The organism is Kribbella sp. NBC_01505 (genome assembly GCF_045040285.1).
GTDB lineage: Bacteria > Actinomycetota > Actinomycetes > Propionibacteriales > Kribbellaceae > Kribbella.
In genome coordinates this window covers 2,329,886-2,441,036 of sequence record NZ_CP109425.1, presented here as the reverse complement: position 1 = coordinate 2,441,036, position 111,151 = coordinate 2,329,886, and the positions used below count along the sequence as shown (strand labels likewise).

General features: G+C 67.0%; 119 protein-coding genes and 3 tRNA genes (1 of these 122 only partly in view). 95 read left to right on the top strand and 27 right to left on the bottom strand.

Going from position 1 to position 111,151, the window contains the following annotated elements; translation table 11 throughout:
• From OG474_RS11410 to OG474_RS11385, 6 genes are all read right to left on the bottom strand, one after another.
• Window positions 1-74: the 5' portion of a hypothetical protein gene (locus tag OG474_RS11410; RefSeq protein ID WP_405062217.1), read on the bottom strand. 307 nt of this gene lie to the left of the window's left edge; only the first 74 of its 381 coding nucleotides appear in the window; its start codon is at window positions 72-74; its stop codon lies off the left edge, out of view.
• 57 nt (window positions 75-131) lie between these two features.
• Window positions 132-650, bottom strand: coding sequence for a hypothetical protein (locus OG474_RS11405; protein WP_405062216.1), 519 nt, complete (start codon window positions 648-650; stop codon window positions 132-134).
• A 42-nt stretch (window positions 651-692) separates the two neighbouring features.
• Complete coding sequence (locus OG474_RS11400; RefSeq protein ID WP_405062215.1) at window positions 693-1,040, bottom strand: hypothetical protein; 348 nt, start codon at window positions 1,038-1,040, stop codon at window positions 693-695.
• A 32-nt stretch (window positions 1,041-1,072) separates the two neighbouring features.
• Window positions 1,073-1,531: a hypothetical protein gene (locus OG474_RS11395; RefSeq protein ID WP_405062214.1), complete on the bottom strand. Its 459-nt coding sequence runs from the start codon at window positions 1,529-1,531 to the stop codon at window positions 1,073-1,075.
• Between the two features lie 8 nt (window positions 1,532-1,539).
• Complete coding sequence (locus OG474_RS11390) at window positions 1,540-1,776, bottom strand: hypothetical protein (RefSeq protein WP_405062213.1); 237 nt, start codon at window positions 1,774-1,776, stop codon at window positions 1,540-1,542.
• 362 nt (window positions 1,777-2,138) lie between these two features.
• Window positions 2,139-2,966, bottom strand: a complete 828-nt coding sequence (locus OG474_RS11385; RefSeq protein ID WP_405062212.1) for a M23 family metallopeptidase — start codon at window positions 2,964-2,966, stop codon at window positions 2,139-2,141.
• 376 nt (window positions 2,967-3,342) lie between these two features.
• On the opposite strand from OG474_RS11385, the gene OG474_RS11380 reads away from it, so the two are divergent.
• The 12 genes from OG474_RS11380 to OG474_RS11325 all read left to right on the top strand — a co-directional run bounded on the left by OG474_RS11380 (window position 3,343) and on the right by OG474_RS11325 (window position 15,528).
• Window positions 3,343-3,423 carry a putative leader peptide gene (locus tag OG474_RS11380; RefSeq protein ID WP_405064565.1) on the top strand — a complete coding sequence of 27 codons (81 nt, stop codon included), beginning with the start codon at window positions 3,343-3,345 and terminating at the stop codon, window positions 3,421-3,423.
• A 123-nt stretch (window positions 3,424-3,546) separates the two neighbouring features.
• Window positions 3,547-4,509, top strand: coding sequence for an amino acid ABC transporter permease (locus tag OG474_RS11375; RefSeq protein ID WP_405062211.1), 963 nt, complete (start codon window positions 3,547-3,549; stop codon window positions 4,507-4,509).
• Window positions 4,506-5,297, top strand: coding sequence for an amino acid ABC transporter ATP-binding protein (locus OG474_RS11370; RefSeq protein WP_405062210.1), 792 nt, complete (start codon window positions 4,506-4,508; stop codon window positions 5,295-5,297). The genes OG474_RS11375 and OG474_RS11370 overlap by 4 nt, the downstream gene beginning before the upstream one ends.
• A gap of 6 nt (window positions 5,298-5,303) precedes the next feature.
• Window positions 5,304-6,257 carry an ABC transporter substrate-binding protein gene (locus OG474_RS11365; protein WP_405062209.1) on the top strand — a complete coding sequence of 318 codons (954 nt, stop codon included), beginning with the start codon at window positions 5,304-5,306 and terminating at the stop codon, window positions 6,255-6,257.
• Window positions 6,258-6,268: 11 nt separating this feature from the next.
• On the top strand, window positions 6,269-7,222 hold the full coding sequence (locus tag OG474_RS11360; protein WP_405062208.1) for an ABC transporter substrate-binding protein: 954 nt from the start codon (window positions 6,269-6,271) through the stop codon (window positions 7,220-7,222).
• Between the two features lie 18 nt (window positions 7,223-7,240).
• Entirely contained in the window at window positions 7,241-8,296 is a 1,056-nt protein-coding gene (ssuE, locus tag OG474_RS11355; protein WP_405062207.1) for an NADPH-dependent FMN reductase, read from the top strand.
• Window positions 8,293-9,423, top strand: coding sequence for an LLM class flavin-dependent oxidoreductase (locus tag OG474_RS11350; protein ID WP_405062206.1), 1,131 nt, complete (start codon window positions 8,293-8,295; stop codon window positions 9,421-9,423). The genes ssuE and OG474_RS11350 overlap by 4 nt, the downstream gene beginning before the upstream one ends.
• Window positions 9,420-10,736 carry an NtaA/DmoA family FMN-dependent monooxygenase gene (locus OG474_RS11345; RefSeq protein WP_405062205.1) on the top strand — a complete coding sequence of 439 codons (1,317 nt, stop codon included), beginning with the start codon at window positions 9,420-9,422 and terminating at the stop codon, window positions 10,734-10,736. Before OG474_RS11350 ends, OG474_RS11345 begins: the two co-directional genes overlap by 4 nt.
• Window positions 10,733-12,619 carry an FAD/NAD(P)-binding protein gene (locus OG474_RS11340; RefSeq protein WP_405062204.1) on the top strand — a complete coding sequence of 629 codons (1,887 nt, stop codon included), beginning with the start codon at window positions 10,733-10,735 and terminating at the stop codon, window positions 12,617-12,619. Before OG474_RS11345 ends, OG474_RS11340 begins: the two co-directional genes overlap by 4 nt.
• Window positions 12,609-13,715 (top strand): LLM class flavin-dependent oxidoreductase, encoded by a 1,107-nt coding sequence (locus tag OG474_RS11335; RefSeq protein ID WP_405062203.1) that lies wholly within the window; start codon window positions 12,609-12,611, stop codon window positions 13,713-13,715. The genes OG474_RS11340 and OG474_RS11335 overlap by 11 nt, the downstream gene beginning before the upstream one ends.
• On the top strand, window positions 13,712-14,488 hold the full coding sequence (locus OG474_RS11330) for a DUF1684 domain-containing protein (RefSeq protein ID WP_405062202.1): 777 nt from the start codon (window positions 13,712-13,714) through the stop codon (window positions 14,486-14,488). Before OG474_RS11335 ends, OG474_RS11330 begins: the two co-directional genes overlap by 4 nt.
• Window positions 14,485-15,528 carry an LLM class flavin-dependent oxidoreductase gene (locus OG474_RS11325; protein ID WP_405062201.1) on the top strand — a complete coding sequence of 348 codons (1,044 nt, stop codon included), beginning with the start codon at window positions 14,485-14,487 and terminating at the stop codon, window positions 15,526-15,528. Before OG474_RS11330 ends, OG474_RS11325 begins: the two co-directional genes overlap by 4 nt.
• Before the next feature lie 13 nt (window positions 15,529-15,541).
• Here the strand turns inward: OG474_RS11325 and OG474_RS11320 are convergent, their stop codons facing one another.
• Window positions 15,542-16,165, bottom strand: a complete 624-nt coding sequence (locus OG474_RS11320) for a DUF899 family protein (protein WP_405062200.1) — start codon at window positions 16,163-16,165, stop codon at window positions 15,542-15,544.
• A gap of 193 nt (window positions 16,166-16,358) precedes the next feature.
• Between OG474_RS11320 and OG474_RS11315 the strand changes: the two genes are divergently transcribed.
• The 3 genes from OG474_RS11315 to rpmG all read left to right on the top strand — a co-directional run bounded on the left by OG474_RS11315 (window position 16,359) and on the right by rpmG (window position 16,789).
• Window positions 16,359-16,431, top strand: a tRNA-Thr gene (locus tag OG474_RS11315).
• A 50-nt stretch (window positions 16,432-16,481) separates the two neighbouring features.
• A tRNA-Met gene (locus tag OG474_RS11310) sits at window positions 16,482-16,555 on the top strand.
• 66 nt (window positions 16,556-16,621) lie between these two features.
• Window positions 16,622-16,789 carry a 50S ribosomal protein L33 gene (rpmG, locus tag OG474_RS11305; RefSeq protein WP_012923742.1) on the top strand — a complete coding sequence of 56 codons (168 nt, stop codon included), beginning with the start codon at window positions 16,622-16,624 and terminating at the stop codon, window positions 16,787-16,789.
• Between the two features lie 112 nt (window positions 16,790-16,901).
• Here rpmG and OG474_RS11300 read toward each other — a convergent pair whose 3' ends face one another.
• Entirely contained in the window at window positions 16,902-17,648 is a 747-nt protein-coding gene (locus OG474_RS11300) for a hypothetical protein (protein WP_405062199.1), read from the bottom strand.
• 80 nt (window positions 17,649-17,728) lie between these two features.
• On the opposite strand from OG474_RS11300, the gene OG474_RS11295 reads away from it, so the two are divergent.
• Genes OG474_RS11295 through OG474_RS11285 form a run of 3 tightly spaced genes read left to right on the top strand, consistent with a single transcriptional unit; the run spans window position 17,729 to window position 19,577 of the window.
• Window positions 17,729-18,151 (top strand): MaoC family dehydratase N-terminal domain-containing protein, encoded by a 423-nt coding sequence (locus OG474_RS11295; protein WP_405062198.1) that lies wholly within the window; start codon window positions 17,729-17,731, stop codon window positions 18,149-18,151.
• Entirely contained in the window at window positions 18,148-18,555 is a 408-nt protein-coding gene (locus OG474_RS11290; RefSeq protein WP_405062197.1) for a MaoC/PaaZ C-terminal domain-containing protein, read from the top strand. Before OG474_RS11295 ends, OG474_RS11290 begins: the two co-directional genes overlap by 4 nt.
• Window positions 18,552-19,577, top strand: coding sequence for a UDP-N-acetylmuramate dehydrogenase (locus OG474_RS11285; RefSeq protein ID WP_405062196.1), 1,026 nt, complete (start codon window positions 18,552-18,554; stop codon window positions 19,575-19,577). Before OG474_RS11290 ends, OG474_RS11285 begins: the two co-directional genes overlap by 4 nt.
• 157 nt (window positions 19,578-19,734) lie before the next feature.
• Here the strand turns inward: OG474_RS11285 and OG474_RS11280 are convergent, their stop codons facing one another.
• Genes OG474_RS11280 through OG474_RS11270 form a run of 3 tightly spaced genes read right to left on the bottom strand, consistent with a single transcriptional unit; the run spans window position 19,735 to window position 22,313 of the window.
• Window positions 19,735-20,343 carry a hypothetical protein gene (locus OG474_RS11280; RefSeq protein ID WP_405062195.1) on the bottom strand — a complete coding sequence of 203 codons (609 nt, stop codon included), beginning with the start codon at window positions 20,341-20,343 and terminating at the stop codon, window positions 19,735-19,737.
• Window positions 20,336-20,965, bottom strand: coding sequence for a 2'-5' RNA ligase family protein (locus OG474_RS11275; RefSeq protein WP_405062194.1), 630 nt, complete (start codon window positions 20,963-20,965; stop codon window positions 20,336-20,338). The genes OG474_RS11280 and OG474_RS11275 overlap by 8 nt, the downstream gene beginning before the upstream one ends.
• Before the next feature lie 4 nt (window positions 20,966-20,969).
• On the bottom strand, window positions 20,970-22,313 hold the full coding sequence (locus tag OG474_RS11270; protein WP_405062193.1) for a hypothetical protein: 1,344 nt from the start codon (window positions 22,311-22,313) through the stop codon (window positions 20,970-20,972).
• A 252-nt stretch (window positions 22,314-22,565) separates the two neighbouring features.
• Between OG474_RS11270 and OG474_RS11265 the strand changes: the two genes are divergently transcribed.
• On the top strand, window positions 22,566-23,066 hold the full coding sequence (locus tag OG474_RS11265) for a hypothetical protein (RefSeq protein WP_405062192.1): 501 nt from the start codon (window positions 22,566-22,568) through the stop codon (window positions 23,064-23,066).
• Here OG474_RS11265 and OG474_RS11260 read toward each other — a convergent pair.
• The 3 genes from OG474_RS11260 to OG474_RS11250 form a co-directional block, all read right to left on the bottom strand.
• The gene (locus tag OG474_RS11260; RefSeq protein WP_405062191.1) at window positions 23,063-23,629 is read right to left on the bottom strand and encodes a histidine phosphatase family protein; all 567 of its coding nucleotides are present in this window, start codon (window positions 23,627-23,629) and stop codon (window positions 23,063-23,065) included. The genes OG474_RS11265 and OG474_RS11260 overlap by 4 nt on opposite strands.
• Window positions 23,630-24,667, bottom strand: a complete 1,038-nt coding sequence (locus OG474_RS11255; RefSeq protein WP_405062190.1) for an adenosine deaminase — start codon at window positions 24,665-24,667, stop codon at window positions 23,630-23,632.
• A gap of 64 nt (window positions 24,668-24,731) precedes the next feature.
• Window positions 24,732-25,925 carry a pyridoxal phosphate-dependent aminotransferase gene (locus OG474_RS11250; RefSeq protein WP_405062189.1) on the bottom strand — a complete coding sequence of 398 codons (1,194 nt, stop codon included), beginning with the start codon at window positions 25,923-25,925 and terminating at the stop codon, window positions 24,732-24,734.
• Window positions 25,926-26,227: 302 nt separating this feature from the next.
• Here OG474_RS11250 and OG474_RS11245 point away from each other — a divergent pair.
• The 5 genes from OG474_RS11245 to rplA all read left to right on the top strand — a co-directional run bounded on the left by OG474_RS11245 (window position 26,228) and on the right by rplA (window position 29,065).
• Window positions 26,228-26,300: transfer RNA gene (locus OG474_RS11245), tRNA-Trp, on the top strand.
• Between the two features lie 55 nt (window positions 26,301-26,355).
• Window positions 26,356-26,598: a preprotein translocase subunit SecE gene (gene secE / locus OG474_RS11240; RefSeq protein WP_132175403.1), complete on the top strand. Its 243-nt coding sequence runs from the start codon at window positions 26,356-26,358 to the stop codon at window positions 26,596-26,598.
• 206 nt (window positions 26,599-26,804) lie between these two features.
• Entirely contained in the window at window positions 26,805-27,815 is a 1,011-nt protein-coding gene (gene nusG, locus OG474_RS11235; protein WP_405064564.1) for a transcription termination/antitermination protein NusG, read from the top strand.
• 12 nt (window positions 27,816-27,827) lie between these two features.
• Window positions 27,828-28,259 carry a 50S ribosomal protein L11 gene (rplK, locus tag OG474_RS11230; protein ID WP_380154144.1) on the top strand — a complete coding sequence of 144 codons (432 nt, stop codon included), beginning with the start codon at window positions 27,828-27,830 and terminating at the stop codon, window positions 28,257-28,259.
• 83 nt (window positions 28,260-28,342) lie between these two features.
• Window positions 28,343-29,065, top strand: a complete 723-nt coding sequence (gene rplA, locus OG474_RS11225) for a 50S ribosomal protein L1 (protein WP_405062188.1) — start codon at window positions 28,343-28,345, stop codon at window positions 29,063-29,065.
• A 76-nt stretch (window positions 29,066-29,141) separates the two neighbouring features.
• Here rplA and OG474_RS11220 read toward each other — a convergent pair whose 3' ends face one another.
• The 5 genes from OG474_RS11220 to OG474_RS11200 all read right to left on the bottom strand — a co-directional run bounded on the left by OG474_RS11220 (window position 29,142) and on the right by OG474_RS11200 (window position 33,014).
• Window positions 29,142-29,540 carry a hypothetical protein gene (locus OG474_RS11220; RefSeq protein ID WP_405062187.1) on the bottom strand — a complete coding sequence of 133 codons (399 nt, stop codon included), beginning with the start codon at window positions 29,538-29,540 and terminating at the stop codon, window positions 29,142-29,144.
• 101 nt (window positions 29,541-29,641) lie between these two features.
• On the bottom strand, window positions 29,642-30,676 hold the full coding sequence (locus OG474_RS11215; RefSeq protein ID WP_405062186.1) for an alpha-hydroxy acid oxidase: 1,035 nt from the start codon (window positions 30,674-30,676) through the stop codon (window positions 29,642-29,644).
• A gap of 795 nt (window positions 30,677-31,471) precedes the next feature.
• Window positions 31,472-31,780, bottom strand: coding sequence for an AzlD domain-containing protein (locus tag OG474_RS11210; RefSeq protein WP_405062185.1), 309 nt, complete (start codon window positions 31,778-31,780; stop codon window positions 31,472-31,474).
• Window positions 31,777-32,484 (bottom strand): AzlC family ABC transporter permease, encoded by a 708-nt coding sequence (locus OG474_RS11205; protein WP_405062184.1) that lies wholly within the window; start codon window positions 32,482-32,484, stop codon window positions 31,777-31,779. The genes OG474_RS11210 and OG474_RS11205 overlap by 4 nt, the downstream gene beginning before the upstream one ends.
• A complete protein-coding gene (locus OG474_RS11200) occupies window positions 32,481-33,014 on the bottom strand; it encodes a CGNR zinc finger domain-containing protein (RefSeq protein ID WP_405062183.1) in 534 nt (177 codons plus the stop codon). The genes OG474_RS11205 and OG474_RS11200 overlap by 4 nt, the downstream gene beginning before the upstream one ends.
• A gap of 237 nt (window positions 33,015-33,251) precedes the next feature.
• On the opposite strand from OG474_RS11200, the gene OG474_RS11195 reads away from it, so the two are divergent.
• Complete coding sequence (locus tag OG474_RS11195; protein ID WP_405062182.1) at window positions 33,252-34,373, top strand: hypothetical protein; 1,122 nt, start codon at window positions 33,252-33,254, stop codon at window positions 34,371-34,373.
• Between the two features lie 4 nt (window positions 34,374-34,377).
• On the opposite strand, the gene OG474_RS11190 is transcribed toward OG474_RS11195, so the two are convergent.
• Entirely contained in the window at window positions 34,378-34,899 is a 522-nt protein-coding gene (locus OG474_RS11190; RefSeq protein WP_405062181.1) for a hypothetical protein, read from the bottom strand.
• Between the two features lie 166 nt (window positions 34,900-35,065).
• Between OG474_RS11190 and OG474_RS11185 the strand changes: the two genes are divergently transcribed.
• The 3 genes from OG474_RS11185 (at window position 35,066) to OG474_RS11175 (ending at window position 37,795) form a co-directional block, all read left to right on the top strand.
• Complete coding sequence (locus tag OG474_RS11185) at window positions 35,066-36,343, top strand: sensor histidine kinase (protein WP_405062180.1); 1,278 nt, start codon at window positions 35,066-35,068, stop codon at window positions 36,341-36,343.
• A 109-nt stretch (window positions 36,344-36,452) separates the two neighbouring features.
• On the top strand, window positions 36,453-37,097 hold the full coding sequence (locus tag OG474_RS11180; protein WP_405064563.1) for a response regulator: 645 nt from the start codon (window positions 36,453-36,455) through the stop codon (window positions 37,095-37,097).
• Window positions 37,097-37,795: a hypothetical protein gene (locus tag OG474_RS11175; RefSeq protein WP_405062179.1), complete on the top strand. Its 699-nt coding sequence runs from the start codon at window positions 37,097-37,099 to the stop codon at window positions 37,793-37,795. The genes OG474_RS11180 and OG474_RS11175 overlap by 1 nt, the downstream gene beginning before the upstream one ends.
• Here OG474_RS11175 and OG474_RS11170 read toward each other — a convergent pair.
• From OG474_RS11170 to OG474_RS11160, 3 genes are read right to left on the bottom strand one after another with little or no spacing between them, the layout of a single operon-like run.
• Window positions 37,788-38,423: a bifunctional 4-hydroxy-2-oxoglutarate aldolase/2-dehydro-3-deoxy-phosphogluconate aldolase gene (locus OG474_RS11170; protein ID WP_405062178.1), complete on the bottom strand. Its 636-nt coding sequence runs from the start codon at window positions 38,421-38,423 to the stop codon at window positions 37,788-37,790. The genes OG474_RS11175 and OG474_RS11170 overlap by 8 nt on opposite strands.
• Window positions 38,424-38,435: 12 nt before the next feature.
• Window positions 38,436-40,025, bottom strand: coding sequence for an amidohydrolase family protein (locus OG474_RS11165; RefSeq protein ID WP_405062177.1), 1,590 nt, complete (start codon window positions 40,023-40,025; stop codon window positions 38,436-38,438).
• 1 nt (window position 40,026) lies between these two features.
• On the bottom strand, window positions 40,027-41,328 hold the full coding sequence (locus OG474_RS11160) for an alanine racemase (RefSeq protein ID WP_405062176.1): 1,302 nt from the start codon (window positions 41,326-41,328) through the stop codon (window positions 40,027-40,029).
• Window positions 41,329-41,466: 138 nt separating this feature from the next.
• On the opposite strand from OG474_RS11160, the gene OG474_RS11155 reads away from it, so the two are divergent.
• The 7 genes from OG474_RS11155 to OG474_RS11125 all read left to right on the top strand — a co-directional run bounded on the left by OG474_RS11155 (window position 41,467) and on the right by OG474_RS11125 (window position 48,042).
• Window positions 41,467-42,438, top strand: coding sequence for a sugar kinase (locus OG474_RS11155; protein ID WP_405062175.1), 972 nt, complete (start codon window positions 41,467-41,469; stop codon window positions 42,436-42,438).
• Window positions 42,435-43,169: an IclR family transcriptional regulator gene (locus tag OG474_RS11150; protein WP_405062174.1), complete on the top strand. Its 735-nt coding sequence runs from the start codon at window positions 42,435-42,437 to the stop codon at window positions 43,167-43,169. The genes OG474_RS11155 and OG474_RS11150 overlap by 4 nt, the downstream gene beginning before the upstream one ends.
• A gap of 15 nt (window positions 43,170-43,184) precedes the next feature.
• The gene (locus OG474_RS11145; RefSeq protein ID WP_405062173.1) at window positions 43,185-43,589 is read left to right on the top strand and encodes a RidA family protein; all 405 of its coding nucleotides are present in this window, start codon (window positions 43,185-43,187) and stop codon (window positions 43,587-43,589) included.
• 92 nt (window positions 43,590-43,681) lie between these two features.
• Window positions 43,682-44,497 (top strand): IclR family transcriptional regulator, encoded by an 816-nt coding sequence (locus OG474_RS11140; protein WP_405062172.1) that lies wholly within the window; start codon window positions 43,682-43,684, stop codon window positions 44,495-44,497.
• Entirely contained in the window at window positions 44,497-45,684 is a 1,188-nt protein-coding gene (locus OG474_RS11135; RefSeq protein ID WP_405062171.1) for an MFS transporter, read from the top strand. The genes OG474_RS11140 and OG474_RS11135 overlap by 1 nt, the downstream gene beginning before the upstream one ends.
• Window positions 45,685-45,696: 12 nt before the next feature.
• Window positions 45,697-46,575, top strand: coding sequence for a formylglycine-generating enzyme family protein (locus tag OG474_RS11130; RefSeq protein WP_405062170.1), 879 nt, complete (start codon window positions 45,697-45,699; stop codon window positions 46,573-46,575).
• 21 nt (window positions 46,576-46,596) lie between these two features.
• On the top strand, window positions 46,597-48,042 hold the full coding sequence (locus OG474_RS11125; RefSeq protein ID WP_405062169.1) for an arylsulfatase: 1,446 nt from the start codon (window positions 46,597-46,599) through the stop codon (window positions 48,040-48,042).
• 68 nt (window positions 48,043-48,110) lie between these two features.
• Here the strand turns inward: OG474_RS11125 and OG474_RS11120 are convergent, their stop codons facing one another.
• Complete coding sequence (locus tag OG474_RS11120) at window positions 48,111-52,184, bottom strand: RICIN domain-containing protein (RefSeq protein WP_405062168.1); 4,074 nt, start codon at window positions 52,182-52,184, stop codon at window positions 48,111-48,113.
• Window positions 52,185-52,365: 181 nt separating this feature from the next.
• On the opposite strand from OG474_RS11120, the gene OG474_RS11115 reads away from it, so the two are divergent.
• From OG474_RS11115 to OG474_RS10880, 48 genes are all read left to right on the top strand, one after another.
• Window positions 52,366-58,665, top strand: coding sequence for an RHS repeat domain-containing protein (locus OG474_RS11115; RefSeq protein WP_405062167.1), 6,300 nt, complete (start codon window positions 52,366-52,368; stop codon window positions 58,663-58,665).
• A gap of 4 nt (window positions 58,666-58,669) precedes the next feature.
• Window positions 58,670-58,972 (top strand): hypothetical protein, encoded by a 303-nt coding sequence (locus OG474_RS11110; RefSeq protein ID WP_405062166.1) that lies wholly within the window; start codon window positions 58,670-58,672, stop codon window positions 58,970-58,972.
• Window positions 58,973-59,211: 239 nt separating this feature from the next.
• A complete protein-coding gene (rplJ, locus tag OG474_RS11105; RefSeq protein WP_405062165.1) occupies window positions 59,212-59,829 on the top strand; it encodes a 50S ribosomal protein L10 in 618 nt (205 codons plus the stop codon).
• Between the two features lie 61 nt (window positions 59,830-59,890).
• Entirely contained in the window at window positions 59,891-60,274 is a 384-nt protein-coding gene (gene rplL / locus OG474_RS11100) for a 50S ribosomal protein L7/L12 (RefSeq protein WP_405062164.1), read from the top strand.
• A 387-nt stretch (window positions 60,275-60,661) separates the two neighbouring features.
• Complete coding sequence (locus OG474_RS11095; RefSeq protein ID WP_391541374.1) at window positions 60,662-61,609, top strand: ABC transporter ATP-binding protein; 948 nt, start codon at window positions 60,662-60,664, stop codon at window positions 61,607-61,609.
• 62 nt (window positions 61,610-61,671) lie between these two features.
• Complete coding sequence (locus OG474_RS11090; protein ID WP_238161201.1) at window positions 61,672-62,379, top strand: ABC transporter permease; 708 nt, start codon at window positions 61,672-61,674, stop codon at window positions 62,377-62,379.
• Between the two features lies 1 nt (window position 62,380).
• Window positions 62,381-63,211 carry an MlaE family ABC transporter permease gene (locus OG474_RS11085; RefSeq protein ID WP_405062163.1) on the top strand — a complete coding sequence of 277 codons (831 nt, stop codon included), beginning with the start codon at window positions 62,381-62,383 and terminating at the stop codon, window positions 63,209-63,211.
• A 4-nt stretch (window positions 63,212-63,215) separates the two neighbouring features.
• Entirely contained in the window at window positions 63,216-64,544 is a 1,329-nt protein-coding gene (locus tag OG474_RS11080) for an MCE family protein (RefSeq protein WP_405062162.1), read from the top strand.
• Window positions 64,541-65,578 (top strand): MCE family protein, encoded by a 1,038-nt coding sequence (locus OG474_RS11075; RefSeq protein WP_405062161.1) that lies wholly within the window; start codon window positions 64,541-64,543, stop codon window positions 65,576-65,578. The genes OG474_RS11080 and OG474_RS11075 overlap by 4 nt, the downstream gene beginning before the upstream one ends.
• On the top strand, window positions 65,575-66,585 hold the full coding sequence (locus OG474_RS11070; protein ID WP_405062160.1) for an MCE family protein: 1,011 nt from the start codon (window positions 65,575-65,577) through the stop codon (window positions 66,583-66,585). The genes OG474_RS11075 and OG474_RS11070 overlap by 4 nt, the downstream gene beginning before the upstream one ends.
• Complete coding sequence (locus tag OG474_RS11065; RefSeq protein ID WP_405062159.1) at window positions 66,582-67,781, top strand: MCE family protein; 1,200 nt, start codon at window positions 66,582-66,584, stop codon at window positions 67,779-67,781. Before OG474_RS11070 ends, OG474_RS11065 begins: the two co-directional genes overlap by 4 nt.
• On the top strand, window positions 67,778-68,998 hold the full coding sequence (locus tag OG474_RS11060) for an MCE family protein (protein WP_405062158.1): 1,221 nt from the start codon (window positions 67,778-67,780) through the stop codon (window positions 68,996-68,998). Before OG474_RS11065 ends, OG474_RS11060 begins: the two co-directional genes overlap by 4 nt.
• Window positions 68,995-70,284 carry an MCE family protein gene (locus OG474_RS11055; protein WP_405062157.1) on the top strand — a complete coding sequence of 430 codons (1,290 nt, stop codon included), beginning with the start codon at window positions 68,995-68,997 and terminating at the stop codon, window positions 70,282-70,284. Before OG474_RS11060 ends, OG474_RS11055 begins: the two co-directional genes overlap by 4 nt.
• Window positions 70,281-70,781, top strand: coding sequence for a hypothetical protein (locus OG474_RS11050; protein ID WP_405062156.1), 501 nt, complete (start codon window positions 70,281-70,283; stop codon window positions 70,779-70,781). The genes OG474_RS11055 and OG474_RS11050 overlap by 4 nt, the downstream gene beginning before the upstream one ends.
• On the top strand, window positions 70,781-71,470 hold the full coding sequence (locus OG474_RS11045) for a hypothetical protein (protein WP_405062155.1): 690 nt from the start codon (window positions 70,781-70,783) through the stop codon (window positions 71,468-71,470). The genes OG474_RS11050 and OG474_RS11045 overlap by 1 nt, the downstream gene beginning before the upstream one ends.
• A 303-nt stretch (window positions 71,471-71,773) precedes the next feature.
• Window positions 71,774-75,259 carry a DNA-directed RNA polymerase subunit beta gene (rpoB, locus tag OG474_RS11040; protein ID WP_405062154.1) on the top strand — a complete coding sequence of 1,162 codons (3,486 nt, stop codon included), beginning with the start codon at window positions 71,774-71,776 and terminating at the stop codon, window positions 75,257-75,259.
• A gap of 68 nt (window positions 75,260-75,327) precedes the next feature.
• Window positions 75,328-79,188 carry a DNA-directed RNA polymerase subunit beta' gene (locus OG474_RS11035; protein ID WP_405062153.1) on the top strand — a complete coding sequence of 1,287 codons (3,861 nt, stop codon included), beginning with the start codon at window positions 75,328-75,330 and terminating at the stop codon, window positions 79,186-79,188.
• A 354-nt stretch (window positions 79,189-79,542) separates the two neighbouring features.
• Window positions 79,543-80,886, top strand: coding sequence for a nuclear transport factor 2 family protein (locus OG474_RS11030; protein ID WP_405062152.1), 1,344 nt, complete (start codon window positions 79,543-79,545; stop codon window positions 80,884-80,886).
• A gap of 404 nt (window positions 80,887-81,290) precedes the next feature.
• A complete protein-coding gene (gene rpsL, locus OG474_RS11025) occupies window positions 81,291-81,665 on the top strand; it encodes a 30S ribosomal protein S12 (RefSeq protein WP_012923692.1) in 375 nt (124 codons plus the stop codon).
• The gene (rpsG, locus tag OG474_RS11020; protein ID WP_132402672.1) at window positions 81,665-82,135 is read left to right on the top strand and encodes a 30S ribosomal protein S7; all 471 of its coding nucleotides are present in this window, start codon (window positions 81,665-81,667) and stop codon (window positions 82,133-82,135) included. Before rpsL ends, rpsG begins: the two co-directional genes overlap by 1 nt.
• 122 nt (window positions 82,136-82,257) lie before the next feature.
• On the top strand, window positions 82,258-84,318 hold the full coding sequence (fusA, locus tag OG474_RS11015; protein ID WP_405064562.1) for an elongation factor G: 2,061 nt from the start codon (window positions 82,258-82,260) through the stop codon (window positions 84,316-84,318).
• Window positions 84,319-84,390: 72 nt separating this feature from the next.
• Complete coding sequence (gene tuf, locus OG474_RS11010; RefSeq protein ID WP_405062151.1) at window positions 84,391-85,584, top strand: elongation factor Tu; 1,194 nt, start codon at window positions 84,391-84,393, stop codon at window positions 85,582-85,584.
• 371 nt (window positions 85,585-85,955) lie between these two features.
• A complete protein-coding gene (gene rpsJ / locus OG474_RS11005) occupies window positions 85,956-86,264 on the top strand; it encodes a 30S ribosomal protein S10 (RefSeq protein WP_012923688.1) in 309 nt (102 codons plus the stop codon).
• Between the two features lie 16 nt (window positions 86,265-86,280).
• A complete protein-coding gene (rplC, locus tag OG474_RS11000) occupies window positions 86,281-86,937 on the top strand; it encodes a 50S ribosomal protein L3 (RefSeq protein WP_405062150.1) in 657 nt (218 codons plus the stop codon).
• Window positions 86,934-87,629 (top strand): 50S ribosomal protein L4, encoded by a 696-nt coding sequence (rplD, locus tag OG474_RS10995; RefSeq protein ID WP_405062149.1) that lies wholly within the window; start codon window positions 86,934-86,936, stop codon window positions 87,627-87,629. Before rplC ends, rplD begins: the two co-directional genes overlap by 4 nt.
• A complete protein-coding gene (gene rplW, locus OG474_RS10990) occupies window positions 87,626-87,931 on the top strand; it encodes a 50S ribosomal protein L23 (protein WP_132402657.1) in 306 nt (101 codons plus the stop codon). Before rplD ends, rplW begins: the two co-directional genes overlap by 4 nt.
• Window positions 87,931-88,764: a 50S ribosomal protein L2 gene (rplB, locus tag OG474_RS10985; RefSeq protein WP_132167354.1), complete on the top strand. Its 834-nt coding sequence runs from the start codon at window positions 87,931-87,933 to the stop codon at window positions 88,762-88,764. The genes rplW and rplB overlap by 1 nt, the downstream gene beginning before the upstream one ends.
• Window positions 88,765-88,779: 15 nt before the next feature.
• On the top strand, window positions 88,780-89,061 hold the full coding sequence (rpsS, locus tag OG474_RS10980) for a 30S ribosomal protein S19 (RefSeq protein WP_130441496.1): 282 nt from the start codon (window positions 88,780-88,782) through the stop codon (window positions 89,059-89,061).
• A gap of 51 nt (window positions 89,062-89,112) precedes the next feature.
• Complete coding sequence (gene rplV, locus OG474_RS10975) at window positions 89,113-89,712, top strand: 50S ribosomal protein L22 (RefSeq protein WP_405062148.1); 600 nt, start codon at window positions 89,113-89,115, stop codon at window positions 89,710-89,712.
• A gap of 1 nt (window position 89,713) precedes the next feature.
• Window positions 89,714-90,565, top strand: a complete 852-nt coding sequence (gene rpsC, locus OG474_RS10970; protein WP_405062147.1) for a 30S ribosomal protein S3 — start codon at window positions 89,714-89,716, stop codon at window positions 90,563-90,565.
• A gap of 3 nt (window positions 90,566-90,568) precedes the next feature.
• Window positions 90,569-90,988, top strand: a complete 420-nt coding sequence (rplP, locus tag OG474_RS10965) for a 50S ribosomal protein L16 (RefSeq protein ID WP_405062146.1) — start codon at window positions 90,569-90,571, stop codon at window positions 90,986-90,988.
• On the top strand, window positions 90,988-91,278 hold the full coding sequence (gene rpmC, locus OG474_RS10960) for a 50S ribosomal protein L29 (RefSeq protein ID WP_405062145.1): 291 nt from the start codon (window positions 90,988-90,990) through the stop codon (window positions 91,276-91,278). Before rplP ends, rpmC begins: the two co-directional genes overlap by 1 nt.
• Window positions 91,275-91,571, top strand: a complete 297-nt coding sequence (gene rpsQ / locus OG474_RS10955) for a 30S ribosomal protein S17 (protein ID WP_405062144.1) — start codon at window positions 91,275-91,277, stop codon at window positions 91,569-91,571. Before rpmC ends, rpsQ begins: the two co-directional genes overlap by 4 nt.
• Window positions 91,572-91,692: 121 nt before the next feature.
• Complete coding sequence (gene rplN, locus OG474_RS10950; RefSeq protein ID WP_020388099.1) at window positions 91,693-92,061, top strand: 50S ribosomal protein L14; 369 nt, start codon at window positions 91,693-91,695, stop codon at window positions 92,059-92,061.
• A gap of 1 nt (window position 92,062) precedes the next feature.
• Entirely contained in the window at window positions 92,063-92,452 is a 390-nt protein-coding gene (rplX, locus tag OG474_RS10945; protein ID WP_132167348.1) for a 50S ribosomal protein L24, read from the top strand.
• Window positions 92,452-93,021 (top strand): 50S ribosomal protein L5, encoded by a 570-nt coding sequence (rplE, locus tag OG474_RS10940; protein ID WP_405062143.1) that lies wholly within the window; start codon window positions 92,452-92,454, stop codon window positions 93,019-93,021. The genes rplX and rplE overlap by 1 nt, the downstream gene beginning before the upstream one ends.
• A 1-nt stretch (window position 93,022) precedes the next feature.
• Window positions 93,023-93,208, top strand: a complete 186-nt coding sequence (locus OG474_RS10935; protein WP_132167346.1) for a type Z 30S ribosomal protein S14 — start codon at window positions 93,023-93,025, stop codon at window positions 93,206-93,208.
• Between the two features lie 91 nt (window positions 93,209-93,299).
• Window positions 93,300-93,707: a 30S ribosomal protein S8 gene (gene rpsH / locus OG474_RS10930; protein ID WP_405062142.1), complete on the top strand. Its 408-nt coding sequence runs from the start codon at window positions 93,300-93,302 to the stop codon at window positions 93,705-93,707.
• Between the two features lie 27 nt (window positions 93,708-93,734).
• Window positions 93,735-94,277, top strand: a complete 543-nt coding sequence (gene rplF / locus OG474_RS10925) for a 50S ribosomal protein L6 (RefSeq protein ID WP_405062141.1) — start codon at window positions 93,735-93,737, stop codon at window positions 94,275-94,277.
• Window positions 94,278-94,279: 2 nt separating this feature from the next.
• A complete protein-coding gene (rplR, locus tag OG474_RS10920; protein ID WP_405062140.1) occupies window positions 94,280-94,663 on the top strand; it encodes a 50S ribosomal protein L18 in 384 nt (127 codons plus the stop codon).
• 31 nt (window positions 94,664-94,694) lie between these two features.
• Window positions 94,695-95,294 (top strand): 30S ribosomal protein S5, encoded by a 600-nt coding sequence (gene rpsE / locus OG474_RS10915; protein WP_405062139.1) that lies wholly within the window; start codon window positions 94,695-94,697, stop codon window positions 95,292-95,294.
• Window positions 95,294-95,476: a 50S ribosomal protein L30 gene (gene rpmD, locus OG474_RS10910; RefSeq protein WP_132167341.1), complete on the top strand. Its 183-nt coding sequence runs from the start codon at window positions 95,294-95,296 to the stop codon at window positions 95,474-95,476. The genes rpsE and rpmD overlap by 1 nt, the downstream gene beginning before the upstream one ends.
• A gap of 1 nt (window position 95,477) precedes the next feature.
• Entirely contained in the window at window positions 95,478-95,918 is a 441-nt protein-coding gene (gene rplO, locus OG474_RS10905; RefSeq protein ID WP_405062138.1) for a 50S ribosomal protein L15, read from the top strand.
• A 135-nt stretch (window positions 95,919-96,053) separates the two neighbouring features.
• Window positions 96,054-97,355: a preprotein translocase subunit SecY gene (secY, locus tag OG474_RS10900; RefSeq protein ID WP_405064561.1), complete on the top strand. Its 1,302-nt coding sequence runs from the start codon at window positions 96,054-96,056 to the stop codon at window positions 97,353-97,355.
• Entirely contained in the window at window positions 97,355-97,927 is a 573-nt protein-coding gene (locus OG474_RS10895; RefSeq protein ID WP_405062137.1) for an adenylate kinase, read from the top strand. Before secY ends, OG474_RS10895 begins: the two co-directional genes overlap by 1 nt.
• A 16-nt stretch (window positions 97,928-97,943) precedes the next feature.
• Window positions 97,944-98,768 (top strand): type I methionyl aminopeptidase, encoded by an 825-nt coding sequence (gene map / locus OG474_RS10890; RefSeq protein ID WP_405062136.1) that lies wholly within the window; start codon window positions 97,944-97,946, stop codon window positions 98,766-98,768.
• Between the two features lie 59 nt (window positions 98,769-98,827).
• A complete protein-coding gene (locus tag OG474_RS10885; RefSeq protein ID WP_405062135.1) occupies window positions 98,828-99,277 on the top strand; it encodes a DUF1707 domain-containing protein in 450 nt (149 codons plus the stop codon).
• Window positions 99,274-100,056: a hypothetical protein gene (locus OG474_RS10880; RefSeq protein ID WP_405062134.1), complete on the top strand. Its 783-nt coding sequence runs from the start codon at window positions 99,274-99,276 to the stop codon at window positions 100,054-100,056. The genes OG474_RS10885 and OG474_RS10880 overlap by 4 nt, the downstream gene beginning before the upstream one ends.
• On the opposite strand, the gene OG474_RS10875 is transcribed toward OG474_RS10880, so the two are convergent.
• Window positions 100,040-100,885 (bottom strand): NAD(P)-dependent oxidoreductase, encoded by an 846-nt coding sequence (locus OG474_RS10875; protein WP_405062133.1) that lies wholly within the window; start codon window positions 100,883-100,885, stop codon window positions 100,040-100,042. The two genes, OG474_RS10880 and OG474_RS10875, sit on opposite strands and share 17 nt — an antisense overlap.
• Before the next feature lie 178 nt (window positions 100,886-101,063).
• Here OG474_RS10875 and infA point away from each other — a divergent pair, with 178 nt between their 5' ends.
• From infA to OG474_RS10815, 12 genes are all read left to right on the top strand, one after another.
• A complete protein-coding gene (infA, locus tag OG474_RS10870; RefSeq protein ID WP_012923661.1) occupies window positions 101,064-101,285 on the top strand; it encodes a translation initiation factor IF-1 in 222 nt (73 codons plus the stop codon).
• Between the two features lie 35 nt (window positions 101,286-101,320).
• Window positions 101,321-101,434, top strand: coding sequence for a 50S ribosomal protein L36 (gene rpmJ / locus OG474_RS10865; protein WP_008361054.1), 114 nt, complete (start codon window positions 101,321-101,323; stop codon window positions 101,432-101,434).
• Window positions 101,435-101,621: 187 nt separating this feature from the next.
• Window positions 101,622-101,993 (top strand): 30S ribosomal protein S13, encoded by a 372-nt coding sequence (gene rpsM / locus OG474_RS10860; RefSeq protein WP_132402604.1) that lies wholly within the window; start codon window positions 101,622-101,624, stop codon window positions 101,991-101,993.
• A gap of 38 nt (window positions 101,994-102,031) precedes the next feature.
• A complete protein-coding gene (gene rpsK, locus OG474_RS10855) occupies window positions 102,032-102,439 on the top strand; it encodes a 30S ribosomal protein S11 (RefSeq protein WP_012923659.1) in 408 nt (135 codons plus the stop codon).
• Window positions 102,440-102,464: 25 nt separating this feature from the next.
• Window positions 102,465-103,073 carry a 30S ribosomal protein S4 gene (rpsD, locus tag OG474_RS10850; protein ID WP_405062132.1) on the top strand — a complete coding sequence of 203 codons (609 nt, stop codon included), beginning with the start codon at window positions 102,465-102,467 and terminating at the stop codon, window positions 103,071-103,073.
• Between the two features lie 102 nt (window positions 103,074-103,175).
• Window positions 103,176-104,201 carry a DNA-directed RNA polymerase subunit alpha gene (locus tag OG474_RS10845; protein WP_355458750.1) on the top strand — a complete coding sequence of 342 codons (1,026 nt, stop codon included), beginning with the start codon at window positions 103,176-103,178 and terminating at the stop codon, window positions 104,199-104,201.
• A 48-nt stretch (window positions 104,202-104,249) separates the two neighbouring features.
• Window positions 104,250-104,924, top strand: coding sequence for a 50S ribosomal protein L17 (gene rplQ, locus OG474_RS10840; RefSeq protein ID WP_405062131.1), 675 nt, complete (start codon window positions 104,250-104,252; stop codon window positions 104,922-104,924).
• Window positions 104,925-104,990: 66 nt separating this feature from the next.
• On the top strand, window positions 104,991-105,794 hold the full coding sequence (gene truA / locus OG474_RS10835) for a tRNA pseudouridine(38-40) synthase TruA (protein WP_405062130.1): 804 nt from the start codon (window positions 104,991-104,993) through the stop codon (window positions 105,792-105,794).
• 166 nt (window positions 105,795-105,960) lie between these two features.
• A complete protein-coding gene (locus tag OG474_RS10830; RefSeq protein WP_405062129.1) occupies window positions 105,961-106,572 on the top strand; it encodes a class I SAM-dependent methyltransferase in 612 nt (203 codons plus the stop codon).
• Between the two features lie 4 nt (window positions 106,573-106,576).
• Window positions 106,577-107,110, top strand: a complete 534-nt coding sequence (locus OG474_RS10825; RefSeq protein ID WP_405062128.1) for a SigE family RNA polymerase sigma factor — start codon at window positions 106,577-106,579, stop codon at window positions 107,108-107,110.
• Entirely contained in the window at window positions 107,103-107,876 is a 774-nt protein-coding gene (locus tag OG474_RS10820) for a hypothetical protein (protein WP_405062127.1), read from the top strand. Before OG474_RS10825 ends, OG474_RS10820 begins: the two co-directional genes overlap by 8 nt.
• A gap of 48 nt (window positions 107,877-107,924) precedes the next feature.
• Complete coding sequence (locus tag OG474_RS10815; protein WP_405062126.1) at window positions 107,925-109,607, top strand: ABC-F family ATP-binding cassette domain-containing protein; 1,683 nt, start codon at window positions 107,925-107,927, stop codon at window positions 109,605-109,607.
• Here OG474_RS10815 and OG474_RS10810 read toward each other — a convergent pair.
• Both OG474_RS10810 and OG474_RS10805 read right to left on the bottom strand, forming a co-directional pair.
• On the bottom strand, window positions 109,604-110,587 hold the full coding sequence (locus OG474_RS10810; RefSeq protein ID WP_405062125.1) for a hypothetical protein: 984 nt from the start codon (window positions 110,585-110,587) through the stop codon (window positions 109,604-109,606). The two genes, OG474_RS10815 and OG474_RS10810, sit on opposite strands and share 4 nt — an antisense overlap.
• A complete protein-coding gene (locus tag OG474_RS10805; protein ID WP_405062124.1) occupies window positions 110,584-111,132 on the bottom strand; it encodes a TetR/AcrR family transcriptional regulator in 549 nt (182 codons plus the stop codon). The genes OG474_RS10810 and OG474_RS10805 overlap by 4 nt, the downstream gene beginning before the upstream one ends.
• Window positions 111,133-111,151: the final 19 nt, after the last annotated feature.

The window sequence follows — 111,151 nt, the reverse complement described above, 5'->3', positions numbered from 1 at the left end:
GACGACGCAGCCAGTCGGCTCAGACTCTCGGTCAGTTGGGCTAGCGAGGCTGCAGAGTTCTGCTCGTCGATCATTGGACTTGGTCCTCCAGGGCTCCCAGTATGCGCATCGTGCGCTGCGGTCGCGCCTGGTTATTCGGAGGGCTCGAGACCTGCTGGTTCGACCTCGACGTTGACGAGGTTTGCTTGGGACAACGCGGCTGTGGCAGTGGGGGACAGCAGGATGGTTGACTCGTTGGCGGGGACGAACAGGTCCGATCCATCAAGAGTTCCTGGGTTCAGGTACCGACCGATCCCTGGGGTGAGGATCGGGCCGCAACGGCCGGTGACTTGCAGCATCGAAACCGGGGGCACGGATGGGTTGCCGTTGACGGTCACCCGTACGGCGGACCAGCCGGCGAGCTGTTCCGATCGAAGAACGTCCAGGAATCGGTCGGTGACCAGGTAGACCTCGGCCCAGAGCGTGCCGAAGATATCGGCTAAGCGCCCGCGGGGAGGCGCGTCGGCGACCAGGTCCGGCATGGAGCTGATCTCGTCGGCCAACGCCGCGCGCCCGCCGTACCGATCGATGCCCAGCAGATCCAGCCTCATGAAGGAATAGTCGAGAAGATCCAGCCTCGACAGATCTCCGACACTAGGCAACGTCGTCATGCATCCTCCCCATCGCTTTGACAGCCGGTGAACTCCGCGCGATCAGCCTTGCAGGAAGACGTCGGTCACCGTAACCCGCTCGGCGACGCTCACGACGAGCTGACCGCGGAAGCCATCCATCCCTGACCAGATCCAGAACTCGACCCGGCCACGCTCCTCGCGGACGGAGACCTTCGTCGCCAGTTCCCGGTCAAGTCTCCAACGTTCGACCCCGTCTTCGACCCACCGAACGTGAACCGAGGCGGCGATCTCGTCCCAGATGACTGTCACCACGGCGCCGTCGTTGGCCCAGGCGGTGACAGAGACGACGCCGGGCTCGTCGGTAGTCGTCACCTCAACGGACAAACCGTCCAGGTCTACAAGCCGAGGAACCTTGAACAATGCGCCCATTGCAACCTCACCCTAATGCCGTAGCGATGTCGCTATGGCACGATCTGGCTTCTGCAGCTTTCGACTCGTGCGGCCCACTCGATGCTCCGTCGGTACTTGTCGTCGAAGGCTGTGGAGACGCCTGTTCGGTCGGCGACTGCGTAAATTGTGGGAGCGATATCCCGTATCAACAGAGCGTCGAAATCGAAAGATCCTTCGAATCCGAACCAGGCAACTCGGGCGCCGGCGGTGATCGACCCCTGCAGCCAAAGTTGAACTATGGCGTCGAGGTCGTCGGGCACACTCTCGTACCTCAAGTCGTGTTCGTATACCTCAAGGATCCCTAAGTCTCGATCTGGATCTTCCATCCAGTAGCTCGAAACCTCGGTCGGCCTACTGCCCTCCGTGATCACCGGTGGCCGGCTTACTGCATCGGGTAGGCCGAGCGCGAAGAGGGACAGGAGGACGTATGTACCTGGCCATGACACACCATCGATGAATCGGCTACTCATCAGATCCCTCACCCTGCCATGAATCCGTCTCTGTAGAGGCGATGGCGACGGCCCTCGTCCTCCAGGACGTTCTTCAGGAACAGGCCGAAATCCCAGTGTTCGGGTTCGGCGAACGGGGTGGGGTCGTCCTCAGGGTCGAGACCCTCGATGAAGGCGTTGGTGTACTCGACCCTCGAGACCAGGCCACCGCTGTCATGGAGGCTGAGGCGGGAGCGGGTGCCTTGCCTCTCCCAGTGGACTCGCACTTGGGCAGGGTCAAACCGCCGGACCTGTTGATCGACGCGTAGCCACAGGGAATCTTCAGATCGATAGAGAACAGCCAGAGCTCCATCGAGTCGCGCGAAGTGCCCGGATGGGAGGTCGTCAATCTTTCGCGACTGGGCCTCGGAGCGGCTGAGTACCGTCAGCTGTCCCAACTCCGGCTCATAGTGGCCGATGTCTGCGAACCGGTCATGAGACGCAACAAAGATTAGGATCCCGAGTCCTTTCCTCCAGGCGTGAAGCTCCGACCATCCTGTGCGTCACCTGTGAGTGGCGTCAAGGATGGGCCGGGCATGCAAGAAGGCGCCGCGCATTTAGCGCGACGCCTTCGGGGGGACCTCTGGGGTTATGGGGTTACGCCGTGCTGGCGGAGCCAGGGGTCGGGGTTTACGGGGGTGTTGCCGTCGGGGAGGACTTCGAAGTGGACGTGGGCGCCGGTGGTGTTGCCGGTGAGGCCGATGGCGCCTACTTGGGTGCCGGCGGTGACGTTGTCGCCTACGGCTACGTCGAACTCGGCCATGTGGCTGTAGGAGGTGACGGTGCCGTCGGCGTGGCGGACCTTTACCTGGCGGCCGTAGGCGCCTTCGAAGTCGGCTTGGATGACCTCGCCGGCCATGACCGAGCGGACGGGGGTTCCGTAGGCCGCGGCGAAGTCGAGGCCGGTGTGGTTGTGGGCCCAGCGGCCGCCGGCCTGGTTGAAGCGGGCGGTCAGGTGGTAGCCGGTGGTCGGGAGGACGACCTTCGGGGCGGCGGCCTTTGCCTTGGCGAGGGCGGTGGCTTTGGCGATGGCGGCTGCCTTTGCGGCGGCGTCGGCCTTGGCCTTCGCGGCGACGATGCGGGCGGACTTCGCCTTGGCGGCTGACAGGGCCAGTGCGCCACGTGCTCGCATGGTGCCTCTGGCCGCGCGCTCCTGGTACGCCCTGGCGTCGGCGAGCGAGAGGTCGATACGGGTGGCGTCCCGGGAGCCGAGGTCACGACGCTCGACGCGGGCCGCGGTGAGAGCGTCGGCCTGTGAGGGGCTCAGTCCGGTGCTCGCGGTGGAAGCCTCGCCGACGGAGGCGGTGAGACCGATGGTGCCCGCGGTCGCTGCGAGGGCGGCGGTGAGGCCGACCAGCTGCGTCCGGCGGTTGGTACTTCGTTGCTTGTTGCGTGCCTTGGACCGGTGTCTGGCCACAGGGTGAGAGGACACGATGGCCTTCCATAGCGATTGAGAGCTGTCAGGTGGGGGTAGCCACCGGGCGGATCCTCGGCAGCTCATCGACCATAACGACCAGATCACGGTCGCCTCAAACGCGGATTGCAACCGGATCACGGAATTCGGTCACGCTGAGCGACTGCCGTCCTCCGCCTCGTACCCGCTCAGGCGTGGGCGGGGCGGATTGAAACGGCGAGTACCGCGTGACCGGGATCACCCGGAAAGTGGCGCGGAACGGCCCTCCGGACCCGTTATAGAGCGTCCATATATTGAGAGGTTTGTCGACCAACTTACTGATCTTTCAAGTTCGACCCATACTGGTTGAGACCGCAGATATCAGTGGCAAAAGGAGGCGATGGGCATGACGCGCGCACTGCCGTACTACCGCCTCCACATCGACCTGCTGCGGGTCTCCAGCGCCCTCTGTCGGCGCTGACAGCACTTCCGCCTGTCCTCTGAGCACCGCCACGACGCCCAACGACGGACGTCGGCGCCGCTGCGCTCAATTCCTTCCCCGCCCCGATCCCCGCGTAAGCCTGCCCACCGCCAGGGAGAACCCGTGTCGACCACCTCGCTCACGTCCGATCAGGACACCGCCGATCCGCCACCGTCCGCCGTACTGGCTGATGCCGATCTGCCGGTCATCGCCCGCCGTCACCCCTGGCGTTGGGTCGGTGTCGCGGCTGTCCTGGTGCTGCTCGCGATGTTCGTGCACGGGCTCGCGACCAACCCTGGCTGGGATTGGCCCACGTTCTTCCAGTTCTTCACCACCCGGACGATCTTCTCCGCGCTCTGGGTGACGATCCAGCTGACGGTGTACGGCACCGTGCTCGGCTTCGCGCTCGGAGCCGTGGTGGCGACGATGCGCCTGTCCAGCAGTCCGTTTCTGCAGGTCGTTGCCTGGGGCTACATCTGGGCGTTCCGCTCGATCCCGCTGATCGTCCAGCTGCTGTTCTGGTTCAACATCGCTTACCTGTATCAGGAACTGAGCCTGGGCATCCCGTTCGGGCCGGAGTTCGTGCACTTCAGTACGAACAACCTGTTCGGCCCGCTGGGTGCCGCCGTACTGGGGCTGGCCTTGCATCAGGCCGCGTACGCCGCGGAGATCATTCGCGGCGGGATCATCTCGGTCGACGCCGGCCAGGTGGAGGCCGCTGCCGCACTGGGGATTCCGAAGCTGCGGCAGTTCTTCCGGATCGTGCTGCCGCAGGCGATGCGGTCGATCCTGCCGAACGGCGCGAACGAGGTGATCAGCCTGTTCAAGGGAACGTCGATCGTCTCGGTAATGGCGATTCCCGAACTCTTCTACCAGGTGCAGGTCATCTACGGCCGCAACAGTCGTGTCGTCCCACTGTTGATGGTGGCAACAGTTTGGTACATCGTCCTGACCACGCTGCTGTCGATCGCCCAGTTCTACGTCGAGCGGCACTTCGCCCGCGGCGCGGCCCGATCGTTGCCGCCGACACCTATCCAGCGGGTACGGCGTTCCTGGGGCGATCTGAAGGCGAGGGCGGCGCGATGAGCGAGCGCAGCGAGGTCATCCAAAAGCACAGCGCGATGGTGGATATCAAGGGCGTGCACAAGAGCTTCGGGGAGCTCGAGGTCCTGAAGGGGGTCGACCTCGAGGTCCGGGCCGGGACCGTCACGGTCATCCTGGGACCGTCCGGTTCGGGGAAGTCCACGCTGCTGCGGTCGATCAACCATCTGGAGAAGGTCGATCGCGGGCTGATCCGGATCGACGGTCAGCTGATGGGCTACAAGCGGCGCGGCGACAAGCTGTACGAACTGCGTGAGCGGGAGATCCTGCATCAGCGTTCGCAGGTCGGCTTCGTGTTCCAGAACTTCAACCTGTTCGGGCATCTGACCGCGTTGCAGAACGTCGTCGAGGCGCCGGTCGCCGCGCAACGCCGCAAGCGCAGCGAGGTCGAGCCGTTCGCCCGGGAGCTGCTCGAGCGGGTCGGCGTCGGCGACAAGGCCGACGTGTACCCGCGCCAGCTGTCCGGTGGTCAGCAGCAGCGGGTCGCGATTGCCCGCGCGCTCGCCCTCAAGCCGAAGGTCCTGCTGTTCGACGAGCCGACCAGCGCGCTGGACCCGGAGCTGGTCGGTGAGGTCCTCGACGTGATCAAGGAGCTCGCCCGCGACGGTTCCACGATGGTTGTCGTCACCCACGAGATCGGTTTCGCGCGGGAGATCGCCGACACGGTGGTCTTCATCGACGGCGGCGTGATCGTCGAGTCCGGCCCGCCGCACCAGGTGCTCGACAACCCAGTCCATGAGCGCACCCGCGCCTTCATCTCCAAAGTCCTCTGAGGAACCATGAGAACCCGTTTGTACGCCGCTCTTGCCGCCACCGGACTGTTGCTGGCAGCAACCGCCTGCACCGCCGACCCGACCACCAACGTCTCGGCCGAGACCGGCGGGGTGAACACGTCGGCCGACCAGAAGCGGGTCGAGGTCAAGAAGAACGAGGCGGCGGCCGCGCTGTTGCCGGCCAAGGTCCGGGAGCGCGGCACGCTGATCGTGGGGAGCGGGCAAGGCAGTGGCAGTGTGCCGCTCGGCTTCTACGCCGACGACAACAAGACACCGATCGGCCTCGAGATCGACATCGCCTACCTGCTCGCCGGCGAGCTCGGGCTGACGCCGCAGATCGAGGTGACGAGCTGGGAGAACCTGTTCGTCGGCCTGGACTCGGCGAAGTACGACGTCGGCCTCACCAACATCACGGTCACCGAGAAGCGCAAGCAGAAGTACGACTTCGCGACGTACCGCAAGGACGACATCGCGTTCGAGGCGAAGAAGGGTGGGACCTGGAAGGTCACCGGCGGCAAGGACATCGCCGGGAAGACGATCGCGGTCGGGTCCGGGACGAACCAGGAGAAGATCCTGGTCGACTGGAACGAGCAGAACATCAAGGCTGGATTGCCGGCGGCAACGATCAAGTACTTCCAGAAGAACACCGACACCTACCTCGCGCTGAGCTCGGGACGGATCGACGGCTACTTCGGACCGAACCCGTCGATCGCCTACCACATCAAGACCGGTGGGGACACGGAGTCGATCGGCAAGTTCTCCGGGGCGGGGCCGACGTTGCAGGGCCTGATCGCGGCGACCACGAAGAAGGACAGCGGTCTCGTCAAGGCCTACCAGGCCGCGCTGAACGCAGCCATCGCCGACGGCAGCTACGCCAAGGTCCTCGAGCGCTGGAACGTCGCGAGCGAAGCCGTCGAGAAGTCGGAGATCAATCCGCCCGGCCTCCCGATCACGGACTGAGGACTCCAATCATGCTGAAGAAGATCCTGGTCGGCGTCGCGCTGCTGTCCCTGGCCGCGTGCGCCGACCCGAAGACGGAAGCGCCGACGACCGACGCCTCCGTGGTGTCCTTCGACACCTCGGCCAACCAGACTCACATCACCTCGACGAAGGTCGATGCGATCGCGGCCGAGCTGCCTGAGGCAGTGCGGGCCGGAGGCAAGCTTGTGGTGGGCAACGGAAGTGCGGGCGGTGGGCAACCACCGCTCGGGTTCACCGCTGACGACAACAAGACACCGATCGGTGTCGAGATCGACATCGCCCATCTCGTCGCGAGCGTGCTCGGACTACAGGCCGACGTACAGACGACCAGCTGGGAGAACCTCTTCCTCGGGCTGGACTCCGGGAAGTACCAGGTGGGCGTCTCGAACATCGGCGTCTCCGAGGTGCGCAAGGAGAAGTACGACTTCGCGACGTACCGGCTCGGTCTGCACGCCTTCGAGGCCAGGACCGGTTCCGGTCTGAAGATCGCCGGACCGGCGGACATCTCCGGGAAGAAGGTCGCGGTCAGCTCGGGAACGCTGCAGGAGGCGATTCTCCTGGAGTGGAACAAGCAGAACGCCGCCGCGGGGCGTGCGCCGGGCGATCTCAAGTACTACCAGCAGTCCGCTGACACCTTCCTGGCGCTGCAGTCCGGCCGGATCGACCTCTACCTGGGGCCGAACCCGAACGCGACCTATCACGTCGCCACGCAGCACAAGACCGAGATCGTCGGCACGGTGTCGTCCGGCTACCCGATCCAGGGCCTGGTCGGGGTGACCACCAAGAAGGACAACGGTCTCGCGAAGCCACTGGCCGACGCGCTGAACGCGGCGATCGCCGACGGCAGCTACGCGAAGGTGCTGGCCAAGTGGGGCCTCAGCGACGAGGCCGTCCCGAAGTCGTTGGTCAACCCTCCCGGCCTTCCCAAGCCCCCAGCCAAGTAGTGCACGAGTAGGAGAAACATGGCGACCATCGCAACGATCTCCAGCAGCCCGTCGGTGCCGTCCCGGACCGACGCCGTCCTCGAATACGTCACCAAGCGTCTGATCAGTCACGGGCACGAGGTCACCCCCATCGTGCTCCGCGACCTGCCGGCCGCGCCGTTGCTGCACGGCGACGCCGACGATCCCGGCATCGCGGCCGCGATCAAGACCCTGGAGTCGGCCGACGCCGTCGTCGTCACGACTCCGGTGTACAAGGCGGCGTACGCCGGTCTGCTGAAGGTCTTCCTGGACCTGCTGCCGCAGTACGCGCTCAAGGGCAAGACAGTGTTGCCGTTGGCAACGGGTGGGACGCCGGCGCATGTGCTGGTGATCGACTACGCGCTGCGGCCCGTGCTCTCGAGCCTCGGGCCGAGCGCGATCACTCAGGGTTGGTTCGTGCTGTCGTCGCACATCAACCTGTACGACGGGGGCGGCGTACTGCTCGATCAGGTCGCGTCGGTGCCGCTCTACCAGGTGACTGAAGCGTTCCTGGCTGCGGTCGAAGGCAGTGAGGCGGTCGACAGCCCGCCGGTGCAGGCTGCGGCGATCGAGGTGCTGCGGGCTCGGCCCGAGGACCCTGAGGCGGCGCCGCTGCTCGCGGATCTCGTCGTCGAATACAGCACTCGCTACGGCCGGACCAACGAGAACACGCAGCTCACCGAGGTCCCGCCGACCGACTTCCACGCCGACAGCGGGGGAGCGTTCGTCCTTCTCCGGTACGACGGGCAGACGGTGGCTGGTGGAGCGATCCGCCGGTACGACGATCAGACGGCTGAGGTGAAACGGATGTGGACCTCGCACCTGCATCGGCGGCAGGGGCTCGGTCGCCGAGTACTCGCGGAGTTGGAGCAGGCGGCGGTCGATCTCGGCTACCGCAAGCTCTACCTCACCACGGGTCCCCGCCAGCCGGAGGCCGCGGCGCTCTACCGGTCCGTCGGCTTCGAACCGCAGTTCGACGTCGACGCCGATCCGGAGTCGATCGGCCCGCTGCCGTTCACGAAGAACCTCACACTCGCTCTGAAGGTGGCCTCATGACTGTGCACATTGGCACGCTCCGCGCGGTGGGTCGACTGATCACCGCTGTTGAGATCGATGGTGCGGGTGGACATCCGGGGGCGTGGCGCGGGCCGGAGGTTGATCCGGGGGCGATCCTGACGGGGTCGTTGGCGTTGCGCGCGGTTCAGCGTGCGGAGGCGGCGGGGGTCGACATCGCAACCTTCGTGGACACGTTGGAGGCGCCGTCGGATGCGGCCGGTGCTGTGAGCGTGCGGCTGGATGCGCTGGGGTTGGCGGCTCGGATCGCGCCGGCTACCTCGCGGATCGGGCTGCTGCCGACGATCACGGTCACCCATACCGAACCGTTCCACGTGCAGGCCTCGGTCGCGACGCTCGATTACGTCTCCGCCGGACGCGGCGGTTGGGTCGCCGACGTGTCGACGTCCGCCGAGGCCGCGGTGGTGATCGGTCGCCGTGAACCGGCTCCGGCCGCAGACCTCTGGCGCGAAGCCCGGTACGTCGTCGACGTCAGCCGCCGGCTGTGGGATTCCTGGGACGACGACGCGATCATCCGCGACGCCCCCACTGGTCGCTTCGTCGACCGTGACCGCCTCCACTACGTCGACTACGAAAGCCCCACCTTCACCATCAAAGGCCCGTCGATCGTCCCGAGACCCCCACAAGGCCACCCGATCACCGCCGTCCGGGTGAACACGCCAGAGGCGCTCGAGTCGGCGGCAGATGCCGAGCTCGTGCTCCTGCCCGGTGCCGAGAACCTCGCAGAGCGTGTAGCGGCGATCCGAAGCCTTGGGGCGAGCCGCTCCAATGGGGCGGAGCCGGCGGCGGGGAGCGGGGGACCTCGGGTGCTGGTTTCGGTCGGCGTACTGCTTGATGAGGATTTGGCTGCTGCGGAGCGGCGGGCTGTGGGTGGGGCGTTCGACTACGTGGGTGGGGTTGAAGGGCTGGCGAGCCTGGTTCGGGAGTGGCAGGCGGCTGGGGTGGACGGGGTGCACTTCAGGCCCGCTTCGCTGGAGCTCGACGTCCCGGTGATTGCTGATCGGCTGCTGCCGTTGATCCAGACGGCGGCGGATCGTCCTGGAACGACGTTACGTAACAGGCTTGGGCTGACGCGGCCGGCCAATCGGTACGCGGAGGGTGTGCGATGACTAAGCAGCTCCACCTGGCGGCGCACTTCCCGGGGGTGAACAACACCACCGTCTGGGCCGACCCGGAGTCCGGTTCGCAGATCGACTTCGCGTCGTTCAAGCACCTTGCGGCGACGGCTGAGCGCGGGACGTTCGACTTCTTCTTCCTGGCCGAGGGACTGCGGCTGCGTGAGGTCAAGGGTCAGATCCACGACCTCGACGTCGTCGGCCGCCCCGAGTCGCTGACTGTGCTGAGCGCGCTGGCCGCCGTCACCACGCACCTCGGGCTCGCCGCGACCGTCAACTCGACGTTCAACGAGCCGTACGAACTGGCGAAGCGGATCGCCACTCTGGACCACCTTTCGGGCGGTCGCGCCGCGTGGAACGTCGTCACCTCCTGGGACGCGTTCACAGGTGAGAACTTCCGCCGCGGTGGCTACCTGGACAAGGCCGACCGCTACATCCGCGCGCAGGAATCCCTTCGGATCGTCCGGAAGCTGTGGGACGCCTGGACCGACGAGGACCTGGTGCTGGATCAGGAGGCGGGCGTCTTTGCCCGTGAAGGCACTGGGGCCTTCGCGGACGACGGCGCGCACTTCACCATCCAGGGCCGGTTCGGCTTGCCCCCGTCTCCGCAGGGGCGGCCGGTCGTGATCCAGGCCGGCGACAGCGACCAGGGTCGCGACTTCGCGGCCTCGGGAGCGGATGTGATCTTCAGCCGGCACGGTTCGTTCGCGGCCGGGCAGACCTTCTACAAGGACGTGAAGGACCGCCTGGCCAAGCACGGCCGCACCGAAGAATCGCTGAAGATCATGCCCGCGGTGACGGTCGTCGTCGCCGACACGGATGCCGACGCGGTTGAGAAAGCCCGCCACATCCGTGAACAGCAGGTTTCCGGGCCGACCGCGATCGTCCTGGCGGAACTCATCTGGGGACGCGACCTCTCCTCGTACGACCCGGACGGTCCGCTCCCGAAGGAAGATCCGGTGATCGGCTCGAACGTCACCCAAGGCCGGACCGGCTTCAACGACCCGGCATCGATCGTCAAGGAATGGCGTGAGGCGGCGGAGGCCAACAACTGGTCACTGCGGCAGACGGTGATCAACCAGCAGAACCGCCAGACCTTCATCGGCTCCCCGGAGACCGTCGCCGATGATATGAATCACCACGTCCAGGAGAACGCCGCCGACGGCTTCGTCCTGGTCCCGCACCTGACGCCCGGCGGCCTCGACGACTTCGTCGACCGGGTCGTCCCGCTGCTCCGCGAACGAGGTGTCTTCCGCTCCGAATACACCGGTACGACGCTCCGCGGCCACCTCGGGCTCGACCGATGAGTCAGGTCAGCACGATCCATCGCCGGCCGACTGTGGTGTTCGTCGGCGGTGGCCCACGAACGGTCGGCCTGCTCGAGCGGTTCGCGGCCAACGCGAGTGAGCTGCTCGGCGACGGGCCGGTCGAGATTCATGTCGTGGATCCGTTCCCCGCGGGTGGCGGTCGGATCTGGCGACGTGAACAGTCCCGGCTGCTCTGGATGAACTCGATGACCTCGGACGTCACGATCTTCACCGACGAATCGGTCGAGTGCGAAGGCCCGATCCGCCCGGGTCCGGACCTCGCCACCTGGGTGGCCGGTGCAGGCGCGACCATCCTGGAACGAGCCGGCATTCAGCAGCCCGGGCCGATGGACTTCCCGCCACGACTGGTCCAGGCGGAGTACCTGTCCTGGGTCTGGGACCGGGTCGTCCGTGACCTCCCGGCCACGGTGACCACGCATCTCGAGCGCGCGGTCGAGCTGACCCCGGACCGGCGCGTGGTCCTCGCCTCGGGCACGGAAATTCAAGCGGACCTCGTCGTACTGGCGCTCGGCTACCTCGATCGGTTGCCGACGGCATCGGAGACCGCGTGGGCCGCGCAGGCCGAGGCTGCTGGTCTCACCTACATCCCACCCGGCTACACCGCCGACGTCGATCTGGGCGACCTGCAACCAGGTGAGCGCGTGATCGTCCGCGGCTTCGGCCAGGCCTTCATCGACCTGATGGTCCTGCTCACCGAGGCCCGCGGCGGCTGGTACGACGAACGTGACGGGCTCCTCACCTACCACCCGTCCGGCGCCGAGCCGATCCTGTACGTCGGCTCGCGGCGCGGCGTTCCGTACCACGCGAAACTGGGTTACACCGTGGCCGGCGCCAGGCCGGTGCCGACCCGCTACCTGACCAAGGCCGCGCTCGATGCGTTGGGCGATGGTGTGCTCGACTTCGACAGTCAGCTGCAACCACTGATCGACAAGGAACTGGCCTTCGCGCATTACCAGCAGCTGTTCACCGCGCACCCCGAACGGACCCGCTGGGAGTGGACGCTCTTCCGCGATGTCCTCGACCGGTCGTTGCCCGACGCACCGGAATTCGTGGCCGCGGTGGCGACCGCCGTACCGGATCCGCAGGATCGATTCGTCCGGTCGGCGGTGGATCGGCCGCTGCATGGACGGTTCTTCGAGGATTGGTACACGTTCGAGCAGTTCCTGACCGAGCTGATCGAGAACGACCTGCTCCGGCGGGCGAGCCCGGAGCACTCGGCCGATCTGGCGGTTTTCAACGCGCTGCTGAGCATCTACAGCGTGCTGTCGGTCGCGATCACCGAAGGCAGGCTGTCCGATGAGGACCGGGTTCGGCGGGTCGAGACCGAGTGGCACGGGTTCTTCTCGTTCGTCGCCAGCGGACCGCCGCCGCGCCGGCTCGAGGAGCTGCTCGCTCTGCACCGGGCCGGGATCGTCCGGTTCGCCGGGCCCGACCTGGAAGTTGCCATCGACAACGATCGGTTCGTCGCGCGGTCCCCGGCAGTGGCCGGTGCGATCCAGGCCCGCGCTTTCGTCGAGGCCCGGTTGCCGCGGCCCGACGTACTGGCTGCGACGGATCCCTTGCTGCGTGGCCTGTTGGACGACGGGACGCTCGCGGCCGACGAGTTGTTCGCGGCCGACGGGACGAGTCTCGGTGGCGGTCTGCTCAAGGCCGACGGGCAGTGCCGCGCGATCCGTGCCGACGGGTCTGTGCATCCCGGACTGTTCCTGCTCGGCCCGTCGGTCTCGGGCTCGGCCGGGTCGTCCGGCTTCTCACGTCCGCACTTCAACGGTCCCGGCTTCCGGCAGAACGACGCCGTCGCCCGGAATCTGCTCACTTCGCTAGCACCCGCCGTACGGAAGGAAGAACGCCATGCCAGTTGAGTTCCTGGGCATCGCCGGGACCAACCCGGCCAGTGAGGTCGAGCCGCGCACCGGTGGTGCCCTCGATCTGGAGTACACCGCCAAGCTGGCCCGCGCGCACGAGGACAACGGGTGGGACCGGATCCTGTTCGCGTACCACTCCGGGTCGCCCGATCCGGCCCAGGTCGCGGCGTACGTCGCGGGGCGGACCGAGCGGATCAACCTGGTGGTCGCGCATCGGCCGAACGTCGCCTACCCGACACTGACCGCCAAGACCTTCGCAACGCTTGATCACATCAGCGGCGGGCGGTTCGAGGTGCATGTCATCACCGGCGGGTCGACCGCGGACCAGGCAGCCGAGGGCGACTTCCTGAGCAAGGACGACCGGTACGGACGGACGCAGGAGTTCATCCAGATCCTCAAGCAGGCCTGGACTTCGGACGAGCGGTTCGACTTCAACGGGAAGCACTACCAGTTCGAGCAGTTCGTCGCGGACATCAAGCCGCTGCAGCAGCCCCGGCCGCGGATCTCCTTCGGTGGCTCGTCGGCCGCCGCGTACGCGGTCGGTGCGGCCGAGGCGGATATCTTCGCGCTCTGGGGTGAGCCGCTGGCCGGGACGCGCGAACAGCTGGCCACGATCGACGCCGAGGCGGCACGCGCCGGGCGTGCGGACCGGCCGACGATCCAGATCGCCTTCCGGCCGATCATCGCCCCGACCGAGGAGCTGGCCTGGGAGAAGGCCGAGCGGATCCTGGGCCGGATCAAGGACGTCCAGGCCGGTACGCCGTCGCCGCGAGAGCGTCTGCGCTCCAAGACACCGGAGAACGCTGGTTCGCAACGCCTGTTGAAGGCTGTGGCGGAAGGAGACCGGCACGACCGGGCGCTATGGACCGGACCGACCGGGCTGACCGGCGGCGGTGGCAACTCGACCGCACTGGTCGGAACACCGGACACGATCGCCGCTGCGCTGCTGGACTACTACGACCTGGGCATCCGCATCTTCTCCGCGCGTGGCTATGACATCTACGACGACGCGGTGGATTTCGGCCGGTACGTCATCCCGCTGGTCCGCTCCGAAATCGCCCACCGTGAATCCCGGAAGGACCTGGCCTCATGACTGTCGTCTCGGATCTGGAGCAGGACTGGCACACGTGGCATGCGGCGCGTGAGCAGGACCTGAACACGGACTACGGCTGGTTGTCGATCGTCGGGTTCGACTGGCTCGCCTCGGAGCCTCGTGCGCTGGACGGTCTGCCCGGAGAGTGGTGGGTGGCCGATGGGCGAGCGCATGTGACCTCGGACGGCTCGTTGACGTTGAACGGTTCGCCGGTACACGCCACCTCGGCGACGGTCGCTGAGGCTGGTTCGCTCAGCTGGCTGCTGTTCGGCAACCGCTTGGTCGAGCTGGTGCTGCGGGGCGGCCGGTACGCCGTCCGTCAGCGGGATCCGGGCGCTGCGACTCGACAGGGGTTCACCGGCGTACCCTCGTACCCGCTGAATCCGGAGTGGGCGGTGCGGGGCTGGTTCACGCCGTACGGCGCTCCGGAGCGGGTGGAGGTGGCCACTGCGCGCGATGACCTGCGTCAGCACGTCAGTGCGGTCGGTACGGTCCACCTCGCGCTGGGCGACTCGGCGTACGAGCTAGTGGCGACGGCTGTGTCGGACGGACGGCTCGCACTGTCGTTCCATGACGCGACCAACGGCTCAGAGACCGCGCCTTGGCGCAGTGTGACCACAGGGGTGCTGGAGCGCGACGGGTCGGTGCTGATCGACTTCAACCGGGCGATCAACCTGCCGTTCGCCTTCACTGCCTACGGAACCTGCCCTGCGCCGGTGACCGGCAACCGGCTCGGACTACCGGTGACGGCCGGCGAGAAGAAGCTCCGGTGAAGTTCTGTACGTACACGCTGATCGACAACTCGCCGGACCCGATCAGTGGTGAGCAGCTGACGACGCACGATCGCTTTCAGCATGTGGTCCGGCAGGCGCAGTGGGCCGAGGAGCTGGGCTTCGACGGGTACGGCGTGGGCGAGCGGCACGCGCAGCGGTTCATCTCGTCGTCGCCGCCGGTGGTGCTGGCCTACTTGGCCGCAGTGACGTCGCGGATCCGGTTGCTGACCACAGTGACTGTGCTGTCGCTGCTGGACCCGGTGCGGGTGGCGGAGGACTACGCGACGCTGGATCAGCTGTCCGGTGGCCGCCTGGACATCATCATCGGGAAGGGCAACGACCCGGAGCAGAACGCGTTGTTCGGGTATGACCTGGACGGGCAGTGGGACCGGAACCGGGAGAAGTACGAGCTGCTGCGCCGGTTGCTGCGCGAGACCGGAGTGAGCTGGTCTGGGCAGTACCGGCCGGAGCTGGTCGACGCGACCACGCAACCGCGGCCGTTCCGACCCGATGGGATCCCGCTCTGGCACGGGTCTGCCTCGTCCGAGGAGTCCACCGAGCTGGCGGCGCGCTTCGGCGACCCGCTGTTCTCCGCGAATGGCTTCCACCCGCTGGCGAAGTACGCCGGGCTGATCCGGCACTACCGCGAGCGCTGGGAGGCGTACGGCCGCGATCCGGCCGATGCGGTGGTCGGAGCGGGGTTCAACGGGCTCTACGTCCGCAAGAGTTCACAGGACGCGCTGGACGGTTACCGGCCGATCTTCGACGCGTTCATGGACTCACCTGGTGCGCGGCACAACCAGCTCCCGTTCAAGACGCTGGAGGACTTCCTCGAGCAGGGGTCTGTGCTAGTGGGGTCGCCGGAGCAGGTGATCGACAAGTTCGGCCGCTACCAAGAGGCGTTCGGGCATGAGCTGTCCGGCGTCTCACTGGAGGTGCCGGGTCTCCCCGAGGCCGAGAACCGCGCCTCGGTGGAGACCTTCGTCACAGACGTCATGCCGGTACTGCGTTCGTCGTACCCCTCGCGGGTGTGGAACTAGACGCCTGCACTTTTCAGCCGTACGTCGGGTGCTGTGGCCAGCCGGCAGGGGAGTCTTCCCACTCCTCCTGCCGGCCGTACGGCGCGAGGTCGAGAATGTTGTTCTCGAACAGCACCCGGTCCACACCGCGTGAGCCGGTGGAGTACGTCCGGTAGACGGTGTCGCCGTCGCGGAGGAACAGGCTGAGCAGGAAGCCGCCGCCGGCGCCACAGTCGGCGGAGAACGTCGTACCGGCCGACGAGGCATGCGGGACGGTCCAGCCCATCTGCTCCCAGTAGCCCGTCATCTGGGCCAGGGGCATGTCCGAGACGGTGGCCCAGGCCACGCCCCGGCGGGCCAGCCCGGTCAGGTCAGGCACGTTCCTGGTGAAGCCCGTGCAGCCAGGACAGAAGTGCTCCGGGCCGGCGTCCATGAACTGGTAGAGCGCCAACTGCTGCTGGTCGCCGAACAGCTCCAGCAGCGTGACGGGGCCGGTCGCCGACTCGAAGGTGTAGTCGTCGAACCGGACCATCGGCAGTCGCCGTCGCTGGGCTGCCAGCTGGTCCTGGACGCGCGTCGCCGCCTTCTCTGCGGCCAGTAGTTCGGCCCGGGCCTTCTCCCACTCTTCGGCCGGGACCACTGTCGGTAGCGCGGTCATCTGATCGTCCTCTCCTCGGTCGGTGTTCTCTCTTGTACGACGAAGCAGGGTCGCCGATCTCGACATCGGGGGTTGGTCAAAAGCACTACCCGGGACCCGGTATGATTTCTGAGTCGGACAGAGGGGGGCACACAGTGCGCCCGGCTCGATTTCACATCGAGGCGGCAGACCGTGTAATCTCTCTCCTCGGCCCGCCCCTTTAGCTCAGTCGGCAGAGCGTCTCCATGGTAAGGAGAAGGTCTACGGTTCGATTCCGTAAAGGGGCTCGAAGATCGACAACTCATCCGGTTCTCCGGATGAGTTGACGAACTCACCCGGCGGGGTAGCTCAGGTGGTTAGAGCACACGGCTCATAATCGTGGTGTCGCGGGTTCGACTCCCGCCCCCGCTACCCACCAACGCAGTACCTGAGAGTGCGATCACCCAAGTTGCGCACTCCTGATCAGAAGAGGCAGTAGTGGCTAAGTCAACCGACATCCGCCCGAAGATCACGCTGGCGTGCACGGTCTGCAAGGAGCGCAACTACATCACCAAGAAGAACCGGCGTAACGACCCGGATCGTCTGGAGATGAAGAAGTACTGCGCGCGTTGCAACGACCACACGGACCACCGTGAGACCCGCTGACCTCAGCAGTCTTTCGCGAAGGCCGCTCCGGGAAACCGGGGCGGCCTTCGCTTTGTCTTCAGCACTGCGTTGTCCTGGCTGGACCGAGATCCTAGTTAGACCGAGATCTAAGCTAGACCGAGATGATGGGCCGGCCCGCTTCGTACGCCGCCAGTCGCTCGTCGCGCGGGGTCAGGCAGCACGAGCCGCAGAGCGCGCCGTCGCCGACCTCGCTCGTGTAGTAGAGACAGCAGGTCTTCCGCAGGTAGACCAGCTTCCCGCCGGCCGGCTCCACGTCGCCCAGCTTGTCGAGCCCGCCCGGCGCCTTCGCCACGAAGGTCTGCCAGCGCTCCAGCAGGAACGCCGGGTCGATCGTCTCCTCTTCCCGAGTCGCCGCGCAGAACGCCATGGCACAGCCGGCCGCTACTCCGCCGTGCACCTGGCGCAATCCGGCTCTGGTCCGGCGATGCAGTTCGTCCGACAGCGGAAGCAGGTGCTGCCGGAGCACGACGTCGTACAGGGTCTCCAGACCGCCCGGAAGGTAGTCGGCGGAGCGGATGGCGACTGCGGCCAGGCCATGGCCGTCGTGTGGTCTTACCCACACGTTCTGCGGCCGGACGTCGAGCACGTGGCCCTCAAGGGCCCAGAGGAGCAGTGCTGCCGCCGGTGCGCGCCCTGCGTAGAAGGACATCAGGCTCAGCGCGTTGGCGTGCTCCGAGACGTGTCCGCTCGCGTCATGGTCGCGTTTGAGCAGCTCTGTGAGCTCCGGACCGTCCTGCTCCAGGATCCTGTCCACCCGCAGCCACTCCGGGCCGCTCGGCGTACCGATCTCCAGCTTGTACCGAGGCGCGTACCTGGCCAGCGCCGCTACTGCCGTCACGTTCAACCTTCCCCAGTCGGGTCGCACGGTTCCCGGGTGGCGGCTCCGGGTGTCTTAGTCTGCCAGTAGGCTCTGGACCCATGACGATCGACGCCACGATGGTCGGCCGGAGCTACGCGGCCGCCGAGAGCTACCAGGTCGGCCGGGAGAAGATCCGGGAGTTCGCCGCCGCGATCGGCGACGACAACCCGGCGTACACCGGTGACGACGCGGTGGCACCGCCGACGTTCGCGTTCATGCTCGGCAGCCGCGCGCTGGACCAGCTGCTGAACGACGAGGAGCTCGGGCTGCGGCTCGACCGGATCGTGCACGGCGCGCAGAAGTTCAGCTACACCCGCCCGATCAAGGCCGGTGACGAGATCGCCGCGACCGCGACCATCACCACCGTCCGCAAGGCCGGTGACGTCGAGGTGATCATGTACGAGACCGCCCTGACCACGGTCGACGGTGAGCCGATCGCCACCTCGACCTCCACGATCTCGCACAACCGGGCGGACTCATGAAGGCTATCTCCGCGGGTGACGTCCTCCCCTCGCTGACCGTGACGTTCCGGCGCGAGGACCTGGTCCGGTACGCCGGTGCCAGCGGCGACTTCAACTCGATCCACTGGAGCGACCGGATGGCGGCGGCCCTCGGCCTGCCCGGCGTGATCGCGCACGGCATGCTGACGATGGCCTCCGCGGCCCGCGTGGTCACCGACTGGCTCGACGACCCGGCCGACCTGGTCGAGTACGGCGTCCGGTTCACCAAGCCGGTCGTCGTACCGGATGACGCCGACGGCGCCGAGGTGACGTTCTCGGCCAAGGCCGACAAGGTTGCCGACGGGCTCGCCGAGTTCGACATCACCGCCGTCTTCGGCGGCGAGAAAGTGCTCGGCCGGTCGCGGGCGGTCGTGCGCGTCTCGTGAGAACCCAGGCGCCGCTGGCCGATTTCACCACCCTGCGGATCGGTGGACCGGCCGACAAGCTCGTCGAGGTGACCACCGAGGACGAGCTGATCAGCGCCGTCCGCGGCGCCGACGCGGCCGGGGAGCCCGTGCTGCTGCTCTCCGGCGGTAGCAACGTGGTGATCGGCGACGACGGTTTCCGTGGCACGGTGATCAAGATCGCGACCTTGGGGATCAAGGTCGACGCCGACGCGTGCTCCGGCGCGATGGTGCACATCCAGGCCGGTGAGGACTGGGACGCCGTCGTCCAGCGCGCGATCGCCGAGGAGTGGAGCGGCCTCGAGTCGATGTCCGGTATCCCCGGTCTGGCCGGTTCGACGCCCGTTCAGAACGTCGGCGCCTACGGTCACGAGGTCGCCGAGACGATCGCCTCGGTCCGCGTCTGGGACCGGTCCGAATCCCGGATCCGGACGATCTTCGCGGCCGACTGCGGCTTCGCCTACCGTTCCTCGATGTTCAAGTCCGAGCCGGAGCGCTTCGTCGTACTGGAAGTCGCCTTCCAGCTGAAGCTCGGCAACCTCTCCGCCCCGATCGGGTACGCCGAACTGGCCCGTGTCCTCGACGTCGAGCCCGACTCACGAGCCCCGATGAGCGAGGTCCGCGAAGCCGTCCTCGCCCTGCGCCGCAGCAAAGGCATGGTCCTCGACGCGGGCGACCACGACACCTGGAGCGCCGGCTCCTTCTTCACCAACCCGCTCCTCGACACCACCGCCGAGGTCCCGGCCGGCGCCCCCCAATGGCCGCAACCCGACGGCCGCGTCAAAACCAGCGCCGCCTGGCTGATCGAGCACGCCGGCATCCCCAAGGGCTTCACCCTCGGCGCCGCCGCCGTCTCCTCCAAACACACCCTCGCCCTCACCAACCGAGGCACCGCCACCGCCAAAGACATCCTCTCCCTGGCCACCCACGTCCGCTCCCAGGTCCACCAGGCCTTCAACATCACCCTGGTCAACGAACCAGTCCTGGTGAACTGCACCCTCTGAATGACACAGCCCCGGCCAGCAGTCGCGGCCGGGGCTGGTACTTGTAGGCTGGGCGCAGCAAAGACTTAGGTTTCTGGCCCTCGGGTCAGTGAGCCAGGTTGGCCCTCGGTGTAGCTACGACAGCCGGGGGTTTGCTGTTTTCTGGCGGGGGTTGGGGCTAGTAGCGCCATTCGAAGAGGTGGTTGTGCATCCAGTTGGCGAGGGCTTGGGTGGTGGGGGTTGGGGTTCCGTTGGATTCGCTGAGGAGGTCGGCCAGGACTTGGGCGGGGGCGGCCAGGCGTAGGCCGGTGGGGGTGCTTCGGCGGCGGAGGTAGACGGCGTCGGTCGGGGGTTCGACCAGGACGACGTTGCCGGTGGGGGCCGGGGTGAGGTGCCAGGCGGTGGCGGCGGCTTCGTGGTCTGGCGTGTAGACGACGGCTGGGGCGGTGGTTGGGGTTGCGGTCCAGAATGCGGCCGCGTGGGTGCCGGTGACGGCGTACCTGATGGGGCTTGTAGCCAGCTGAGCGAACAGGTCGGTGCCTTTCCAGCGGGAGGAGCGGCCGGCTGTCGGGGTGGCGGCCCAGTGGGTGAGGAGGAGGAACCAGTCCGGTACGGCGATGATGCCGCCGCGACCGCGTTCGACCAGGGATCGTGTTCGCAGTTCGTCGATGATTCGACGGACGTCGGCGGCTGGAGCCTGGCTCAGCTCGACCAGGTCGTGGGTGGTCCAGATGGAGCGGTAGTCCAGGAGCGCGCGAGTCACGCGGGCCGAGCTGTCGTCAGTCATGGGCCGGCCGGCCGAGGGTGAGCGTGACGTACGGCGTCCACTGGTAGCAGAGCTGGTCGCGGTTCAGGTCGATCAGGCTGACCTCGTTGAGGTAGAGCTGGGTGGAGTGCTCCCCGAACTCCGCGATCCGCTTCCGGAGCGGTTCGGCCGGCGCTGCCTGGTTCCAGTAGCCCAGTGAGATGTGTGGGTCGAGGTCAGGGAACTCGGGGAGCGAGTCCTCGCCCCAGACTTCGAGGATCGCCTCGCGAAGGACCAGGCGGAGCCGACGGAGGTCGTCGGCCGGCCGGACCGGTAGGCGCAGGCTCTCGAGGCCGGCTGTCGCCGGTCCGACGGTCACGTTGAACGGGACCACCGACTCGAGGCGGCGGCGAGTGGCGGCGACGATCGGCTCGAGCTCTTGCGGGCTGAGCTTGTCGGCGAAACCGACACCCTGCAGCGTCAGGTGCAGCCACTGGCGGGGGACGGGGGTGAGCTCCGGCATCGAGGACAGCAGCGGGTCGTAGCTGCCGCGCAGTGCCGCGAGCGCTGCGGCGTACTGGAAGGTGATGTGCCAGGTGTAGAACGAGCGACCCTGCCGCCAGCCCGGACGCCAGTACCAGTGATCGCGGACGTCGTCGAACATGCGGCTAGGACTCCTTCGTCACAAGGGGTGGAGGGGTGTACGTCATGCGCCGGCCCGGAAGGTCGGGGCGATAGATGAAATCCCGGAGGCGCTCGCGGAGTTGTCGCGCTCTCGCCACCCGGTCGTACGGCGCGGTCATGGCGGCGACCTCGCCCATCCGGTGGATCAACGGCCGGACGCGATACTCCAGGGCCGTGTCGAAGATCGGCTCGAGAGCGATGATGGCGCCGTCGAGCTCTCCGAGCGTCAGATGCGCCTTGACCTGCTGGAGCCTGATCATGCGTTCGGAGCCTGCGTTGCGGACGGCGTGCGGTCTCGCTTCGAAGCGGGCCACCGAGCGGTCGGCGTGAACGAGTGCTTCGCGCGCATCCCCCAGAGCCAGTTGGGCGTTGGCCCAGAAGCCTTCCGCGCGTTCCGGCGTACAGAGCAGTGGTCCGCCGAGCTCGGACACCGACGGCCTGTCCGGAACCTCCTGCGCGGCGGCCAGCGCTGCACGTGCCTCACTGATCCGGCCGGATCGGGCGAGGTCGACCGCGAGCGCGCTGGACAGGAAGAGGCGAGATGATCCCGCGGCGTAGCGCAGGCCGTCCTGGGCGTGGTCGGCGGCCCGGACGAACTCGTCCTGCCAGAACGCAGCGGTGTGCTGGGTCGCGCGGATCCAGCCGCGGAGCTCGTTGTGGTCCGCCGCCTCGGCGCACGCCCAGGCTGTCCTGGCGTGGCTCTCAGCTACTTCTGGGCGGCCGAGATCGACGGACATCCAGGCCAGCAGGGTGATGGCCCAGCCCGCTGCCGCGTACAGGTCGCGGGACTGTCGCGGCGACTGCCGTCCGGCCAGGAGGACGAAGGCCCGGTCGCGGACCGCCCGGCTGCGTTCGAACAAGGGCTTGGTGGGGACGTGGAGGTAGAGCTGGGCGATTCGCTCGATGTCCGCGTGCAGTTGCTCGACTGTGAGCTCGCCGACGTTCGACTCCTCGGCGAAGGTCAGGAGCGCGATGGACTCGTCGCCGGCATACCCGACCTCTTCGTCGAGGCCGAGGGTGGACGGCGGCTCCAGCTCCCGCTCGTTCGCGGGGGTGCCGGGTGGTGGGAGGAAGCCGAGCTCGTTGTCAGTGGCAACGTTCAGGATGGAGCGCAGGCCGGATCGGTAGGCGGCGCCGGGCCAGCGGACCGCGCCGCGCTCGAGCTTCGCGATGTAGTGGCCGTCGAGCTCGTAGCGGACCTCGGTCGTGTCCCAGAGCCACGCACAGACAGCCTCCGCGAGCTCGACGCGGGACATCCGTTCACCGGGTGCGCGCCGAGAGGGAGTGCGCTCTCGTGCGCTGCGCAACAGGTCATTGGCGGCTTGCATGGCGGTAACTGTAGGTGCGCGAACACCCTCTGCGACCACGGAAAGCGCTGCTGTGGATGATCTGCCCCGAGATGCCCCGGAATGCCCCACGATGCCCCGATCTGCATCGATGGAAATACGGTCGTGGCCGGAAAAGGGACGTTTTGTCGAGCCGGCCCGGCAGATCCGGGCCACCCAGCCGGCTGCTGAGCCTGAACACGCGGGGCATCCCGGGGCAGATAGGGGCTTCCCTGGGTGAAATAGGGTCTGAGGGTGGCCGAGGAAGCTGTGACGACGTTGCGGGCTGGGTTGGGGCGATTCGAGCGGGGCGAGGAGGGGCTCGCCTTGCTGGAGGTGTTCTTGGAGGTGGCTGGGCCTTGGCTGGGGCCGGTGGTGCTGGATCCTTCGGGGTTGCTGTTGCCGGACGAGATGACGGACGACCGGGCGCTGGTGCAGGGGCTGATCGGGGAGATCGATCGGGAGCCGGTCAAGAAGTGGAAGGGCGCCGAGCGGGCGTACGACATGGCGGATCCGCAGGCACGTTGGGACTACGTGCGGCTGGCGCACTGCTCGCGGCTGGCGACGGTGTGGAGCGAGGGGCGGCGTACGACGTATTTCGAGGCGGCTGATCACGCCCGGGCGACCTATTGGCTGCCGGAGAGCGTGAAGGTGGCGTTCTTCGATGCGATCCAGGCCAAGGGGTGGGCGGTGCCGTCAGACTGGCTGACGGCGGTCGGCAAGCAGCCCAAGCCCTGGTGGAAGCGCGGCAGCTAGGGCTCCAGCCGATCGATCCGGCCGTCGTCAGCCACCCGGAACACCACGTCCGACGGATGATCGCGCCGCATCGCCTCGTCCACGGTGAGCCCGGCCAAACGCCGTACCAGCAAGCGACCGACCATCTCGTGCGAGACGATCAGAGCGGCTCGTACGTCGAGCTCTGCCAGCACCTGCTCGATCCGTACGTCGGCATCCGCATAGCTCTCGCCGCCCGGGAACTGGAACGTGTACTTCGCCGCTGACCGCGCGACGCGTTGCCCCGGCCAGCCCGCATCGATCTCTGCCGACGTCAGCCCGGACCACTCACCATGGTCGAGCTCAGCAAGTCCCTCGACCACCTGAACCGGCAGGCCGACCACCTCGGCGATCAGCTCAGCGGTCCGGAGGGCACGTCCTAGCGGACTGCAGAAGATCGCGGCGATATCGGCAGAACGCAGCAGTGCGGCGTTCTGACGCGCCTGCTGCTCGCCGAGTGCGGTCAGTGGTGAGTCCAGCCGACCCTGGCGGCGGCCGGCGCGGTTCCACTCGGTCTGGCCGTGGCGGGCCAGGTAGGCGCTCATTTAGTACGACGGGACTGTGGCGGGGGTCTTGAGCCAGTTGTCGATGTCGGCGAGCAGGGACTTCTGCACGTCCGGCGGAGCGGTGGCGGCGAGGATGGAGGACCGGGCCAGGTCGGCCAGCTCCTCATCGGTGAAGTCATGCACGCTGCGAGCCGTCTCGTACTGCTCAGCCAGCCGCGAGCCGAACAGCAACGGGTCGTCAGCGCCCAGTGCGATCCGGGCGCCGGACTCGTACAGGTGGCGAAGCGGGACGTCCTCGGGGTGCCGGTAGACGCCCAGGGAGACGTTGGAAGCGGGGCAGACCTCTAGAGCGACCTGTGCGTCCACTACGCGCTTCAGCAGCTCAGGGTCTTCTACGGACCGCACACCATGGCCGATGCGGCCGGCCCCCAGCTCGTCGAGGCAGGTGCGGACGGTGGCAGGCCCGCAGAGCTCACCGCCGTGCGGGGCTGCGAGCAGGCCGGCGTTGCGGGCGATCCGGAAGGCAGGCGCGAACTCCGACGTCGTACCGCGGCGTTCGTCGTTCGACAGGCCGAATCCGACCACGCCCCGGCCCACGTACTGCGCCGCGAGGCGGGCGAGGATGCGGGCGTCGAGCGGATGCCGGGTGCGGTTGGCGGCGATGATCACCTGGACCGCGATCCCGGTGGAGGCCGCCGCGTCGCGGGCCGCGTCCAGCACCAGGTCGGTGAACTCGGTGATGCCGTGGAAACGGCCGGCATACCCGGACGGGTCGACCTGGATCTCCAGCCAGCGGGAGCCGTCGGCGCGGTCGTCCTCGGCCGCTTCACGGACCAGACGCCGTACGTCGTCCTCCGTGCGCAGCACCGACCGCGCGATGTCGTAGAGCCGCTGGAACCGGAACCAGCCCCGCTCGTCGGCCGCGGACAGGTCCGGCGGCCATTCGGTACGCAGCGCGTCGGGCAGCCGGACGCCGTGTTTGTCTGCCAGCTCGACCAGCGTCAGATGCCGCATCGAGCCGGAGAAGTGGAGATGCAGATGCGCCTTCGGCAGCACCCGCAGGTCACGCTGCGTCATTACCGAAGGTTACAGAGTCCCTACCCGACCGGTGAAATCCGGGCGGGCAGGGACCCCGGACGAATCAGCTCAGCAGCTTGGCGATCCGGCCGAGACCTTCGGCCAGGTCCTCGTCGCCGAGCGCGTACGACAGCCGCAGATATCCCGGCGCCCCGAAAGCCTCACCCGGCACGACGGCCACCTCCGCCTCGTCCAGGATGATCTCGGCGAGCTCGGCGGAGGTGGTCGCCGTACGGCCGTGAATCTCCTTGCCGAGCAGGCCCTTCACCGACGGGTAGGCGTAGAACGCGCCGGTCGGGGTCGGGCACTCGACACCGGGGATCTCGTTCAGCAGCCGCACCATGGTCCTGCGACGACGGTCGAAGGCGACCTTCATCTCCTCGACCGCGCTCAGATCGTTGGTCAGCGCAGCGATAGCGGCCCGCTGAGCGACGTTGCCGACATTCGACGTCTGGTGGGACTGGAGGTTGGTGGCGGCCTTGATGACGTCCTTCGGGCCGATCATCCAGCCGACCCGCCAACCGGTCATCGCGTAGGTCTTGGCCACGCCGTTCAGCACGACGGTCCGGTCCGCCAGCTCGGGGACGACGACCGGGATCGACGTCGACTGCACGCCGTCGTACGTGAGGTGCTCGTAGATCTCGTCGGTGACCACCCAGATGTCGTGCTCGTGCGCCCAGCGGCCAATCGCCTCGACCGACTCCCGGCTGTCGACCGCACCGGTCGGGTTGGACGGTGAGCAGAACAGCAGGGCCTTGGTCTTCTCGGTCCGCGCCGCCTCCAGTTGCTCGACGGTGACCAGGTAGTCCTGTGACTCGTCGGCCAGCACCTCGACCGGCACGCCGCCGGCCAGCAGGATCGCCTCTGGGTACGTCGTCCAGTACGGCGCGGGCAGCAGCACTTCGTCACCGGGATCGAGCAGGGTCGCGAACGTGTTGTAGACCGCGTGCTTGCCGCCGTTGGTGACCAGGACCTGCGCGGGCTCGACCTCGTACCCGGAGTCGCGCTTGGTCTTCTCGACGATCGCCTGCTTCAGCTCCGGCAGGCCGCCGGCCGGGCTGTAGCGGTGGTTCTTCGGATCCCGCGCGGCCTCGACGGCCGCCTCGACGATGTAGTCCGGCGTCGGGAAGTCCGGCTCACCCGCACCGAAGCCGATCACGGGCCGTCCGGCCGCCTTGAGGGCCTTGGCCTTGCTGTCGACCGCCAGGGTTGCCGATTCACTGATGGCGCCGATCCGCGCCGAGATCCTGGAACTCATACCGCCATCCTGGCAGCACCCCCCACGGCGGCCGCCGGAAATATCGGGACCCGGACCGGTGTGATCCGGGGAACACAGAGGGGGTGCGGTCCGTTGTGTCCGAGTGCAGGCTGTATGGTTCTGGTCGCGGTACGGCGTCCGGTTCGGGGGCTGTGCGGGATCAGACGCAGGGGAGAACGACGCCGACAGGCCGAGTTCGACCAGGTGGCTCGGAACCCGTACACTCTTCTAGTCCGGGCGTTGATGGCCCTGACTCGGCATGCCCGAGTTCAGGTCCTGTGCAGCGTCCTGATGGATTGCAGAGGGCACTAGCTCAACTGGCAGAGCATCGGTCTCCAAAACCGAAGGTTGGGGGTTCAAGTCCCTCGTGCCCTGCACATCCTGACCGGCGCAGGGCCGGTCAGGCCGCCGCTAGCGAAAGAGGTAGGTCGTGACGGAGACGCGCACCCCGGCACCGTCCGGCGCCGGTAAGCCTGCGGAAGGCAAGCAAGGCAGAGGCCTGCTGCGTTTCTACCGCCAGGTGGTCGCCGAGCTCCGCAAGGTCGTCTGGCCCACCCGCAAGCAGCTGTCCACCTACTTCGTGGTGGTGCTGACCTTCGTGGTGTTCGTCATCGCGATCGTCTCGGTCCTCGACCTCGCCTTCGGCTGGGCAGTCCTCAAGATCTTCGGCTGAGGCCGACACCGCCCACGAAAGGCCGGGAGCCGGGCCCACGGCCCGCCCCCGACGCCAGATCCAGAACCGATCCACAGATGACGGAGTACGACGTGTCAGAGCGCGACGACGAGGTCCTTGAGCTCGAGGACGAGTTCGACGTATCCGACTCCGACGACGATCTCGAGTTCGACGAGGCCGCGGTCGTCGTCGAGGACGACGACGACCTGTTCGCCGATGACGACGACCCGTTCGCGGGTCTGGACGACGAGGACTCCGACGACGAGACCGACGAGGTTGTCGCCGAGGTGCCGGAGTACTCCGCCGACGACGAGGCCGAGGACGGCCCCGCCGGGTCCGACGACTCCGACGACGAGCCGGTCGTCGTGGTCGCCGCCGCGGACGAGGCCGAGGACGCCGAGGTCGTGACGCAGGAAGATGTCGAGGACGCCGCCGAGGAGCTGGCCGACGAGACCGCGGAGATCGCGCTCGACGACAGCACCGAGGCCGAGCTGGCCGTCGACGCGGTGGTCTTCTCCAGCGCGGACGACGACGACGCCCTCGCGGTCGCCGCGGCGGCTGCCGTGGCCGACGACGACGAGGAGCCCGCGGAGCCGGGCGACCCGCTCGAGGAGCTGCGCGGCCGGTTGCGCTCGCAGATCGGCGACTGGTACGTCGTACACACGTATTCAGGGATGGAGAACCGGGTCAAGGGCAACCTTGAGAACCGGATCAACTCCCTGAACATGGAGGACTACATCTTCGAGATCGTCGTGCCGACCGAAGAGGTCGCCGAGATCAAGAACGGTCAGCGCAAGATGGTCAAGCGCACCGTCCTCCCCGGTTATGTCCTGGTCCGGATGGATCTGACCGACGAGTCCTGGTCGACCGTGCGGCACACGCCGTCGGTGACCGGTTTCGTCGGGAACAGCCAGAAGCCGGTCCCGCTCAGCCTCGAAGAGGTCGAGAAGATGCTCGCCCCGGCCGTCGTTGCGGCGGCCGAGGCGGCGGCAGCCGAAGCAGGCTCCGCACCCGCCAAGACGGCGGCCAAGAAGAAGGTCGAGGTGGCCGACTTCGGGGTCGGCGACTCGGTCATGGTGGTGGACGGGCCGTTCGCGACCCTGCACGCCACGATCACGGAGATCAATGCCGACGCACAGCGGATCAAGGCGCTGGTGGAGATCTTCGGCCGGGAGACCCCGGTGGAACTCAGCTTCAACCAGATCCAGAAAGTCTAAGGACCCGACAGAATGCCTCCCAAGAAGAAGATCGCTGCCCTGGTCAAGGTGCAGCTCCAGGCCGGCGCAGCGACGCCCGCCCCGCCGGTAGGTACGGCGCTCGGCCCGCACGGTGTCAACATCATGGAGTTCTGCAAGGCGTACAACGCCCAGACGGAATCCATGCGTGGCAACGTGGTCCCGGTCGAGATCACCATCTACGAAGACCGCTCCTTCACGTTCGTCACGAAGACGCCCCCGGCGCCCGAGATGATCAAGAAGGCCGCCGGTATCCAGAAGGGTTCGGCAGTCCCGCAGAAGGACAAGGTCGGCAAGATCACCAAGGACCAGGTCCGCGAGATCGCCACCACCAAGATGCCGGACCTGAACGCCCGCGACATCGACGCCGCGATGAAGATCATCGAGGGCACCGCCCGTTCCATGGGTGTCAACGTCGAGGCCTGAACGCCGCGGCTTCACCAGTACGACGAGTAGTTGTGGCAGGGCGTAGCGCCGCCCGGAGACCACACCCCAGAGAGGAAACAGCAATGGCAGAGCGCAGCAAGGCTTACCGCGCGATCGCGGACAAGATCGACTTCGATCACCTGTACACCCCGCTCGAGGCGGTCCGGCTGGCCAAGGAGGCCGGTGCGGGCAAGAAGCTCAACTCGACGCTGGATGTCGCGATGCGCCTCGGGGTCGACCCCCGCAAGGCCGACCAGATGGTGCGCGGCACCGTCAACCTTCCGCACGGTACCGGCAAGACGGCACGGGTCCTCGTCTTCGCCACCGGTGACAAGGCTGAGGCCGCGAAGGCCGCCGGCGCCGACTGGGTCGGCGACGACGACCTGATCAAGAAGGTGACCGACGGCTGGCTCGACTTCGACGCCGTCGTCGCGACCCCGGACCTGATGGGCAAGGTCGGCCGGCTGGGCCGCGTCCTCGGCCCGCGTGGTCTGATGCCGAACCCGAAGACCGGCACCGTCACCCCCGATGTCACCAAGGCCATCACCGACATCAAGGGCGGCAAGATCGAGTTCCGGGTCGACCGGCACGCGAACCTGCACTTCATCATCGGCAAGGCGTCGTTCGACGAGGCCCAGCTGGTGGAGAACTACAGCGCCGCGCTCGACGAGATCCTGCGGTTGAAGCCGGCCAGCTCGAAGGGCCGCTACATCCGCAAGACCGTGATCTCGACGACCATGGGCCCCGGTGTCCCGGTGGACCCGAACGCCACCCGCAACCTCCTCGAGGAGAACGCGGACGCCTGATCCTCAGGATCGATCCAACAGAAAGGCCCCGGGGTCTCCCGGGGCCTTTCTGCATTTCTGGACGCCTCGGCGCGCGTCAGATACAGAGCTTGTACTCCTTGGCGATGGCCGACGTGGTGTTCGAGCTGCTGCCTCCGGGCAGGATCCGATAGACCCTGTCCCCAAGGATGTGGGCCTTGACCTTCCGGTTGTTGACGTAGGACTCGACACCCCACCGGACGTGCTGCAGGTCTCCCGACACCTCGTCGAGGTCGAAGTCGCTCAGCCACCAGCACCTCCCGAAGGCGCGGGTACTCAACCTCATGTCGGTGAACCTCGGGCCGGCGTAGAGACACAGTGTGTCGGCCGGACACTTCTGGGCAGCGATAGTGGCCGCGGTGTCCTCGGTGGAGAACTCCGCAGCTTGTGCGGTCGCGGGTGTCACGACCGCTGCCACGCTCAGGAACCCCAGAACCGCCGCCAGCTTCTTCAACACGATGTCGGTGCCTTTCGTCGATGCGTCTTTGGCGTCGACGGTTTCAGGTTGTTTACCTGGGGCACCAGCTACAGCACGGGATTTGCACCTTGTTGCAGGGATCAGCGACGTACGACGAGGTCCGGGGTGAGGTCGGCGGGGCGGGGGACGCCTACTAGTTGGAGGGTGTGCTCGAGCTCTTCGGCCAGGTCGGTGAGCAGACGGGTGACGCCGGGCTTACCTTCTACGGCGAGGGCCCAGAGGGCTGGGCGGCCGACGAAGACGGCGCGGGCGCCGAGAGCCAGGGCGGCGAGGACGTGTTCGCCGCGACGGATGCCGCCGTCGACGTACAGCTCGGTGGTGGTTCCGGCGAGGGCTTCGGCGACCTCGGGGAGGGCGTCGGCGGTCGGGATCGAACCGTCGAGCTGGCGACCGCCGTGGTTGGAGACGATGATGCCGGCCGCGCCGGCGTCGGAGATGCGCTTGGCGTCGTCGCCGCGCAGGACGCCCTTCACCACGACCGGCAGGCCGGTGCGCTCGGCGAGCCAGCCGATCACGTCAGGCGTGAGGTCGTCGGCCTTGTCGAGGTCCGCGTCGGTCCAGTTGCCCTCGGGAACGTTGATCCGGAGCTGACCCGGCTGCACGTACGACCAGACCACCGGGCCCTCGTCTTCCTTGCGACCGACCACCGGGGTATCGACGGTGAGCACGATCGCCTTCGCTCCACCGGCGACGGCCGCGTCGAGCATCTGCTCGGTGATGCTGCGGTTCCGCACGATGTAGATCTGCAGCCACCACGGGACCCCGGTCGCGCCGAGGTCGGCGAACCGCGTCCCGGCGTTGCTGGAGACCCCCAGCAGCGAGCCGGCCGCGACGACTCCCTTCGCCATCGCGATCTCACCCTCAGGATCCGCGAGCCGTTGCAGCGTCGACGGCGCGATCAGCACCGGACTGTCCACCGGCGTACCGAGCACGGTGGTCCGTAGGTCGATCGACGAAACATCCTGCAGCACCCGCGGCCGGAACCGGTACGCCGACCACGCGGCAACCGCCTCCCCGACACTGATCCCCCCGGCCGAACCCTGCCGGTAGTACCGATGCACGGCCTCCGGCAACTTCTCCGCGGCGGTCCCCTCCAACGCATCAATCCATCGCATGCCGCCCATCGTCCCACCCACCCGCCGCGCGCACATCCCGCACTTTGAGCACCCACCAACCATCCGGCGCCCCCGCACCCGACTGGTGGCTTCCCAAAGTTGCCGTTCGTGCTCGAAGAGCAGCGGGCCCACCTTTGGGCGTCAAGGTCGACTTTGTGTAGCCATCAACCATCCAGGGGTCCCGCAGCTGACTGGTGGGTTCCCAAAGTTGGCGTTCGTTCCCAAAGTTGGGGTTCGTGCTCAAAGAGCAGCTGACCCACCTTTGGGTGTCAAGGTCGACTTTGTGTAGCCACCAACCATCCAGGGGTCCCGTGGCTGACTGGTGGGTTCCCAAAGTTGGGGTTCGTTCCCAGAGTTGGGGTTCGTGCTCAAAGAGCAGCCGGCCCACCTTTGGGCGTCTACGTCGACTTTGTGTAGCCACCAACCATCCAGGGGTCCCGTGGCTGACTGGTGGGTTCCCAAAGTTGGCGTTCGTTCCCAGAGTTGGGGTTCGTGCTCAAAGAGCAGCTGACCCACCTTTGGGCGTCAAGGTCGACTTTGTGTAGCCACCAACCATCCTGAGCGCCCGTGGCTGACTGGTGGGTTCCCAAAGTTGGCGTCCGTTCCCAGAGTTGGCGTCCGTTCCCAAAGTTGGGGTTCGTTCCCAGAGTTGGGGTTCGTGCGTGAAGAGCAGCCGGCCCACCTTTGGGTGCAGGTGGGACTGGTACGGCGTGCTGTCGGAGCGCCGGCTCGCTGGGTCGTGGCAGCGGCACGTCGAAGCAGCGAGCCGGGTGTGCAGACGCCCCGGTTGTGGGGTTAGTGCGTGGTTAGGCGGAGTAGGGCGGTGACGATGATGCCGGCGGCTACGCAGAGGAGCATGGGGACTTTTGCGAGGCAGAGGCCGCCGGCGGCGCCTACGCCTACGACCTTCGTCCAGTCGAGGTTGTGCCAGTGCTCGCCGCCTAGCTCCGTGATGATGAGTCCGGCCAGGAGGACCGGGGCGGTGAGGGCGGTGAGCCTGAGCACGGGTTGCGGCAGTTTGCGGCCGCCGATCACGAGTGGCGCGCTTGCCTTCATCAGCCAGCTGATCAGGGTGACGATGCCTGCGGACAACCAGAGCTTCATGCGTGCTCACCCTCCTTCTCGGGGAGTATGCCGAGCAGGGCCGCGGCGATGGCGCCCAGCAAGGCGTAACTGGGGATGGTGACGAAGAGCAGTGCGGCGGCGATCACCGCGCCGAGGAGACCGGCCAGCATGGCCCGCTTCGAGCGGCGTAGTTCGTCGAGCGCGAGGATCAGGAAGAACGCCGGGAACGCGACGTCCAGTCCCAGTTGGTGCATCAGCTCGGGCGAAGGCGCGGTCAGCGCGCCGACCGCCGTACCGGCTGCCCAGAGCACCCACTGCGGAACGCTGGCACCGACCAGCCGGACGATGTCGTAGCCGCCTTTGGTGCCATGGGCAACAACAAATGACGCGTCGCAGAGTGCCTGCGCCTGGAGAGCGCGGGAGAGTCTGCCGCCGCGCAGGCTCTCGTTGAGTGCGAGGCTCATCATCAGGTAGCGCGCGTTGATCAGCACCGCGGACGTCACCGCGACGACGGCCGAGCCGCTCGCCAGTGACGTCAGCAGTGCGAACTGTGCCGACCCTGACCAGGCGAACATCGAGAACAGCACCGGCAGCCCGAAGCCCCAGTCGCGCGCCACCGCCTCGGCGCCGAAGCTCAGCGCCAGCACGAACGCGGCCGCGCCGGGCCCGATGCCTAGACGCATCCCCTCGAAGAACTCCTGGCGCCGATCGAGCAGCGCGGTGACCGCCGCAGAGCCTCTCATGCTTCCCGCCCAGCTCGGACTCGCGCGTAGTGCCGCTTGGCCCGGGCGCGGTTCCCGCAGTCGCCTGAGCTGCACCACCGTCGAGACCCGTTCTTGCTGCGGTCCAGGAACAGCCATCCGCAGCCGTTGTCCTGGCACTCCCGCAGCCGGCTCAGGTCCTCTCGCTCCAGCAGGCGGCTGGTTGCCAGCACCAACTCGTCCACAAGGTCGACGCCCAGCCATTCCAACGCTCGGGGGCCGACCGGTGTGGCTCGCCGCATGGCGCCTGTCAGCAAGATCTGCAGCTCCCGCAGATCTCCCGAACCGGTCCTTCGGGCGATGGGCAGCACGACCTCGTAGACGGCCGCACGGACCATCGCCACCTGCTCAGGCTCGCTGTCCCCGCGGAGACCTACTGCCGCACACCACGTGGCCAGTGCCTCGGGGGTCGCGATCCGATCGATGGTGCGGGACGGCTCCAGCCGCCAGGAGATGGTGTTCAGCAGGTCGAGAGCAACGTGACCGCCGATCAGTTCCGGCTGATAGGGCATCAGTATCACCTCTCTCCTAACAACCTAAAAGACTTTTAGCTGTTAGGCAAGCAAGGGGGGAGGTAGACTGACGGCATGACGCAGTACGGGCGGCGATTTCTTCGCCCCGGCCGGCACGACGGTGCCGACGGGGTGAGCTGCTGCTGCGCTCTCTCCTGAGGTGACCGTGGCCGACCGGGGTGTACCGCCAGATCGATCTGGCTCCCCCGTCGAGACCGTCACCTTTGGAGTTCACCCATGTCTGTCCTCACCCTCGAGGAACTGCACTCTGCTCTGTCTCTGCGCGATCTGACCGATCCCGCCCAGGGACCACACGCTATCCAGCTGATCGTCGACTCGATCCGGACAGCGTTGGGCGCGGCCTGGCCCTACACGGAGATCTGGACCCGCCGTGACCATCCGGTGGTCAGCCTGGCCGACAACTACGACAACCTCGGCTACGTCGCCGGCGCGGTCACCCGGGAGGCGCGCTACACCCGCTACGCCTCCGAGACCGAGGTCCTGCGCAGCCATACGTCGGCGATGATCCCGCCCGCGCTGCGTGAGCTGGCCGGCTCGGACGCGTCCGATGTGCTGATGGTCTGTGCGGGAATCTGCTACCGCCGGGACTCGGTCGACTGGCAGCACACCGGCACGCCGCACCAGATCGACCTCTGGCGGATCAGCCGCAATGTCACGCTTGGAGAGCCCGAGCTGGAAGAGATGATCGCCCGGCTGGTCGAGACGGTGCTGCCCGGCCAGACCTACCGCACAGTCCCCGCGGTGCATCCCTACACGATCCACGGCCGGCAGATCGATGTCCTGCTGGAGGGGCAATGGATCGAAATCGGCGAATGCGGCGTGGCCGCGCCGGATGTCCTGCGCAAGGCCGGTCTGGACGACGACTGGACCGGTCTGGCGATGGGGCCGGGGCTGGATCGGCTTCTGATGCTGCGCAAGGGCATCCACGACATCCGGCTGCTCCGGTCGACGGACCCGCGGGTGGCCGGCCAACTGCTCGACCTGTTGCCCTACCGATCGGTGTCGACGATGCCACCGGTCCGCCGGGACCTGTCGGTGGTGGTGAGCGCGGAGGCGGATGTGTCGCCCGAGGTGCTTGGCGACAAGGTGCGCGATGCGCTCGGCCCGGACGCGGATGCGGCCGAGTCGCTGGAGGTCCTCAGTGAGACGACCTACGACGAGCTGCCACCGGCGGCGCGTGCGCGGTTGCAACTCGCCCCTGGGCAACGGAACCTGCTGGTCAGGTTGGTCCTCCGTCCGGTCGACCGGACACTGACCGACACCGAGGCCAACGGGCTGCGTGACAAGGTCTACCGAGCGCTGCATGAAGGGCCTGTCCTCGAGCTGATCGGGAGTTGATCGACTAGCGCCGCAGCTCGCGGGCGGCGACGATCCAGGCGCACACGGCCAGCGGCAGCTCGAGCAGAAAGGCCATCGCCAGAGCGAGCGTGCGGTCGACGCCTGCTCCTGCTGTGCTGACGTCGAACCAGGCGTCGGCCAGCAGCAGTGTGCCGGCGGACATCGCGGTCAGGACGGCGTATCTGTTCCGCTTGTGCAGCAGATACGCCGTCAGGCCGGCGGCGATCGCGGTGGCGGCATCGAGGCCGATCCAGGTGAGCCGCCAGTTGTCGGCCTGATAGGTGGTCGGCAGGGTCGCGGCGAGGATCAGGCACCACGGGAGCAACACAGCCGCGACGACGCCGGCCACCAGGGCGGCCAGCCCGCCGGGGGAGCGGCGCGCGCGGATCCGGCCGTCGAGTCGGCCTTCGGTGAGGTAGTCGTCCAGCGCCTCGGCGACGCGGTCGTCGATGGCGTCGCCGAGTTGCACGCTCAGCGGGTGCCGGAGGGCCTGATAGGGCTGAGCCTGCGGGAGTGTCGTCGTCATGCTTCAAGCGTTCCGTGGCGGCGGCTTCCGCACATTGAGGCAAACCCACGAACAAAAGGTGGGGTTAACCCGAAGTCGGTCCGGGGGTTGTCCTCATATCGGTGCCCTCGACGGCGACGTAGGTTTGAGCCTCGACGGACCGACGCAGCGACGGGAGGTGGTTCGGTTGACGACGATCGCGAGTCCGGTTCCCCGGCGGCCTTGGCGGCTGTGGCGCTCGCCGTATCTGTGGCTGGCCACGGTCCATCTGCTCGGTGATGCGGTGGTGGTGCTCACCTCTGGAGTGATCGCGCTGGCTTCGGTGTGTGTCGCCGTGCTCGGGTGGCCGCTTGCCTTCCTCGGGCTGCCGCTGAGCCGCAGTGCTGCTGGTGCGGTCTACGCGTTGGCAGGTTGGGAGCGCGCCCGAGCGCGGATCACCCGCGGTCAGGAGGTGCTGCCGCTCGCGCCGCCGCCGCCGTCCGGCAGCCGGATCACCGACGCCCGCAGAGCGGTCGCCGATCCGAACCTGTGGCGCCAGTTCCTGTACTACGTCCTGCTGTTGCCGGCGGCAATGTCCTGGCTGCTGCTGATCGTGATCGCCTGGTCGATCCCGCCGGTGCTGATCGCGCTGCCGCTCTACTTCTCGAGGTTCGCCGCGGGGCGGGCGCAGTTGGGTCCGTTCGTGGTCAACACGGTCCATGAGGCGGTGGCTGTGGCGGTGCTCGGCGCGCTGTTCCTGGTGTTCGTGTCGCCGGTGCTGATGCGGACGGCGTCCGCGCTGGACGGTCACCTGGCCCGGATCTACCTGGGCGGTGATGAGACCGGTGCGCTGACCGAGCGGGTCAGCCGGCTGGTGACGAGTCGTCAGCAGGTGGTCGACTCGGCCGAGGCCGAGCGGCGACGGATGGAGCGCGACCTGCACGACGGTGCTCAGCAGCGGCTGGTCTCGCTGGCGATGACACTGGGCCGGGCGAAGAATCGGCTGGGCGACAAGGATCCGTCCGTGCGGTCGCTGATCGAGGAGGCGCACTCCGAGGCGCTGCAGGCGATTGCGGAGATCAGGGATCTGACCCGCGGGTTGCATCCGCCGATCCTGACCGACCGTGGGCTGGATGCGGCGATCTCGGCCGTCGCGGCTCGCTCGCCGGTGCCCGTTCGGGTGACGGTCGACGTGGAGCCGCGCCCGTCACTGACCATCGAGTCCATCGCCTACTTCGTCGTGACCGAGGCTCTGACGAATGTTGCCAAGCATGCCGCGGCAGCGCAGGCCGAGGTTCGGATCACCAGGACCGGGGACGTGCTCCAGGTCCAGGTGACGGACGACGGGCGGGGTGGTGCCCGCGCGGAGGACGGCAGCGGGCTTCAGGGACTGGCCGATCGAGTGGCAGGTGTCGACGGCCACCTCAGCTTGAGCAGTCCACCGGGCGGTCCGACAGTTCTCACCGCGGAGGTGCCGTGCGGATGAGGAAGGCCTGTCGACGGTCGGGCGGGGTTGGTGGCGGGGGAGTGTGGATGAGCAGACCAGCGGGTGGCTGGATCGTTCGAAGGACGGAGGTGTTTTGCCGGTGACCAGCATGCGCGTGGTGATCGCGGAGGACTCGGTGCTGCTTCGTGAGGGCATTGTGCGGCTGCTGGAGGAGCAGGACTGCACTGTCGTCGCGGCGGTCGGCGACGGGGACGACCTGCTCAAGGCAGTGGCTGAGCACCGGCCGGACGTGTGCGTGGTCGACGTCCGGATGCCGCCGACGTTCACCGACGAAGGGCTGCGGGCGGCGCTGGTGCTGCGCGAGCAGTATCCGGAGACCGGTGTGCTGGTCCTCTCGCAGTATGTCGAGGAGCGGTATGCGAGCGAGCTGATCGGAGGGAACCCGGGTGGCGTCGGCTACCTGCTGAAGGATCGCGTGGCGGATGTGGACCAGTTCCTCGACGCACTGCGGCGGGTGGCGGCCGGCGGTGCGGCGCTGGACCCGGAGGTGATCTCGCAGCTGCTGGCCCGCTCCGGTAAGGCGGATCCGCTGGCCGCGCTCAGTCCGCGGGAGCAGCAGGTTCTCCGGGCGATGGCCGAGGGCAAGTCGAATACCGGGATCGCACAGGCGCTCGTGGTCGGGGAAGGCGCGGTGGAGAAACACATCAGCAGCATCTTCAACAAACTGCGGCTGTCGTCGGGGGACGGAGATCACCGGCGCGTGATGGCCGTGCTGCGGTTCCTGGGCACCTGATGGCGCTCACAACAGCGCAGCGACGGATGCTGCTGATCGGCGTGCTGCCGCTCGTGGTCCTAGTGATCTGTGGTGCGGCGGTCACGGTCGCGACGATTCGCGGCAAGCTGCCTTTCGACTACTCGGCCGCCTTCGCCGCTGGGCCGCAGGGCGTGCGGATCCTCTCGACGGTTCCGGCCACTGTGATCGGTGGTGCGAGCAGGCAGGTCCGGGTCTCCGTCAGTGGGACGTATGCCGCGCGCGAGCCGAAGGTCGAGGTCCGGACCGACCACGGGGTGCTGGACATCCGGTCCAGCTGCCCCGACGCGCACTGCGAGGTCGCGCTGACGGTGGAGGTTCCGGCCGAGGTCGCGGTGCAGGCCAAGGCCGAAGGGGCCTCGCTCGACGTCTCCGATCTCGCCGGGAAGGTGCAGGCCGACGTCGATGGCGGGTCCATCACCATGAACCGGATGCGCAGTCCGCAGGTCTCGGTCGACGGGCGCAGCGGTTCGGTGTCGATGCAGTTCGACGACCCGCCCGAGCAGGTGACAGCCACGGTCAGCGATGGCTCATTGACCGTCCGGCTGCCGCGGACCACGACGTACACAGTCGACGCGGTCGCTGCCCAGGGGTCCACCGACATCACCATGGACAGCGATCCGGCCGCGACGCATCGCCTCTTCCTCCGGACGAGCTATGGCAGCATCACGGTCAGCTGATCGCAGCCACGAACGCCTTCGCCTTCGCTGTGATGGTCTGCCAGTCGGCCGCGGCGACGTCGGCGGGAGAGACCACGTCGGTGCCCGCGCTGACGGCCAGCGCGCCGGCGTCCAGGTAGTCCCGGGCGTTGCCGGCGTTGATGCCACCCGACGGAATCAGCGGGACTCCGGGGAAGGGGCCGTTCAGATCCTTGAAGTACTTCGGGCCGAGCTGGTGAGCCGGGAAGATCTTCACCGCCGCCGATCCGAGCGCGAGTGCCGTCATCACCTCGGAGGGTGTGAAGGCGCCGAGCACCACCGGTACGCCGGCGGCCCGTGCGGCCTCGGCGATCGCGGCCGCCTCCGGCCCCTGCCCCGGCGTCACGAGGAACTGTGCCCCCGCGTCGATCGCCTGCTGTGCCTGCGCACCGGTCTGCACAGTCCCGGCGCCGACGACCGCGCCGGTCTCACCGGCAGTCGAGGCCGCGCGCTCCAGATGGCGCGGCAGATTCGGCGTCGTGTAGGTGAGCTCCACGACGTGGATCCCGCCGGACACCAGCGCTGCGCACAGATCCCGGGCGTCGGCGATCTCCGGTGCCCTGACGACAGTCAGTACGCGGTCGGCTCGCAGCAGGTCCAGAGTGGTCATATCGAGGTCCTCTCAAACATCAGTACGGCGGATGGCGCGACCGGGCATGGCATCGGTCCGGTGGCCGTCGTCCATGACAGGCACACCGTTGACGAAGACGTAGGGGATGCCTTCGGCCTGCTGGCGCGGGTTGTCGAAGGTGGCGGTGTCGTGGACGGTCGCCGGGTCGAAGAGCACCAGGTCGGCGTGGTAGCCGAGGCGGACCAGGCCGCGGTCGGTGAGCCGCAGCCGGCGAGCAGCGCGGCCGGTGAGGTGGTGGACGCAGTCGGCCAGTTCCAGGACGCCGAGCTCACGGACGTAGCGGCCCAGGTAGCGCGGGAAGGTGCCCCACGAGCGCGGGTGCGGTTTGCCGCCGACCAGGATCGCGTCCGAGCCACCGGTGTGGCTCGGGTGCTGCATGATCGTCCGCACGTTCTCCTCGTGCCCGACGTGCTGCAGGATCGAGGTGCCCAGGTCGTCGGCGATCAACAGATCGAAGAAGACGTCCGTGGCCCGCTGCCCGTTGTCGGCGGCCATCGCCGCAACGGTCCGGCCGACGGCGTTGCCGAGGGCCGGGTTGCGGACGCCGCCGATCTCGATGGTGTCCCACTCGATCACGCAGCCGTGGCAGCCGTCGGAGCCGACCTGCTCCATCTCGTGCGCGATCCGCGCCCGCGTCGCCGGATCCCGCAGCCGGTCCAGCTGCGCGTCCGGGCCGCCCTCGGCCGTCCAGCTCGGCAGCGTCGCCGCGAGAGTGGTTGCCCCAGGCAAATAAGGATAGGTGTCGGTGGTGACGTCGAGCCCGTCGCCGAGCGCCTTGTCGATCATCGCGCCGAGGTCGGCGCCACGACCCTGGTTCGGCGCGAAGTTCATCACCGCGTGGGTCAGGTGCAGCGCACAACCGGATTGCCGGGCCACCTCGACCATCTCGCCGTAGGCACCCAGGGCACCCTGTCCGTACGAACGTTGGTGCGGGGCGTAGTAGCCGCCGTACTGGGCGACGACGCGGCAGAGTTCGACGAGTTCCTCGGTGGTGGCGAACATGCCAGGGGTGTAGGTGAGGCCGCTGCTCATCCCGACCGCGCCGTCGCGCAGCGCCTGGGTGAGCAGGTCGATCATCTGCGCCAGTTCCGCGGGAGTGGCCGGCCGGTTCTCGGTGCCGACGACCATCATCCGCAGGGTCCCCTGCGGGACCAGGTAGGCCGCGTTGCACGCGATGCCCTGATCCAGCCGGTCGAGATAGCCGGCGACCGTGGACCACGAGAAGTCGAAGTCGTCCGGTTCGCCGTTCCAGCCGGCGATCTGGCGCCGGATGGCGGCGCGGGTCGGGTCGTCGATCGGCGCGAACGACAGACCGTCCTGGCCGAGCACCTCCAGGGTGACGCCCTGGCTGACCTTCGCGGTGTGGTCCGGGTTCGCCAGGATCTGCAGATCGGAGTGGGCATGCATGTCGATGAAGCCAGGAGACAGCACCAGACCGGTGGCATCGACGGTCCGCCGGGCGGTCGGCAGGTCGTTGCCGATGGCCACGATCCGGCCGGCGTCGACGGCGACGTTCGCGACGAAGCCCGGGGCGCCGGTCCCGTCCAGGACGGTGGCGTTGCTGATCAGCAGGTCGGCCATCTCAGAAGTACGTCCGGATCAGGTCGACCACCATCGGGTCGGTGGCGTCCGGGTCGTCGACGACCGGGATCAGCCCCCACTTGTCGAACGCCGTGCACGGGTGGGACAGGCCGAGCCGGAGTTCGTCGCCGATCACCACCGGCTCGTCGCCGAACCGTAGATAGCCGTGCTGGTCGTTCAGCTTCGTCACCGTCATCCCCGTCGCCGGGAGCACCGGTTCCCCGGCCGCGCGCGGCCGGACCAGCTGCGGTTCAGGCATGTCCTGGTCGACCGGGAAGTCCCGGCGGCCGGCGTCGAAGATCGCCAACCCCGCTTCGGGTTGTGAGGTGATGCGCATCCACCCGTGCATCGCCGCCACGAGCTGCTCGCCGTCCGTGCGCGGTGACTGGCCCAGCGGTGAGACCCGCCGGTAGAGCCCGTCGTCGTGCGAGATGTACGCGCCGGAGCGCACCACGACTCGCGCATCCTCCAGCGGTCCGAGCACCTCGGCGACCAGTTCGAAGAACTCGCTGCCGCCCGCAGTGACGATCGGTACGACGTCCGCGTCGTACCGGCCCTGCTTGCGCAGTCGCGCGTGTAGCTCAGCCATGTCACGCAGGAACGCCCGTACGGCGGCCAGCCCGGATTCGTTGACGTCATCGGCGACCGCGCCCTCGTAGCCGGCCACCCCGACCAGCCGCAGTGTCGACGCATCCGTCACCGCGGCAGCGACAGCCTCCGCGGTCTCGAAGTCCCGAGCGCCGGTCCGTCCGCCCGGTGCGCCCAGCTCTACCAGTACGTCGAGCGGTCGCGCATCCGGACCGACATGCGCCGACCGAGCGGCCTCCATGATCTCGACCGTGCGGACCGAGTCCGCCCACACCGACACCTCGAACTCCGGATCGCGCGCCAGCTCGTCGGCGACCCAGCGGAGTTGGAGTGGGGAGACGACCGAGTTCGCGATCAGGACCCGGCGGACGCCGAACTGCCGGGCGACCGCGAGGTGGTAGACGTTGGCCAGCGTGAGCGCCCAAGCGCCCGCGTCCAGCTGCTGCGCCCACAACGCTGGGGCCATCGTGGTCTTGCCGTGCGGCGCGTGCTCGATGCCGTGACGCACGCACCAGCTGGCCAGAGTGTCGATGTTGTGCCGCAGCCCGGGCGCGGACAGTGTCATCAGCGGGGTCGGCAGCTGGGAGAGCCGCGGGCGGGCGGCCAGCACCTCGGCGATGGTCCGGCCCCAGAAGGCGGGCGGCAGCACCCGGTCGCGGCGGCTCACTCGCTCGTCGGCGAGAGCGGCGACGGCGGCGGCATCGTAAGCAGGCATCGAGTCCCCTGGGAGTAGTTGCAGAATACGCAACGTTCATTGCACATTCTGACCTGACGGTTGTAGCATCGCGCTCGAAGTTGCGTCAACGACCGCTGTTTCACACCTATCCCATCACCCCGGACCCCAGGAGCGCAGATGCCGGACCCGCGCACCGAGACGGAGACCGGTGCGGTCGTCTGTATCGGCGAGGCGATGATCATGCTCGCGGGTGCTGCCGGGCCGCTGGAGGACGTGGAGACGTTCCGCCGGTCGGTGGGTGGCGCGGAGTGCAATGTGGCGGGCGGACTGGCCGGTCTGGGCGTGCCGACGAGCTGGGTGTCCCGGCTGGGCGACGACGGCTTCGGCCGGCAGGTACTGCGCGATCTGCGCGGGCGCGGAGTCGACGTCGGCGGTGTGGAGGTCGATCCGAATCGGCCGACCGCGCTGTACGTGAAGGAGTCGATCGACGGTCGGTCCCGGATGCACTACTACCGGACCGGTTCGGCGGCCTCGGCGATGAGCCCCGCCTTTCTGCAGCGGCCGGAGGTGTCGGAGCGGCTCGGCAACGCCAAGATCGTGCACACCACTGGGATCACCGCTGCACTGTCCGATGACACCGCGCAGATGCTCGACGAGCTGCGCGGCGACTTCATGCTGAGTGTCGATCTGAACTGGCGGCCGGTGCTGTGGCGCGACAAGGACCCGGAGCCGCTCTGGCGGTTGCTGCGCGCGGCCGACGTCGTACTGATCGGTGCTGATGAGGCTCTGATCTTCGCGGGCACCAATGACCCCGCTGAGCTGCATGAACGGCTCGGCGGGCGCTGCACGCTGGTGGTGAAGAACGACGCGCACACTGCGCTCGCGCTGGAGCCGGACGGTCGTCGTACCGAGGTTCCGGCACTCACTGTCCAGGTGGTCGAGCCGGTCGGGGCAGGGGATGCGTTCGCGGCCGGCTTCCTCGCTGGGACGCTGCAGGAGTTGCCGATGAAGCAGCGGTTGCGGTTAGGGCATCTGAACGCCGCAGCGGTGCTGTCGGTGCCAGAGGATCACGCCACGCCTCCCAGCAGGGCACTGCGAGACAGACTGCTCAATGCCGCCGATGACGAGTGGGCGGCGACGAAGCTGTGAGTCAGAGCCTCGCGAGAGCCCTGCAGATCCTGGCCAGCCTTGGCGAGGGGGAGCGGTCGCTGGACCAGCTCGCGGCCGAGCTAGGGGTGCACAAGACCACCGTGCTCCGGCTGCTGCGCACGATGGAGGCAGACCGCTTCGTACGACGGGATGAGGCGCACCGCTATCGGCTGGGATCCCGTTTGTTCGCGTTGGCGGATGCAGCTCGCGAACAGCACGTCGTGCGGGAAGTTGCCGCACCGCACCTGCGTGAGCTGAATCAGAAGACCGGCCAGACCGTTCATCTCGCGGCCTGGGAGAACGGTGAGGTCATCTACATCGACAAGCTCGACAGTGTGCGCAACATCCGCATGTACTCGCAGGTCGGCGTACCGGCGGCTCTGCACTGCACCGCGGTCGGGAAGATCCTGCTGGCTGCGCAGCCCAAGCGGCAACGCGAAGCGGTGCTGGCGTCGCTGGACTACCACTCGTTCACGCCGCAGACCATCACTGATGCGGATGCGCTGCGGGATGAGCTGGACACGGTCCGGGCGCGCGGCTGGGCGCAGGACAAGGCTGAACACGAGACCTTCATGAACTGCGTCGGTGCACCGGTCGTGGACCAGGCCGGCCGTGTCGTCGGGGCCGTGTCGGTGTCCGTACCGGATGTACTGCTGAACTATGAGCAGGTGCTCGAGCTCCTGCCTGAGCTGCTCGCCACCACCCAGGCGATCAGCGCCGACTACAACTGAGAGGTGTTCGACCTGATGTCCGACAAGACTGCCGTCTCCACCACTGACGCGCCCGCTCCGATGCCGGTGTTCTCGCAGGGGGTCCGCAAGGGCAACATCCTGCAGGTCTCCGGCCAGGGCTCGGTCGACCCGGCGACCGGCGAGTTCGTGTTCGTCGGCGACGTGAAGGCTCAGACCACCCGGGTCCTGCAGAACATCGAGGCGATCCTCAAGGCCGGTGGCGGCAGCCTCGACGACGTGGTGATGCTCCGCGTCTACCTGACCACCCGGGACGACTTCGGCGCGATGAACGAGGCGTACGCCGACTTCGTCTCGACCCGCACCCCGAGTGGCGTGCTGCCGTCGCGGACGACCGTGTTCACGGGCCTCCCGCTCCCCGACATGCTCGTCGAGATCGACGCCCTCGCCGTCCTGGACTGACCTGCTGCGTCCGGCGTCCGGGGTCAGACAGCCCGGACGCCGGGCACACCCCTGTGCGGCAGGTATCCCGCATTGCGGGATATGATCCTGCAATGCAGGAAACGATACCCCGAGGGTCGGTGCAGTCGATAGACCGTGCGGTCGCGATCCTGCGGTGCTTCGACGCGCGGACTCCGGATCTGGGGATCAGCGATCTGTCCCGGACGACCGGGTTGTCGACCAGTACGGTGCACCGGTTGTTGCTGGCGATGCTGGAGAACGGACTGATCCGTCAGACCGCCCAGCGGCGCTACGCGATCGGTCCGTTGGTGGTGCAGCTCGCGCACAGCAGCGGGATCCCGGCGACGTTGCGTGACGCTGCACAGCCGGTACTGCGGGCGCTCCGCGACGCGACTGGGGAGACGGCGGCGGTGCACGAGTTGCTGCCGAGTGGACACCGGGTCGTGCTCGACCAGGTGGAGAGCCGGCACCAGTTGCGGCGTACCTATACCGAGTTCGGCGTACCGCTGGCACTGCCGCAGGGCGCACCGGGGAAGGTGCTGCTCGCGTTTGCGCCGTGGCAGCGTCAGGTGGAGGTGCTGTCCGCGCCACTCGAGCAGGTGCTGCCGGACACGATCACGGACCCCGACGTACTGGCCGCACAGCTCGCTGAGATTCGCGAGCGGGGGTTCGCGATCTCGCTGATCGAGCGGACACCGGGGATCTGCTCGGTTGCCGCGCCTGTCTTCGACTACTCGGGACAGGCCGTCGGATGTCTGTCGATCTCCGGTCCGGAGCTGCGGATGCCTGTGGAGGTCCTGCTGGAGTTCGGTGCGCGGCTGGTGCCCGCAGCCTGGGAGGTCTCGGAGCTGTTGGGTGCGACAAAGACGGGTCGAGAACAAGCCACAGCGCAGGCAGGAGCCCACTGATGGCCGGTCCGGCCGCCCTGCTCAAGATCGCACCGTCGGTCTATGTCCCCGCACTGCTCTACGGCATCGGCCAAGGCGCCATCGCGCCAGTTATCGCAGTGTCGGCCACGCATCTCGGCGCATCGCCTGCGATCGCTGGTGTGGTCGTCGCAGCGGCCGGACTGGGCCAGGTCATCGGCGACATCCCGGCCGGTGCCCTCACCACGAAGATCGGCGAACGGAAGGCCATGCTCGGGGCGACTGTCCTGGTCTCCCTGGCGCTGGTCGCCTGCCTGCTCGCACCGAACGTCTGGGGCCTCGCCGCCGCCATCGGAGTCACCGGACTGGCCGGATCGGTCTGGGGACTCGCCCGTCAGGCCTATCTGAGCGAGGCAGTGCCGATTGAGCTGCGCGCGCGGGCTCTGTCCACCCTTGGCGGTGTCCAGCGCATCGGCTCCTTCATCGGCCCGTTCCTCGGCGCACTGGCGATGCGCTTCCTCGGCACCGACGGCGCGTACTGGGTGCACCTGGTCGGCGCAGTGCTGGCCTGCATAGTGCTGGTCAGCCTCCCCGACATCGAGTCAGTACGGCGTGCGCGCGGGAGCAGGCCAGTCGCGGCCCAGTCCACGTTGGGCGTGATTCGCGAGCACCTGCCAGTACTGCGGACTCTCGGCACCGGTGCCCTGCTGGTCGGCGCGGTGCGTGCATCACGTCAGGTCGTCGTACCGCTGTGGGCTCTGCACATCGGTCTGGATGCGCAGACAACCAGCATCATCTTCGGGCTGTCCGGTGCGGTGGACATGCTGCTGTTCTACCCAGCTGGCTCGATCATGGACCGCCTCGGCCGCAAGTGGGTCGCAGTACCGTCCATGTTCGTTCTCGGCTTGGCGCATCTCCTGCTGCCGCTGACTCACACCGTCGGCACTCTCATTGCAGTGGCACTGCTGATGGGTGTCGGCAACGGTCTGGGAGCCGGCGTGATCATGACGCTCGGTGCTGACGCCTCTCCACCCGTCGGACGAGCCCAGTTCCTCGGTGCCTTCCGCCTCTTCGCCGACACCGGCAATGGTGCCGGTCCACTCCTGCTGGCCGGTGCGACCGCCGTACTGGGGCTGGCTCCGGCCATCGTGATCATGGCGGGCACGGGCTGGGCCGCCGCGGCAGCGATGCAACGCTGGATACCGCCGCACCCGACCAAGCCTTCCTGAGAGGATCGCTGCGTGAGCGAGGACGGATGCTGCGCACCTGCGAGGGGCGAGGCCGCGCAGGAAGCGGCCGCGCCACAAGTGCACGGAGAGCCGGCCGGACCGATCGAGCGGGTGCGGATCGCAGCCGGCGCGTTCCGGATGGGCGCCGAGGACGCGGACGGCTTCCCGAATGATCTGGAAGGACCGATCCGCGAGGTATCACTCGAGCAGTACGACATCGGCGTGACTGCGGTGACCAACGAGCAGTTCGCTGCGTTCGTAGCCAGCACTGGTTATGTGACCGAGGCAGAGCGGTTCGGGTGGAGCTATGTGTTCGCCGGGTTCCTTCCCGCGGCGCTGCGCAAGGTGAGCGAACGTCCGCAGGCGACACCGTGGTGGTGCGGCGTCCATGGTGCGACCTGGGCGCACCCGGAAGGACCCGGCTCGGCGCTGACCGATCGCGCCGACCATCCGGTGGTTCACGTGTCCTGGGCTGACGCTGCGGCCTTCTGTGCTTGGGCTGGTGGTCGGCTGCCGAGCGAGGCCGAGTGGGAGCGCGCAGCCCGTGGTGGCCTCGACCAGCGCCGCTATCCGTGGGGCGACGAGCTCACTCCGGACGGCGAGCACCGCTGCAACATCTGGCAGGGCAGCTTCCCCACGAAGAACACCGAGGCCGACGGCTACCGCGGCACCGCGCCCGTGCGCAGCTATCCGCCGAACGGGTTCGGCCTGTACGAGGTGGTCGGCAACGTCTGGGAGTGGACCGGCGACGACTGGGGCGAGAACAAGGTCATGCGCGGCGGTTCCTACCTGTGCCATGCGTCGTACTGCAACCGCTACCGCGTCGGTGCCCGGAGCTCGAACGAAGCATCGAGCAGCTCCGGCAATCACGGCTTCCGCTGTGCCTGGTGACGACAACAGAGGAGTAGCACAGTGACCGCACGCAACGTAGTGATGATCTGCGTCGACCAGTGGCGCGGTGACGCCCTGTCCGCAGCTGGGCATCCAGTCGTCCGTACGCCGTACCTGGATCAGCTCGCGGCCGGGGGCACCCGCTTCTCGAGCGCGTACTCGGCCACACCGACCTGCGTGCCGGCGAGGGTCGCCCTGATGACCGGCCAGTCGCAGGAGCGGCACGGCCGGGTCGGCTACCGCGACGGTGTGACCTTCCAGGAGGCCCATCCGGTGACTCTGCCGGGCACACTGCGGGACGCGGGCTACCAGACCCAGGCCATCGGAAAGCTGCACGTGTACCCGGAGCGGTCGCGGATCGGCTTCGAAGACGTCCGCCTGCACGACGGCTACCTGCACTTCGCCCGCCGGCGGCAGCAGCGCGACTTTCGCGAGGTGGACGACTACCTGCCCTGGCTGCAGGCCCAGGCCGGCAGCTCACCAGTAGCGGACTACACCGACAACGGACTGAACTGCAACAGCGTCGTCGCCAGGCCCTGGGACAAACCAGAGGCACTGCACCCGACGAACTGGGTCGTCACCGAGGCCATCTCCTGGCTCTACCGCCGCGACCCCACTACGCCGTTCTTCCTCTACCTGTCCTTCCACCGACCGCATGCGCCACTCGACCCGCCGCAGTGGGCCTTCGACCAGTACGTCGGTATGCCCCGGACCGATCCGGTGGTGGGGGACTGGACGGCGGCGTACGACGAGCACCGCAACGACGGTGCGCACGACACGGTCATCGGTCGGCTCGATGCCGAGACGCATCACCGGGCCAAGGCCGGGTACTACGGCCACCTGTCGCACATCGACCAGCAGGTCAACCGCTTCCTGGACACGCTGGCCGAGTTCGGGCTGCGCGAGGACACCGTGGTGATGTTCACCTCCGACCACGGCGACATGCTGGGCGACCATGACATGTACCGCAAAGGTCAGCCGTACGAAGGCTCGACGCATGTGCCACTGCTGATCTCGGCTCCCGGAGCCGCACGTGGACAGGTGATCGACGACGTAGTCGAGCTGCGCGACATCATGCCGACGCTGCTCGACCTGGCTGGTGTACCGATCCCTGAGACCGTCGACGGCCGCAGCCTGGCGCCGCACCTGCGCGGCGAGACTGTCGACGAGTGGCGCGAGCATCTGCACGGTGAGCACGTGCTGCTCGGTCAGTCGCTGCAGTGGGTCACCGACGGGAAGCGCAAGTACGTCTGGATGTCGGGCCGCGGCGACGAGCAGTTCTTCGACCTCGAGGCGGATCCGCAGGAGACCCGCAACCTGGTACACGACCCCACCCGCGCCGACGAGGTACGGCGCTGGCGGCAGAAGCTCGTCGACGATCTGAGCGATCGCGAGGAGGGGTTCGTCGACGCCGGAAAGCTCGTCGCCGGCCGCCCGGTCGCCACCGAGCTCCGACAGACGGTCTGACCGCGGCCGGGTGGGCGGCCGCCGCGGCTGTGCACCGCTGGCTCCCGCCCGCCCGACAGCGGCGGCTACTACGGTTTGAAGAACCAGCGCTGACACGTACCGCCGTGGTAGAACCAGGTGATGACCTCGGCTCCGGCCGCTGAGCTGCAGTCGGCGACGTCCAAGGACAGACCCGATGTCGTCGCGATCACGCTGTAGCTGCCGCCCGGCGTTGGCTCGATCCGCCAGCGCTCACAGGGCGACGCGTTGCTGGGAAACATGAACACAGTTGCCCTGGGCAACTTGGAACACCCTTCGATCTCCAGTGCGTTGCCGGAGTTCGGATCGATGATCTTGTAAAGGTCGTCGCCGAGACTTTCCAGCTTCCAGCGCTGACACGGGCTGCCATCGACCGGGTTCCACATCCGGATCTTGCTCATGGGTTCCTTATGGCAGTCGATCACGTCCAGCAGCCGTTCGCTGGTGGTCGCGGCCTCGGTCCGGTACCGCCCGGTGCCGTTGGCCCCCAGCTGGTTCGCGTTGAAGGCCGGCCGGAGGATCCACTGCTGATTCGTCGCCTGCCCGCAGGTTTGCTGCACCGCCGGAGCGCCTTCGTCCAGCCGAGCACCTTGGACGGCGATGCACTTGCCGCTGTGGGCGAGCTTCAGCTGTACGACCGTGTCGTACGAACTGCCCTCGACGTAGCTGAAGGTGACTTGCTGCCAGGCGAACGGATCACCGGTGCCGCCACCGCACTTGTACTGGATCATCGGGATCTCGTCGGCGGTGTCGCCGTTCAGCGTGTCGAGGCATTTGACCGGTCCGCCACCCACCGCGGTGTGCGTCGGACGAATGCTGTACTGATCCGTTCCCGGGATCGGCATCAGCCGGAACCTGGCGTTCAGTTCCAGCGCTGCGCAGTTCCACTGGATAAAGGTGGCGCCGTCGTCGGTGCTGGCGCCGGAGGCATTCAGGCACTTGCCGCTGTTCTTGTTGACCAGCTCGTACTGCCGGTTCTCCAGGTCGAACTTCGGTCCGGTGACCGCGTCCACGGCTCCGGTCCAGCCCAGCGTCTTGTCCGCGAACGACGTACCGGTGGAGCGGAACGTATAGACCTGGCGAGCACCCCCGTCGGCGGCGTACAGGATGCCGGCGTCCTCCTTCTGGTCACCGTCGTAGTCCCCGGCGATCAGCGTTGCCCTCGAGAGTTCGAGTCCTGTCGTACGGCGCCACTCCGAACGCGTCAGCGCGGTCCCCCCGGACTTGAGGACGAAGAGACTGGCGTCGGTCGGCGAGTTCTCGTACAGGGTGATGATGTCGTCCTTGCCGTCGCCGTCCGGGTCGGCCACGATCGCGTGGCTCTTGTCCCAGCAGTACGTGCCGGCGCCGGAGTCGTAGACCGTGACCGGTGCGGCGAACGACGTACCGGTGGACTTGTAGAAGTCGACCGAAGTGCGGCACCCGGAGAGGTTCCGCATGCTGAGCAGGTCGGCCTTGCCGTCGCCGTCGAGGTCGGCGAGCAGCGGCGTGCTCTGCGACCAGCTGTTTCCGGCCGCGGCCTGTGCCCAGGCCGTCGGAGCCGCGAACTTCTTGGCGGCCAGGAAGACCATCGCCTGCCAGTTGTCGCCGGTTCCGGCCTTCTGTACGACGATGTCGTCCTTGCCGTCGCCGTCCACGTCACCGGAGACCGGCCGGGCGGTGCTCAACGGCCAGCCGTTCGGTCCACTCGTCCAGGACGCCTCGGGCGCGATGTACTCGTTGCCGTCCGACGGGTACTGGTAGAGCCAGAGCTGCCGCCCGGCGCCCTCGCGGAAGGCGGCCATGTCGGTCCGGCCGTCGCCGTCCAGGTCGCCCTGGACGGGTCTGATCTTCGACAGTGCGAAGCCGGCGCCTTCCCCGGTGTCGAGTGCCATGGTTCCGGTGGCGAACGTGTTGTCCTTCGAGGTGACGTTCCAGAACACGGTCCGGCCGAAGCCATGGTCGAGCACCGCGGTCACATCGGCCTTGCCGTCGCCGTTGCTGTCTCCCCGGACATGAGGTGCCGAACCGGCCGGGGGCTTCGCTTTGAGTTCCCAAGCCTGCCGGGTGTCGCTGTAATTGCCGGCGCTGTCCACGGCACGCACGTAGAGCCGCAGGGACGGTGCCCCGGTCTCCGGATCCGGGTGCACGGTCACCGGGATGGTGACGGTGCCATCGGCGCCTGCCTTCACCCGTGCGGACAGCGAGTCGCCCTGGAAGCCGTAGTTGTACTCGGTCACGTCGGTGTCGGCGGGAGTGCCGCCGGGCTTGAAGGTGACGTTGCCGGCCACCCGTGCCGGCGTCACCGGATCCTGCCCGTCGGGGAAGTCCGTCGACACGACCCTGGGGATGTTCGGTGGGACCGTGTCGATGACGAAGTAGCAGTCGGGCGTGCTGGGGCTGGTCGCGAAGGCGTCCGTGGCGAAGGCGCGATAGCGGTATACCACGCCTGGCGTCAGCTTGCCGGCCGGTGTCTCCGGCCAGGAGAAGGCGGCACCGCTCGCCACGCCCTGGATCTTCGTGTCGAACGGGCTGGTCCCATCGGTCTTCTCGATATGCAGGGTGGTGGTGACGCTGTCACCGATGTCCGGGTCATTGGCGACCGCGGCCCACTGCGGAGTGGCGGTTGCGATCCGGGTCGGTGCGGCCTGGGTTCCGCAGGGGCGTGGCCGGCTCAGGGTCAGGCCTTTCGGCATCCGTGGCGTGGTGTTGTAGCGGATCGCCAGCACCGCCGTGTTGGGGAGGAACTTCTTCCACTGCCATTGGGCCCCGACACTCTTGGATTCGTCCGGAGCTTTCAGACCGAGCGACACGGTGGTTCGCCGCGCGTCGGCAGCGCTCTGGATCACGTTGCTCAGATTGCTCTTCGCGTTCAGGTCCCCGAACTCCATCGGGTTGTCCTCGGTCCACGGGTACGCCTCGCCGTTGCGGGTGTCCAGCCAGTTGGTCCAGTAGTTGTTCTCGGTGACCGTGGTCCGCCAGTTCAGGTTGCGGTTCGAGGTGTCCAGATCCTTGACCGCCCACAGTTCGACCGGTTCCGGCGTACCGTGCGGAGTCTTGTTCAGGGTGATCCGGAACTGGGCGCTGATGATGGTGCTGCCACCGATCGTCATCGCACCGCTGGTGGTGTTCAGCAGGAACATCGACCGGTAGAGGTTGTCGGTGTCCTCGAAGGCCCGGCCGACCTTGGCACCTTCGTTGTCCCGGTCGTAGGTCCATCCGTCCGGGGTACTCGAGCCCGAGTTGGTGTGCAGCCAGTTGACCAGCGTCCCGGACATCGACGGATCGATCAGCACCGGGAACCTCGCGGCCGGGTCGGCGAGCAGTTTCAGATCCGGCGTCAGGATCAGCTCGCGCGCCGTCTTCCGGATGCCGAGCTGGGCGTGACGGGGCTTGGTGGCACTGGAGGAATCCCACATCGTCGGCGGATCGGCGGTGTAGAGGACCTTGCCGTTCTCAGCTGTGGCACGGGTGGATCCGTCGGCGGCGACCTTCAAGCCGATGCCCTCGCCGCGGATCGGGTAGCGCAACGTCCGCAACGCCGGGTTCGCCGCGGCGGTCCGGTTCTTCACCACCAGGAGGTGGGAGAAACGGTCGACACCGACCTTGATCTGGAGGTCGATCCCGGGAAAGACCTCGGGGTACGTCGCGGTGTCACCCACCAGCACGGGTTTCGGCAGCTTGCCGGGCCAGCCGAGATGGACCCTGGCGCCGGCCGTGCCGATGGCCAGCAGATCGCCGGAACCACCACCGGACAGAACCACGGGGGACACGGTCGCGACGGGCTGTACGGTCCCGTCGGGCTGCAGCCGGAGCGTCGGATCCGGATCGACCCAGCCGGTGCCCTTGCGGACCCGCACCGGTGCCGCATGCTGCTCCATCGTCTTGCTGCCGTCCGGGTTCGCGAACACCTGACCGGTCTCGGTGCGCATCGACACGAGTTCCTGAGCCTTGCCGGTCGTCCGGGCCGTCGCCATCGCCCGAAGGTCAGGTGACGCCTGCAAGGCCTGCTCCGCCACGACCTGCTGTGGATCCCGGACAGCTGCCGGTAGCGGAGCGGCGGTTCCGGTCGCGGCCGCAGCCAGCGGAACCGTCAGCGCGAGGGCCGACAGGCCGGCCGTGAACCGTCTTCTGACACTCCACATGGTGGGCCACCTCACGTTGGACGGACGGAGTACGGGCGAAACCATGTCATGCCGCGCGGCGGTCCGCGCACCATTCCAGCGCCGTCGAATGGTCCATTCGCCCTTGTGTGAAAGGGTTCTCTATCGATGGAACGTCGTGTGAGACTCGATGCTCCCAGCTCCTTGCCCAGGGGGTACCTTCATGTCCTCAAAGTTGCGTAGAGCAACTACTTACCGAGCGCTGATCGCCACCGCGGTGGCGACCGCGATGCTGCTCGGCGATCAACAGAGCGGTCTGGCCGCGGCGGCGGCTGCCAGGCCGGACCCGAAGTTCAACCAGACCGAATGGAAGTCGATCGACGGCCGGACCGCGAAGGCCGCCCCGCGCCCGGCCGACCCATCGGCAGGCCGGGTACTGCGTGGTGCACCTACCATCACGTGGCCGTCCCCAGCCACCGCGGAGGTCGCGGTTCCCGTCCCGGGCGGCGCCACTACCTGGGGCCTGGCCCTGAACGGTGGCCGGGTCGCGCAGCGCGCGAAGGCCGGAAACCTGCCGGTCTGGGTCGCGCCGACCGCGGCAGCCGCCAAGGAACGTCTCGCCACCGGTGTCACCGCGAGCCTGCCGGCGAAGGTCAAGGTGGATCTCGTCGGCCGCACCGGCGATGCGCTCGAGCTCAAGGTGAGCCGAGCCGACGGCGTGGCCAAGACGGGCCAGGTCACTCTGGGCGTCGACTATCGCGCCTTCCGCGACACATACGGCGGCGACTGGGCTACCCGGCTCCGGTTCACCACCCGTACCGCGGCCGGGACGAAGGTCATCCCGACCCGCAACAACGGATCCGGTGAAGTGATCGCCGAGCTTCCGGTCGGCGCCCAACCGCAGACGTTCCTGGTCGCGGCCGGCGCGGGCAGTGGTGCGGGCGACTACGGGAAGGCCGACCAGTCCGGCGGCAGCGCCACCTGGAACGTCGGTGGATCGTCCGGCGACTTCAGTTGGTCATTGCCGTTCACCGTGCCCCCGTCGATCGGCGGCCCGGCGCCGACCGTCGGCCTGGAGTACTCGTCGGGTGCGCTGGACGGTTTCTCGTCGGCGACCAACAACCAGACCTCGCTTCTGGGCCAGGGCTTCTCACTCAGTGGTGGCGGCTCGATCGAGCGTCGCTTTCGCTCGTGTGCCAAGGACAAGAGCGGCAACAACGGCGACAAGAACACCGGCGACATGTGCTTCGCCGGGGACAGCCTGAACATCTCGGTGGCCGGCAAGTCCGGTTCGCTGGTCCTCGATCACAAGGACGCCAACGGCGAGGTCTGGCGGATGCGCGGTGACGACGGCTCGGTGGTCGAGCGGCTGACCGGCGCGGTCAACGGCGACGACGGTGTCCTGGCCGCGGACAAGGGCGAGTACTGGCGGATGACCTCACCGGACGGGACCAAGTTCTACTTCGGGCTCAACCGGCTGCCCGGCTGGTCCAGTGGCAAGGACGAGACCAAGTCGGCCTGGACGATGCCGGTCTTCGGCAACAACGCCGGTGAACAGTGCAACAAACCGGCTTTCGTGGACTCCTGGTGCCAGCAGGCCTATCAGTGGAACCTGGACTACGTCGTCGACCGGTCCGGCAACACGATGAGCCTCTTCTACGATACCGAAACGGGCAACTACAGCCGCTTCGTCACCAAGACGACGGTCAGCCCCTATGTCCGGGCCGGCAACCTCAAGCGGATCGAGTACGGCCAGGCCGACGGCAGCGTGTTCACGCAGAAGCCGGTGGCTCAGGTCCTGTTCACGACTGCCGAGCGCTGCACCCCGGAGCCGTGTGGAGCTGCGCAGCCGAGCACATATCCCGACACGCCGTGGGACCTGAACTGTGCCAGTACCACCAACTGCGACAACCACTACACGCCGACCTTCTGGACCCAGCGCAGGCTGGCCAAGGTCACCACCCAGGTATGGCGGGCGGCGAGCAGCAAGCACGAGGACGTCCAGTCCTGGTCGTTCCGGCAGGAGTATCTGCGCGGCGACAACAGCAGCCCGGCGTTGTGGTTGCGGGAGGTCACGCCGACAGGACTGGTCGGACCGAACCCGCAGCAGATGCAGTCCACCAGCTTCGACGGTGTCGCGATGGGCAACCGCGTCGACTCCGGAAGCGACATGGTTCCGCCGCTGGAATGGTTCCGGATCAACGCTATTCACAGTGGCTCCGGTGGCGACGTTTCGGTGGTCTACGACAGCATCGACTGCACGCCGTCCAGCCTGCCTGCGGCGGACCACAACGATCGCCGGTGCCGGCCGCAGAAATGGACGCCGGAGGGCTCCGCGGCCAGAGAGGACTGGTACCACAAGTACGTCGTCAAGCAGGTCTCGGAGACTGACCGGACGGTCGCGGCCAGCGACCCGTGGCAGGCGCCTGTCCCGACTGTCACCACGGTCGCGTACCAGGACAAGCCGGCCTGGCGTTTCTCCGAGCAGGATGCCGGCACCGACCTGAGCGAGTCGACCTGGTCGCAATGGCGTGGCTACGGCGACGTCAAGGTCACCAAGGGCGGTGGTGACGAATCGCAGTCGGTCACCGAGACGCTCTACTACCGCGGCATGGACGAAGACCGGAACAAGACCGGTCCGGTCAAGGACGTCAAGATCAAGGACTCCACCGGGGCCGAGGTGGACGACACCAACGAGTTCTCCGGGCAGCCCCGGGAACAGACGACCTTCAACGGCGCGGCAGTTCTGCACCGCAACATCTCCGACTACTACCTGGGTGCTCCGACCGCCAGCATGACGCAGCCCTGGGGCACGTTGACGGCCCGGCCATCCGGGCAGAAGAAGGTCGCGCAATATCTGCCCACGGACACCGGGACGCTGCGCCTCGGTACCGAGAACACCTATGACACCAGCGGCCGGCTCATCAGCAAGGACGAGGCCAACGACGTCAACACGACGGCCGACGACACCTGCACGCGCTTCACCTATGTGGAGAATCCCAGCAGCAACCTCCGTCAGGTGCCTGCCCGTCAGCAGTTGGTCAGCAAGAACTGCGGAACCACCTTCGCCAACTCGGACGTGATCCGCGACGACCAGATGTACTACGACGGCGCGACCTCGATCAGTACGCCGCCGACGAAGGGGCTGCTCACGCGAGCCGAGCGGCTATCCGGGTTCGACTCGGCCGGCAAGCCGACGTACGAGCTGGCTTTCACCATGGAGTACGACGCGGTCGGTCGGCAGATCCGCAAGACGGATGCGCTGAATCGCTCCGTGCGCAAGATCTACAACCCCGGATACGGACCGATCACCAAGATCACCGAGGTGGCCGCGAACGGGCTGGAGAGCGTCACCGACTACGAGCCGGCCTTCGGTGTGCCGGTCGGAATGACGACGCCGGACGGTCGTCGGGCGGACAAGGAACTGGACGCGTTCGGCCGGATCACGAAGACCTGGAGCCCGGGCCATCCGCGCAGCGGACCAGCCGATATCGAAACCGAGTACGCGGTGCGTGACGACGGTCCGTCGGTGACGACCACCAAGCGACTGGTCAAGCCTGGCGTCTACGACACCTCCTACGAGCTGTACGACGGTCTGCAGCGGTTGCGGCAGACCCAGGAGAAGACGCCGAACGGCGGCTGGCTGGTCACGGACCATCGCTACGACTCGCGTGGCCACGAGGTCAAGCTCAACGGCCCGTACTTCACCCGGGTGCTGGCCGAGAAGGAACTCAAGCTCGTCGACGAGAACACCCTGCCGAAGCAGCAGGTGACGGTCTGGGACGAGGCCGATCGTCCGAAGCAGCAGTTGTTCAAGTCGCTCGGCCAGACCAAGTGGACGATCGAGCACGACGTCGCCAACGGCCGGCAGAGCATCGACCCGCCGGACGGCCAGGCGCCGACCACCCGGATCACGGACGCTCAGGGCCGCTTGGTCGAGTTGCGGCAGTACCAGGCGAACAGCCCGACGGGTCCCTCCGACAAGACGACGTACACCTACTGGCCGTCCGGTCAGCTGAAAACGACCACGGATCCGGCCGGCAACGTCTGGAGCTACAAGTACGACCTGCAGGGTCGCAAGGTCCAGGAGAACGATCCGGACAAGGGCATCACGAAGTTCACCTACGACGCCACCGACCAGATCACCTCTACCCTCGACGCCAACGGCGTGAAGTTGTTCGTCGAGTACGACAACGCCGGGCGGAGGATCGCCATCCACAACGGCGCTCCGGACGGTCCGCGCCTGAGTTCGTGGACGTACGACACGGTGGCGCCGGGACGTCCGGCGTCCTCGACCAAGTACGTCGTCAAGGACGGCAGGACCGACGAGTACACGACCACCATCGTCGGATACTCGCCCTCCGGAGAGCCGACAGGTACTTCGATCACGCTGCCCGCGTCCGAGGGCAAGCTGGCCGGGACGTACACGATCGGGCAGACCTACAACGACGACGGAAAGATCGCGACCCGGACACTGCCGAAGGTGGGCGATCCCGACGCGGGCGGAATGGCCGCCGAGACTCTCACCTACGGCTACAACGACCAGGGTCTGGTCAAATCACTGGCCGGCCAGGACACCTATGTCCGGCAGATGAGCTACACGCCCTTCGAGGATGCGGACGTGCTGACGCTCGGCACCGCGTCGGGTCCCTTCGTCCAGCAGAAGTTCGAGTACGACTCTGTTACCCGCCGGGTCAACCGGGTCGTGGTCGACAAGGAACTGTCGCCCACGCGGGTGTCTGATACGCAGTACCAGTACGACCCGGCAGGCAACATCACGAAGTCCACTGACATCGCTCCGGCCGCATCGGGTGAGGCCACCGACACCCAATGCTTCAACTATGACTATCTGCGGCGGCTGACGAAGGCCTGGACACCGAAGCCGGGCGAGGACAACGAAGCCGGTGACTGTACGGCGGCACCGAGTGTGGCCGCACTCGGCGGGCCGGCGCCGTACTGGCAGCAGTGGACGTTCGACAAGACCGGCAACCGCAAGTCCGAGCAGACGATCTCGGCGGCCGGGACGACTACCAGCACCTATGACTACGGCAGCGCGAAGCCGCATGCGCTGACAGCTGTCGCCACCACCGGGCCGACAGGGGCCGTGAGCAGCAAGACGTTCGGCTACGACGCCACCGGAAACCTGAACAAGCGCACCACCGGCGGCGTGGACGAGATCCTGAACTGGGACCCCGAGGGGCACCTGGCCGACACGGCCAAGGGTGACGTCAAGACGTCGGCGGTCTATGACACCGAGGGTAACCGGATCATTCGCCGGGACAGTTCCGGAACGACGCTGTACGTCGGTGAGACGGAGATCCATCTCGACAAGTCCGGCAGCACCGTCTCCGGGACTCGCTACTACTCCTTCGGGGACCGTGCCGTCGCCGTCCGGACCAGCGGCAAGCTGACATGGCTGATCGGCGATCTGCACGGCACTCCGACCACAACCATCGACTCGGTCACTCAAAACGTGCAACGACGCCGGATGACCCCGTACGGCGTGGCACGTGGAGCGGCACCGGTCAGCTGGCCGGGGCAGCGAGACTTCCACGGCGGCACCAATGATCCGGACACCGGGCTGGTCCATCTGGGGGCGCGGGAGTACGACAAGTCCACTGGCAGGTTCATCTCGGTCGATCCGATCGTGGACAACACCGATCCACAGCAGATGAACGGCTACGCCTACGCGAACAACAACCCCGTCACCTACGACGACTCCGACGGCAAGCTCGTCTTCGTGATCATCGCGTTTGTGTTCGCGATCGTCTTCGTCGTCATGGAGATCGCCATGGCGATACAGCAGTTGTTCGGTGAGAACGTGACGATCATCGACACCAAGCCGGTCGAGGACGCGTTCTGGGATCTGCTCCACTTCATGTGGCAGAACGTCGTCAGGTGGGTCACCACCCGGATCAACTTCATCCGCTGGGTGTGGCGGATGATCGAGGTCCTCGTCAGCATCGTCGTCGGCAAACTCGAGGTGCATGCGCGGACGATCGTCCAGAACATCCCGGACAAGGTCGCCCCCCGACCGGTCGACCCGAAGAAGGACCCGCCGAAACCCGGTCCGCCGAACCAGCCTCCCAAACCCGGCCCGGGAAACAATCCCCCCAAGCCCGTCCCGCCCCAGAAACCAGGGCCAAGAGTTCCCAAGCCCAAGCCCAAGACGGACGACGACAAGGACGACGGCAAGCTCTACCGCGGTGCAGACGTCAACAAGAAGACCGGGGTCGTATCGCCGCCGGACTGGAAGCTGAAATCGTATGACTACGATCTCGATGCCGACGGCAACGTGATGGAGGGGCAGGGCCCGTCGACCAACACCAATGCCAACGAGATCCGAAGTTGGGGCAGAGTGCCGTACGAGGTCATCGTGTCGACCGTGCCGCCACAATTGCAGATCACCTGGACATCGAAGACTCACTACGAGGTCATGGTTGCGCCAGGACAGAAACTCACACTGGACGAATTCAAGAGGCAACTCAACAAGATCCAGTTCGGTCCACCAGCGACGAGGTGATCAGATGACAGTGCGCGACGCAGGCTGGAGCCTGCTACTGGCCGACGAGATGGACGACGGCGACTGGGCCCTGACGGAGTCCCGCGGTGTGCTGCTGAACGCGCAGCTGGAGCGGGACGGCCGGCGGTTCCCGGTGGTCTTCTACGACCCCGATCGGATCCACAACGCGGCGACGATTGGCACTGCGTCCGGCGATCCGTACTACCGACGGAACGTGATCCTGCTGCCGGCGGTGACGAGAACGGCGGTCGAGGCGGCCGTCGAGAAGCTAGGTAAGGCGGGGGAGCTCGACTGGCTGCTGTCTTGACGAAGGGCGGTCCCGGGAGCCGATTTGGTTTCCGGGGCCGCCTTCGGGCACAATGAACATGCCGAAGACCGCTGGTTGTCGCTTTCGAGCGACTGAAAGTCCCACTCAGGTGGGCGGCCCGCGCAGGTGATGAGAAGTGTGAGTGTAGTTCGTATGTTCACGCCCTTGCCGCCTGTGCAAGGGCGTTTTTTATTGTCTTCCAGGGGTCGGCGGCGAGAAAGCCAAACGAAGGAGACCCCATGGCGAGGCCGGACAAGGCAGCCGCTGTCGCAGAGCTGACGGACGAGTTCCGTAGCTCCAACGGCGCCGTGCTGACCGAGTACCGCGGACTTACCGTGGCGCAGCTCAAGAACTTGCGGACTGCGCTCGGTGACGACGTGAACTACGCCGTGGTGAAGAACACGCTGACCAAGATCGCGGCCAAGGATGCGGGTGTTGAGTCGTTCGACTCGCTGCTCGAGGGTCCGTCGGCCATCGCCTTCATCAAGGGCGACCCGGTGGTTGCGGCCAAGGGCCTGCGTGACTTCGCCAAGGCGAATCCCCTTCTCGTCATCAAGGGCGGAGTGCTCGACGGTAAGGCACTCGGCACTGACGAGATCACCAAGCTCGCTGACCTGGAGTCGCGTGAGGTCCTCCTCGCGAAGCTCGCAGGTGCGATGAAGGCGGCTCCGCAGCAAGCGGTGTCGCTGTTCGCTGCTCCGCTGTCGCAGGCCGCGCGCCTGTTCGCGGCGCTGCAGGACAAGCTGCCGGCGGACGGGGCTCCGGCCCCCGAGGCGGCAGCCGAGGAGACCGTGCAGGACACGGTCGAGGCACCTGCCGAGGCGAGCGCCGAGGAGACTGCCGCAGCTGACAGCTGAGGCCGTTCTCACTGCACCACCCCATTCAGTGATCGACAGTTACTAAGGAAGGACCGCCACCATGGCGAAGCTCAGCACCGAAGAGCTCCTCGGCCAGTTCAAGGAACTGACCCTGCTGGAGCTGTCGGAGTTCGTTAAGGCTTTCGAGGAGGAGTTCGGCGTCACCGCCGCCGCCCCGGTTGCCGTTGCCGCGGCCGCAGGCCCGGGCGCCCCGGCCGAGGAGGCCGAGGTTCAGGACGAGTTCGACGTCGTCCTCGAGAGCGCCGGCGAGAAGAAGATTCAGGTCATCAAGGAGGTGCGCGGTCTCACGAGCCTTGGTCTGAAGGAGGCCAAGGACCTGGTTGAGTCCGCCCCGAAGGCGATCCTGGAGAAGGTCGACAAGGCTGCGGCCGAGAAGGCCAAGGAAGCCCTCGAAGGCGCCGGCGCCACCGTCACCGTCAAGTGACCTCAGAGGGTCTCTGGGGATTTCCCGCCTACTGCGCTGCACTCGGCACGGCACCTCGCCGCACTGGTGCGAAGGCCACGATGGAAAAACATCGAGGCCTCCGCCCCAGCACGCCGAGCCACCGCACCGAGCACATGCTCGCTACGGCGCGAAATCCCCAGACACCCTCAGTTACGTTCCGCTAAGGGACGTAACGAATGTGTAGAGAAGGGCAGTCTCCTCCGGGAGACTGCCCTTCTCGCATTCCGGTCTGACTAGGATCGCAATCGCTTGACTTTGAGGGGTTACGCAAAACCGTACTCGTGCGTAACCTAGGCCACTGCCCCCTCGTTGGACCGGAGTACTCGTCGGTTCGGGGCCAGTTACAGATTCCCGTGAGGAGGACCGGTGGGCGTAGAAGTCCGCGTCGAAGGTCTCACCAAATCCTTTGGTAGCCAGCTGATCTGGGGCGATGTGTCCCTGACCCTGCCGGCCGGTGAGATCTGCGTGATGCTGGGCCCTTCCGGTACGGGGAAGTCCGTATTCCTGAAGACGCTGATCGGGCTGCTCAAGCCGGACCGCGGTCACGTCTTCATCGAGGGCACCGATATCGCGACCTGCAGCGAGCGCGAGCTGTACGAGGTCCGCCGGATGTTCGGCGTGCTGTTCCAGGACGGCGCGATGTTCGGGTCGATGGACCTCTACGACAACGTCGCCTTCCCGCTCCGCGAGCACACCAAGAAGTCCGAGTCCGACATCCGCTCCATCGTGATGGAGAAGATGGAGATGGTCGGTCTGGTCGGTGCGGAGCGCAAGCTCCCGGCCGAGATCTCCGGCGGGATGCGCAAGCGGGCCGGCCTGGCCCGAGCGCTGGTGCTGGACCCCGAGATCCTGCTGGTCGACGAGCCCGACTCCGGCCTGGACCCGGTCCGGACCTCGTTCCTGAACCAGGTGATGATCGACCTGAACGAGGCGTTCAGCCCGACGTTCCTGATCGTCACCCACGACGTGAACACCGCCCGCAAGGTGCCGGACAACATCGGCATGCTCTACCACCGGCATCTGGCCATGTTCGGTCCGCGCGAGATGCTGCTGTCCAGCGAGGAGCCGGTGATCCGGCAGTTCCTGAACGCCCAGATGGTCGGCCCGATCGGCATGTCCGAGGAGAAGGACGCCGACGAGCTCGCCGCCGAGGCCGGCCAGGAGTTGCCCGCGCTGCCGCCGATCCCGATCCAGCAGCTGCCGAGCAGCGGCATGCTGCGGCCGACCCAGCGTCCGCCGGGTGAGTGGTGCCGCGAGCACGGCGTCACACCGCCGCCCGGCTCGTTCGAATCCTCCACGGTGGGGGCTACGTGACTCTGAGCGCCACCGCCCCGCTGAAGCACGCCGGCTCCCTGTTCGCCTTCGCCCTCGACACCATGAGGGCGTCGGTACGCCGTCCTTTCCAGCTGAAGGAGTTCCTGCAGCAGGCCTGGTTCGTCGCGAGCGTGACGATCATCCCGACCGCGCTGGTGGCGATCCCGTTCGGCGCCGTGATCGCGTTGCAGGTCGGCGGACTCATCAAGCAGTTCGGTGCGCAGGCCTTCACCGGCTCGGCCGCCGTACTGGCTGTGGTCCGGGAAGCCTCGCCGATCGCGACCGCGCTGCTGATCGCGGGCGCCGGCGGTTCGGCGATCTGCGCCGACCTGGGCGCGCGGAAGATCCGCGAAGAGCTGGACGCGATGATGGTGCTCGGGATCGACCCGATCCAGCGGCTGGTGGTGCCGCGGGTGCTGGCGACGATGCTGGTCGCCTTCTTCCTGAACGGTTTCGTCAGCGTGGTCGGCGTGATGGGCGGTTACGTCTTCAACGTCGTTCTGCAGGACGGCACGCCAGGCTCCTACATAGCTAGCTTCACCGCGCTCGCGCACCTGCCCGATCTCTGGCAGGGACAGGCCAAGGCGCTGGTCTTCGGCTTCATCGCGGCGATCGTGGCGTCGTACAAGGGCGTGAACGCGGGCGGCGGCCCGAAGGGTGTCGGCGATGCCGTCAACCAGTCCGTCGTCATCACGTTCATGCTGCTGTTCGTCGCGAACTTCTCGATGACGGCGATCTACTTCCAGCTCGTTCCGCCGAAGGGGGCCTGACGTGTCGGCCCTGGTGGACACCCTCGTCAAGAAGCCGCTGAACTCGCTGGACAAGCTCGGCGAGCAGCTCGCCTTCTACGTCAAGGCGCTGGCCTGGTCCGGCAAGTCGATCACGCGGTACCGCAAGGAGATCCTCCGGCTGCTGGCCGAGGTCACCCTCGGCACCGGCGCGCTGGCCGTGATCGGCGGCACCGTCGGCGTGATCACCTTCCTGGCCTTCTTCACCGGGACCGAGGTCGGCCTCCAGGGCTACTCGGCGCTGAACCAGATCGGTACGTCGGCCTTCGCCGGCTTCGTGAGCGCCTACATCAACACCCGCGAGATCGGCCCGCTGATCGCCGGTATCGCACTGGCCGCGACAGTCGGCTGTGGTTTCACCGCGCAGCTCGGCGCGATGCGGATCAGCGAGGAGATCGACGCCCTCGAGGTGATGGCGATCCCGTCGCTGCCCTACCTGGTCACCACCCGGATCATCGCCGGACTGATAGCCGTGGTCCCGCTGTACGTCGTCGGTCTGCTCTCCTCGTACTTCGCCACCAGGCTGACCGTGACCAAGTTCTACGGCCAGAGCACGGGCACGTACGACCATTATTTCCATCTGTTCCTACCACCAGGTGATGTGTTGTGGTCGTTCGGCAAAGTGCTCGTCTTCGCGGTGCTGGTGATCCTGGTGCACTGCTACCACGGCTACCACGCGACCGGCGGTCCCGCTGGTGTAGGCGTCTCGGTGGGCCGCGCGGTCCGTACGTCGATCGTCGTGATCAACGTGGTCGACCTGCTGCTGTCGATGGCCATCTGGGGCACGACGACCACCGTCAGATTGGCCGGGTGAGCAGATGATCGACAAGCTTCCCCACAAGCTGTACGGCATCGTCTTCATCGGCGTGCTGTGCTTCCTGCTCTGGCTGACCTACGCCTTCTACGCGAAGGTCTTCACCAAGACCGTCGACGTCGAGCTCAAGACCAGCCACATCGGTCTCCAGCTCAACGAGCACGCGGATGTGAAGCTGCGCGGCATCATCGTCGGCGAGGTCAGCGGTGTCTCCACCGACGGCTCCGACGCGACGATCAAGCTGTCGCTGAAGCCGGACCAGGTGAACGAGATCTCCAGCGCGGTCAGCGCGCGGATCCTGCCGAAGACACTGTTCGGTGAGAAGTACGTCGCGCTGGTGCCGCCGAGCGGCGCCGAGGGCCGGCACATCCGGGCCGGTGACGTGATCGCCCGGGACAAGACCGCGGTCGGCATCGAGATCGAGAAGGTGCTGAACGACGCCCTGCCGTTGCTGCAGGCGGTCGACCCGGCCGACCTGAACGCGACGCTGAACACGCTGGCCACCGCGCTGGAGGGCCGCGGCGCCGAGATCGCCGGGACGCTGACCCAGCTCGACGCCTACCTGAAGAAGCTGAACCCGAACGTCCCCAAGCTGATGGACGCGCTGACCAAGCTCACCCAGGTCTCCCAGCTGTACGGCGACGCGACGCCGGATCTCGTCCGGGCGCTGCGCAACCTGACCGTCACCGGGAACACGGTGGTGGAGAAGGAGCAGCAGCTGCAGAAGTTCTTCGTCGACGTCCAGGCGCTGTCCTCGACCACGGACACGTTCCTGAAGCAGAACGAGGACCGCGTCATCCGCCTCGGTGAGGTGAGCAAGCCGGTGCTGGACCTGCTGGAGCGCTACGCGCCCGAGGTGCCGTGCTTCCTCAAGGTGATGACGGACACCACCCCGATCCTGAACGACACGTTCCGCGACGGCCGGCTGAACATCAACCTCGAGCTGATCACCAACCAGCCCACGCCGTACGAGCCGAACGAGCTCCCGGCGTACAAGGATCATCGCGGACCGACCTGTGTCAGCAAGAACTACTCGCACCCGGGCGAGAAGCCGGGACCGTACACGCAGGAGAATCCGGCGCCGTACATCACCGGTGAGGACGGCGTGATCGGCGACCACGGCAAGCTGACCAAGTTTCCGCTGAACCTGACGCTGAACCGCGCGATGCCCGGGTTCGCGATGGACACCCAAGGCGTTGGTACGCCGGCCGAGCAGAAGGTCGTCGACGCGGTCGTCGCTCCGGCGATGGGCGTACCGGCGAGCGACGTACCGGATCTGACCACGCTGCTGGTAGGACCGCTGCTGAGGGGCGGGCAGGTGAATCTCAAATGACCAAGCTCTTGGACAAGAAGACCTCGCTGGACATCGTCCGGCTGTCGATCTTTGTCGTGGTGACCACGGTCGCGACCGCGCTGCTGGCGGTGACGATCGGGAACATCACCTTCAACGCGACGACGAAGTACCGGGCCGTCTTCACCGACGCGGTCGGTCTGAACCAGGGTGACGACATCCGGATCGCCGGCGTGAAGGTCGGGCAGGTCGACAAGATCGCGCTCTACCAGAACACGTTGGCGATGGTGACGTTCAGCGTCGACTCCGACCAGGTGGTCGACACCTCGACGAAGGCGACGCTGCGCTACCGCAACCTGGTCGGCAACCGGTATGTCGCGCTGACCGACGGCGTCGGCGGTGGCGAGCGGCTGAAGTCGAACGGCCTGATCCCGAAGGAGCGGACCGCGCCGGCGCTCGACCTGTCGGTGCTGTTCAACGGCTTCAAGCCGCTGTTCACCGCGCTGACCCCGGCGGACGTGAACCAGTTCGCGTTCGAGGTGATCAAGGTGCTGCAGGGCGAGGGCGGCACGATCGAGTCGCTGCTGGCCAAGACCGCGTCGCTGACCACCACGCTGGCCGACGCGGACGAGGTGATCGGCAGCCTGATCACCAACCTGACCTCGACGCTGCAGATCGTCTCGCAGCGGCAGCAGAACTTCTCCCAGCTGCTGGTCAACCTGCAGCAGTTCATCACCGGCCTGAGCCAGGACATCAACCCGATCCTGAACTCGCTCGGCTCGATCAACTCGCTGAACACCAAGACGGCCGGCCTGCTGCAGCAGACCCGGGTGCCGATCAAGGCGGATCTGGACCGCCTGCGCACGGTCGCGACCACCCTCGACGACACCCAGGGCATCTGGGTCAAGACGCTGAACTACATGCCCGAGAAGCTGAACACGATGACCCGGACGGCGTCGTACGGGTCCTGGTTCAACTTCTACCTGTGCAACTTCGACGGCAACGTCACGCTCCCACTGGGTACGCGCATCCCGGTGAGCTACCAGAACAACTCGGCGAGGTGCAAGAAGCCGTGAAGCCCTTCCGGGAGCAGAACCAGGTGACGATCGGCGTCATCGGCCTGACGGTGATCGGGCTGATCATGCTGGCCGCGTTCAAGGCGCAGGACCTGCCGCTGATCGGTGGCGGCACCAAGTACTCGGCGCAGTTTTCCGAGGCCGGTGGCCTGAAGCCGAACGACGAGATCCGGGTGGCCGGGGTCCGTGTCGGCCAGGTGCGCAAGGTGGAGCTGGACGGCACCCATGTCCGGGTCGACTTCGTCGTCGACAAGGGCGTGAAGCTGGGGGACCAGACCGGCGCCGAGATGAAGATCAAGACGCTGCTCGGCCAGAAGTACCTGAAGCTGAATCCGTCCGGCAACGGTGAGCTGAAGGCCGGTTCCGAGATCCCGCTGGCCCGGACCGTCGCGGCGTACGACGTCGTGGACGCGTTCTCGGACCTGGCGAACACGACCGAGCGGATCGACACCGCCCAGCTGGCCAAAGCCCTGGACACACTGTCGACGACCTTCAAGAACACTCCGGAGGAGGTGCAGGCCTCGCTGACCGGCCTGTCCCGCCTGTCCCGGAACGTGGCCAAGCGCGACGAGCAGCTGAAGCTGCTGCTCCAGCACTCGAACACGGTGACCAAGGTGCTCGCCGACCGCAACCAGCAGCTGATCAAGCTGATGAAGGACGGCAACACCGTCTTCCAGGCCGTGCAGGCCCGGCGGGCCCTGATCCACTCGTTGCTGGTCTCGACGCAGAAGCTGTCCGCGCAGATCACCGCGCTGGTCCGGGAGAACCGCAAGGACCTCGGCCCGACCCTGACGAAGGTGAACGCCGTCCTCGCGGTGCTGCTGAAGAACCAGAAGGACCTGGACGCGAGCATCAAGGGGCTCGCGCCGTTCGTCAAACTCTTCACCAACACGCTCGGTACCGGGCCGTGGTTCGACGTCTACCTGCAGAACCTGGCGCCGGTACCTGAGGTTCCGCTGCCGAAGATCGATCTCGGTCTGCCGCCGATCCTGGGCGGCAGCCGATGACCAAGCTCTCGTCGTTCTCCCGCTTGATCGCGATCGCCGTCGTCGTGGTGATCCTCGCGGTCGGCCTGGTCGCGCTCTGGCCGAATCCCGAGCGCGTCTCGGCGACGGCGTACTTCCCGCGGGCGGTGTCGGTCTATCCCGGCTCGGACGTCCGGATCCTCGGCATCAAGGTCGGGGAGATCGAGAGCGTCACCCCGGCCGGTCGCACGGTCCGGGTGAAGTTCTGGTGGGACGCCAAACACAAGGTGCCGGCCTCGGCGAAGGCCGTGATCGCGGCGCCGTCGATCGTCGCCGACCGGTATCTGCAGCTCACCCCGGTCTACTCCAAGGGCGACGTGATGGCCGACGGGGCGCAGATCCCGATCGAGCGCACCGCCGTACCGCTGGAGCTCGACCAGATCTACCAGAGCCTGAACGACCTGTCGGTCGCGCTCGGTCCCAAGGGTGCGAACGACCAGGGCGCGCTCTCGCGGCTGCTGGACGTCTCGGCGAAGAACCTGAACGGCCAGGGTGCGAAGCTCAACCAGACCATCACCGACGTCTCGAAGCTGACCGGGACGCTGGCCGGCAACTCGCAGAGCCTGTTCTCGACGATCCGGCAGCTGCAGACCTTCGTCTCCGCGCTCGCGGCCAACGACGCCCTGGTGAAGCAGTTCAACACCAACTTCGCGGCGACGTCGACGACGCTGGCCGGTGAGCGCAAGGACCTGACCGCGGCCCTGTCGCTGCTCGCGACCGCGCTCGGTGAGGTCGCGACGTTCGTCAAGGACAACCGCGCGCTGGTGAAGAACACGGTCTCCGGTGCCACCGAGATCTCCCAGATCCTGGTCAAGGAGAAGGCGGCATTGGCCCAGATCCTCGACACCGCGCCGCTGGGCCTGGGCAACCTCGCCCGGATCTACAACCCGCAGTTCGGCACCCTGGACCAGCGGATCAACCTGGCTCAGCTCGACAACCCGTCGTCCTTCATCTGCTCGCTGCTGCTGCAGGTGAACCAGCCGCTGTCGACCTGCTCGCTGCTCAAGCCGGTGCTGGACTCACTGCCGAAGCTGCCGCTGCTCAGCCAGCTGACCGGCAGCGCGCCGGCCAGCGGTGGCCCCGCCGGTACGCCGTGGGCCGCGGCCGGTGGCGTCGCGAAGCCCAAACCGACCAGCCCGGATCCGGTCGACCCGACTCTCGGGGGGCTGGTCAGATGAGACGCCGTACGGCGATTGTGGCCGGAGCGCTCGCGATGGCGATGGCGCTGACCGGGTGTGACTTCAGCGTGTACTCGTTGCCGTTGCCGGGTGGCGCGAAGATCAAGGGGCCGTCGTACACGGTGACCGTCGAGTTCGCCGACGTGCTGGACCTGGTGCCGAAGTCGACGGTGAAGGTCGACGACGTCACGGTCGGCACGGTCGAGAAGGTCTGGCTCGAGGGGTACGTCGCCAAGGTGCGGATCCGGTTGCCGAAGAGTCTTGAGCTGCCGGACAACGAGCGCGCCACGATCCGCCAGACCAGCCTGCTCGGCGAGAAGTTCGTCTCGCTGGCGCAGCCGAGCGGTCAGGAAGCACCGCGTGGCCGGCTCGAGAACGGCGAGGTCATCCCGCTGTCGCGGACGACCAGCAACGTCGAGGTCGAAGAGGTTCTGGCCGCGCTGTCCCTGCTGCTGAACGGCGGCGGTGTCGCGCAGCTCCAGATCATCACCCAGGAGCTGAACAAGGCGCTGACCGGCAACGAGCCGGCCATCAAGAGCGTGCTCACGCAGCTCGACACCTTCGTCGGCACCCTGGACCAGAACAAGCAGAAGATCGTCACCGCGATCACCGCGGTCGACGCGCTGGCCAAGAAGCTGAACGCGCAGAAGGAGACGCTGGCGACGGCGATCGACTCGCTGCCGAAGTCGATCGCGACCCTCGACAAGCAGCGGGCCGCGCTGGTGAAGACGCTGCAGGCGCTGTCGACGCTCGGTAGCACCGCGACCCGGGTGATCACCTCCGCGCAGAAGGACCTGGTCGCCAACCTGCAGTCGCTGTACCCGATCCTGACCAAGCTGGCCGAAGCGGGGGAGAACCTGCCGAAGTCGCTCGAGCTGCTCTTCACGTACCCGTTCCCGGACGGTGCGGCGCGCGGCGTACAGGGTGACTACACCAATCTGGGCATCACCTTGGACATCAATACCCAGAAGCTGCTCAAGGGCCTGCTCGGGCTGGACCTGCCGAACGTCGGCCCGAGCGCGCTGCCGACGGGTGTGGTGAGCCTGCCGATACACAACCCGACGACCAAGCCGGGCGGGAAGCCGACGGCCAAGCCGACCGGGATCGCGACGACCTGCGTGACCGTGCTCCTGCTGCCGGTCTGCGGTCCGAAGCTCAACCGGGCGGCGTTCGATCCCGACCTGGCCCGCGCGCTCATGCCGGGGGTGGTGCAGTGATCACCAGGGGAGTCCGGATCCAGCTGATGGTGTTCCTGCTGATCACCGTCGTCGGGATCGCGTTCGTCGGCGCCAGGTACGCGCAGATCGACAAGCTGCTGTGGGACGACGACTACCGGGTGAGCGCGAGCTTCGCCGAGTCCGGCGGCATCTTCGAAGGCGCCGAGGTGACGTACCGGGGCCAGCCAGTCGGCCGGGTCGGCGAGCTGAAGCTGCTGCCCGACGGCGTACTGGTCGACCTGAACATCGACAAGAAGACCAAGATCCCGAACGACCTGCTCGCCGTGGTGGCGAACCGGTCCGCGATCGGTGAGCAGTACGTCGACCTGCAGCCGCGCCGCGACGACGGTCCGTACCTGAAGGACAACTCGCGGATCGACCGGGAGAACACCGCGATCCCGATCGACACCACCGAGCTGCTGCTGAACCTCGACCAGCTGGTCAACTCGGTGGACCAGGACAGCCTGCGGACCACGGTCAAGGAGCTGGGCACCGCGCTGAAGGGCAAGGGGACCGACCTGCAGAAGATCATCGACAGCTCCGGCCGGCTGATCGACGACGCGGACGCGAACATCCTGCAGACCATCAAGCTGATCAACGACGGCGACACCGTACTGGCGACCCAGGTGGCCAGCGGCGACGCGATCAAGACCTGGGCGAAGAACCTCGCGCTGCTGTCCGACACCCTGGTCAGCTCGGACGCGAACCTGCGCAAGGTGATCGACCAGGGCTCGGCCGCCTCGACCCAGATCACCGGCCTGATCCAGGACAACAGTGCGGACATCGCGGTGCTGCTGGGTAACCTGCTGACGGTGAGCCAGTTGACCGCAGTCCGGCTGGATGCCGTCGAGCAGTTGCTCGTCGTGTATCCGGCGGTGTCCATGGGCGGGTACGTCGTACCGGCCAAGGACCCGGGGACCGGTCACTACGACGCCCACTTCGGTCTGGTGCTCGGGCTCACCCCGCCGGCCTGCCGGGCCGGCTACTCGAAGGACAACTGGCGCGTGCCGCAGGACACCGCGGACACCCCGGCCAAGAAAGCCGCTTGTACGGCGTCGCCGTCGAGCGGGACGAACGTCCGGGGCGCGCAGAACGCGCCGAGCCCCTCGTCGCGCCCGGACCGGAACCGGACCGGCTACGGCATCGGCTACGACCCGGCGACCGGCGAGGCGGGAGGCTCCGGCGGGATGCCGGAGATGATCCTCGGCTCGACCGGTGGACAGCAGGAGCTGCTCGGCAGCGATTCCTGGAAGGCTCTCATCCTCGGACCGGTGACCGGCAAGTGACTTCGGGCAACTCCCGGCTGGGCAGGCTGATCGTGGCATGGGCGCTGAGCGTCCTGCTGGTGATCGCGCTGGCCGCCGCAACCCTTTCGGTGATCGCGCTGCAGAAGCAGAACCAGGACAAGAGCCTGCGCGAGGGCGCGATGAAGTCCGCGCGGCAGCTCGCGCTGGACTTCACCACCTACGACTACCAGACCTGGGACGCGGACTCGAAACGCGTGGTCGACGACTCCACCGGGCAGTTCCAGCAGGAGTTCAAGGCCGGACTGGACTCCTTGAAGTCGAACGTGGTGGCCAACAAGGCGACCTCCAAGGGCGATGTGAAGGAGGCCGCGGTGGTGTCCGGCGACAAGGACTCGGCCGAGGTCCTGGTGATCATGAACGCACTCGTCACGAACACGTCGTCGCCCGACGGGGTCGAACGCCGGTACCGGATCAAGCTGGACATGGTCCGCGAGAAGGACCACTGGCTCACGGCTGACCTGCAGGTGGTGGGCTGATGACGGATCGCCCCCGCAACCGCCCCCGCATCGCCGGCCAACGCCGTACCGGCGTGGTTCCGGCGACCGGGGAAGAGCGTGACGAGCTGCTCGAAGAGCCGCTCGACGATGCGCCTGATGATGTGACTCAGGACACAACAGAGGTTGTCGAGACCCCTGTTGAAGAGCCTCCGGGACCGCCTGCGGTTACTGAAGGTAGCGAAAAAGGTCCTGTCGGCGGCGTGCTGTTCGCGTTGCTCGGCGTACTGATCGTGCTCGTGCTGACCGTGGCGGCGGTGCTCGGGGTGAAGGCCTGGCAGGGCAAGCAGGCCGAGGACGCCCGCGGGCAGGCGGCCGCGGCCGGGCGGAAAGCCGCCGAGACCGCGCTCAGTTACGACTACCGCGACCTGGACAAGAGTTTCGCGGCGGCGCGGGCGACGATGACCCCGGAGTTCGCCGGGAAGTTCGACGAGACCGCCAAGGTGGCCGGCGAGCTGGCGACCAAGTCCAAGGCGACCGTGAAGGCCGAGGTCCGCGAGGTCGGGGTCCGCGACGGCGACGCCGACCGGGTCACGCTGATCATCTTCGTGAACCAGACCACCACCAGCACGATCACGGAGGGTAAACCCCGGGTCGATCTGAACCGGACCCGGTTCACGATGGTCCGAAAAGACGGCCGATGGCTGGTCCAGGAGATCGCCGGACTGTAGTCTCTTTGTGACTCCGCACCAAGAGGACGTCGGCAGGCTCGTGGGTGATCTACCCACTGGAGACACCGGGTCGGTCCTTGACGGAAAGGGTGGTCCGAAGGCAAACTATCGGACCCCATTGGACAGGCTTGCCTGTATCGGGTAGCCTATTGCTTTGCGCTGCCTTTCTCCCACCTCGGCTCGGGTCTCGACTTGACTGGGGTGGTTTGGCCTGCGCTCAGCTCACTCAGCTCTCAGCACCGCAAGTGCCACAAAGAAGTTCCAGCACCGAAGACACCTTGCGAGCCCGTGGAAGGACGCCCCTTGGTCGCCTCGCGCAACCCCCAGTCCGACAGCATTTCCGACGTTTCCGGCTCTCCCCGCCGTATCTCCTTCGCGAAGATCGCGCAGCCTCTCGAGGTTCCCGATCTGCTCGCGCTGCAGGTGGACAGTTTCGACTGGCTGGTCGGTAACGAACTCTGGCAGGCCCGCGTGGCCGCCGCCGAGGCCGAAGGACGGACCGAACTGTCCGGCCCCTCCGGTCTGGAAGAGATCTTCGAGGAGATCTCCCCGATCGAGGACTTCAGCGGCACCATGTCGCTGTCTTTCCGCGACCACCGATTCGAGCCGCCGAAGAACACGGTCGACGAGTGCAAGGAGCGCGACGTCACCTACTCGGCGCCGCTGTTCGTCACCGCCGAGTTCATGAACAACGAGACCGGCGAGATCAAGAGCCAGACCGTCTTCATGGGCGACTTCCCGCTGATGACGCGCAAGGGCACCTTCGTGATCAACGGCACCGAGCGTGTCGTGGTCTCGCAGCTCGTCCGCTCGCCCGGTGTGTACTTCGAGCGCACGCCGGACAAGACGTCCGACAAGGACATCTTCACCGCCAAGGTGATCCCGTCGCGCGGTGCGTGGCTGGAGTTCGAGGTCGACAAGCGGGACATGGTCGGTGTCCGGCTGGACCGCAAGCGCAAGCAGAACGTCACCGTGCTGCTGAAGGCCCTGGGCTGGACCGACGCGCAGATCCTCGAGGAGTTCGGCGAGTACGAGTCGATCCGCCTCACCCTGGAGAAGGACCACACCTCCGGGCAGGACGACGCGCTGCTGGACATCTACCGCAAGCTGCGTCCGGGCGAACCGCCGACGCGCGAGGCCGCACAGGCGCTGCTGGAGAACTACTACTTCAACGGCAAGCGCTACGACCTGGCCAAGGTCGGTCGCTACAAGATCAACAAGAAGCTGGGTCGCGACGAGACCCACGACACGGCCGTGCTGACGATCAACGACATCGTCGCCACGATCAAGTACCTGGTCGCCCTGCACGAGGGCAAGACCGAGCTGCCCGCGCCGACCGGTGAGATCGTCGTCGAGGAAGACGACATCGACCACTTCGGCAACCGGCGGCTGCGTACTGTCGGCGAGCTGATCCAGAACCAGCTGCGCACCGGCCTGGCCCGGATGGAGCGCGTGGTCCGGGAGCGGATGACGACCCAGGACGTCGAGGCGATCACGCCGCAGACCCTGATCAACATCCGTCCGGTGGTGGCGGCACTGAAGGAGTTCTTCGGTACGTCGCAGCTGTCGCAGTTCATGGACCAGACCAACCCGGTCGCCGGTCTGACCCACAAGCGTCGCCTGAACGCGCTCGGCCCCGGTGGTCTGAGCCGTGAGCGGGCCGGCTTCGAGGTCCGCGACGTGCACCCGTCCCACTACGGCCGGATGTGCCCGATCGAGACCCCGGAAGGCCCGAACATCGGTCTGATCGGCTCGCTCGCGTCGTACGGCCGGGTGAACCCGTTCGGGTTCGTCGAGACGCCGTACCGCAAGGTCGTCGAGGGTCTCGTCACGGACCAGGTGGACTACCTGACCGCCGACGAGGAGGACCGGTTCGTCATCGCGCAGGCCAACGCGGCGCTGACCGACGACAGCCGGCTCGCCGAGGACCGCGTGCTGGTCCGTCGTCGCCACGGTGAGGTCGAGCTCGCGCTCGTCGCGGACGTGGACTACATGGACGTCTCCCCGCGCCAGATGGTGTCGGTCGCGACGGCCCTGATCCCGTTCCTCGAGCACGACGACGCCAACCGCGCGCTGATGGGTTCGAACATGCAGCGCCAGGCGGTGCCGCTGATCACCTCGGACGCGCCGCTGGTCGGCACCGGCATGGAGTACCGCGGTGCGGTCGACGCCGGTGACGTGGTGGTGTCCGAGAAGGCCGGTGTCATCAAGGAGGTCTCGGCCGATCTGATCGAGATCGCCGCCGACGACGGCACCTACCAGACCTACCGGCTGCAGAAGTTCCGTCGCTCGAACCAGGGCACCTGCATCAACCAGCGTCCGCTGGTCGACGCCGGTCAACGGGTCGAGATCGGGTCGCCGCTCGCCGACGGTCCGTGCACCGACGAGGGCGAGATGGCCCTCGGCCGGAACCTGCTCGTGGCGTTCATGCCGTGGGAGGGTCACAACTACGAAGACGCGATCATCCTGTCGCAGCGCGTCGTGCAGCAGGACCTGCTGACCTCGATCCACATCGAGGAGCACGAGGTCGACGCCCGCGACACGAAGCTGGGTCCGGAGGAGATCACCCGGGACATCCCGAACGTCTCCGACGAGATGCTGGCCGACCTGGACGAGCGCGGCATCATCCGGATCGGCGCGGAGGTCACCACCGGTGACATCCTGGTCGGCAAGGTCACGCCCAAGGGTGAGACCGAGCTGACCCCGGAGGAGCGGCTGCTCCGGGCGATCTTCGGTGAGAAGGCGCGCGAGGTCCGCGACACGTCGCTGAAGGTTCCGCACGGCGAGCAGGGCACCGTCATCGGGGTCCGGGTCTTCGACCGGGACAACGGCGACGAGCTGCCGCCGGGCGTCAACCAGCTGGTCCGCGTCTACGTGGCCCAGAAGCGCAAGATCTCCGTCGGCGACAAGCTCGCCGGACGCCACGGCAACAAGGGCGTCATCTCGAAGATCCTGCCGGTCGAGGACATGCCGTTCATGGAGGACGGCACCCAGGTCGACATCATCCTGAACCCGCTGGGCGTGCCCGGCCGGATGAACGTCGGTCAGGTCCTCGAGACGCACCTCGGCTGGGTCGCGAGTCGCGGCTGGAAGGTCGACCCGGACAGCAAGGAGGAGTGGGCCCAGCGGCTGATCAAGATCGGCGCCGGCGAAGCTCCCCCGATGACCAACGTCGCAACCCCCGTCTTCGACGGTGCGCGCGAAGAAGAGGTCACCGGCCTGCTCGGCTCGACGCTGCCGAACCGCGACGGCGACCGGATGGTCAACAGCACCGGCAAGGCGCGGATGTTCGACGGTCGTTCGGGTGAGCCTTTCCCGGAGCCGGTCGGCGTCGGCTACATGTACATGCTGAAGCTGCACCACCTGGTGGACGACAAGATCCACGCCCGCTCGACCGGTCCGTACTCGATGATCACGCAGCAGCCGCTGGGTGGTAAGGCGCAGTTCGGTGGTCAGCGGTTCGGCGAGATGGAGGTGTGGGCCCTCGAGGCCTACGGTGCCGCCTTCGCGCTGCAGGAGCTGCTGACGATCAAGTCGGACGACGTGGTCGGTCGGGTCAAGGTCTACGAAGCGATCGTCAAGGGCGAGAACATCCCGGAGCCGGGTATCCCGGAGTCCTTCAAGGTTCTGGTCAAGGAAATGCAGTCTCTGTGTCTGAATGTCGAGGTCCTCTCGTCCGACGGAAGCCGGGTCGAGATGCGCGACAGCGAAGAGGACGTCTTCCGCGCGGCGGAAGAACTGGGAATCGACCTGTCCCGGCGTGAGCCGAACAGCGTCGAGGAGGTCTGAGCGGGTTGCCGCTCTCGATCAACAGCCAAACTTTTCTCAGACCAACTTTTTACGGGAGATAACACATCGTGCTCGACGTGAACTTCTTCGACGAGCTTCGGATCGGCCTGGCCACTGCGGATGAGATCCGCCAGTGGTCGCACGGCGAGGTCAAGAAGCCCGAGACGATCAACTACCGGACGCTCAAGCCTGAGCGTGACGGCCTGTTCTGCGAGAAGATCTTCGGTCCCACCCGGGACTGGGAGTGCTACTGCGGTAAGTACAAGCGCGTTCGCTTCAAGGGCATCATCTGCGAGCGGTGTGGCGTCGAGGTCACCCGCTCCAAGGTGCGCCGCGAGCGGATGGGCCACATCGAGCTGGCCGCGCCGGTCACGCACATCTGGTACTTCAAGGGTGTGCCGTCTCGGCTCGGTTACCTGCTCGACCTCGCCCCGAAGGACCTCGAGAAGGTCATCTACTTCGCGGCGTACATGATCACCGACGTCGACGACGAGGCACGGCACCGTGACCTCGCCTCGTTGGAGGGCCGGACCGACGTCGAGCGCAAGCAGCTCGAGAACCGGCGCGACAACGACATCGAGACCCGGATGAAGAAGCTCGAGGAAGACCTCGCGCAGCTCGAGTCCGAGGGTGCGAAGGCCGACGTCCGCCGCAAGGTGAAGGAAGGCGCCGAGCGTGAGGTCAAGCAGCTGCGCGACCGTGCGCAGCGCGAGATCGACCGTCTCGACGAGGTCTGGACCCGGTTCAAGAACCTGAAGGTCCAGGACCTCGAGGGTGACGAGATCCTGTACCGCGCCATGAAGGAGCGCTTCGGCAAGTACTTCGCCGGGGCGATGGGCGCGGCCGCGATCCAGCGCCGGCTCGAGACCTTCGACCTGAAGGCCGAGGCCGACAACCTGCGCGAGACGATCAAGACCGGTAAGGGCCAGCGCAAGACCCGCGCCCTGAAGCGGCTCAAGGTCGTCACCGCGTTCCTGGCCACCAACAACAGCCCGATGGGTATGGTCCTGGACTGCGTCCCGGTCATCCCGCCGGACCTGCGGCCGATGGTCCAGCTCGACGGTGGCCGGTTCGCCACCTCCGACCTGAACGACCTGTACCGCCGGGTGATCAACCGGAACAACCGCCTCAAGCGGCTGCTCGACCTCGGCGCGCCCGAGATCATCGTCAACAACGAGAAGCGGATGCTGCAGGAGGCCGTCGACGCACTGTTCGACAACGGCCGTCGTGGCCGTCCGGTCACCGGCCCGGGCAACCGGCCGCTGAAGTCGCTGTCCGACATGCTCAAGGGCAAGCAGGGTCGTTTCCGTCAGAACCTGCTGGGCAAGCGCGTCGACTACTCCGGCCGTTCGGTCATCGTGGTCGGCCCGCAGCTGAAGCTGCACCAGTGCGGTCTGCCGAAGGCGATGGCGCTGGAGCTGTTCAAGCCGTTCGTGATGAAGCGGCTGGTCGACCTCAACCACGCGCAGAACATCAAGTCCGCCAAGCGGATGGTCGAGCGTCAGCGCGCCCAGGTCTGGGACGTGCTGGAAGAGGTCATCACCGAGCACCCCGTGCTGCTGAACCGCGCGCCTACGCTGCACCGACTGGGCATCCAGGCGTTCGAGCCCCAGCTGATCGAGGGCAAGGCGATCCAGATCCACCCGCTCGTCTGCTCGGCGTTCAACGCCGACTTCGACGGTGACCAGATGGCGGTGCACCTGCCGCTGTCGGCCGAGGCCCAGGCCGAGGCGCGGATCCTGATGCTGTCGACGAACAACATCCTGAAGCCTGCTGACGGCCGTCCGGTCACGATGCCGACCCAGGACATGATCATCGGCATCTACTTCCTGACGCTGCTGCGCGACGACGCGCTGGGTCAGGGCCGGGCGTTCAGCTCCGTGGCCGAGGCCATCATGGCCTTCGACCGCAACGAGCTGTCGCTGCAGGCCAAGATCACACTGCGACTCACCGGCGCGGGTGCGCCGGAGGGCTCGGAGTTGCTGTCCAACGGCGGGTTCTCCCTGGAGACCACGCTGGGCCGGGCACTGTTCAACGAGACGCTGCCGGCGGACTACACCTTCGTCAACCTCGAGGTCGGCAAGAAGCAGCTCGGCGGGATCGTCAACGACCTGGCCGAGCGGTACACGAAGGTCGAGGTCGCGCACGCCCTCGACGCGTTGAAGGACCTCGGTTTCCGCTGGGCCACCCGGTCCGGTGTCACCGTGTCCATCGACGACTTCTCCACGCCGCCGTCCAAGCCGGAGATCATGGCGCGGTACGAGGCGCAGGCCGAGAAGGTCCAGAAGCAGTTCGAGCGGGGTCTGATCACCTCGTCCGAGCGGCGTCAGGAGCTGATCGAGATCTGGACCGGAGCCAACGCCGAGGTCGGCAAGGCGATGGAGGAGAACTTCGAGAAGCACAATCCGATCTGGATGATGGTCCACTCGGGTGCCCGAGGCAACATGATGCAGATCCGGCAGATCGCCGGTATGCGTGGCCTGGTGGCCAACCCGAAGGGCGAGATCATCGCGCGGCCGATCAAGGCCAACTTCCGCGAGGGTCTGTCCGTCGTCGAGTACTTCATCGCGACGCACGGTGCTCGTAAGGGTCTGGCCGACACCGCGCTGCGGACCGCCGACTCGGGGTACCTGACCCGTCGTCTGGTGGACGTCTCGCAGGACGTCATCATCCGCGAGGAGGACTGCGGCACCGAGCGTGGTCTGCCCAAGCAGATCGGTGAGGACGGCCCGGACGGCGTCGTCGTACACGCCGAGAACGTCGAGACCAGTGCCTATGCACGGACGCTGGCCACCGACACGGCCGGAGCCGACGGCAGCATCGTGCTGACCGCGGGCGCCGACCTGGGCGACGTCTCGATCGCGAAGCTGATCGAGGCCGGGGTCAAGGAGGTCAAGGTCCGCTCCGTGCTGACCTGTGACGCCAAGACCGGTACCTGCGCCAAGTGCTACGGCCGCTCGCTGGCGACCGGCAAGCCGGTCGACATCGGTGAGGCCGTCGGTATCATCGCGGCGCAGTCCATCGGTGAGCCGGGCACGCAGCTGACGATGCGTACCTTCCACACCGGCGGTGTCGCGGGTGATGACATCACCCACGGTCTGCCGCGTGTCGTCGAGCTGTTCGAGGCGCGTCAGCCGAAGGGCAAGGCGCCGATCTCCGAGGCGGCCGGCCGGATCTCGATCGAGGACACCGACAAGACCCGGAAGCTGGTGCTCACCCCGGACGACGGTTCCGAGGAGGTCGCCTACCCGGTGTCGAAGCGTGGTCGTCTGCTGATCGAAGAGGGTCAGCACGTCGAGGTCGGCCAGCAGCTCATGCAGGGCACGCCGGACCCGCAGGAAGTGCTGCGGATCCTGGGTGTTCGCAAGGCGCAGGAGCACCTGGTGGACGAGGTCCAGGCCGTGTACCGGTCGCAGGGTGTGGCCATCCACGACAAGCACATCGAGATCATCGTCCGGCAGATGCTGCGCCGGGTCACGGTGATCGAGTCGGGCGATGCGAACCTGCTGCCGGGTGAGCTCGCGGACCGCATCCTCTTCGAGGGTGAGAACCGCCGCGTGGTCGCCGAGGGCGGTACGCCGGCCTCCGGTCGTCCGGTGCTGATGGGTATCACCAAGGCCTCGCTGGCCACCGAGTCGTGGCTGTCGGCCGCCTCCTTCCAGGAGACGACCCGCGTCCTCACCGAGGCCGCGATCCACGGCAAGTCCGACTCCCTGGTCGGTCTGAAGGAGAACGTCATCATCGGAAAGCTGATCCCGGCGGGTACCGGCATGGACCGTTACCGCAACATCCGGGTGGAGCCCACCGAGGAGGCGAAGGCCGCGATGTACTCGATGGTCGGCTACGAGTCGTACGACTACGACTTCGGCCCGTCCGCCGGGCAGTCGGTCCCGCTCGACGACTTCGACCTCGGTTCGTACCAGAACTGATTCGAATCACCCGGTACGGCGGTATCCCTTCGGGGGTGCCGCCGTACCGGCGTTTTCGGGGGTGGTCCGCCTCTGGTTTCAGTCGGCCGCCTTTGGCGGTCGAGTGGGCTGAGGCCCGAAAGGACTCGGCCGCAGCGGCGGGACCCGGCATTCCCGTTCCCGGCCGCGACCAGAGCCGCCACGGCTAACGTCCGACGATCCGGAGACCACGCCTGCGGGTCCTTCGGACGTCGGCGTTTGGTGGGGTGGTTCAAACGCTTTACGGGTAAGGGAAATCGGCCGTTTCGGATCGTGATCACCGGGACACTCGGGGTGGTGGCTCAAAGTGTCCGGGGCATAGTCCAAGATTGGGTCATGACGGATCTTCCGGCCTACCTGCGGCCCTTCGTCCTGGGTGTTCTGGACGGGCCTGACGTCAGGGTCGACAGGCTCGGGGAGCTCGACATCTACCGGCCCACCGGCAGTGCCCGGACCGGTGCGATTCTTTTTGTGCACGGTGGCCCCGCACCGCCCGATCTCCAGGCAACGCCTCGGGACTGGCCGGTCTACAAGGGCTATGCGACCGCCGCCGCTCGCCGTGGAGCGGTGGCCGCGGTCGTCGATCACAGCCTCATCAGCGGCCTGGACAAGCTGTCCGTCGCCGCCGACGAGGTGGAGGCAGCGATCGGCGTTCTGCGTTCGGATCCGCGCGTCGACCCGGAGCGGGTCATGTTGTGGTTCTTCTCCGGTGCCGGTCTGCTGGCGGGGGAGTGGCTGGACAGCCGCCCCGACTGGCTGCGCGGCGTCGCGCTCACCTATCCGCTACTCGCCACCCCGCCCGGTGTCGACGATCTGGTCAATGCCTCCGAGGTCATTGGCAAATACGACCGGGGCGGTGGGGCGGGAAATGTATTAGGCAGAGTCTTGCCGGTGCTGCTGACCAGGGCCGGGCTCGAGCGTGCTGAGCTCGCCGGCCCCGTGGCGGAGTTCGTCTCCGCGGGTGGCACCGCGCTGGACATCATCGACGTACCGAAAGGGCACCACGGGTTCGACATGCTCGACCACACCGAAGAATCACGCGACGCCGTCACCAAGGCTCTGGACTGGGCGATCGCCCATCTGGGCGAAGAGCCGGGGACCCAGGGCGACCTCCTCGTCCCGCCACCGAAGGCCAGGCCCGCCGCCGCGGCCACCACGACCACGACCGTCCGGCGGACGCCGGCCGCCACCAAGCCGAAGCCCGAGCCGGTGAAGGAAGAACTCCCCATCGCCGAGCCGGCCGATCTCCTGATCGAGGAGATCCCGGCAACGCCGGAAGCTGCCGCACCCGCCAGTGCGCAGCTGCCGGAGACCACGGATCTGCTGAGCAGCATCTCGAGCTCGTTCGGGCCCGCCGACACCGCGGCCGCGCGGGTCGTCGGGCGTGAGCACTCGGCCTATGCCGCACACGATCTGGAGGCTTTCCTGGCGATGTACTCGCCGACCGCCCAGATCTCGTTCGCCGACGGCACCGAGCTGAAGGGACGGCGGTTCCTCCGCGAGCTCTACCGGCCGCTGTTCGACGCCGGTCGCTGCAAGACCGAGGTCGTGCAGAAACTGATGGTCGGCGAGTGGGTGGTCGAGCACCAGGTGGCCCACGACAGTGGTGAGCCGGTGGCCCGGATCGCGTTGTACCGCGTCGCCGAAGGGCTGATCACGGACGTCGAGTTCCGCTCCTGACGGGGTGCTCCTGAGACAGCAATCCGCCTGCTGGACGTTCTGCGGCGCCGCGCGAGCGGCGCCGATCCAGGCGCCCACTGGTCTTGCGGGGATACCTGCTGTGGGGGCGGTGAGAGGTACTCCGCGAAGCCTGTAGACTGGAACAGCGGATCAGCCTCGATGTGGTGTGGTTAGCCATTTTGACCCTGCTGGAGGCAGCCGCTAGTCTTAACGATCGTGCCCGGGTCATCCTGGGCCGTCATGCGTGCCCCTCGTCGTATTTCGGGTCTGCGCGCGTGACACGGGACTCCTGCCGATAGAAAGATTACGGCTCCGGTACGCCCGTGTGCACGCGACACACCCGACCGCGGGGGTCAGGCACACAGCATGAGCAGAAAGCCGGACGACAGAAAGAGACCTACGCGGTGCCCACCATTCAGCAGCTGGTCCGCAAGGGCCGCCAGGACAAGGTGTCCAAGAACAAGACGCCCGCCCTGAAGGGTTCCCCTCAGCGTCGCGGTGTGTGCACGCGCGTCTACACCACCACGCCGAAGAAGCCGAACTCGGCCCTTCGCAAGGTCGCGCGTGTCCGCCTGACCAGCGGCATCGAGGTCACCGCGTACATCCCCGGCGTCGGCCACAACCTGCAGGAGCACTCGATCGTGCTCGTGCGTGGCGGTCGTGTGAAGGACCTGCCCGGTGTCCGGTACAAGATCATCCGCGGTTCGCTCGACACCCAGGGTGTGAAGAACCGTAAGCAGGCTCGTAGCCGTTACGGCGCGAAGAAGGAGAAGAGCTAATGCCGCGCAAGGGTCCCGCCCCGAAGCGGCCGGTCATCATTGACCCGGTCTACAGTTCGCCGCTCGTCACCCAGTTGATCTCGAAGATCCTGGTCGACGGCAAGAAGCAGATCGCGCAGAGCATCGTCTACACGGCCCTCGAGGGCACGAAGACGAAGACGGGCACCGACCCGGTCATCACGCTCAAGCGCGCGCTCGACAACGTCAAGCCGAGCATCGAGGTGAAGAGCCGCCGAGTCGGTGGCGCCACCTACCAGGTGCCGATCGAGGTCAAGCCGGGCCGTTCGAACACGCTGGCCCTGCGCTGGCTGACCTCGTACTCCCGCGCCCGCCGCGAGAAGACGATGGCCGAGCGCCTGATGAACGAGATCCTGGACGCGTCGAACGGTCTGGGTGCCTCGGTCAAGCGCCGCGAGGACACGCACAAGATGGCCGAAGCCAACAAGGCCTTCGCCCACTACCGCTGGTGATCCGGGGTCCGATCCGGACCCCCGCACTCACACTTTTTACGCAGCACAGAATCGAGAGGTAGACCACCGAGGTGGCCGTACAAATCACCACCGACCTGGCCAAGGTCCGCAACATCGGAATCATGGCTCACATCGACGCCGGTAAGACGACGACGACGGAGCGGATCCTCTTCTACACCGGTATCACGTACAAGATCGGTGAGGTCCACGACGGCGCCGCCACGATGGACTGGATGGAGCAGGAGCAGGAGCGCGGCATCACGATCACGTCCGCCGCGACGACCTGCACCTGGAAAGACCACACCATCAACATCATCGACACCCCCGGGCACGTCGACTTCACGGTCGAGGTAGAGCGCTCGCTGCGCGTCCTCGACGGTGCCGTCGCGGTGTTCGACGGTGTCGCCGGTGTCGAGCCGCAGTCCGAGACCGTGTGGCGCCAGGCGGACCGGTACGGCGTACCGCGCATCTGCTTCGTGAACAAGCTCGACCGGACCGGCGCGGAGTTCATGCGCTGTGTCGACATGATCATCGACCGGCTCGCCGCGACACCGCTGGTGCTGCAGCTGCCGATCGGTGCGGAGTCCGACTTCATCGGCGTCGTCGACCTGGTCGGCATGCGCGCGCTCACCTGGCGTGGCGAGACGACGATGGGTGAGGACTACGCGGTCGAGGAGATCCCGGCCAGTCACACCGAGATCGCGGCCGAGTGGCGCGACAAGCTGATCGAGACGCTGGCCGAGGCCGACGACGAGATCATGGAGATGTACCTGGAGGGCGTCGAGCCCACCCAGGAGCAGATCGTGGCCGGCATCCGCCGCGCGACGATCGCCTCCAAGCTGACCCCGGTGCTGACCGGCACGGCGTTCAAGAACAAGGGCGTCCAGCCGCTGCTCGACGCGATCAACGCGTACCTGCCCAGCCCGCTCGACGTTCCGGCCATCGAGGGCCACGACGTCAAGGACGGCGACCTGGTCGTGCTGCGCAAGCCGGACGACAGCGAGCCGTTCTCGGCGCTGGCGTTCAAGATCGCGGCCGACCCGCACCTGGGCAAGCTGACCTTCATCCGGGTGTACTCCGGCAAGCTCGAGACCGGCACGCAGGTCCTGAACCCCACCAAGGGGCGCAAGGAGCGGATCGGCAAGATCTACCGGATGCACGCGAACAAGCGTGAAGAGATCGCCTCGATCGGCGCCGGCCACATCGTCGCCGTGATGGGTCTCAAGGACACCACCACCGGTGAGACGCTGGCCGACCCGAGCAAGCCGGTCGTGCTGGAGTCGATGCAGTTCCCGGCACCGGTGATCTCGGTCGCCATCGAGCCCAAGTCGAAGGGCGACCAGGAGAAGCTGGGCGTCGCGATCCAGCGGCTCGCCGAGGAGGACCCGACCTTCCAGGTCCGGACCGACGAGGACACCGGCCAGACGATCATCGCCGGTATGGGTGAGCTGCACCTCGAGGTGCTGGTCGACCGGATGAAGCGCGAGTTCCGCGTCGAGGCCAACGTCGGCAAGCCGCAGGTGGCCTACCGCGAGACGATCAAGAAGAAGGTCGAGAAGGTCGACTACACGCACAAGAAGCAGACCGGTGGTTCGGGTCAGTTCGCGCGTGTGATCATCAACATCGAGCCGACTTCGGTCGAGGCCGGTGGCGAGGGCGGTTACGAGTTCGTCAACGCCGTCACCGGTGGCCGTATCCCCCGGGAGTACATCCCGTCGGTGGACGAGGGCGCGCAGGAAGCGATGGAGTTCGGCGTACTGGCCGGCTACCCGATGGTCGACGTCAAGGTCACCCTGACCGACGGCGCCTACCACGACGTCGACTCCTCCGAGCTCGCGTTCAAGATCGCCGGTTCGATGGCCTTCAAGGATGCCGCCCGCCGGGCGAATCCGGTCATCCTCGAGCCGATGTTCGCGGTCGAGGTGATTACTCCCGAGGACTACATGGGTGAAGTGATCGGCGACCTCAACTCCCGTCGTGGCCAGATCCAGTCGATGGACGAGGGCCCCGGTGGCAGCCGGGCGATCAAGGCTTCTGTGCCGCTGTCCGAGATGTTCGGGTATGTCGGTGACCTGCGGTCGAAGACCCAGGGCCGTGCGTCGTACTCGATGCAGTTCGATTCCTACGCCGAGGTTCCGAAGAACGTGGCGGAAGAGATCATCAAGAAGGCCCGCGGCGAGTAATCTCGCTCCGGTCCAACCAACCCACAGCGCGTCGGCGTACGGCGTAAGTCAACACTTTCCAGGAGGGCCCCAGTGGCTAAGGCGAAGTTCGAGCGGACTAAGCCGCACGTCAACATCGGCACCATCGGTCACATCGACCACGGTAAGACCACTCTTACCGCGGCGATCACCAAGGTGCTGCACGACAAGTACCCGACCCTGAACGAGGCGTCGGCCTTCGATCAGATCGACAAGGCGCCGGAAGAGCGTCAGCGCGGTATCACGATCTCGATCGCGCACGTCGAGTACCAGACCGAGGCCCGGCACTACGCCCACGTCGACTGCCCGGGTCACGCCGACTACATCAAGAACATGATCACCGGTGCGGCCCAGATGGACGGTGCGATCCTGGTCGTCGCCGCCACCGACGGCCCGATGCCCCAGACGCGTGAGCACGTGCTGCTCGCCCGTCAGGTCGGCGTGCCGGCGATGGTCGTCGCGCTGAACAAGTGCGACATGGTCGACGACGAGGAGATCCTGGAGCTCGTCGAGCTCGAGGTTCGCGAGCTGCTCTCCGAGCAGGAGTTCGACGGCGACAACGCGCCGATCGTCCGCGTCGCCGCTCACCCGGCGCTGCAGGGCGACGCGAAGTGGGGCGAGTCGATCGTCGAGCTGATGGACGCCGTCGACGCCTACATCCCGCAGCCGGTCCGCGAGATCGACAAGCCGTTCCTGATGCCCGTCGAGGACGTCTTCACGATCACCGGTCGTGGAACCGTCATCACCGGCCGCATCGAGCGGGGCGTCGTGAAGGTCAACGAGACCGTCGACATCGTCGGCATCCGTGAGACCAAGCAGACGACCACGGTCACCGGTATCGAGATGTTCCGCAAGCTGCTCGACACCGGCGAGGCCGGCGAGAACGTCGGTCTGCTGCTTCGTGGCACCAAGCGCGAGGACGTCGAGCGCGGCATGGTTGTCATCAAGCCGGGCACCACGACCCCGCACACCTCCTTCGAGGCTTCGGTCTACATCCTCTCGAAGGAAGAGGGCGGCCGGCACACGCCGTTCTTCCAGAACTACCGCCCGCAGTTCTACTTCCGTACCACGGACGTGACCGGCGTCGTTACCCTCCCCGAGGGCACCGAGATGGTCATGCCGGGCGACAACACCGACATGAACGTCGAGCTGATCCAGCCGATCGCCATGGAGGAGAACCTCAAGTTCGCGATCCGTGAAGGTGGCCGTACCGTCGGCGCCGGCCGGGTCACCAAGATCCTCAAGTGATCTCACGAGGTCCGCGAGGGCTCGCAGTCTGAGCCCCGCGGACCTCTGCTTTGCACCCGATCCCCGCTCAGGTGGGCTGGGGATCGGGCTCAAAGCCACCCGATTGGCGTTTCGACGCCGATCTCTGGCACAATATTCAGGTTGCTCAGGCGAGGTTGCCGGGGTGCGCCCCAGACGTTCTCGTCTGGCTGGTGCGCCGGACCGGAGACCATGCCGAGGGCCGGTCCGAGACCGGTCCCCGATCACCATCCCGATCGACGAAGCGGTGAGTCACGCGTGTGCCGCGCAGATTTTTAGGCACACGGCGACACACCCGACCGCGGGGGTCGGAGCAACGCAACGAAGACGATAGAGAAGGACGAAGCGAAGCGATGGCGGGACAGAAGATCCGCATCCGGCTGAAGGCCTACGACCACGAGGTCATCGACAGCTCGGCGCGCAAGATTGTCGACACGGTGACGCGTACTGGTGCGAAGGTTGCTGGCCCGGTGCCGTTGCCGACGGAAAAGAACGTGTTCTGCGTCATCCGCTCGCCGCACAAGTACAAGGACAGCCGCGAGCACTTCGAGATGCGCACCCACAAGCGGCTCATCGACATCATCGACCCCACGCCGAAGACCGTCGACTCGCTGATGCGTCTCGACCTGCCGGCCGGCGTCGACATCGAGATCAAGCTCTGAGGGACGCGAACAGCCAATGAGCAATAACAAGAACACGCGAGGGCTGCTGGGCACCAAGCTCGGCATGACCCAGACCTGGGACGAGAACAACCGAGTCGTCCCCGTCACCGTGATCCAGGCCGGCCCGTGTGTCGTCACCGGTGTGCGTACCGCGGCCGACGCCGGGTACGACGGCGTCCAGATCGCCTTCGGTGACATCGACCCCCGCAAGGTGACCTCGCCGATGCGCGGCCACTTCGAGAAGGCCGGCGTGACTCCTCGCCGCCACCTGCTCGAGCTGCGGACCGCCGACGCCAGCGAGTACACGCTCGGCCAGGAGATCAAGGCCGAGGCGTTCGAGGCCGGCGAGCTGGTCGACGTCTCCGCCACCAGCAAGGGCAAGGGCTTCGCCGGTGTCATGAAGCGCCACGGCTTCCACGGTCTGCGCGCCAGCCACGGTGTCCACAAGAAGCACCGTTCGCCGGGTTCCATCGGCGGCTGCGCCACCCCCGGTCGCGTCTTCAAGGGAATGAAGATGTCGGGCCGGATGGGCCACGAGAAGGTCACCACGCAGAACATCACCGTGCACGCCATCGACGTGGACCGCGGCCTGATCCTGCTCAAGGGTGCCGTTCCCGGTCCCAAGGGCGGCCTGGTGCTGATCCGCAACGCCGCGAAGGGGGCTGCCAAGTGAGCACCGTCGACGTCGTCGCCGTCAAGGGCGACAAGGTCACCAAGAAGGGTTCCGCCGAGCTTCCGGCCGAGCTGTTCGACGTACAGGTCAACATCCCGCTGATCCACCAGGTCGTGGTGGCGCAGCTGGCCGCGGCCCGTCAGGGCACGCACAAGGTCAAGCGCCGGGGCGAGGTGTCCGGTGGTGGCGCCAAGCCGTACCGCCAGAAGGGCACCGGTCGCGCCCGTCAGGGATCGACCCGCGCGCCGCAGTTCACCGGTGGTGGCGTCGTTCACGGCCCCACGCCGCGTGACTACAGCCAGCGGACCCCGAAGAAGATGATCGCCGCCGCGCTTCGCGGTTCGCTGTCGGACCGGGCCCGCGACGGCCGGGTGTACGTGGTCGAGAGTTTCCTCGACGGCGACACCCCGTCCACCAAGGGCGCGCTGAACGTCCTGGCGCACGTCACCGACCCGGGTAAGGCGCTCGTCGTCGTGGACCGGGCCGATGACAGCACCTGGATGAGCCTGCGCAACGTGCAGCACGTGCACCTGATCGCCGCTGACCAGCTGAACGCGTACGACGTTCTCTGCAGCGACGCGGTCGTGTTCACCAAGGCCGCGCTGGACAGCTTCGTCGCCGGCGCCCCGAAAGGTAAGTCCGTGAAGGCCGTCGCAACGTCGACCGAGGCCGAGCAGGAGGTTGAAGCATGAGTCACGGAGTGAACAAGGACCCGCGGGACGTGCTGCTGCGGCCGGTTGTTAGCGAGAAGAGCTACGGCCTGCTGGACGAGCAGAAGTACACGTTCGAGGTCGCCACCGACGCCAACAAGACCGAGATCAAGCTCGCGGTCGAGAAGGTGTTCAAGGTCAAGGTCAACGACGTCAACACGCTGAACCGCAAGGGCAAGCGTCGCCGGACCCGCGCGGGCTGGGGCAAGCGCCCCGACACCAAGCGCGCGATCGTCACCCTCAAGGGCGATGACCGCATCGATATCTTCGGAGGCCAGTCGTAATGGGTATCCGCAAATACAAGCCGACAACGCCGGGCCGTCGTGGCTCGAGCGTGGCCGACTTCGTCGAGCTCACCCGTTCGACCCCTGAGAAGTCGCTGCTGCGTCCGCTGCCGAAGAAGGGTGGCCGCAACAACAGCGGCAAGATCACCACTCGGCACCAGGGCGGCGGTCACAAGCGGGCGTACCGCCTGATCGACTTCAAGCGGTACGACAAGGACGGCGTCCCGGCGAAGGTTGCCGAGATCGAGTACGACCCGAACCGCACCGCGCGGATCGCACTGCTGCACTACGTCGACGGCGAGAAGCGCTACATCCTCGCCCCGACCAACCTGAAGCAGGGCACCGTCGTCGAGAACGGTCCGGCCGCCGACATCAAGATCGGCAACAACCTGCCGCTGCGCAACATCCCGGTCGGCTCCACGATCCACGCTGTCGAGCTGCGTCCGGGTGGTGGCGCCAAGATGGGCCGCTCCGCCGGTACCAGCATTCAGCTGGTCGCGAAGGAGGGTCGGATGGCAACCCTGCGGATGCCGTCCGGCGAGGTCCGGATGGTCGACGTACGCTGCCGCGCCACCCTCGGTGAGGTCGGCAACGGCGAGCAGTCGAACATCAACTGGGGCAAGGCGGGCCGGATGCGCTGGAAGGGCAAGCGCCCGACCGTCCGCGGTGTCGCGATGAACCCGGTCGACCACCCGCACGGTGGTGGTGAGGGTAAGACCTCGGGTGGACGCCACCCGGTGTCCCCGTGGGGCAAGCCCGAGGGCCGTACCCGTACCCGCAAGGAAAGCGACCGCATGATCGTCCGGCGCCGCAAGGCCGGCAAGAAGCGCTGATAGGAGCCGGCCAGAATGCCACGCAGCTTGAAGAAGGGCCCGTTCGTCGACCACCACCTGGCAAAGAAGGTGGAGGTGCAGAACGAAAAGGGCACCAAGAATGTCATCAAGACCTGGTCCCGCCGATCGATGATCGTGCCGGACATGATCGGCCACACGATTGCGGTGCACGACGGCCGCAAGCACGTGCCGGTGTTCGTGACGGACGCGATGGTCGGGCACAAGCTCGGCGAGTTCGCCCCGACCCGGACGTTCAAGGGTCACGAGAAGGACGACCGGAAGTCACGGCGTCGCTGACCGCTGGTCAGTTGACGACGCGAAAGCAACCTACGGAGAGATTCGAACATCATGAGCGTTCAAGAGCGTAGGGCCGTCAGTGCCCGTCGCGAGAGCCTGTTGGGCGAGCAGCCCGGGGCCTTCGCGGTCGCGCGCTTCGTCCGCGTGACGCCGATGAAGGCGCGTCGCGTGGCCGATCTGGTGCGCGGTGTGGGCGTCGACGACGCACTCGCCACTCTGAAGTTCGCCCCGCAGGCCGCTGCCGCGACCGTGTACAAGGTCGTGGACAGCGCCGCGGCGAACGCCGAGGGCACCGAGCACCTGAGCCGGGACGAGTTGATCGTCTCGAAGATCCTGATCGACGAGGGCCCGACGCTGAAGCGTCACCGCCCCCGCGCCCAGGGTCGGGCGACCCGGATCGACAAGCGGACCAGCCACATCACTGTTGTGGTGCAGCCGCGCGTCATCGAGGAGCCCGCCGCCAAGGCACCGGCCAAGACCGCCAAGAAGGCGGACGAGGCCAAGGCCGAGACGGCGAAGAAGGCTCCGGCCAAGAAGACGGCGAAGAAGGCTGCTGCCGAGAAGTCGGACGCAGCTGACAAGCCGGCCAAGAAGGCGACCGCCAAGAAGGCGGCTGCCAAGAAGGCCACCGCTGAGAAGAAGGAGTCCTGACGTGGGACAGAAGGTTAACCCGCACGGGTTCCGTCTCGGCATCAGCACCGATCACAAGAGCCGTTGGTACGCCGAGAAGCTCTACAAGGACTACGTCGGCGAAGACGTCAAGATCCGCAAGCTGCTGAGCAAGGGCATGGAGCGCGCCGGTATCTCCCGTGTGGAGATCGAGCGCACCCGTGACCGTGTCCGTGTCGACATCCACACTGCCCGTCCGGGCATCGTCATCGGTCGCCGCGGCGCCGAGGCGGACCGGATCCGCGGCAGCCTGGAGGAGCTCACCGGCAAGCAGGTGCAGCTGAACATCCTCGAGGTCAAGAACGCCGAGGTCGACGCGCAGTTGGTCGCCCAGGGTGTGGCCGAGCAGCTGTCCGGCCGCGTGGCGTTCCGCCGCGCGATGCGCAAGGCGATGCAGACCACCATGCGTGGCGGCGCCCTGGGCATCCGGATCCAGTGCTCCGGTCGTCTCGGTGGCGCCGAGATGTCGCGGTCGGAGTTCTACCGCGAGGGTCGGGTGCCGCTGCACACGCTGCGCGCCGACATCGACTACGGCTTCTACGAGGCCCGCACGACCTTCGGCCGGATCGGCGTGAAGGTCTGGATCTACAAGGGCGACGTCGCCGGCTCCCGGGCCGAGCGCGAGGCGCAGGCCGCGGCTCGCGCCGCGACCCAGCAGCGTCGGCCGGCCCGTCGTGACGACCGTGGTGGCCGTGGTGGCGACCGCGACCGTGGCGGCGACCGTGGTGGCCGTCGTGACGGCGGCCGCGACAACGCACGGAACGCGGCTCCGGCCGCCGAGGCGACTGCCCCGGCTGCCGACAAGCCCGCCGAGACCACCGGAACGGAGAGCTGAACAATGCTCATCCCCCGCAAGGTCAAGCACCGCAAGCAGCACCACCCGAAGCGCTCCGGCGCTGCCAAGGGCGGCACCACGCTGGCGTTCGGCGAGTTCGGCATCCAGGCGCTCGAGAACCACTACGTGACCAACCGGCAGATCGAGTCGGCGCGTATCGCGATGACCCGGCACATCAAGCGTGGCGGAAAGGTCTGGATCAACATCTACCCGGACCGCCCGCTGACCAAGAAGCCGGCCGAGACCCGGATGGGTTCCGGTAAGGGTTCGCCGGAGTGGTGGATCGCGAACGTGAAGACCGGTCGCGTGATGTTCGAGCTGTCCGGCGTGACCGAGGACGTCGCTCGCGAGGCGATGCGCCGCGCGATTCACAAGTTGCCGATGAAGTGCCGCTTCATCACCCGAGAGGCAGGTGAGAACTGATGGCTATCCTGACCGCCGCCGAGCTGCGGAACCTGGGCCGGGACGAGCTGATGAGCAAGCTCGGCGAAGCCAAGGAGGAGCTGTTCAACCTCCGGTTCCAGGCTGCCACCGGACAGCTGGAGTCGCACGGCCGGCTGCGTGCCGTCCGTAAGGACATCGCCCGCATCTACACGGTGCTGACCGAGCGTGCGCTCGGCATCACCGAAGAGGTCGACGCTCCGGTTGCCGCAGCTGAGGTCGAAGAGACCGAGTCTGCGGAAGAGACCGAGAAGGCCGAGGCCAAGGCATGACCGAGAACGTGAAGGACGAGACCGTGAGCACGACCCCCGAGGCGCGAGGTGCCCGTAAGACCCGTGAGGGTCTGGTACTGAGCGACAAGATGGACAAGACCGTCACCGTCGAGGTCGAGGACCGGGTCAAGCACAAGCTCTACGGCAAGGTCCTCCGCCGCACGAGCAAGCTCAAGGCACACGACGAGCAGAACGCCGCCGGTATCGGCGACCGGGTCCTCCTGATGGAGACCCGGCCGCTGTCGGCGACCAAGCGCTGGCGTGTCGTCGAGATCCTCGAGAAGGCCAAGTAAGCGTTCCGGCCGGTCCCGCGGTGCTCAGCACCGCGGTACCGGGCCCGGCAACCAATCGAAATTATTCGTTCCGCAAGGCTCACGTGAGTGAGAACCAGCGAGACAACCAGGAGATCAACAGATGATCCAGCAGGAGTCGCGACTGAAAGTCGCCGACAACACGGGGGCAAAGGAAATTCTTTGCATCCGCGTGCTCGGTGGCTCCGGTCGGCGCTATGCCGGTGTCGGTGACACGATCGTCGCCACCGTCAAGGACGCGATCCCGGGCGGCGGCGTCAAGAAGGGCGACGTCGTCAAGGCAGTCATCGTTCGCACCGTGAAGGAGCGCCGGCGTCCGGACGGCTCCTACATCCGGTTCGACGAGAACGCCGCGGTGATCCTCAAGGCCGACGGTGAGCCCCGCGGTACCCGCATCTTCGGGCCGGTCGGCCGGGAGCTGCGCGAGAAGAAGTTCATGAAGATCATCTCGCTTGCTCCGGAGGTGCTCTGAGATGGCTGCACAGCGCAAACTGCACGTGAAGAAGGGCGATCAGGTTCGTGTGATCGCCGGTAAGTCCAAGGGTCTCGAAGGCAAGATCATTCAGGTCCTGCCGGATGCCGAGAAGGTCATCGTCGAGGGCGTGAACCGGGTCAAGAAGCACACCAAGGTGCAGCAGGCCCAGCGCGGCGGCACCACGGGTGGCATCGTCACCCAGGAAGCCCCGATCCACGTCTCCAACGTGATGCTTCTGGTCGAGATCGAGAAGGACGGCAAGAAGCAGAAGGTGACCACCCGCGTCGGCTACAACCGCGTCGAGGTGCAGAAGCGTCGCCCGGACGGTTCGACGTACGCCGGTTTCCGGAGCGTGCGGATCTCGCGGCGTACCGGCGAGGAGATCTGATGACCGAGACAGTGACCGAGCGGGTTCTGCCCCGGCTGAAGACGAAGTACCGCGAGGAGATCATCGCGAAGCTGAACGAGGAGTTCGGCTACGCGAACGCCATGCAGGTACCCGGCCTCACCAAGATCGTGGTGAACATGGGCGTCGGCGAGGCGGCCCGTGACTCCAAGCTGATCGACGGCGCCGTCAAGGACCTGGCCGCGATCACCGGCCAGAAGCCGCAGGTGACCAAGGCCCGCAAGTCCATCGCCCAGTTCAAGCTGCGTGAAGGCATGCCGATCGGTGCGCACGTCACGCTGCGCGGCGACCGGATGTGGGAGTTCCTGGACCGGCTGCTCTCGCTGGCGCTGCCCCGGATCCGCGACTTCCGCGGTCTGTCCCCGAAGCAGTTCGACGGCACCGGGAACTACACCTTCGGTCTGACCGAGCAGGTGATGTTCCACGAGATCAACCAGGACCGCATCGACCGGGTCCGCGGCATGGACATCACCGTGGTGACCACCGCCAAGAACGACGACGAGGGCCGGGCCCTGCTGCGGGCACTCGGCTTCCCGTTCAAGGAGAACTGACGTGGCGAAGACAGCACTGAAGGTCAAGCAGGCCAGGACGCCGAAGTTCGCGGTGCGCGGTTACACGCGCTGCCAGCGCTGCGGCCGGCCGAAGGCGGTCTTCCGCAAGTTCGGCCTCTGCCGGATCTGCCTGCGGGAGATGGCGCACCGGGGCGAGCTGCCCGGTGTGACCAAGTCCAGCTGGTGACCGTCTCCACCCCTGATCGTTTCTCCCTTCACCATCTAGTCACCGTAGGTCGCCGCGCGGCGAAACCACGGCGGGAAAGAGGCCCCAGGCCATGACAATGACCGACCCGATCGCAGACATGCTGACGCGTCTGCGCAACGCCAACCAGGCGTACCACGAGTCGACCTCGATGCCTTACAGCAAGATCAAGCAGGGCATCGCCGACATCCTTCAGCAGGAGGGCTACATCTCCTCCTACAAGGTTGAGGAGCCCAAAGAGGGCGCCGTCGGCAAGACCCTGATCGTCGACCTCAAGTTCGGCCCGACCCGCGAGCGCTCCCTGGCGGGCATCCGGCGGATCTCGAAGCCGGGCCTGCGGGTCTACGCGAAGTCGACCAACCTGCCGAAGGTCCTCGGTGGCCTGGGTGTCGCGATCATCTCGACGTCCCAGGGACTGCTGACCGACCGTCAGGCCAAGCACAAGGGCGTTGGCGGGGAAGTCCTCGCCTACGTCTGGTGACGAAGAACCGGAAGGAGGACCACTCTCATGTCTCGCATCGGTAAGCTCCCGATCACGGTCCCGTCCGGCGTCGACGTCACGATCGACGGCCAGACGGTCACCGTGAAGGGCCCCAAGGGCCAGCTCTCGCACGTTGTTGCGGAGCCCATCGCGGTCGCCCGCGACGAGGACGGCACGATCGCCGTCTCGCGTCCGGACGAGCAGCGTAAGAGCAAGGAACTGCACGGCCTGTCCCGCACCCTGATCGCCAACCTGGTGACCGGCGTGACGGACGGCTACGAGAAGAAGCTCGAGATCGTCGGCGTCGGGTACCGCGTCCTGGCCAAGGGACCGACCCAGCTGGAGTTCTCGCTCGGGTACAGCCACACGATCACCGTGGACGCTCCCGAGGGCATCACGTTCAACGTCGAGGCCCCGACCCGTTTCTCGGTCGTCGGGATCGACAAGCAGTCGGTCGGCGAGGTCGCTGCCAACATCCGCAAGCTGCGCAAGCCCGAGCCGTACAAGGGCAAGGGTGTGCGGTACGCCGGCGAGCAGGTCCGCCGCAAGGTCGGAAAGGCTGGTAAGTAACCATGGCGATCGGACTGCGTCACAACAAGCACTCCGCCAAGAAGACGGCGTCGCGTCTGCGTCGCCAGATTCGGGTCCGGAAGAAGATCAACGGCACGGCCGACCGGCCGCGTCTGGTGGTCAGCAAGTCCTCGAAGCACCTGTTCGCTCAGGTCATCGACGATGTCGCCGGCAAGACGCTGGTCTCCGCCTCCACCATGGAGGCCGACCTGCGCGGTGCGTCGGACAACAAGACGGACAAGGCCAAGACCGTCGGCGGCCTGATCGCCGACCGCGCCAAGGCTGCGGGGATCGACTCGGTCGTCTTCGATCGGGCCGGCAACAAGTACCACGGCCGCATCGCGGCTCTGGCCGACGCCGCCCGTGAGAACGGACTTGGGTTCTGATGGCTTCACACAAGGAAGAAGGTAGTTCGAAATGAGCGGAGGCCAGCAGCGTCGCGGAGGCGGCGCCGGTGGTGAGCGCCGCGGCCGCGACGGTGGTCGCGGTCAGGCAGCTGACAAGACCGCCTACATCGAGCGCGTGGTTGCCATCAACCGTGTTGCCAAGGTCGTGAAGGGTGGTCGTCGCTTCAGCTTCACCGCCCTCGTGGTCGTCGGCGACGGTGAAGGCACCGTCGGTGTGGGATACGGCAAGGCCAAGGAGGTGCCCGCGGCGATCGCCAAGGGTGTCGAGGAGGCCAAGAAGTCGTTCTTCAAGGTGCCGCGGATCCAGGGCACCATCCCGCACCCGGTCCAGGGCGAGAAGGCCGCAGGCGTTGTCATGCTGCGTCCGGCCGCTCCCGGTACCGGTGTGATCGCGGGTGGCTCGGCGCGCGCCGTACTGGAGTGCGCCGGGATCCACGACATCCTGAGCAAGTCGCTGGGTTCCTCCAACGCGATCAACGTGGTTCACGCCACGGTGGCCGCGCTGCAGGCCCTGGAGACCCCGGAAGCCGTGGCCGCGCGCCGTGGCATGCCGGTCGAGCACGTCGCTCCGGCGGCACTGCTGAAGGCGCGGGCGGAGGCAGCATCCTGATGGCACGCTTGAAGGTGACTCAGACCCGTTCCGGCATCGGTGGCAAGCAGAACCAGCGCGACACGCTGCGGACCCTGGGCGTCAAGCGGATCGGCGACAGCGCCGTCCACGAAGACCGTCCCGAGGTGCGTGGCATGGTGCGCGCGGTTCGCCACCTCATCACCGTCGAAGAGGTTGACTGACATGGCGCTCAAGGTTCACCACCTGCGTCCGGCGCCCGGAGCCAAGACCGCCAAGACCCGTGTGGGTCGTGGTGAGGGTTCCAAGGGTAAGACGGCCGGCCGCGGTACCAAGGGCAGCAAGGCCCGTAACAACATCCCCGAGTACTTCGAGGGTGGCCAGATGCCGCAGCACATGCGGCTCCCGAAGCTGAAGGGCTTCAAGAGCAGGAACCGAGTGGAGTTCCAGGTCGTTAACCTGGACAAGCTCGGACAACTGTTCCCCGAAGGTGGCGAGATCGGCATTGCCGAGCTCGTGGCCAAGGGTGCGGTCCGTCGTGGTCAGCCGGTGAAGGTACTGGGTGACGGCGAACTGACCGTCGCTCTGCAGATCTCGGCGCACAAGTTCTCGAAGTCGGCTCTGGACAAGATCCAGGCCGCCGGGGGGACTACCACCAAGGTGTGACATGCGGTCCAGGGCTCGTAACGCCCGGTGCTTGATACTCTGCACCGGTCGGACGGGCCCTGGTTCGTCTCTTGCCCGGCTGCTATGCCAGACCCCTGCCCTGCCCGGGGCAGAGGAAACATGTGGGAGGACAGGGTGTTAGGCGCCTTTGCCAACGCGTTCAAGACTCCGGACCTGCGCCGGAAGATCTTGTTCGTGCTCTTCATCGTCGTGATCTTCCGGATCGGCTCCGTCGTGCCGGCCCCCGGCGTGAACGTCCAGTCGCTGCACACGTGTATCAAGGGAACTGAGACGGGCACGAATGCCAATCTCTACAACTTGATCAACCTGTTCTCCGGCGGCGCACTGCTCCAGCTCGCGATCTTCGCGCTGGGCATCATGCCGTACATCACCGCCAGCATCATCCTGCAGCTGCTCACCGTGGTGATCCCGCGGCTGGAGTCGCTGAAGAAGGAAGGCCAGGCGGGCCAGTCGAAGATCACCCAGTACACCCGGTTCCTGACCGTCGGTCTGGCGATCCTGCAGTCGACCGCGTTCGTGGCGCTCGCCCGGACCCCGGGCCGCCTGTTCCAGGGCTGCACCGAGCCGCTGCTGTACAAGGACGACTGGTTCCACGTCACCGTGATGGTGCTGACCATGACCGCCGGTACCGGCGTGATCATGTGGCTGGGTGAGCTGATCACCGACCGTGGTGTCGGTAACGGCATGTCGATCCTGATCTTCACCCAGATCGTCGCGACCTTCCCGACCAACCTGTGGAGCATCCGCAAGACCAAGGGCTTCGCGACGTTCTTCATCGTGATCGCCGTCGGTCTGGTCATCATGGCCGCGGTCATCTTCATCGAACAGGCGCAGCGCCGGATCCCGGTGCAGTACGCCAAACGGATGGTCGGCCGCAAGATGTTCGGCGGCACCTCCACCTACATCCCACTGAAGGTGAACCAGGCCGGCGTCATCCCGGTCATCTTCGCCTCCAGCCTGCTGTATCTACCAGTGCTTGTCAGTCAGTTCCAGGCCGACAAACCCTGGGCGATCTGGATCCAAGGGAACCTGGTCAAGGGCGACCACCCCATTTACATGGCTACGTACGTCGCCTTGATCCTGTTCTTCACCTACTTCTACGTCTCGATCACCTTCAACCCGAAGGAAGTCGCGGACAACATGAAGAAGTACGGCGGCTTCATCCCGGGCATCCGGGCCGGCCGGCCGACCGAGGAATACCTGGCGTACGTGCTGAACCGCATCACACTGCCGGGTGCCATCTACCTGGCCGTGCTGTCGCTGATTCCGCTGATCGCGCTGGTCCTGGCCGGTGCGAACCAGAACTTCCCCTTCGGTGGTACGTCGATCCTGATCATGGTCGGCGTGGGCCTGGACACGGTGAAGCAGATCGAGTCTCAGCTGCAGCAACGTAACTACGAAGGGTTCCTGCGCTGATGAGAATGTTGCTGATGGGTCCGCCCGGGGCGGGCAAGGGCACGCAGGCAAAGGTGCTTGCGGAACGCCTGAATATCCCGGCCGTGTCCACCGGCGACATCTTCCGAGCGAACGTGAAGGACGAGACGCCGCTCGGTCTCGAAGCCAAGCGCTTCATGGATGCCGGGGACTACGTCCCCGACGAGGTCACCAACGCGATGGTGCGCGACCGGTTGTCGGAGGCCGACGCCGGTGACGGGTTCCTGCTCGACGGGTACCCGCGCACCCTCGCCCAGGTGGGCACGCTGGACGACATCCTGGCCGAGCACGGCCACAAGCTGGACGCGGTGGTGGCGCTGGTCGCCGACATCGACGTACTGGTGGACCGGATGTCCAAGCGCGCCCACACCGACGGCCGCACGGACGACTCCGAAGAGGTCATCCGGCACCGTCAGGACGTGTACACCGCCGAGACCAAGCCGCTGCTGGCGGTCTACGGCCAGCGCGGTCTGCTGGTCGAGGTGGACGGCGTCGGCGAGATCGACGAGGTCAGCGAGCGCGTGATCGCGGCGCTCAAGTCGCTGACCGACTGAAGCGGAATGATCTGCTGTGATTTTTAAGGACCGCGGGATCGAGATCAAGACCCGCGAACAGATCCTCGCCATGCGAGCGGCCGGCCTGGTGGTCGGCCGCACGCTGGAGCTGCTCCGGGATGCGGTGAAGCCCGGCATCAGTACCGGCGAGCTCGACGCGATCGCCGAGGACAACATCCGGTCGTCGGGCGCCACCCCGTCGTTCAAGGGCTACCACGGCTTCACCGGCTCGATCTGCGCCTCGGTGAACGACGAGATCGTGCACGGCATCCCCGGTGAGCGGGTACTCGCCGAGGGCGACCTGATCTCGATCGACTGCGGTGCGATCGTCAACGGCTGGCACGGCGACGCCGCGATCTCGGTCCCGGTCGGGACGGTCGGCGACGACCTGCTCGAGCTGGCCCGGATCTGCGAGGAGTCGATGTGGCGGGGCTTCGCCGCGGCGAAGCTCGGTGGCCGGTTGACCGACATCTCGGCCGCGGTCGAGGCCCACGTGCGCGCCAACTCGGCGTACGGGATCGTCGAGGACTTCGTCGGGCACGGGATCGGTTCGGCGATGCACCAGCCGCCGAACGTGCCGAACTTCGGCAAGCCCGGGCGCGGCCCGAAGCTGGTCGAGGGCCTCGCGCTCGCGGTCGAGCCGATGCTGACGCTGGGCAAGCAGGACAACCACACGCTCGACGACGACTGGACCGTGGTGACCGACGACGGTCGCGCGGCCGCTCACACCGAGCACACGTTCACTCTCACTCCGCAAGGGCCGTGGGTGCTGACCGCCCTCGACGGCGGCGCGGCCAAGCTGGCCGAGCTCGGGATTACCTGCGGGGCCCTGGCCGATTGACGGTCCGCGTCCGCCCATCGGGGGACGCGGCGGGACTGCGGCTGAGGCACACTTGAGGCATGTCTCAGTACCAGCCGCATCAGCGATTCACCGAAGCCGACCGCGAGAAGATTGCTGGTCGGTTGCGGGATGCGTTCGCCGACGGCCGGCTGGACCAGCCCGAGTTCTCGTCGCGCCTCGACCAGCTGTACGTCGTACAGACCTATGGCGAGCTGGAGCCGCTGGTGCGCGACCTGCCGGCGATGAAGACCTATGAGACCCCTGCCGTCGTCCAGGACCAGAAGCCGGCGCCCGCGCCGGGGGAGTTCCCGACGAAGGAGGTCCAGCCGCGCCGCAACGGCGGGCTGATGGCGCTGGGCGGTGGCTTCACCGGCGTGGTGCTGATCAACGTGGTCATCTGGTTCGTGATCGGGATCGCCCACAACGGGCACTGGCCGAACTTCTGGCCGGTGTGGCTGCTGATCCCGTGGGCGTTCATCGCCCTCGGCAGGCTCGGAAAGCGCCGTTGACCCGGCAGCTCCGGCCGGCGCTCGCCTGGCAGCTGCGACAGGGATCCGTACTCGTCTACGTGATCTGGTTCGCTGTCGCCGTACCGCTGGTGATCGTCGGGCTCCTGGTCGAGCCGCGCTGGGTGGGCTGGTTCATGCTCGCCTGGTTCGTGGTGCTGGTGGCGTTCACGCTGGCGATGCGGATGGCCGACGTACGGCGGCAGAAGGCGTGGGCGCGAGCGGCCCGCGAGCTCGGCTGGCGGATCTCGGCGGCCGGGCCGGAGGTGCTCGAGCGCTGGCCGTTCCCGCCGTTCGACCTGGATCCGCGGGCCGACGTGGCCGAGGTGACCACCGGGCGGCATCGTGGCCGGGAGTTCGTCACCGGTGAGTTCCGGCACCGCGTCCGGCGCCGCAACCTCGGTTTCGAGTTCCTCGATCTCCAGGTCGACCGCCCGCTGCCGCCGATGCAGGTTCTGCCGTCCGGACTGGCACCGGTCGCGGCCGCCGGTCTGCTTCCGCTGCGCTTGGACGTCGCTGGGCTCCCAGGGCACTACGACCTCTTCAACGGCCGTGAGGACCACGCCCAGGCCCTCCTGCACCCCCGTGCGGTCGAGGTGCTGACCGGCGTCGCCCCGTTCGGCTTCAGTTGTGAGGGACGCCGGTTCGTGGCGATCTTCCCGGCGTACCGGGACACCACCACCGCGCTCGCGCATCTTGATGCTGCCTGCGACCTGCTGGACCTGATGCCCGAGCAGCTGTGGCGCGAGGGCGAGCAGTGGGCGGCTACCCGAGCAACCTGATCAGGGCGGCGAGATCCTCGTCGCCGTGACCGGAAGCCACGGCCTTCTGCAGGAGTGCACCCATCGGCACCAGCAGCATCGGGTCGACCCCTTGAGCAACCGCCGTGTCGAGCAGGTTGTGGTACGCCGCGGCTTGCATGGCCAGGTTCGATCCAGCCGCACCGCGCTCCGACGGCTGGTCGAGGTCAGCGGCCATCTGGGGGAGCGAGCCCAGCATCGCGGTCACCCACGGCACCAGCAGTTGCTCGGTGAACTCGACGGCCGGGATCTTGGCGCTGTGCACCAGGGCCAGTGCGTGCTGGGCGCCGCCGAACATGCCGTACATGGCGCTCAGTAGAGCGATGTCGTACAGGGCGGCCAGTCCGGCGTCCGCGCCGACGTACAGGGGACGAGCCAGTACGGCGAGGTCGGCCTGATGGCGTTCGTAGGCGGCCGTGTCTCCGCTGTACAGGATGAACGCGTGCGGACCACCGATCATCGCGGGGACGGCCATGATCCCGCCGTCCAGATAGGCAGCACCCGGTACGGCGGCCTCCAGCGAGCGGGCCTGGTCCGGGGTGCCGTTGGTGAGGTTGACGATCACGCGACCGGTGACGTCGATGCCCTCGAGGGTCTCGCGGACGGTGGTGTCGATGAGCAGACAGACGACCACCAGCGGGCTGGCGGCGACCGCCTCGGCCGCTGTGGTCGCGCGGATGGCGCCTTCGAGTTCGGGGGAGCGGCCGGGCGTGCGGTTCCAGACGGTGGTCGGGTGGCCGGCGGCCAGGAAGGCCTGGGCGAGGGCTGTTCCCATCGCTCCCAGGCCGAGAACGGTGACGGGTGTCTTCATACCCGCAACCCTGCGGGCAGCACTTTGGGACCGACAAGTACCCACTAAATAGTGGGGTACTACCCGACCGGTAAGTAGGCCTTCGGCCGCCGATTGGGTTTCGGGTGCGGTGGTGACGTACACTCGGTTGTTGGCTCTTTGGAGCCATAGTCAGTCACGTCTACAGAAGTGCGAGGACATGCCCAAAAAAGAGGGAGTTATCGAACTCGAGGGCACCATCGTCGAGGCCCTGCCGAACGCGATGTTCCGTGTTGAACTGTCCAATGGGCACAAGGTGCTCGCGCACATCAGCGGCAAGATGAGGCAGCACTACATCCGGATTCTCCCCGAGGACCGGGTCGTCGTGGAGCTGTCGCCGTACGACCTCACCAGAGGCCGCATCGTCTATCGGTACAAGTAACACGACCACCAACACCTGTCGAAGAAAGAAGCTCGATGAAGGTCAATCCGAGCGTCAAGAAGATCTGCGACAAGTGCAAGGTGATCCGCCGTCACGGCCGGGTCATGGTGATCTGCGAGAACCCGCGGCACAAGCAGCGGCAGGGCTGACCAGCTCTTTCTCAGCAGGGCACGGCACTTTCGCACCACAGCGCGCACGCTCGTCCAGCACTGGAACGACGCTGGACGCTGCCCCCGGAACAGAGGCCGGGGCCTTGCCGGTGAGCACGACCGTCACCGAGGCGGGCAAGGACGCGGCGCGCCACCACACCTCTGCCGACGAAAGGACTACCGCCACATGGCACGCCTTGTAGGAGTCGACCTGCCGCGCGACAAGCGCATCGAGGTCGCACTCACCTACATCTTCGGAGTAGGCCGCACCCGCGCCCTCAAGACGCTCGAAGCCACCGGGATCTCCGGTGACAAGCGCGTCCACGAGCTGGGCGACGAGGAGCTGGTCAAGCTTCGCGACTGGATCGAAGGCAACTACCAGATCGAAGGTGACCTCCGCCGTGAGGTGACCGCGGACATCCGCCGCAAGATCGAGATCGGGTCGTACCAGGGCCGCCGGCACCGCAGCGGTCTGCCGGTGCGCGGTCAGCGCACCAAGACGAATGCCCGCACCCGCAAGGGTCGCAAGAAGGCAATCGCCGGCAAGAAGAAGAAGTGACCCGGATGACCCTCGATTTTGCCAGGAGCAACTGACTTATGCCTCCCAAGAGCCGCACAGCGGCCGGCGCCAAGAAGGTGCGCCGCAAGGAGAAGAAGAACGTGGCCGCCGGCCACGCGCACATCAAGAGCACGTTCAACAACACGATCGTGACGATCACCGACCCGACCGGCGCGGTCATCTCGTGGGCATCCGCGGGCACCGTCGGCTTCAAGGGTTCGCGCAAGTCCACCCCGTTCGCCGCGCAGATGGCCGCCGAGGCCGCTGGGCGTCGCGCGATGGAGCACGGCATGCGCAAGATCGACGTGTTCGTGAAGGGTCCCGGCTCCGGCCGTGAGACCGCGATCCGTTCGCTGGGTGCGGTCGGCCTCGAGGTCGGCACCATCCAGGACGTCACCCCGACCGCACACAACGGCTGCCGCCCTCCCAAGCGGCGCCGGGTCTGACCCAGAGAGAGGCAGGTAACCAACAATGGCCCGTTACACCGGACCCATGACCAAGAAGTCGCGCCGTCTCGGGGTCGACCTCGTCGGTGGCGACAAGGCGTTCGAGCGTCGTCCGTACCCCCCGGGTATGCACGGCCGCGGCCGTCCGAAGGAGAGCGAGTACCTGCTCCAGCTGCGCGAGAAGCAGAAGGCCCGCTTCTCGTACGGCGTTCTGGAGAAGCAGTTCCGCCGGTACTACGAGGAGGCCTCGCGGCGCTCCGGCAAGACCGGTGACAACCTGCTGATCATCCTGGAGTCCCGTCTCGACAACGTGGTCTACCGCTCGGGCCTGGCCCGGACGCGTCGGCAGGCCCGTCAGCTCGTGACCCACGGGCACTTCACCGTGAACGGCATCAAGGTGAACATCCCGTCGTACCGGGTGGCCGCCCACGACATCATCGATGTCAAGGGCAAGTCCGCCGAGACGACGCCGTTCATCGTGGCCCGGGAGACGCACGCCGAGCGTGTGGTCCCGGCCTGGCTCGAGGTCATGCCGGAGCGTCTGCGCATCCTCGTCCACCAGCTGCCGACCCGGCAGCAGATCGACACCCAGGTCTCCGAGCACCTGATCGTCGAGCTCTACTCGAAGAACTGACCCGGTTCCGGCCGGTGGCTTGCGCCGCCGGCCGGATTCGGTGTTCTTCACCCTCTCGCGGCCTCAAATAGTGGTCGTCGCGAACAGCGAAGGAACACGAAGTTGCTTATTGCACAGCGCCCCACCCTGACCGAAGAGGTCGTCGACGAGCACCGCTCGCGCTTCGTCATCGAGCCGTTGGAGCCGGGTTTCGGCTACACGCTCGGTAACTCGATCCGCCGTACGCTGCTCTCCTCCATTCCCGGTGCCGCCGTGACCAGCATCAAGGTCGACGGCGTCCTGCACGAGTTCTCCACCGTGGCCGGGGTCAAGGAAGACGCCACCCAGATGATCCTGAACCTCAAGGACCTGGTCGTCTCCTCCGAGCACGACGAGCCCGTCACCATGTACCTGCGCAAGCAGGGCCCCGGTGACGTCACCGCCGCCGACATCGCGCCCCCGGCCGGTGTCGAGGTGCACAACCCGGACCTGAAGCTGGCGACGCTGAACGAGAAGGGCCGGCTCGAGATGGAGCTGGTCGTCGAGCGTGGCCGCGGTTACGTGTCCGCGATCCAGAACAAGTCCGCGGACGCCGAGATCGGCCGGATGCCGGTCGACTCGATCTACTCCCCGGTCCTCAAGGTCACCTACAAGGTCGAGGCGACCCGTGTCGAGCAGCGCACCGACTTCGACCGCCTCGTGGTCGACGTCGAGACCAAGCCGTCGATGCTGCCCCGTGACGCCGTCGCGTCGGCCGGTAAGACGCTGGTCGAGCTGTTCGGCCTGGCCCGTGAGCTGAACGTCGAGGCCGAGGGCATCGACATCGGCCCGTCGCCGGTCGACGAGCAGATGGCGGCCGACCTGGCCCTGCCGGTCGAGGACCTGCAGCTGACCGTCCGTTCGTACAACTGCCTCAAGCGTGAGGGCATCCACACCGTGGGTGAGCTGATCTCGCGCAGCGAGCAGGACCTGCTGGACATCCGCAACTTCGGCTCCAAGTCGATCGACGAGGTCAAGCTGAAGCTGGCCGAGATGGGCCTGTCGCTGAAGGACTCCCCTCCCGGCTTCGACCTGCGTGCGGCCGCCGAGGCCTACGGCACGGAGTCCGAGGACGACGACGAGAGCTTCGCCGAGACCGAGCAGTACTGACACCCACCCCGGGCCAAACTTTCGGCCTGAATCCTTCTGGAGTAAGAGATGCCTACCCCCACCAAGGGTGCCCGGCTGGGCGGCAGCCCGGCGCACGAGAAGCTGATCCTCAGCAACCTCGCGACGTCGCTGTTCGAGCACGGCGCCATCACCACCACCGCGGCCAAGGCCAAGCGCCTGCAGCCGCTGGCGGAGTCGATGATCACCAAGGCCAAGCGCGGCGACCTGAACTCGCGCCGTCAGGTGATGAAGCGGATCCGCGACAAGAGCGTCGTGCACGTGCTCTTCACCGAGATCGGCGAGCGGTTCGCGGACCGTCCGGGTGGCTACACCCGCATCATCAAGCTCGGCCCCCGCAAGGGCGACAACGCGCCGATGGTGAAGATCGAGCTCGTCGAGGCGCTCTCGGAGTCGCCGAAGGCGAAGAAGGCCACCAAGAAGGCCCCGGCCAAGAAGGCGGAGCCGAAGGCTGAGGCCGTCGAGGTTCAGGACGAGAAGGTCCAGGACGTCGTGGCCGGCAAGTTCGAGAACTCGGCCGCACCGCTGGCCGACGACTCGGCGCCGGAAGGCTTCACGATCAAGGGCAACGAGAACTCGATGAAGTACCACACCACCGAGTCCCCGTGGTACGCCCAGACGGTCGCCGAGGTCTGGTTCAAGACCGAGGAAGACGCCGCCGCGGCGGGCTTCGCCAAGGCCGGCGAGACCGACGACGACAAGTAAGTCTTAGTACTGCTCCAGCGCCCCCGCACTTCACGGTGTGGGGGCGCTGTTGCGTTAGATTGACGTGTGCGTTGGCGGATTGACCTCAAGTACGACGGGACAGCGTTCCATGGCTGGGCTCGTCAGGATGGTCTCCGGACCGTGCAGGGATCGCTCGAAGAGGCGCTCCAGACCGTACTGCGGCTCCCGGAGCGGCTGGCCGTCACATGCGCCGGGCGGACGGACACCGGCGTACACGCTCGTGGTCAGGTGACGCATTTCGACCTGGAAGCCGCTGTCGAGCCGTTCAGGCTCTTGAGAGCGCTGAACGGCGTCCTGCCTGCGGATGTGGTCGTCAAGGCGGTCACGGTGGCTCCAGAGGGCTTTGACGCGCGGTTCTCCGCGCTCGCCCGCCGGTATGTGTATCGCCTCTGCGATGAGCAGGCCGGCTGGGATCCGTTGACGCGAGGGCATGTACTGCGAGTAGGGCGGCCGCTGGATGTGGAGCGGATGAACGCTGCGGCGGCTCAGCTGTTGGGAGAGCACGACTTCGCGGCGTTCTGCAAGAAGCGTGAAGGCGCCAGCACGGTGCGAGCTCTGCTGGACTTCTCGTGGCAGCGCACCGGCCCTGGGCTGCTGGAGGGCACTGTGATCGCAGATGCCTTCTGTCACTCGATGGTGCGGGCGCTGGTGGGGTCGATGATCCCGGTGGGCGACGGCCGCCGTGAGGTGGACTGGCCTGGCGGAGTGCTGGCTGGGAAGGTGCGGGACTCGGCGGTGGCAGTGGTGCCTGCTCACGGGCTCACACTGGAAGAAGTGCGGTATCCGGCGGACAACGAGCTGGCTGCACGGGCCTTGGAGGCCCGACAGGTCAGGGGAGAGGTACATTAGGTGCCCGCCATCCGAGCTCAGCACGCCATCTCCGGCGCCCAGGCGGGCACCTCGCTGCGTTGTCGGAAGCGCACGATGAACCCCGCATCGAGCGCTCCCTCCGCCTTGCGATGCACCCACCTGAACACCGGAGCTGACGCACTCAGCTCGAATGGAGGGCACCAGCGTGGCTGACCACTACTTCTCGGCGGAGCCCGGTTCCGCCGACGTACGCCGTACTGTCACGGGCAAGATCTGGGGGCGGGAGTACGCGTTCACCACGGCGAGCGGTGTGTTCTCCCGGGACCGTCTGGACATCGGTACGGCGATCCTGCTGCGCGAGGTGCCTGCGCCGACCGGGTCGGGGACCTTCCTGGACCTGGGGACGGGCTACGGGCCGATTGCCTGCGCATTGGCTGTCGAGTCGAGTGCGGTGGTGTGGGCGGTCGACGTGAACACCCGGGCGCTGGAGCTGACGGCCGAGAACGCCAAGACGGCTGGAGTCGCGGACCGCGTGCACACCGCGCTGCCGGACGATGTACCGGATGACCTGCTCTTCGACCAGATCTGGTCGAACCCGGCGATCCATATCGGCAAGCCCGAGCTGCACAAGATGTTGTTGCGTTGGCTTGCTCGCCTTGCGCCCGACGGCGTGGCATGGTTCGTGGTCGGCAAGAACCTCGGCGGCGACTCGCTGCAGCGCTGGATGACCGAGCAGGGCTATCCCTGCACGCGGGTCGGCAGCGCCAAGGGGTTCCGGGTACTGCGTGCAACGAACGCGGGTCCGGCGCCGTCCTGAGGGTATGGAGGCAGCCTTGGCGGCAGCAGAGGCGCGATCGGAGCCGATCGACTTCGAGCAGTGGGTCAGCCAGAAGGCCGATGCACTGCTGCGGTTCGGCTATGTCCTCACCGGGGACAAGAGCCTGGCCGAGGATGCCGTCCAGGACGCTCTGACGACCGCCTGTGCTCGCTGGGCACGGGTCAGCAGGGCCGACGACCCGGAGGCCTATGTGAAGCGGATGGTGGTGAACGCGCACATCTCGTGGTGGCGGCGTTTCCGCCGTCGCGAGGCACCGGTCGAGGACCCCGTGCGCAGTGCGCCGTCGGCACCCGACGGTGCGGTGGCCAGGGCGGAGTCCGAAGCCATCTGGGCGTTGTGCGCGACGCTGCCGGACAAACAGCGCGCTGCGGTCGTGCTGCGCTTCTACGAAGAGCTTTCGTACGCCGAGATCGGCGTACTGCTGCACTGCGCGGAGGCGACGGCCAGATCGCATGTGCACCGTGCACTGGCCGCACTGAAGACGACGCTGAGCAAGGAAGGAGCCGAGGATGCCTGAGCACGACCCTGAGCAGGAGCTCGGCCCCAAGTTCGCATCGGCGTTCCGGAACCAGGCCAACACCACAGACCTACCGAGCAGCGGGATGGCGCAGGTCGCACGCCGACGCATTCGGCGGCGCAGGCAGGCCGTGATGTCGACTGCTGCCGCTGTTCTGGTCGTCGTGGCGATCGGTGGCACCTGGCGGATGACCGGCTCGTCCTCGATGAACGCCGAGTCGACGTCGGGCGTGGCGGACAGCAACGGCGGCAAGTCCGTCTCCGGTGGCGCAGGTCGGACGCAGGAGGCGGTGCCGAGTCAGCCACTCGCCGATACGGGGTGTCCGACGGCCCATCCGATTCTCCAGGCGCCGGCGACGAACGCCGTACCGGCTGGGACCGGGCTGGACGTCGGTACGCCGGTGTCGGGGCTGCTGGCTTGCCGCTACGACCTCAAGGGCGACGCAGTGCTCGGGCAGCAGCGGTTCAGCTCGTCGATCGCGCAGCAGGTGGTCGATGCGATCAAGGGGCTGCCGGAGCTGAACTCCCAGCTGCCGGTGTTCAAGTGCACGCCGCAGACCGCTGAGCCGAGCGAGGCGATCGTGCTGCGGTTCACCACGGCCGACGGCATCCGTGAGATCTGGGTGGAGTACACGGGCTGCAACACCCCGGGCTTCTTCACCGGATCGCATACCTATGGTCTCTTCGCGGCGCCTCTGAAGCTGTTCATGACCGGTTCGGTGCGACCAGCCGGCAGCACCTACCTGGATGCCCTGAAGGGCTGGTGACGCGATATCCGTTCGCCTGCTGACGGGTGCGCCGGTCAGACTGGGGGAATGGGTCACGTAGAAGTCGCCGGCATCGGGTTCGAGCTGCCGGACGGGCGGGTGCTGCTGGACGACGTCACGTTCCGGGTGGGGGACGGTGCGAAGGTCGCACTGGTCGGAGCGAACGGTTCGGGCAAGACCACACTGACCAAGATCATCGCGGGCGACCTGAAGCCGCACAGCGGGAGCGTCGCGCGCTCCGGCGGTCTCGGCGTGATGCGCCAGTTCGTCGGCTCGGTCCGGGACTCGTCCACCGTGCGGGACCTGCTGCTCGGTGTCGCGCCGGCCGCGATCCAGCAGGCCGCTGCGACGCTGGAGAAGGCCGAGCTGGCGATGATGGAGGACGAGACCGAGAAGAACCAGCTCAGGTACGCGCAGGCCGTGTCGGACTGGGGCGAGGTCGGCGGGTACGACGCAGAGGTCCTCTGGGACGTCTGCACGATGGCCGCGCTCGGAGTCCCGTTCGACCGCTGTCGCTGGCGCGAGGTGAAGACGCTGTCCGGTGGTGAGCAGAAGCGGTTGGTCCTGGAAGCGCTACTGCGCGGACCGGACGAGGTGCTGATGCTGGACGAGCCGGACAACTACCTCGACGTACCGGCGAAGCGATGGCTCGAAGAGCAGATGCGCACCACCGACAAGACGGTGCTCTACATCAGCCACGACCGCGAGCTGCTGGCCAACACCGCGACCCGGATCATCACCGTGGAGCTCGGTGCGGCCGGCAACAGCGCGTGGACGCATGGCGGTGGTTTCCGCACCTATCACGAAGCACGTCAGCACCGGTTCGACCGCTTCGAGGAGCTGCGCAAGCGCTGGGACGAGGAGCACGCGAAGCTCCGGGCCCAGATGCTCATGTACAAGCAGAAGGCGGCGTACAACTCGGACATGGCGTCGCGCTACCGGGCCGCACAGACCCGGCTGCGCAAGTTCGAAGAGGCCGGTCCGCCGCAGGCGTTGCCGCGCGAGCAGAAGGTCAGCATGCGCCTGACCGGCGGCCGCACGGGCAAACGGGCAGTGGTCGCCACTGCACTGGAGCTGACCGGTCTGATGAAGCCGTTCGACCTTGAGGTCTGGTACGGCGAACGTGTCGCGGTACTGGGTTCCAACGGGTCCGGGAAGTCGCACTTCCTCCGGCTGCTCGCCAACGGCGGTACCGATCCGGATGTGGAGCACCAGCCGATTGGCGAGGTTCCGATCGCGCCGGTCGCCCACAGCGGCGTGGTGAAGCTCGGTGCGCGGGTTCGGCCGGGCTGGTTCGCGCAGACGCACGAGCACCCGGAGCTGGTCGGCAAGACGCTGCTGGAGATCCTGCACCGCGGTGACGACCACCGGGACGGCATGGGGCGCGAGCTGGCCTCCCGCAAGCTCGACCGCTACGAGCTGGCGCACGCCGCGGAGCAGAGCTTCGACAGTCTCTCCGGCGGTCAGCAGGCACGGTTCCAGATCCTGCTGCTGGAGCTGTCCGGCGCCACCCTGCTCCTGCTCGACGAGCCCACCGACAACCTGGACGTCGAATCAGCCGAGGCCCTCGAAGAAGGCCTGGACTCCTTCGACGGCACAGTCCTCGCCGTCACCCACGACCGCTGGTTCGCCCGAGGCTTCGACCGCCACCTCGTCTTCGGCGCCGACGGCGCCGTCTACGAGTCGAACGAACCAGTCTGGGACGAAGGCCGCGTCCAGCGTTCCCGCTAGGTTCGCGGAGTGCCCCAGCCGTCGCAGTAGGCGTTCCAGTGCTCGTCGGTCAGGGTGAAGTCGACGTAGATGGCCAGGCCGAAGTTTTGGCGGGGGGAATCAGCCAGGCCGAGGCGGGCGCCGCGGACTGCGGCGGCGACGGTCTCGGCATGGCCCCAGTGGCTTGGGTTGCTTTCCCAATAGGCGGGGAGGCCCATCAGGAGGTCTGTGCCTGGTGGGGTGACCTCCAGGGCCAGCTTGGTCTCCTTGGCGACGTAGCCGCCGTACAGGGACTGCAGGGGCATGGCTGTGTCGTAGGACATCACTGCGATCTGGTTGACGCGTTCTGCGACCTGGCGGAAGTAGTCCTGGGACCACCACTTGTCGATGGGGATCCGGTGCAGCTGCCAGAGTGGATCGATCTGGTGGGCGGCTACGGACAGCGGAGCACCCAGGGCGCGTGTTTCGTCGAGCACGCTGAGGAATCCGGATGAACCGGATCGCACCGGCTCGAAGTCGTAGTGGATGCCCTGAAACCCTTGTGCCAGCACGTCTTTCGCGGATGCGACGACCTGCTTGCGGACAGCTGCGTCCTCGAGGTTCATGCCGGGGTTCTTGCCCGGTTGCACGATGTCTCCGAGCCAGGCCTGCACCCGTACGTCGGGTGCTGCCGCCCGCATCGCGGTGGTGAACCAGCGGGCACGTGGCGACACCTTCGCCAGCTCCAGAGTGCCGTCGTGTTCGAGTGGGCCGGTGTGCACGTACAGGTCCCGGACGCCGGTGCCTTGCAGTCGCTTGGCTAGCGCAGCGACGTCGGCTTCGGTTTTACGACCGTCCACCCAGGCATGGCCCAGCCAGAACGCGTCATGGTTCCGCGTGCGGGCGGACGGCTCACCGGCGTACTGGACGCGCAGTGAGAGAGCGTAGGCGCCGAGCGGCACCGGAACCAGTAGTGCGAAGACCAGGAGAACCAGGAGGACGACCCTGCGTCGACGTCTCACGCAGCGGGGCGCAGACCGGCGTACACGAGGCCGAGCATCCGGTTCCGCACCTCGGGGTCGAGGTTGCGGGCCGTCGCGCCCCGGGATGCGCCGATCAGCAGCGCGTAGACCTCCGGCAGGCCGGCGTCACGCCGTACGGCGCCGATGCGTTGTGCCTCGGCCAGCAGGGAGCCGAAGGCCTCCCGCAGCCCGACGGCCGCCTTGCGGGCGTCCTCGCCGCCGGCGAACCCGGCAGAGGTCAGCGCCTCGCCGATCGCGAGCTTGGCCGCGGACTCCGCCACCACCTGGCTGAAGAACGCGTAGAAGGCCCGCCCGGCGTTCTCCCCGGCGGCCAGCGTCAGCGCCTGGTGCCGCAGCCGCTCCAGCCGCTGGGTCAGGACAGCCTCCAGCAGGTCCGTCTTGGTCGGGAAATGCCGGAAAACGGTAGCGATACCGACCCCCGCCAACTTGGCCACCGCGTCCGTCGAAGCGGTGGGCGACTGCCCGAACACCTCGTCCGCAGCCGTCAGAATTCGCGCCCGGTTGTCCCGCGCATCAGCTCGCACCCCAGTCCCCTCTCCTTCT

Excerpts from the sequence above, each read along its gene's own strand:
- rplO (WP_405062138.1), top strand. The coding sequence starts at position 95,478 with ATGGCGCTCAAGGTTCACCACCTGCGTCCGGCGCCCGGAGCCAAGACC.
- OG474_RS11405 (WP_405062216.1), bottom strand. The coding sequence starts at position 650 with ATGACGACGTTGCCTAGTGTCGGAGATCTGTCGAGGCTGGATCTTCTC.
- rpsQ (WP_405062144.1), top strand. The coding sequence starts at position 91,275 with ATGACCGAGAACGTGAAGGACGAGACCGTGAGCACGACCCCCGAGGCG.
- OG474_RS11195 (WP_405062182.1), top strand. The coding sequence starts at position 33,252 with ATGTCTGTCCTCACCCTCGAGGAACTGCACTCTGCTCTGTCTCTGCGC.
- OG474_RS10875 (WP_405062133.1), bottom strand. The coding sequence starts at position 100,885 with ATGAAGACACCCGTCACCGTTCTCGGCCTGGGAGCGATGGGAACAGCC.
- rpmD (WP_132167341.1), top strand. The coding sequence starts at position 95,294 with ATGGCACGCTTGAAGGTGACTCAGACCCGTTCCGGCATCGGTGGCAAG.
- OG474_RS11320 (WP_405062200.1), bottom strand. The coding sequence starts at position 16,165 with ATGACCGCGCTACCGACAGTGGTCCCGGCCGAAGAGTGGGAGAAGGCC.
- OG474_RS11280 (WP_405062195.1), bottom strand. The coding sequence starts at position 20,343 with ATGACTGACGACAGCTCGGCCCGCGTGACTCGCGCGCTCCTGGACTAC.
- fusA (WP_405064562.1), top strand. The coding sequence starts at position 82,258 with ATGGCTCACATCGACGCCGGTAAGACGACGACGACGGAGCGGATCCTC.
- OG474_RS11360 (WP_405062208.1), top strand. The coding sequence starts at position 6,269 with ATGCTGAAGAAGATCCTGGTCGGCGTCGCGCTGCTGTCCCTGGCCGCG.
- rplA (WP_405062188.1), top strand. The coding sequence starts at position 28,343 with ATGGCAGAGCGCAGCAAGGCTTACCGCGCGATCGCGGACAAGATCGAC.
- rplB (WP_132167354.1), top strand. The coding sequence starts at position 87,931 with ATGGGTATCCGCAAATACAAGCCGACAACGCCGGGCCGTCGTGGCTCG.
- OG474_RS11215 (WP_405062186.1), bottom strand. The coding sequence starts at position 30,676 with ATGCGATGGATTGATGCGTTGGAGGGGACCGCCGCGGAGAAGTTGCCG.
- OG474_RS11255 (WP_405062190.1), bottom strand. The coding sequence starts at position 24,667 with ATGACGCAGCGTGACCTGCGGGTGCTGCCGAAGGCGCATCTGCATCTC.
- OG474_RS11200 (WP_405062183.1), bottom strand. The coding sequence starts at position 33,014 with ATGCCCTATCAGCCGGAACTGATCGGCGGTCACGTTGCTCTCGACCTG.
- OG474_RS11210 (WP_405062185.1), bottom strand. The coding sequence starts at position 31,780 with ATGAAGCTCTGGTTGTCCGCAGGCATCGTCACCCTGATCAGCTGGCTG.
- OG474_RS11205 (WP_405062184.1), bottom strand. The coding sequence starts at position 32,484 with ATGAGAGGCTCTGCGGCGGTCACCGCGCTGCTCGATCGGCGCCAGGAG.
- OG474_RS10820 (WP_405062127.1), top strand. The coding sequence starts at position 107,103 with ATGCCTGAGCACGACCCTGAGCAGGAGCTCGGCCCCAAGTTCGCATCG.
- OG474_RS11380 (WP_405064565.1), top strand. The coding sequence starts at position 3,343 with ATGGGCATGACGCGCGCACTGCCGTACTACCGCCTCCACATCGACCTG.
- rplV (WP_405062148.1), top strand. The coding sequence starts at position 89,113 with ATGAGCGTTCAAGAGCGTAGGGCCGTCAGTGCCCGTCGCGAGAGCCTG.
- rpmC (WP_405062145.1), top strand. The coding sequence starts at position 90,988 with ATGGCTATCCTGACCGCCGCCGAGCTGCGGAACCTGGGCCGGGACGAG.
- OG474_RS11250 (WP_405062189.1), bottom strand. The coding sequence starts at position 25,925 with ATGAGTTCCAGGATCTCGGCGCGGATCGGCGCCATCAGTGAATCGGCA.
- OG474_RS11110 (WP_405062166.1), top strand. The coding sequence starts at position 58,670 with ATGACAGTGCGCGACGCAGGCTGGAGCCTGCTACTGGCCGACGAGATG.
- OG474_RS11290 (WP_405062197.1), top strand. The coding sequence starts at position 18,148 with ATGAAGGCTATCTCCGCGGGTGACGTCCTCCCCTCGCTGACCGTGACG.
- OG474_RS11060 (WP_405062158.1), top strand. The coding sequence starts at position 67,778 with ATGAGACGCCGTACGGCGATTGTGGCCGGAGCGCTCGCGATGGCGATG.
- OG474_RS11155 (WP_405062175.1), top strand. The coding sequence starts at position 41,467 with ATGCCGGACCCGCGCACCGAGACGGAGACCGGTGCGGTCGTCTGTATC.
- infA (WP_012923661.1), top strand. The coding sequence starts at position 101,064 with ATGCCCAAAAAAGAGGGAGTTATCGAACTCGAGGGCACCATCGTCGAG.
- OG474_RS11275 (WP_405062194.1), bottom strand. The coding sequence starts at position 20,965 with ATGTTCGACGACGTCCGCGATCACTGGTACTGGCGTCCGGGCTGGCGG.
- OG474_RS11180 (WP_405064563.1), top strand. The coding sequence starts at position 36,453 with ATGCGCGTGGTGATCGCGGAGGACTCGGTGCTGCTTCGTGAGGGCATT.
- OG474_RS11090 (WP_238161201.1), top strand. The coding sequence starts at position 61,672 with ATGAGGGCGTCGGTACGCCGTCCTTTCCAGCTGAAGGAGTTCCTGCAG.
- OG474_RS11370 (WP_405062210.1), top strand. The coding sequence starts at position 4,506 with ATGAGCGAGCGCAGCGAGGTCATCCAAAAGCACAGCGCGATGGTGGAT.
- OG474_RS11270 (WP_405062193.1), bottom strand. The coding sequence starts at position 22,313 with ATGCAAGCCGCCAATGACCTGTTGCGCAGCGCACGAGAGCGCACTCCC.
- rplW (WP_132402657.1), top strand. The coding sequence starts at position 87,626 with ATGAGTCACGGAGTGAACAAGGACCCGCGGGACGTGCTGCTGCGGCCG.
- rplF (WP_405062141.1), top strand. The coding sequence starts at position 93,735 with ATGTCTCGCATCGGTAAGCTCCCGATCACGGTCCCGTCCGGCGTCGAC.
- OG474_RS10895 (WP_405062137.1), top strand. The coding sequence starts at position 97,355 with ATGAGAATGTTGCTGATGGGTCCGCCCGGGGCGGGCAAGGGCACGCAG.
- OG474_RS11170 (WP_405062178.1), bottom strand. The coding sequence starts at position 38,423 with ATGACCACTCTGGACCTGCTGCGAGCCGACCGCGTACTGACTGTCGTC.
- OG474_RS11065 (WP_405062159.1), top strand. The coding sequence starts at position 66,582 with ATGACCAAGCTCTCGTCGTTCTCCCGCTTGATCGCGATCGCCGTCGTC.
- OG474_RS11175 (WP_405062179.1), top strand. The coding sequence starts at position 37,097 with ATGGCGCTCACAACAGCGCAGCGACGGATGCTGCTGATCGGCGTGCTG.
- OG474_RS11295 (WP_405062198.1), top strand. The coding sequence starts at position 17,729 with ATGACGATCGACGCCACGATGGTCGGCCGGAGCTACGCGGCCGCCGAG.
- OG474_RS11365 (WP_405062209.1), top strand. The coding sequence starts at position 5,304 with ATGAGAACCCGTTTGTACGCCGCTCTTGCCGCCACCGGACTGTTGCTG.
- OG474_RS11260 (WP_405062191.1), bottom strand. The coding sequence starts at position 23,629 with ATGAGCGCCTACCTGGCCCGCCACGGCCAGACCGAGTGGAACCGCGCC.
- OG474_RS11190 (WP_405062181.1), bottom strand. The coding sequence starts at position 34,899 with ATGACGACGACACTCCCGCAGGCTCAGCCCTATCAGGCCCTCCGGCAC.
- OG474_RS11395 (WP_405062214.1), bottom strand. The coding sequence starts at position 1,531 with ATGAGTAGCCGATTCATCGATGGTGTGTCATGGCCAGGTACATACGTC.
- OG474_RS11165 (WP_405062177.1), bottom strand. The coding sequence starts at position 40,025 with ATGGCCGACCTGCTGATCAGCAACGCCACCGTCCTGGACGGGACCGGC.
- rplQ (WP_405062131.1), top strand. The coding sequence starts at position 104,250 with ATGCCTACCCCCACCAAGGGTGCCCGGCTGGGCGGCAGCCCGGCGCAC.
- OG474_RS11140 (WP_405062172.1), top strand. The coding sequence starts at position 43,682 with ATGCAGGAAACGATACCCCGAGGGTCGGTGCAGTCGATAGACCGTGCG.
- rpsD (WP_405062132.1), top strand. The coding sequence starts at position 102,465 with ATGGCCCGTTACACCGGACCCATGACCAAGAAGTCGCGCCGTCTCGGG.
- OG474_RS11345 (WP_405062205.1), top strand. The coding sequence starts at position 9,420 with ATGACTAAGCAGCTCCACCTGGCGGCGCACTTCCCGGGGGTGAACAAC.
- OG474_RS11340 (WP_405062204.1), top strand. The coding sequence starts at position 10,733 with ATGAGTCAGGTCAGCACGATCCATCGCCGGCCGACTGTGGTGTTCGTC.
- OG474_RS11080 (WP_405062162.1), top strand. The coding sequence starts at position 63,216 with ATGATCGACAAGCTTCCCCACAAGCTGTACGGCATCGTCTTCATCGGC.
- rpsS (WP_130441496.1), top strand. The coding sequence starts at position 88,780 with ATGCCACGCAGCTTGAAGAAGGGCCCGTTCGTCGACCACCACCTGGCA.
- OG474_RS11075 (WP_405062161.1), top strand. The coding sequence starts at position 64,541 with ATGACCAAGCTCTTGGACAAGAAGACCTCGCTGGACATCGTCCGGCTG.
- rpsK (WP_012923659.1), top strand. The coding sequence starts at position 102,032 with ATGCCTCCCAAGAGCCGCACAGCGGCCGGCGCCAAGAAGGTGCGCCGC.
- rplX (WP_132167348.1), top strand. The coding sequence starts at position 92,063 with ATGGCTGCACAGCGCAAACTGCACGTGAAGAAGGGCGATCAGGTTCGT.
- OG474_RS11400 (WP_405062215.1), bottom strand. The coding sequence starts at position 1,040 with ATGGGCGCATTGTTCAAGGTTCCTCGGCTTGTAGACCTGGACGGTTTG.
- ssuE (WP_405062207.1), top strand. The coding sequence starts at position 7,241 with ATGGCGACCATCGCAACGATCTCCAGCAGCCCGTCGGTGCCGTCCCGG.
- OG474_RS10825 (WP_405062128.1), top strand. The coding sequence starts at position 106,577 with ATGGAGGCAGCCTTGGCGGCAGCAGAGGCGCGATCGGAGCCGATCGAC.
- OG474_RS11160 (WP_405062176.1), bottom strand. The coding sequence starts at position 41,328 with ATGCCTGCTTACGATGCCGCCGCCGTCGCCGCTCTCGCCGACGAGCGA.
- OG474_RS11330 (WP_405062202.1), top strand. The coding sequence starts at position 13,712 with ATGACTGTCGTCTCGGATCTGGAGCAGGACTGGCACACGTGGCATGCG.
- rpmJ (WP_008361054.1), top strand. The coding sequence starts at position 101,321 with ATGAAGGTCAATCCGAGCGTCAAGAAGATCTGCGACAAGTGCAAGGTG.
- rplL (WP_405062164.1), top strand. The coding sequence starts at position 59,891 with ATGGCGAAGCTCAGCACCGAAGAGCTCCTCGGCCAGTTCAAGGAACTG.
- OG474_RS10885 (WP_405062135.1), top strand. The coding sequence starts at position 98,828 with ATGTCTCAGTACCAGCCGCATCAGCGATTCACCGAAGCCGACCGCGAG.
- OG474_RS11030 (WP_405062152.1), top strand. The coding sequence starts at position 79,543 with ATGACGGATCTTCCGGCCTACCTGCGGCCCTTCGTCCTGGGTGTTCTG.
- OG474_RS11045 (WP_405062155.1), top strand. The coding sequence starts at position 70,781 with ATGACGGATCGCCCCCGCAACCGCCCCCGCATCGCCGGCCAACGCCGT.
- rplK (WP_380154144.1), top strand. The coding sequence starts at position 27,828 with ATGCCTCCCAAGAAGAAGATCGCTGCCCTGGTCAAGGTGCAGCTCCAG.
- rpsE (WP_405062139.1), top strand. The coding sequence starts at position 94,695 with ATGAGCGGAGGCCAGCAGCGTCGCGGAGGCGGCGCCGGTGGTGAGCGC.
- OG474_RS11120 (WP_405062168.1), bottom strand. The coding sequence starts at position 52,184 with ATGTGGAGTGTCAGAAGACGGTTCACGGCCGGCCTGTCGGCCCTCGCG.
- OG474_RS11135 (WP_405062171.1), top strand. The coding sequence starts at position 44,497 with ATGGCCGGTCCGGCCGCCCTGCTCAAGATCGCACCGTCGGTCTATGTC.
- OG474_RS11145 (WP_405062173.1), top strand. The coding sequence starts at position 43,185 with ATGTCCGACAAGACTGCCGTCTCCACCACTGACGCGCCCGCTCCGATG.
- rpsJ (WP_012923688.1), top strand. The coding sequence starts at position 85,956 with ATGGCGGGACAGAAGATCCGCATCCGGCTGAAGGCCTACGACCACGAG.
- rplC (WP_405062150.1), top strand. The coding sequence starts at position 86,281 with ATGAGCAATAACAAGAACACGCGAGGGCTGCTGGGCACCAAGCTCGGC.
- OG474_RS11115 (WP_405062167.1), top strand. The coding sequence starts at position 52,366 with ATGTCCTCAAAGTTGCGTAGAGCAACTACTTACCGAGCGCTGATCGCC.
- rplN (WP_020388099.1), top strand. The coding sequence starts at position 91,693 with ATGATCCAGCAGGAGTCGCGACTGAAAGTCGCCGACAACACGGGGGCA.
- rplP (WP_405062146.1), top strand. The coding sequence starts at position 90,569 with ATGCTCATCCCCCGCAAGGTCAAGCACCGCAAGCAGCACCACCCGAAG.
- OG474_RS10815 (WP_405062126.1), top strand. The coding sequence starts at position 107,925 with ATGGGTCACGTAGAAGTCGCCGGCATCGGGTTCGAGCTGCCGGACGGG.
- rplR (WP_405062140.1), top strand. The coding sequence starts at position 94,280 with ATGGCGATCGGACTGCGTCACAACAAGCACTCCGCCAAGAAGACGGCG.
- OG474_RS11335 (WP_405062203.1), top strand. The coding sequence starts at position 12,609 with ATGCCAGTTGAGTTCCTGGGCATCGCCGGGACCAACCCGGCCAGTGAG.
- rpsH (WP_405062142.1), top strand. The coding sequence starts at position 93,300 with ATGACAATGACCGACCCGATCGCAGACATGCTGACGCGTCTGCGCAAC.
- OG474_RS11350 (WP_405062206.1), top strand. The coding sequence starts at position 8,293 with ATGACTGTGCACATTGGCACGCTCCGCGCGGTGGGTCGACTGATCACC.
- rpsM (WP_132402604.1), top strand. The coding sequence starts at position 101,622 with ATGGCACGCCTTGTAGGAGTCGACCTGCCGCGCGACAAGCGCATCGAG.
- rpsG (WP_132402672.1), top strand. The coding sequence starts at position 81,665 with ATGCCGCGCAAGGGTCCCGCCCCGAAGCGGCCGGTCATCATTGACCCG.
- rplJ (WP_405062165.1), top strand. The coding sequence starts at position 59,212 with ATGGCGAGGCCGGACAAGGCAGCCGCTGTCGCAGAGCTGACGGACGAG.
- rplE (WP_405062143.1), top strand. The coding sequence starts at position 92,452 with ATGACCGAGACAGTGACCGAGCGGGTTCTGCCCCGGCTGAAGACGAAG.